Origin of the sequence: Acinetobacter sp. WCHAc010052, assembly GCF_002165295.2 — a bacterium.
In the GTDB taxonomy this organism is placed as follows: domain Bacteria; phylum Pseudomonadota; class Gammaproteobacteria; order Pseudomonadales; family Moraxellaceae; genus Acinetobacter; species Acinetobacter chinensis.
In genome coordinates, this window is record NZ_CP032143.1 from 3,223,815 (window position 1) to 3,339,157 (window position 115,343).

Genomic DNA, 115,343 nt, shown 5'->3' on the forward strand with positions numbered 1-115,343 from the left:
ATTATTCTGCAGTAATTCTTTAAATTCCTGAATCAGTTGCTTGGCATCAGCCTGCACTGGATTCATTTTCCAGTTCCCAATAACCCAAGGCGTAACAGTCGATCCCGACATAAAGTAACCCGTAAAGAAAATTCATCAAAACGCGCACATTCTACACGCAAATCATAATTATGAAGACATTTTTATTGAAGCTTTTGCAAGACTGTATGAATTAAGATACCTTTGAAATGAAACAATGAATAAAAACATATGCCTTGAATTACGACTGGTTCATGCTTTTCAGACAGATTAAGGTGGTAGCATCACTTTTAGATATGGTATTTTTGTGCAACAAAAGTATAATTTTGCCATACCAATTATAAACAGTATTTTTTATTTAAGTAGGGATACCGGGGAATGTCAGTATTACAGGGTTCACCTAAATTCACAGGATTTATTCGTCGCCTCGTCGATGAAGGGACAGTTTCTGCCGAAAAAATGCAGCAGGCTGTTGCAGGAGCAAAAAAAGCCAAACAGGATATTGTTCCCTATCTGATTGAACAGCTCAGCCTTTCTCCCAAAACTGTTGCTGAAAAAATTTCAGAAGAGTTCGCAGAACCCATTTTTGATCTTGCTGCCTATGATACAGCTCAGATTATCCGTGAAGGCATAGACGATAAGCTGATCACACGCCACCGTATTCTGCCTGTTTTCAAACGGGGTCACATCCTGTACGTTGCAACCAGCAATCCAACCAATATGGATGCCATGGATGCGATCCGCTTCAACAGTAAAATGAATATTGAAGCGATTATTGTTGAACACAATAAACTCGAAAAAATTATTGAACAGAATTTCGCTGAAGAAAGTACTTTTGATTTTTCAGATGATGATATTGACCTGGATCTTGATGAGGGTACCTCCCCCCAGACTACAGATGACGATGATGAACCACAGGCAGATGAAGCCCCAATCGTAAAATATATCAATAAATTACTGATTGATGCCATACGTATGGGTGCATCGGATTTACATTTTGAACCCTATGAAAAAACCTATCGTGTCCGCTACCGTGTAGATGGTGTACTGCGCCAGATTGCGACACCACCCTTACAGTTGTCAAACCGTCTTGCCTCCCGACTGAAAGTCATGTCACAGATGGATATTTCTGAAAAAAGGATTCCTCAGGACGGACGTATCAAACTGAAACTGTCCAAAACCAAAGCCATCGACTTCCGTGTCAACTCATTACCGACACTGTTTGGTGAGAAACTGGTTCTGCGTATCCTGGATCCATCCAGTGCCATGCTGGGCATTGATGCTTTAGGATATGAACCTGAACAGAAAGCCCTGTTTATGGAAGCTCTGGAAAAACCTCAGGGAATGTTACTGATCACAGGTCCAACCGGTTCGGGTAAAACGGTTTCTCTTTATACCGGTCTGAATATTCTGAACCAGGAAGACACCAACATCTCCACAGCCGAAGACCCTGTCGAAATTAACCTTGAAGGGGTTAACCAGGTGAACGTCAACCCCAAAGTTGGTCTGACCTTCGCCGTCGCACTTAAATCATTCCTGCGTCAGGATCCTGACATTGTTATGGTCGGTGAGATCCGGGATCTTGAAACAGCTGAAATAGCAGTCAAAGCCGCACAGACAGGACACATGGTTCTTTCCACGCTGCACACCAACAGTGCACCTGAAACATTGACCCGTTTGCGGAATATGGGGGTTCCATCCTTCAACATTGCAACCTCTGTCAACCTGGTGATTGCTCAGCGACTGGCCCGTCGCTTATGTTCACACTGCAAGGAACCTGTTGATGTTCCACGTAACAGCTTACTGGAACTGGGTTTCACAGAAGAAGATCTGAATAATTCAGAATTCCAGGTTTTTCAGCCAGTCGGCTGTTCAGAATGCCGTGAAGGTTATAAGGGTCGTGTCGGTATTTATGAAGTTATGAAAGTTACACCAGAAATTTCAAAGATTATTATGGAAGATGGTAATGCGATCAAAATTGCAGAAGCATCTGAAAAATCGGGGTTTAATAATCTTCGCCGCTCTGGATTAGTGAAAGTCATGCAGGGGGTTACTTCTCTTCAGGAAGTAAATCGTGTGACGAGTGAATAGATTGAAAATTTAAAATAAGGATAATTGCATGGCTGTCAAAAAAGCACAGATGATGCCAAACTTCATCTACGAAGGGGTTGATCGTAAAGGGGCTAAGATCAAAGGGGAAATGCCGGCACGAAACATGGCTTTAGCCAAAGTGACGCTGCGCAAGCAAGGGATCACCATCAAAACCATCCGGGAAAAGAAAAAAAATATTCTCGAAGGGCTGATGAAGAAAAAAGTATCCACGCTTGATATCACCATCTTCACCCGTCAGCTTGCAACCATGATGAAAGCCGGTGTACCTTTGGTACAAAGCTTTGAAATTGTTGCAGAAGGTCTTGAAAACCCTGCCATGCGTGAAGTTGTCCTTGGCATTAAAGGTGAAGTCGAAGGCGGTAATACTTTTGCAGGTGCCCTGAAAAAATATCCACAGTATTTTGACAACCTGTTCTGTTCACTGGTCGAATCAGGGGAACAGTCTGGTGCTCTTGAAACCATGCTGGACCGTGTTGCAATCTATAAAGAAAAAAGCGAACTGCTTAAACAGAAAATTAAAAAGGCCATGAAGTATCCAGCCAGTGTAGTTGTGGTCGCTATTATTGTAACAATTATTCTGATGGTTAAAGTCGTGCCTGTTTTCCAGGAGCTGTTCTCCTCATTTGGTGCAGATCTGCCGGCATTTACTAAAATGGTGGTGAACATGTCTGAGTGGATGCAGAAATATTGGTTCATTCTGATTATTGCTATTGGTGCCGTCATTACAGCTTTCCTGGAAGCCAAAAAGCGTAGTAAAAAATTCCGTGATTTCCTGGATAAAGCAGCACTGAAAGCACCTATTTTTGGTGATCTGGTGTATAAAGCCATTATTGCCCGTTACAGTCGTACTCTTGCAACCACTTTCGCAGCCGGTGTACCTTTGATTGAAGCACTTGAATCTACAGCAGGCGCAACCAATAACGTGGTTTATGAACAGGCGGTCATGAAAATCAGAGATGACGTTGCCACAGGACAACAACTCCAGTTCGCCATGCGGGTTACGGATAAGTTCCCATCCATGGCAGTACAGATGGTTGCAATTGGCGAAGAATCCGGTGCACTGGATGCCATGCTGGATAAAGTGGCTACACACTATGAAAATGAAGTGGATAATGCCGTGGATGGATTGACCTCCATGATGGAACCTTTGATCATGGCTGTACTGGGTGTACTGGTCGGTGGTCTGGTTATCGCAATGTATCTACCAATCTTCCAGATGGGCTCCGTGGTTTAATGCAGGAAATTATCTCTTATTTAAGTACAACCCCAACTGCACTTTATCTGGCAGTTGGGATTTTCAGTTTATGTATCGGCAGTTTTCTGAATGTCGTTATTTATCGCACCCCGAAAATGATGGAACAGGAATGGCGACAGGAATGTCAGCTGTACCTGCATCCAGATCACCCACCTGAACCTGAAACTCCAATAACGCTGAGCAAACCCGCATCGACCTGCCCCAAGTGTCAGTCAGAAATCCGCTGGTATCAGAATATTCCTGTTGTCAGCTGGCTGGCATTACGTGGCAAATGTGGTAACTGCTCCAATCCAATCAGTATCCGCTATCCTTTTATTGAACTGCTGACGGCGGCCTGCTCCCTGACTGTCGTTGCGGTATTTGGTCCATCCATTCAGATGCTTGCAGGACTGCTACTGACCTGGGTATTGATTGCATTAACCTTCATAGATTTTGACACACAGTTACTGCCTGACCGTTATACCCTGCCACTTGCAGCGATTGGCCTTGCGGTAAACAGCTATTCAGTATTCACATCCCCTGCTGCATCCATATGGGGATATATCATTGGCTTCCTTTGCCTCTGGGTCGTCTATTATCTGTTTAAAGTTGTGACCGGCAAAGAAGGCATGGGTTATGGCGACTTTAAACTGCTGGCTGCCCTGGGTGCCTGGATGGGTCCTTTGCTCCTGCCTTTGATTGTGTTACTTTCATCTGTGGTCGGTGCGGTAATTGGTATTATTTTACTGAAAATCCGTAAAGAAAATCAGCCCTTTGCTTTTGGCCCCTATATTGCCATCGCTGGCTGGATTGCCTTTTTATGGGGTGAACAGATCATGAAAATTTATCTTGGGCAGTAATAACGGACAACTGAATGACTTTTATTCTGGGTTTAACAGGCGGTATAGGCAGTGGAAAATCAGCTGCCAGTCAATGGTTTGAATCTCAGGGCATTCAGGTCGTGGATGCTGATATTGTCGCAAGAGAAGTTGTTGAAAAAGGACAACCAGCTCTGAAACAGATTCAGCAGATATTTGGCACCTGGGTCATACAGGAAGATGGTGAGCTGAACCGCCGAGCCTTAAGAGAATATATTTTCAAAGATCCTTCAGCCCGCAAACAGCTTGAAGCCATTACTCATCCTGCCATCCGCACTGCAATCATTCAACAGCTGGCGTCTGCAACCAGTCCATATGCTGTGCTGGTTTCCCCTCTGCTGTTTGAAACCAGTCAGCACGAACTGACCCATCACAATCTACTGATTGATGCGACTGAAGAGCTTCAGATTGAACGAGCTTCGTCACGTGATGGGCAGAATGCTGAACAGATAAAAAAAATCATTGCTGCGCAGATGCCACGCTTACAGAAGCAGGCTCTGGCTCAGGATATTATTCTCAACGATGGTCATATCGATCATCTGCACAACCAGCTTAAAAAACTGCATCTTCAGTATCTTGCAAGAAGCGAAGCCTGAATCAGTTTTTTTTCTGCTGATCCAGCTTCACCTGGAGACTGTCTTTACGCCCAAACCATCGCCATGGCTGCAATGCACCCACACCCATACCCAGCAAGCCGCAGATAATCGCTATACTCAAAGGCTCATTCAATAATGGAACAGCCAGTACTGCGGCAATAAAAGGCGCCAGGGTCACAATACTCCCTGTTTTAAATGCCCCCAACCGTTTAATAGCTTCCACATAAGTCAGTGTGGCGATAATCACCACAAAAATGCCATGAAAAATCCCCTGAACAAGCAAGTGCATGGGTTCTGGCTGCGTCAGATTTTTAGGTAAAAATAAAAGATAAACCGGAATATAAACAAGCGCTGACCAGATCGCCACACCCGCCATGGAATGCCATGCAGAAAGCTTCCACTGCCTGAGCAACACAGTAAATACTCCCCACCAGATTGCACTGATAAAAAACAACAGATCACCAAAACCAAAGGCCACACCTGTTTCCTCATACATCAGAAAACACATGGCTGAAATGGCGGACAGCATAATGACCAGGCTTACCCAGGTATGCTTATCAAAAGGCTCCCTGAACAGAAAAAAACCTGCCAGTGCTGTACACAAAGGGATACAGCCGTTCAGGAAAATCGCAGCATGTGCAGCAGGGACAAAATGAAAAGCACTGTAGGAAGTCAGGCAATACCCCACCCCTCCGACCATCGCCAGAATAAATGGCTCTTTTTTCCAAAGAAAGGCAGTATCTTTTTTCCATATCAGAACTGGCATCAGAATACAGAATGCCAGTGCAAATCGGAGTGCGGTAATATCCCATGCGCTGATGTGCCACTGAGCATTCAGACGGGAGGTAATCGTAAACCCTCCCCAGATGCACATCGTAACTGCAACGAGGGCATAACCTTGTGTTCTGGGAGACATGTTCCTGCTACTTTAATTTAAATAATAAACTGACTCAGTGATTACGCTGACGGCAGGCTTCATACAGCGCCATACCCGTTGCCACACTGACATTCAGACTCTGTAAATTCCCTGCCATCGGAATATAAACGGTCTGATCACACTGTGACTGAGTAATCGGACGCAAACCTGTATCTTCAGCGCCCATCACTACACACACCGCTGTCCCTGTAAAGTCGAACTGCTGAACAGGCAACGCTTTTTCATCCAGCATGGTGCCAACAACACGCACATTGAATTCGTCTTTAATATTTCCCAGGGTTCTCGCCAGATTGGTTACCTGAATAAATTTAACCTTTTCAGCACCACCAGCTGCAACTTTGCGTGCCGTCGGCGTCAGGCTGGCAGAACGGTCACGGGGCACGATCACGGCTTCCACACCCATTGCTGCTGCTGTTCGGATACATGCCCCCAAATTATGCGGGTCAGTCACATGATCCAGCGCAAGTAAAAGCGCCTGGGGATTATTTTCAAGCAGCAGATCAAGATCTTTTTCATTCAGTACTGGATGTGGACGCACCGCAGCAACAACACCCTGATGAAATGGCTGACCTGCCAGTTTCTCCAGGCTGTCACGACTAGCTTTCTGAACACTGATGCCAAACGGTTCAGCAAGCTCCAGAATTTTCTGTAAGCGCTGATCATCCCGCCCTTTCAGAGTAAATAAAGTCAGAACCCGCTCAGGCTCAAGCTCAAGTAATGACTCCACCGAATGAACGCCATAATAATATTCAGGTTTAGCCATGAACGACCTCTAATTCAACTTTTATTCAGAATTCAAAAGAAAAATCCTGCAAAGCTGACTTTACAGGATTTCTGTGAATGAACAGTTTAACCGATTCAGGTTAAAAATTCCCTGTTCAATAAAATGAAAGATCAGCCTTCAAGATGGCAGACATAATCCAGCACTTCATCCGTTTCAATTTTAAAACGGCTGTTACCAGGAACATAGAACGACTGTCCGGCACGGAACAGTTCGCTTTCTTCGCTGTCAGCAATTTTAACCCGGCATTCACCAGAAATAATTTCCATACGTTCAGGAACATGCGTTTCAAACGTCAATGCCTGCTCGGTTGGAAGAATAACCCCCAGGGTTTTTTTAGTACCGTCTTCAAACTGAACCGTATGGCTGATACACAAGCCACCAAAGTAGACGTTTGATTTTTTCACAACAGAAACATGATCAAACTGAGCTGACATGCATATTCTCCAGGTAACGCGTTTTTATATCTTTTGACTGCCTGTAGTTTAATTGGGCAAGTACAACTAATCAATCCAGATTTATACAGAATAGAGTTCTATTCTCCATATTTTCTTCTGAATATTGTCTGTATAAATCCGAGGCAGGTTCACCATAATTTCACGGGAGTCCAGTACTGCAGCTTCATAACTGCAGACTTCCTGATTTTCCTGATCCAGCAACACCCAACGAACGGTCTCTGCTGCTGCATCTTCAACCTTAACAATCATGACGGGTGCCCCCATATTACTGCCCACATGAAACGTCTCAGCCTGTTCATAATCAGTCTGCTGAACAGCTTCAGGAAAAGGGACTGCATCAGGGTCAAAGCCCTGACTGTCGTGACTGATCAGACTCTGTTTCAATGCAGGCCAGATCATATAGCGCAGAAAATGCTGATCCACCACCCTGCTGGTCAGATAATTACCCGTCTGCATATACTGCTGAATCATGGTTTCAATTCCGTGAAAAACACCATGACAGCCGCCCCACATCCCCGCAAGAACCAACTCGGTATGTGAATAAAAGTCCCGCATGCTATGAAACCATCTGCTGCTGTCCAGCCATGCCTGAACTGCCGCTTTTTCTCTATAGGAAATCAGTGAGTCTGCATCACGGATCATAAAAAACCGGACATCAGGATCATCCATGACCAGGAATCGCCAGAACAGCCCGGACAGCTGTTTTTGCTGCTCATTCACCATAACAGTCTGCGCACCTGCATTTTTCAGTCTTTGCTGAACAACATCCGGCACACTGTCGTCCAGATAAATCCTGCATGTCCATTCGGGGTAAATCTCTCTGGCATGAACCACGTTCAGCCATGCTGTTTCACAGTATCTTGGATCACTGCCAAACAGTGAAAAAGCTATAATATTTTCCTGCGGACGGGCAGGATTAAACACAGGTCTTTCAGCAGGAATATTCAGCGTGGACTGTTCATTGACCTGGTTTTTTTTGCTCTGTAATGCAAGCGCACCATACTTCTGAACTTCATCCGGTTTATTCAGCTGATAACAGACTTCGGTCAATCCATCGTAAATATTGGTATCCACCTTGGCTTTACTCAGACTGATCGCCTTCAGATAATGTCGGTAAGCATCTTCATAGCGTTCAAGACGCAGTTCGGTAAATGCCAGATCCATCATTGCAACGACATGGTCAGGTACATATTTCAGTACTTCAGCCACGTGTTTCCGTGCGGCTTCATAGTCTTTCTGCGCTGTTGCCTGACGGAACAGAGCGGATAACTGTGCAAGTTTTTTATTCAACTGTTCAATATTCTGTTTTTTTATCGGTTGCCTGACCGGTGGTTTAGGCAAAGGCAGTTTCATTTTCATAATAAATATGGGATAAAATAGTTATGTTTCAGGTCATCTTAGAATAAAAGTCATCTTGTGACAAAAATAAAACCTGATATCTTTAACTTAAACTTACCGCAGTCCGGATGCGTATATGCTGACACATTTAACTCTGATCAATTTTGCATTAGCTGACAATTTAGCCATTGATATTGAACAAGGTTTTAATGTTCTCACCGGAGAAACCGGTGCAGGTAAATCCCTGCTCCTGGATGCGCTTTCTGCCTGTCTTGGTGAAAGAACAGATACCAATTATGTACGGTTCGGCACAGATAAAGCCGATGTCACAGCTGTTTTCAGCTATCAGGACGGCAGTCCAGAGGCTGAATGGCTCAAAGCACATGAGCTGGATGATGAATCTGGTGAGATCCATTTACGTCGTGTTATTTTTTCCACAGGGCGCAGTAAGGCATGGATTAATGGTCGTCCAGGCAGTCTGTCTGAACTCAAGGAAATCGGACGCTTGCTGGTACAGCTGTACAGCCAGCACAGCCAGCAGCAGTTACTGGAACCGCCTTATCCGAAGCACTGGATTGACCGTTACAGCAACTTTTACACTCCAGCCCAGCAGGTTCGTGATGCTTACAGCAAATGGCAGAAGGACATCCGTCAGCATCAGGCTGCCATAGATGCACAGGCAAACCGTCTGCAACGCATCGACACTTTACAGCTACAGCTTGAAGAACTTGAAGAACTGATTCAGATTGATTATAAAGAAATTGAACAGGAATTTGACCGTCTCAGTCACCATGAACACATCATGCAGGATTGCAGCTACAGCCTGAATGCACTCGATGAATCCGAACAGAATATTGCTCAGGAAATGTCTTCCATTCTACGCAGACTCGAATCACATGCGGGTCGCAGTGATCAGCTTTCTGAAATTTATAATTCCCTCATCAATGCGCAGAGTGAAATTGATGATGCAACTGCAAATCTGAGACAGTTTATTGACCGTCAGAGTTTTGATCCTGAACGAATGGAAGAACTGAACTCACAACTGGAAGTCTTCCATCGGTTAGCCCGTAAATACCGCACCCAGCCCGATGAACTGAAAAATCAGTACACCGAATGGCAACAGGAACTTGAACAGCTGCATCAGCTGGAAGACCCTGAAGCCCTGGCTGAACAGGTTGAGGCATCCTATCAGGACTATCTCAGCAAGGCACAGCATCTGGATGATATCCGTCGTGAAGCTGCTGCACCGCTGGCAAAACAACTGACCGAGCAGGTTAAACAGCTGGCACTGCCAGAAGCCCATTTTGAGTTTAAATTTGAACCACTGGAACAGCCATCAGCAGAAGGTTTCAGTTTTATTCAGCTGTTATTTACTGCCAACAAAGGTATTCCAGCACAGCCCCTTGCAAAAGTGGCGTCAGGCGGTGAACTGTCACGTATTGCCCTCGTCATGCAGGTCATGAATGCAGAAAAAACGGATGCCGAAGTACTGGTATTTGATGAAATTGATGTGGGTATCAGTGGTGGTACAGCAGAAATAGTCGGTCGTCTGCTGGCAGGACTGGGCAAACACGTACAGATTTTATGTATTACCCACCAGGCACAGGTTGCAGCACAGTCTGATCAACATCTGCTGGCAAAGAAACGGCAGTCAGATCCAGCCAGCAGCAGTATTCTGGAACTTGAAGAAGATGAGCGGATTCAGGAACTCGCACGTATGACCGGTGGTATTGAAATCAATGAAACTACATTGCAGCATGCCCGACAGCTGAGACAGCTGAAATTTCAGATTGCCTGACCCGTGATATCTCTTTGGACTCTGTCAAATACACAAAATAGTATTTGGATAAGTGATGGAAGTCCTGTAACTTATTAATAAACGTAATATTTAATATAATAATTCAGAGAATTGAGGAGAAATTCCCAGGTGTCAAAACAATTTCTGACGCACCGCTGTCTGATTGCACCGCCTGAAATGGCAGATGATTTCTTTGCCAATACAGTGATTTACCTTGCCCGACATGATGATGAAGGCGCACAGGGGATTATTATCAATCGTCCTTCGGGAATTTCTGTACGTGAATTACTCAATGATCTGGAAATCAGTGCCGATCATGTCCTGCCGCACGATGTGCTTCAGGGAGGACCTTTGCGTCCCGAAGCCGGTTTTGTTCTGCATACCGGTCAACCGACCTGGCATTCTTCCATTGCAGTCGGTGAAAACGTCTGTATCACCACCAGTAAGGATATCCTCGATGCGATTGCACATAACGAGGGTGTGGGGCGTTACCAGATTGCACTGGGCTATGCCAGCTGGGGTAAAAATCAACTGGAAGATGAAATTGCCAAAGGTGACTGGCTGATCTGTGATTCAGATATGGATCTGATTTTTAATTTACCCTACGATGACCGCTGGGACGCAGCTTATCGTAAAATAGGCATTGACCGCACCTGGTTATCATCTGAGATTGGACATGCCTGATTTAACACAACCGCAACTCATTCTTGCCTTTGACTTCGGCACACAGAAAATGGGGATGGCGGTTGGTTCTTCCCTGATTGAAAGTGCAAACCCGCTTGCCCTGTTTCCCATGAAAGATGGTATTCCGAACTGGGATGAACTGCTGAAAATAGTAAAACAGCATCAACCCAGTTTATTTCTGGTGGGATTACCTTTAAATATGGATGACACCGAGTCAGAACTTTCCACCCGTGCGCGTAAATTTGCACGGCGTTTGCGTCATCAGACCAATATTGAAACCCTGATGGTGGATGAACGTCTGACCACCCGGGAAGCCCGTGATGAACTTGAGCATTATCAGGCTCAGGGACGTGCAAAAAAACTCGCCGCAGACAGCATCGCAGCCGCTTTATTTATTGAAAGCTGGTATCGCAATCCAGAAGGCTTAACACCTTAAACAGCAGGTTCAGTCATGTCCAGGACATATGTCATCTATGGGGTAAGTAAAGGGCTTGGGCAGGCAATCCTGCAGGCTGTTCCTCAGCAAGAAGACCGTATATTCGGTATTTCACGCTCTGAACCCAGTTGTCTTCATCCCGGTTTTCAGTGGATTTCTGCCGATCTTTCTCAGCCTGAACTGGCTCGGGATATGGTGAAAAAACAGATTCAGAATCAGCAGGTGGATTATCTGATTTATAACGTAGGTATCTGGGAAGAAAAAGCATTTGAGCCTGATTATGACTTTGAAAACTGCTCTGATACCGAAATTTCGCGTTTACTTCATACCAATGTACATGCCTGCATACTTGCGATTCAGTCTCTGCTGGAAAATTTACGTCTATCCAGCAATGCCAAAATCATTCTGATCGGTTCAACCTGGGGACTGGATAATCATAACGGTGCAGAAGTTGCTTTTTCAGCAAGTAAATTTGCACTGCGCGGAATGGTTCATGCTTTGCGACAGAGTCTGAGAAAAGATCAGATTGGTATCAGTGTACTGAACCTGGGTTATCTCGCCACAGAATTTGACATCAACACACCACTGGATACTGTGCTGGCAGAAACTGAGACTCAACTGATTCCACTTCAGGATGTACTGGCAGCTATCCGCTTTATTCTGGCGACCAGTCGGGCATCCTGCGTCAAAGAAATCAACATGCCTGCCATGGCAGATCTGCACATATAAAAAACCCATCTTTCGATGGGTTAAAACCTGATGAATGGCTGACAGCTTATTTTTTATGTCTTTCCAGAATATGTACGGTCACGGTACGACCTGCAATAAAAGCCAGTTCATTGTGCGGTACTTCATCCAGTACAATTTTTACAGGGACACGCTGCGCCAACCGCACCCAGCTGAAGGTTGGATTTACATTGGCCAGCAGACCAGAGGATGTTGTCCGCTCACGGTCTTCAATCCCTGATGCAATTCCCTGTACATGACCTTTAATTTTCTCTGAATCACCCATCAGCTGAATGGTTGCCTGATCTCCCAGCTGGATTTTATTCAGTTTGGTTTCTTCAAAGTAACCGACCACATACAGTTGCTTACGGTCAAGCAATGCCGCAACCGCCTGCCCCACTTTGACATAATTACCAGGACGCATATCAAAATTGGATAAAGTCCCGTCAGCAGGTGCAATAACTTCAGCACGGTTCATGTTCAGTTCAGCCAGATGCAGACTGCTGGTCGCAGCTTCAATGAGGGCTTTCTGCTGAGTAATACTGGCTTGTGCCTGCTCAACTGCTGCCTGCAGCTGCTCATGCTCTGCGTGGGACTGATCACGTGTGGCAAACACCTGATCCTGTTCCTGTTTAGAAATCGCACCATCCATCAAAGATGCATAACGTCCTGCTGTTTTATCAGCAAGCTGAATATTGGCAGCCGATCTCACCACATTCGCTTTAGCCTGTGCCAGTCCTGCTTCCGCTTCTGCAAGTCCTGATTTTGCTTTTGCCAGATCTGACTTTGCCTGCTCAACATCGAGTGCCTGACGGGCAAGATCTATTTTAAACAGCACCTGACCTTTTTTGACCTGCTGATTGTCCTGAACCAGAACTTCAGTGACCAGACCTGCAACATCTGAAGACACCTGAATCACGTCTCCACGCACCCGCCCGTCACGGGTCCAGGGTTCGGCATTGTAGTAGTTCCACAGATGTACCACGCACAGGACAGCAAGTATCACCACAACAGTCAGCACTGTCGGTCGGATGACTTTTCGAGCATCAAAACTTTTCATATTCCACTTATCCATTCATCAATTCAGGAAGTTTTATTCATTACTGCACCAGACTGAAAATCCAGTGCATCAGCCCCAGTAAAATGGCATAAAGACATAAATTGAAAATGCCCGGCAGCGCAATCCACCCTCTTTCAATCAGGGTATCTGTCCATAGCGCAATTATTCTGAGCAGGATATACGCCAGTATCGCCTGGACCAGAAAGACCGGAATATAAACCCCGTACAGATTCAGTTCACCCATCTTTATGCTCCCGCCATTTCACGCTGTAGTTTCAGTTCCGTTTCAACCTGACATAAGCCATTACGGATGTTGTTCACCGAGATTCTGATTCTTTTCTGAATATCTTCATCACCTATCTCCAGTGCCGCATTTTCGGTCCGCTCTAACAGCTCAAAAATCTGTGCAGAATCGACCAGGTGCTGCTGCTGTTTTTCCCTGGCCTTAAACCATGTTTCCAGACTGTGCTGTAAAGCTACAATCCATTTCACAGCGACAGCGTCAGAAGACAGTTTCTCTTTCAGTTCATTTAAGCGGGTCAGATCAATGGTGGCACTGGACTCAATCAGCACGGCATTCATTTCTGCTTTCAGTGCGGCTGACTGCACCATTTTTGTATTGAGTACGCCAATCCGGTCAAGCATGCCCCTGAGATGCGTTTTGAACTGCACGCCATAATGCATACGGATGGCATGTCGCATATCCCGATAATGCAGCGCGAGCATCCGCTGTGCAGTAATATCAGGTGACATCGAGCGCACCATCTGTACCACACAGACGGAAATAATCGGACCAATCGCTGTACCAATGGAAAAATCAAAAAAGGTTATCTGATCCAGTGCATAACGGTTCTGAATATTCAGTCCCATCACCACGCCCATCAGCAAAGGCAGAGCCAGCCCCGTCAAAGGCGGATGCGGAAACAGCATCAGACAGTAAATAATGAACGGTGCCAGTACCACAGCCATTTCCCAGAAGGTTGTGACATGTGGGAAAATTCCATAGGCATAAATAAACACAATCACCACAGCATAAAGATTGGCACGAATAAACATTTTCAGTGCAGGGACAGGGTCATCCATTGCCGTCAGAATACAGGCACTGATCGCTGCCATTTCCGCCATCATGAAACCAGGTTTCCAGCCACTTAATATCCACAGCGCAGCAGCAATAAAAATAGTGATACTCGCCGACACTCCGCCACGTACAGCGACACCATGATCCCGATGCAGACTCGGATAGCTTGTGGTTAAAGGCGTAATGGTCTCAGGCAGTGAATTATCACCCTGTAGAATCCGCTGCCAGATCAGTTTCACTGCCCGAACATTCTGAATAAAATGTCGGATATCCATTTTCAGTCCCCCCAGCATCACCTGCTGTTCGGAACGGGCATGACTGAGCATCCGCTCAAAATCAGCATTGAATGTTGCAGGTAAATGTCTCAGTTCATTTTCATGAATCTCGTGTTTATCATCCAGAAAAGCAGCCACATGCCCATGCAGCAGCCTTAAATCTTCCCGATAACTCATATCAATCTGATCAAGCTGTTTAATCCGTTCAGACATTGCCACCAGGTTTGCCACCAGCATGGTGACCTGATGCAGCAGCTCCTGAATGGGCTTGGTCATCAGCTTATTAACCGATGTTTCATAACTCAGATGTACCGCCATGACATGAATGTCTGAGGTATCCCGCGTGATACTGGCGAGTAAGGTGGTATAACTGGGCTGATGATATTCATCAAGCAGAATCTGATCATACAGTGATCGGGTGTCCTGCATGGTTTTTGCCACACGTGTCTGTAAAACAGGTGCCAGTGGCTGAGGGAAAATTGTGGCAGTGACCACAGCACTACAGACTACCCCCAGCGAAATCTCGAGAAACCGTCCGAGTGCCATATCAAAGATGGAAATCGTGTCAATATAATAAATCGCATTAAAGCAGATAATCACAGCGGTATAGCCTGCCAGCATGAACACATAACTGCGGGGTGTCCGATCCAGCAGAGACACATACAGACAGAATCCGACCCAGATCGCCAGAATCAGAATCAACAGCATGGGCATATTGATAAACAACGGTGTAACCGCTACGGCAAAAACAGCCCCGAATAATGTTCCCAGCAAACGGTAAATACTCTTGGATGCCGTCATTCCTGAATAAGGGCTGGCGATCACGAAGACCGTACCAATCGCCCAGATGGGATAACTCAGGTTCAGAATAAAGGCAAAATACAGAGACAACATGCCCGCAATAAACGTTTTGGTCGCAAAAATCCAGTCCATTTTATTGGGACGGAATGCAAGAATCTGTTTATATAAAAGCATAAATACGCTCTGCTCACAGGGTTTGACAACAGCTCCAGTGATTCATATTTTCTTTTAGAGCCGACGACAAAGAGACATCATCTGCATTTGCACATGATGTCAGTAGAAATTTCGACATTCACACTGGAGGGAACAAAATCAGTCAGAAAATGCCTGTCAGGCACTTTTCAGGACTTAATTCAATTTAAATTGAATTAAAATTCATCATTGGATATTTGATTTGTTTATTTTTTCAAAAAACAGATAAAAAGTCAATACAAGTATCTCTATATGATATTAACATCAATATTTAATGAAAACTTACACAGTTTTCAAAGCTCAGTTCTTATTACACTATGGATTCAGCCACTTAAATGCCGACAAATACAGCGTGATTACAAGAAAAGCTCTGCATGATGTCCCGCATTTTGTTATAAAGTAATTATTCTTTTTTTTATTTTTCTCTTTCAGATCAATCAGGGTTCATATGGCACTTTCGAGTTTTGGAAAAATTCTCACTGTACTGGATTTATTCTCTGTATCCCGTCCGATTATTAATGTGGATACCATCAGTGAGGAACTGGGGTTATCCAAACCGACCAGTTACCGCTATCTGAAAGAACTCGTCTCTGCAGATATTTTACAGCGCCTGAGCGGAACTTCTGGAGACTACACCCTTGGACCCAAGATTGCTGTCATGGATTATATTTCCAGAACGACAGATCCACTGGTTCAGATCAGTATTCCATTTATGCAGGAAATTTCTGAAAAAACAGAGTTGTGCTGTTTACTGACCCACCTGAATACCGATTACTGTATTGATATTCATCACGAAGTGTTTAAAGACGTCAGTCTTCTGTCCTATGGACGTGGATGCCCCCGCCCTGTATTTATGGGGTCTTCACCTAAAGTGATTATGGCGCATCTACCTAAACAGAAAATTCATGACTATTACCAGCGTTTTGCAACTGAACTGAAAAATGTAGGTTTTGCTCAGGATGAAGATGCTTTCGTACAGCACATGAAAAAAATCAAGAAACAGGGATACTATCTTTCCCGTGGGGAGCTCGACCCAAATGTTTCCGGTCTGTCAGTCCCTGTAAAATTTTCAAGCAAGGAAGCTCCTCTTGCCCTGACAGTACTTGCCTCCAAAAACCGTTTTGAGTTTATCAATACAGATAAACTGATTGAAATACTCAAAGATAATGCTGCTCAGATTGAAAAACGCTTTATTTCCCTGTCTGAAACACATCAGTTACCGGGACATACCTACAGCATCAGCAAAAGTGATAATGAGCAATAATCTGTTGCAATTTCAACTTGTATAACTCATAAAATTCTCATACTATGATTCTGTTCTTCAGTAGATCCATAGAAGATGATATTGCTTTTGCGAAAACAGTATCCTCAGAGGTAAAAAAGCTCATGTTCAAAATCATGGGCTTTTTTATGGGCTGTAGAAATGCACAGGTACTCTGATTTACATTTAAGACAGTGCTTTCTCAAACGCTGTACATTGGCAAATACATTCTGTTCATCAATAATCACGGCATAGCGTCCATTATCAATACGCCAGATAAACAAGATCACAGAATAAAAAGGAATCCTGGATGAATATTCTGATTGTACATGCCCACCCCGAGCCACAGTCTTTTACCCACACCCTGAAAAACACCGCCGTGGAAGAATTACAGCGACTGGGTCATCAGGTTGAGATTTCTGATTTATATGAAATGGAGTTTAATCCTGTCGCATCCCGAGATGATTTTACAGCACACGGTAACCCTGACTATCTGAACTATGCACTGGAACAGCGCCATGCCTGCAAAAATCATGCGTTGACACAGGATATTCAGACCGAGGTTGAAAAGATTCAGAAAGCAGATCTTGTAATTCTGAATTTTCCCATGTACTGGATGTCTGTCCCTGCCATTTTAAAAGGCTGGATTGACCGTGTTTTTGTTTCTGGGATTTTCTATGGCGGAAAGCGTTTTTACAATCACGGCGGGATGCGTGGTAAAAAAGCCATGCTCTGCTTTACACTGGGTGGACGTGACCATATGTTTGGTGATGGTGCCATTCATGGCTCTATGGATCACATTTTAACTCCTGTACAGCGTGGTACACTGGCTTATGTGGGCTTTGAAGTTCTGCCCCCGTTTATTGCCTATCATGTGCCTTATATTTCAGAGGATGCCCGTAAACAGATGATTTTGGATTATCAGCAATACCTGCAGCAGCTGGAACAGTTAGAGCCACTGGTTTTCCCAGAACTGGAACAGTTTGACGAGCGGCTTTATCCACGCTGAACGGGTCTGCCAGGCTTAAATCTGTGAATAAAAGCAGCGAAAAGTCAGATTGACCCGTGGTTCTGTCACCCGGGTTGATTTTGCCAGGCAGTGCTTCCAGTAGCGCTGTGTCTGTCCCCGCATCACAATCAGCTGTCCACTTTGCAACTGCATATCCATTTTTTCAGCTTTCCATTTATGCTGAAACCTGAACTTTCGGGTTGCACCCAGACTGAGTGACGCAATCACCACTTCATGGTTGTCAGGTGAAACCAGTGAGGGTTCATCATCACTGTGCCAGCCTACGCCCTGCGTACCGTTTTCATATAGATTTGCCAGGCATGAATTATAGACATGACCCGTCAGCTTTTCGATATGCTGTTTCAGTCTGTACAGTCCCGGGTTCCATACATGTGCCTGTTTCGCCATGCCTGAATAGTGATACTGATAATGCTCATCGCCATACCATACAACTTTACGCTCTGTCCGATAGTACTGACCATGCAGATATACTTCGTCCTGCTGCCATGCCAGCTGCTGTAAAAAAAAGTTCAGATACTGCTGACTTTGCTGAGCATCCAGAATTAAACCATAGTCCTGCACCTGACCATCACAGGGCAATAGATTTTCCTGAGCTTCGGGAGTGAACAGTTCCAGATTCATATCGTCACACCCCATTCAAAATTATTCATCAACACAGACATTTTAGTGATTTATACCGCCACTCACCATCTTCACAATTCAAAACATTGTATGCGCTTGTGACACAGGCTGGATGGGCATAGACTGCTGATATCTGAACAATAAAAACAAAGTCTTATGAATCTGTGGCAACTTTTTCAGAAAATCCGTCCCTTTGTCCGCCCCTATCGTGGACTGGTGATTCTGACACTGACACTGACCCTGATCGGTTCCCTGCTGGCGCAGGTCAACGCACTGACTCTGAAATATGCGGTGGACAGCATCAACAGTCTGTTGCAGCAAGGACAGGGACTGACACAGGGCTGGCACATCATCATCACCATCACGGTAGTCCTGCTGGCTAAAGAAATACTGAATACCGTGATTAATTTCAGTCAGAGCCTGCTGGGGGGAAAACTGCGCTTAATGGTGTCGCAAAGTCTTGCCCAGAACATGATTGAAAAATTTATCAGGTATCGTCTGAGCTTCTTTGAACAGGAAGACCATCAGTCTGGCAAATTACAGACCCGTATTGATCGGGGTATCAGCCACTTAACCCGTTTAATTCAGATCTTCTTTATTGATATCCTGCCGTTATTCACCAGTGCCATCATTGCTCTGGGACTGATGTATTACGCCAATGTCTGGGTCGGTCTGATCGCAACCATTATTGTCCCGATCTATTTCTGGATCACGTTTAAAGAATCACAGAAACTGCTGACCAAACGGCGAGCCATCCGTGATGTATTTGAAAAGAAAAATCAGGGTATTCATACCATCATTAACTCCATTACGGTCATTAAATCGTTCAACCGTGAAGCAGATGAGTCTGCCCGTCAGCTGGCACTGCAGAAATCGCTGACCCAGAACCAACTCAGTGCGCAAAAAACCGGTTTTTTCTATGATGGTATTAAAACTTTCCTGGAACAGGCGGGCGTGGTCTTTGTCATTATTCTTACCGCATATTTCGTGCTGGATGGACAGATGAGTATCGGGATGATCATGTATCACGTGCTGCTGTTCAACAATGTCTCTGCACCGATCCGTTCCCTGCACCGTATTTATGATGAAGTGAACAATGCCATGATTTACGCTGAAGGCTATTTCAAAATCCTGGAAGCTGATGATGAAATTGAGGTCAGTGGAGCACTGAAACCACCTGTACATGGGCACTTTGAACTGAAAAATGTCTGTTTCAGCTATCCCAATGGTCATCAGGCGCTGCACAACATCAACATGAGCATTCAGCCCAATAAAATTACCGCCCTGGTGGGTCTGTCCGGCGCAGGAAAATCAACCCTGATCAGTATGCTGGATAAGTTCTATACGCCCTCCTCAGGCAGTATCAGTATGGATGGTGTGGATCTGCAGCAGATTGATACCGCCTATCTGCGTGAACACATTGGACTGGTACTGCAGAAAAATCATATTTTCCAAGGCTCAGTGTTTGAAAATATCCGCTATGGTAAAACGGATGCAAGTATTGAAGATGTCATGACCGCGGCAAAAAAAGCTTCCATTCATGAACAGATCATGAAGCTGCCCCAGGCTTATGAAGCCGATGCTTTGATGCTTTCAGGTGGTCAGCAGCAGCGTATTGCTCTTGCCCGTATGTTCCTGAAAAATCCACCTGTTATTTTCCTGGATGAACCGACTGCCAGCCTGGATGCCATTGCCGCAGAGCAGATCAAGCAGAGCCTGGATGAAATCAAACAGGGGCGGACAGTTATTATTGTGTCGCACAGCCTGTCGCAGATTATTGATGCAGACTATACCTATGTCATGCAGGATGGACATATTGCCGAACATGGTGAGCATCAGCAGCTGTACCATCAGGATGGTGCCTATAAGGAAATTTTTGATGCGATGGCAAAAAGCCTGAACATTGACAAAATTGCACGGACTTTTGGTGAGGAGGCAGAGGAAGAAACGCACAGTTAGATGCTGTTATTCCCTGCTGACTGTAAGTTTCAGCCATAAAAAAAGCCTTTCAGATGAAAGGCTTTTAATACTCTTAAACACTCAGGGCTGTTTCAGATACGGCCATGCAGCTTTTAAATAAATAAACATCGACCATAAAGTCAGTATGACGGCGGTATAGAGTAAACCATATGCCAGCATTTCCAGGGGTTTCCAGTTGAGCAGGAAAACCGTAATCGCAATCATCTGAAAAGCGGTTTTATATTTTCCGACCGTAGACACAGCCACATTGGTTCTTGCGCCCAATTCTGCCATCCACTCACGCAAAGCTGAAACTGTAATTTCACGTGAAATAATCACAATCGCGGCAAAAGCCATGGAAATTGAAGGCTGCCACTGCACCAGTACAATCAAAGCCGCTGCCACCATCAGTTTATCGGCAACAGGATCTAAAAAACGTCCGAATGCTGAAGTCTGATTCAGTGTTCTGGCAAGATAACCATCAAACCAGTCTGTGACTGCTGCCACAACAAAAATAGCGGTCAGAATAATATGACGGGACATACTGCCATCATGACCGTGAATCCCGATTGCAGGCGGCCAGTACGCCACCAGCAGAAACACAGGAATCAGTACGATCCGCGCCAGAGTCAGGATATTGGGAATATTCAGGATTTGACCTGTTGTCATAGACACCGCCAGCGTTCCTTTAAATGCACGAATTTGAATGCATACTGATTTTTGAAGATTTATCCACCGTTTACAGGCTTCACTTTATACGAAATGACCTACAGTGTCACTAGGCAAACACCGTAACCGTCTGTCTTGAAATCGCAATCAGTCTATTTTCAGCATCCCAGAGATGGGCATATTCGGTTGCATAACCATCAGATGCAAAGTCTGTAAATACTTTATATTTAAACCAGTCCAGCAACTGATGCTGAACAGGATGGACACAGGTCACATGCCAGGTCAGTGAACTGGCGGGAGACAATGTTTTAAACATCGGCAGTACACCAGGCGGCCAGATATCCATCAGTGCCAGCAGGTCAGCTTCGGTAAACACCCGGTTTTCATGTTTTTCAGGATTGAAGCGGAACCAGCCACCAAAGTCAGGTTTTTCACTGCCTGTACAGGGAAAACGTCCCTCAGCCCAACCCACATCGAACTGTTCATAACACTGCGGCATTGCGGCATGTCGGGGTAACATGCTCAGTGTTTCAGGCGCAGCATAATCAGGTGCCGTCCGTTCCTGATGTACCTGTATCGCAGATTCACGCTGTGCTCCAAAACTGGCGATCAGAATACTCTGAACGGCATCATCCTGCCATAACCGTACTTCTATGGTGGTTACTGACTTTCCCTGCCGCAAAATTTCAGCCGTGACACGTGCCTGACTTTCCTGTACAGGTCCAACAAAAGTCACACTGGTACTGAGTAAACGTTTTCCAGGATCGGCAATGGTGACAACCGCCTTATGCATCATCATGCTGGCAACCAGTCCGCCATAAATGGTCCGTCCCTGTAACCATCCTTTGGGTATATCAATCCATTCATTCTGCTCAAGTGCTTTAAAGACCTGACTGAGTGACATGTGGGGCATCCTTCATTTTGACTGTTGCTATCCTTGCCTGTTTTTGCGCTGATGTGAATGATCAATGACTCATGCGTCAGTGAGCATTTATGCAAATGCGTTGCCCCAGAAACCCACCTCACCTCACTCGTGCAGTACTTTATAAATGGTTCTCGCCATAACATCTCCCAGCCCAGGAACCAGTTTCAGATCATTTTCGGATGCTTTCAACACCCCCTGAATTCCACCGAAATGCGTCAGCAAATCACGACGGCGTTTAGGACCCAATCCTGGAATAGCCTCCAACACAGATCCTCCACGGCGTTTATCACGTTTTGCACGATGTCGGGTAATGGCAAAACGGTGTGCTTCATCCCGCACCTGCTGAATCAGATGCAGGGCTTTATGGTCTTCAGCTAACTGAATTTTTGTGCCATCGGTGAAATGCAGGGTTTCCAGGCCAGGCTTTCGCCCCTCACCTTTGGAAACACCGACCATATATGCATCCAGTCCGAGTTCCTGCATGACCTCCATTGCCATATGCAACTGCCCTTTACCCCCATCAATCAGCAACAGATCTGGCAACATGGCTTTTTTATAGCGTCGGGTCAGTGCCTGACGCATGGCTGCATAGTCATCTCCACCGGTAATATCTTCGATGGCAAACTGTCGGTAATCACGCTTACGCGCTCCCCCTGCATCAAACACCACACAGGAAGCAATGGTCGCCTCACCCATGGTATGGGAAATATCAAAGCATTCAATCCGGTCTATCGGACGCCCACAGATTTCTTCGAGCTGATGAAAGCGTTCATTCAGTTCAAGATGATTGGCAAGTTTTCCTTTTATGGCATGCTGAACATTCATTTCCGCAAGTTCCAGCCATTCAGCACGGGTCTCACGGACACTGTGTTTAATCTGAATTTTCTTTTCAAACTGCTGGTGCATCGCCTGCTCAAGCTCTTTACGGTCGGGCAGCTCTGTATTGATGATCAACTCTGCAGGAACTTCGTCTGCCACCTGAAAATAAAAGTTTGCCATAAAGTCAGACAGCATCTGCCCCAGATCATCACCCTGCATATCTGGAAAATAGCTTTTGCCACCCAGCATTTTACCGTTGCGGACATGCATGATCTGCACACAGGTCACCCCTGCCTGGTAAGCAATCGCCAGAATATCGGCTTCACCTTTGAGTTTATAAATCGCCTGCTGTGACTGCACATCACGCAGCAATGCCATACGGTCACGGTAAAATACTGCTTTTTCAAATTCGAGTTCTTCTGCGGCTTCTTCCATTTTCTGAATCAGTTCCTGATTCAACTCCCGAGTGTCTCCATTTAAAAAGCGGATCGAGTTCTGTACATCTTCATTATAGGCTTCAGGGCTGATCAGTCCTACACAGGGCGCAGTACAACGCTTGATCTGGTACTGTAAACAAGGTCGCTTACGCTGTGAAAAATAGCTGTTTTCACACTGACGGACATTAAACAGTTTCTGTAACACCAGTAAGGTGTCCCGTGCATTGTAGGCACTCGGATAAGGGCCGAAAAACTTCCCAACCTGATGCTTGCCTTTCCCCCGCCCCGAAGCAATACGTGGATAAGGTTTGTCTGCGGAAACGAAGATATAGACATAGGATTTATCGTCCCGCAGCATAATGTTATACGGCGGACGATGCAGTTTAATCAGGTTCTGCTCAAGCAACAGTGCTTCAGTTTCAGAACGGACCACCAGCGTTTCTATATTATAAATACGGGCAACCAGCGCCTGGGTTTTCGGATGTTCAATGGCTTTGACAAAATAACTCGATACACGGTTTTTCAGATTTTTAGCTTTGCCCACATACAACAGTTCCCCCTCTTTTCCCAGCATCTTATAGACACCGGGAAGCGTGGTCATACTGGCTAAAATTTTTTCAATATTTTCACGTGCGTTTTCGTTCACAGCAGACTTTTTAACTTTGGACTATATCTGGATGATGTCGTCTCAACGCTGTTTTTTCAAGCCTGCTCAAATAAATTTTCACTCACAGCCCTTTAACGTGGCTCCCAATTTTCGTCAATGGTCCTGTTACTTTCTGAAAAGCAATGCTGTTCATGAAATCACAGTACAGGTCCGCCACGCGCCAGATCTGTTCATTTTCATCGTAATATTTGCTGTGCTCAATCAGTTCATTCTGGTGGTGATATTTCCCCCAGTAGTCCACGCCATCCATCGTTAAACGGACATTAATCCGTGGAACTTTTAAATCAGGCTGATATCTGGTCCATGCAACGCCACTCCAGTTTCCAGTGGTCTCCACAGCCGTGTCTTTAAACTGTTCTGAATAATCCAGTGCAGGATAAAACTCAATATTATCCTGATTATTGCTCACCGAGATCTTCTGCCAGCAGACTGACCCGGCAGGGAACCGTTCGTTCTCAAGATTTAAACCCAGTACTGCCAGTAAAATCTGCCCCGTCGGTGTTTTATCCATTGCATAAAATGGACTCAGTCCATCGTCACTGATTTTTCTGCCGGAAACATCTGTTTTTTATACTGAGCACTCAGCATCAATGGGTTACCTGAAACACCATTACTGATGTCATATGTCAGCCGGTCTCCATCAAAAGTGGCTTTTTCCCCCAGCAGATAGTGATTCTCTGACAATACAGGTGGCAACCTTTCAGATACCCCATACTGAGTCAGGTATTTCCCAGTTGCACTGGCTATAGATGGACTTCCTTTCAGATACTGGACGGTCAGTTGTCCCTCAGCACTAATCCCGTATTTTCTAAAAATCAGCTCATCCGCATCATTGAATGATGAAGTATACAACCCATGATCTACAGGCTGTGCCTGTGCAGATTCAGTATCATCTGAACCGCCACACCCCGCCAGTGCCAGTGTCCCTATCAGCAAAAAACTTTTTTTCATTTTATATCATCACTTGTTCTATTTTTCATCATTATCAGTCAGTTGCTGACCATATCACAAGCTATAAACACCAGAATGTCAGCATGTTTTTAACAATCATCTGATTGTTAAAAGCTATTAATCCACTATTTTAAATTTGCTATGCTGAATCTGATCTGCCCATTTCTTTATCAGGTTCAAACTGCATGACCATTGAAAATGCTGCCATTCATATCGTAAAACCCGCTTCTGCCAATGTGGATAACAACGCTCAACCGTTCAGACCAGGCAAGTCACGTTTTCATTTTGAACCTGCCGAAGTCATGCAGCATTTAGAACAAAGAATCATTGGGCAAAAACAGGCTTTAAACGAAATAGAAAAAATGCTGCATGTGGTGAAAGCTGATTTTTCATCTCCTGAACGACCTCTTTCTGTCACCCTGATGCTGGGTCCTACCGGTGTTGGTAAAACTGAAACCGTCCGTTTGATTGCAGAAGCCATTTATGGGCAGGCAGACGCTTTTTGCCGTATCGACATGAACACTCTGGCACAGGAGCATTATGCTGCTGCCATAACCGGTGCTCCTCCTGGTTATGTCGGCTCCAGAGAAGGTCACAGCTTATTTGATGAAACTGCCATTGCCGGTTCACACACCCGCCCTGGTATTGTGCTGTTTGATGAACTGGAAAAAGCATCGACAGAAGTGATCCGTGGCTTAATGAATATTCTGGATACAGGAAAACTGACCCTGACCGCTGGAACCAAAACCATTGATTTCCGTAACTGCATGATCTTTATGACCAGTAATATCGGTGCGCAGGCAGCACAGCAATATCTGGATAAACTGAATCTGTTGCCTAAAAAACTGCAGGATCTCTGCCTGAAACGTGTACCGACTCAGACCATCATTGAAAAAGTCATGTTCAGGAAATTTGATCCTGAGTTCTTAAACCGGATTGATCGAACCCTGCATTATCAGGCTGTTCAGGCAGATGCCTTACCCCATCTTGTTGAAATTGAATTGAAAAAACTCAATCTGCGGCTGAAACCACAGCAGCGTCAGATCACACTGAGCGATGCTGCCAAAGCCTGTTTTTATCTAAACCATGATATCCGTTTTGGCGCACGGCATCTGACCCGAAAAATACGGACTGAACTTGAGCCACTGCTGGCTGTTCACTTTCTGAATCATCCCAACCAGAACCATCTGTATATAGACCTGATCAATCAACAGCTGCGTGTCAGAGATCCTGCCTGACATCAGGTTTTCAAGGCAGTCAATAATAATAAGTCTGATCCATTTCCACAGCTTTCAGATGATGATTCAGCTCAAGTCGTTGAAGCCGCTGTTGCAAAGTCATATATATTTTCTGTCTGAGCTTCAGGGTCACAGCAAATTCAAATCTGTGCTGCTGACTGTCCATCGGCTCTCCCTGCTCATTCAGCCTGTAAACCGTCAAGCACCTGGAAGGTACATGCCACGTTCCAGGTCTTGAACGTACCTTCATGGTTGGACCAAATACAAACTGGTATTCCGCATAACGATAAACCCTTAGCCTGAAAAAATGCGACCGGACAACCAGTTCATTTTCCTTAAAGGTCAGTCGGTAATGAAATGCCATATAGAAACAACACACTGGAAGAAAAACCCCAACAGCAGTCATTAAATACCCTGTTGCATCGTGATAGCTTAAATTCAGCCACAGCAGGAATATGCCGAAAATGATAAAAAGACGGTATATATTATTGGGATAACAGGCATTCATTTTTTATTCTTCAAGCAGTTTCAGGAAGCAAACAAATCACTAAGTATTAAGTTTTCAGACAGATCAATAAAAAAGGACACCATTCCGTGCCCTTTTTATGCTGTTTCACTGAGCGTGTTATCTCAATAAATTCAGAGCTTTGGCAGCAGTATTATTATAATAGCTACAACCCTGCTCATTATATTTCAGCATGATGTTATTCAGATAATAATCTGCTGTCTGAGCGGGTGTATCTGCAAGTAAGGCTTTGACTTTTTCACTTTCAGTTCTGGCACTGTAATTTTCAAAATCATACATTTCGCCATAGTAGGCTTTGCCTTGGTTATTCACGACCGCAAATGAGTCTTTAAGCAACCCGTACTGATCAAAGAACTGGACATATTTCCACTCATGTCCTGCCCAGGTGCCTCCTGAAATACGATAAGTCCACTGATTTTCAGCACCCCAGTCGGCTGCCACTCCTGGCAGTATATCCACCATGTCCTGATAACTCCCCCTGGTCTCCAGATCTTCCTGTTCAAAACGGATATACCCCTGACTGGATGTAGTTTTATCCGTTCTATAACAGACTGAACCCGCAGGAAAATACCGAACCGGTTTCAGATAAGCCTGAACAATCTGACTGCTCAAACTGCTGTTTACGTTGAGGAACTTAAAATATTCACGATACCCAGGATACACCACAGAAAAAATATCTTGACCAGAAACATCCACTTTTTTCAGTGTTTCCGTTCTCAGAGTACCTGGTGCACTGCTGAAAGTCAGTGTTTCTTCATTCAGTGCACGGGTTACAGCATCCACCCATGTATTATTATAAAGCTTTGAAGGCGTCAGTAAAAAACTGTCTGGACCTAAAGTTGTGCGGTACTGTACCTGCCCTGTACCACCATTAATATATCGGATGGTTTCTGTTTCAAGCGTTTCATCATCAACAATAAAAGTATAATCAGCAGTAACAGAAGCCTGAGGTGTAACCACCTGCGCTGAGGATGAACTGTCACCACCACCGCCACAGCCCGTCAGGGTCACTGCGATCACAACTGAAGACAGACAAAGTGTTAAATTTTTCATATTCATGTTCTGGTTAATAAGTAATATTCTAATTAACACGGAGTATATTTTGATGAAAAAACAAACACAATGGCATTTTAACTACATGTTTTAAATAAAAAAACTAAAAAAACACAATACTGAATCATCAACTGATTTATTAATTAATCTTTCAGCATCAATGATTTGCAAAACAGTTCTTTATTTTTAGGAGAAACGAGAACTGTACAACTTTTTCCATTTTTCAGATAAACGACTTTCAGTCTGTCCAGTGACAGTGCCGGAGATGAAACAGAATTGGTCGTCGCAGTGATACTCTGGATATCTGCTACAGGAATTTTCCAGGTCAGCCACATACAGTGAATCGTCAGCATGCCATCACTGATCACATAACGTGTGTTCAGCACAGGCCACCACACCACAACAGCCGCCAGTACATAGACTGCCGTATGTACAGGATACTGCACCATCGTACCTTTGGCATACATGGTCAGCAGCAACTGCACCAGCATTCCGGTCAGACAGATAAAAAAACCTAAAACCCACCAGTCAATTCTGGAACGAAATTTATGCATAAAGGACTCCTGCTTAGTGAGCATCTTACACAAAACGCTCTTTGCAGTGCAGTTTTAAATCTTTATTTTTCCGATAAAAAAACACCCCGAATGGAGTGTTTAATTTCAGTACCTGTACGGCTTTAAAACACATAAGGTCTGATAAAGATCAGGAAGAAAATGCCGAGCATTAAAAACCATTTCAGAAAATAATAAAGCTTACGGTTAGTAGCTTTAAGGGCTTTAGCCTTGACACGCAAGCGGTAAATATAGCCGAATGCTTTATTCAGTCCACCGGTCTGATCCCCTGCTTCATTTGGAGAGCTGGCTGCTGTCATGACTTTTTTGCCAAACCAGTGATTGAACCGCTCCATCATTTTTGACTTTAATGGGCGTTCAACGTCTGCAAAGAAAATAATACGGTTCTGATCTGTGGTGTTCTCTGCATAGTGAATATAGGTTTCATCAAACACCACACTCTCACCATCACGCCATGAATATTTCTGACCATCCACATCAATAAAACAACGGTCATCATTAGGTGTGATCAGCCCTAAGTGATAACGCAATGAACCTGCATAAGGGTCACGGTGACGGACTAAACGACTATCAGGTGCCAGTTCAGTAAACATTGCTGCCTTAATCGTCGGCAATGTTTTTAACAGTGCCGTGGTCTGAGGACACAGTTCCGCAGCAGACGGATGCGCTGAGTCATACCATTTCAGATAAAAACGCTTCCAGCCGGTTTTGAAGAATGAGTTAAAGCCCAGGTCATCATATTTACTGGAAGCCTTAATTCCGCCCTGATCATACAGTGCTCTCGCTTCATCCCGAATCATTTCCCAGTTGTCATCCAGCACTTTTAAATCTTTAAAATGCTGCGAATCAATATAAGGCTCGTTCGGAACTTTTGAAAACATATACATCAAAAAATTGATGGGCGCCAGAATGGTGGAATGGTCAAAAAACTGACGGTAAAACGAATGACGTACCTTTCCTCGTCGCTGAATATACAGCGCAGAAACAATAAAAACAGCTAAAATGATCCACTTAATCATACATTTACTCGGGAGATTTCAAGCAGTCGGCCTGATTAAAAAAAACAAATGAATTATCACATGGCGCAATTGTATCAAATTTTATACAGTTACAGTGCCCATAAGGCTCAGACACAGTGTGACATTTTTCCTCATCAGCCACTGTTTCAAATGGCAATTGACCATTCTGCCCAAAGTTTTCAGCCTGCCCCTTGAAAAAAAATGGCTTATTTCAATCTCTAAAAAGTGGTTACCTGGTAAAAAATATCATCTGAAACATAAGCTTCATAATCAGAACCCAGGCTGATTTCATAACAACGCCTGTGATTACACGGTTTCAGTGAAGAAAAATTGATGACCCTTGCGTCACGGCTTGATACAACTTGTTATGTTCTTTTTGGATATAGTTATCGTAAGATTAGCGAAGCATAAATGTCCGCTGCAACTGCGTACATGCTTCAAAACATCAACTCATAAGTCCTCCAAAAAAGGAGATCAGGGCATGATCCACGCTGGCAATGCCATTACCGTCCAAATGCTTTCGGACGGAATCGCAGAATTCCGCTTTGACTTACAAGGTGAGTCGGTTAACAAATTCAACCGTGCAACGATTGAAGACTTTCAGGCTGCTATTGCTGCTGTCAAAGCTGACAGTTCCATCAAAGGCTTAATCGTTACCTCTGGTAAATCCACATTCATCGTTGGTGCAGACATCACTGAATTCGGTGATAACTTTAAACAGGGCGAAAGCGCAATTGTAGAATGGGCAATGCCTGTTCATGAAATTTTCAACTCATTTGAAGATTTAGAGATTCCTAAAGTTGCGGCGATCAATGGTATTGCGCTGGGCGGCGGTTTTGAAATGTGCCTGGTGTGTGACTACCGTGTCATGTCAGAAGCTGCAACAGTTGGTCTGCCAGAAGTTAAACTGGGCATCATCCCAGGCTTCGGTGGTACTGTTCGTTTAAGCCGTGTGATCGGTATCGACAATGCAGTTGAGTGGATTGCCACTTCTGCAAACAAAAAACCTGCTGCTGCACTGAAAGATGGTGCTGTAGATGCAGTTGTTGCTGCGGACAAATTACAGGACGCTGCGATTGACCTTGTTAAACAGGCAATCTCTGGTCGTTTAAACTGGAAGGCAAAACGTCAGGAAAAATTAGAGCCTGTTAAACTCGACATGCTTGAACAGATGATGGCGTTTAACTCATCTAAAGGTGTGGTTCTTGCGAAAGCAAACCCTGCTCAATACCCTGCGCCTAAACTTCTTCTTGATTCACTTCAAGCGGGTGTGAGCCAAGGTCGTGATGCGGCATTAAAAATTGAAGCTGAAGCATTTGCTAAAGCTGCGATTACACCACAAGCTGGTGCATTGATCGGTTTATTCATCAATGATCAGGTTGTGAAAAAAGCATCGAAAAAACATGAGAAAGGTGCGCATCCTGTAAACCAGGCAGCTGTACTAGGTGCGGGTATCATGGGTGGCGGTATTGCTTACCAGGCGGCAAGCAAAGGTACACCAATCATCATGAAAGATATTGGTAATCCACAACTTGCTTTGGGTATGTCTGAAGCGAATGGCTTGTTGACCAAACAGGTTGAACGCAAACGCATGACTCCTGCAAAAATGGGTGAAACCCTTGCTCGCATCCGTCCAACTTTAAGCTATGACGAATTCAAAGAAGTCGACATCGTCATTGAAGCTGTGACTGAAAATCCAAAAATCAAAGAAGCTGTATTACGTGATACAGAAGCAAAAGTTCGTGAAAATACGATCATTGCATCAAATACTTCTACGATTTCAATCACACGCCTTGCAAATGCATTAGAGCGCCCTGAAAACTTCGTAGGTATGCATTTCTTTAACCCAGTTCACATGATGCCATTGGTAGAAGTGATCCGTGGTGAAAAAACTTCTGAAGAAGCGATTGCAACCACTGTTGTTTTAGCTCAGAAAATGGGTAAAACACCGATCGTTGTGAATGACTGCCCAGGTTTCCTTGTAAACCGTGTATTGTTCCCTTACTTCGGTGCATTTGACCTGTTGCTTAAAGACGGTGCTGACTTCCAGCAAGTTGATAAAGTAATGGAAAAATTCGGCTGGCCTATGGGTCCTGCATACCTGATCGATGTTGTGGGTATCGACACAGGTGTACACGGCGCAGAAGTGATGGCGGAAGGTTTCCCTGACCGTATGAAGCCTGATTATAAAGGCGCGATCGAAATCATGTATGAAAACAAACGTCTTGGTCAGAAAAATGACGTTGGTTTCTACAAGTATGAACTTGATCGTAAAGGCAAAAAAGCCAAAGTGGTTGATCCAGCTGCATACGAGCTTGTTGCATCTATGGCAACGACTGAAAAGCACGAGTTTGATGCTCAGGAAATCATTGACCGTATGATGCTGACTTTCTGTAACGAAACTGTTCGTTGCCTGGAAGACAACATCGTATCTACTGCGTCTGAAGCAGATATGGCAATGATCATGGGTGTAGGTTTCCCTCCATTCCGTGGTGGTCCATGCCGTTACATCGACCAGACTGGTGTTGCAGAATACGTTGCGCTTTGTGACAAATATGCACACTTAGGTAAAGCTTATGAAGCGCCACAAATGTTGCGTGACATGGCTGCTAACAACAAAAAATTCTACGGTTAAGGAGCGACGTGAATGGCTACTTTAAATCCGCGTGACGTTGTCATCGTTGATGGCGTACGTTCTGCAATGGGTAAAACCAAAAACGGTATGTTCCGCAATGTACGTGCTGACAGCTTATCTGCTGAACTGGTTCGTGCTTTAGTTGCTCGTAACCAGTTTGATGTCAACGAAGTTGAAGATGTAATCTGGGGTTGTGTAAACCAAACTTTAGAGCAAGGTATGAACATTGCTCGTAACATCGTGCTGTTGGCTGATCTTCCTAAGACTGTGGGTGGTCAAACGGTTAACCGTCTTTGTGGTTCGTCTATGCAGTCGATCCATACTGCTGCGGCGCAGATTGCAACCAACCAGGGTGATATTTTCATCATCGGTGGTGTAGAGCATATGGGTCATGTAGGCATGATGCACGGCATCGACCTGAACCCTGAAGCTTCTAAACACTATGCAAAAGCATCGAACATGATGGGCTTAACCGCTGAAATGCTAGGTCGTATGAATGGCATCTCCCGTGATGAACAGGATGCTTTCGGTGTTGAATCTCACCGTCGTGCGTGGGCTGCAACTCAGGAAGGTCGTTTCAAAAATGAAATCGTCGGTGTTGAAGGTCATGATGCAAATGGCTTTAAACAGCTTTGCGACATTGATGAAGTGATCCGTGCCGATGCTAACCTTGAAGCATTCAAAGCATTACGTCCTGTATTTGATCCGAAAGGCGGTACAGTAACAGCTGCGACTTCTTCAGCGTTGTCTGATGGTGCATCTGCAATGTTGCTGATGTCTGCTGAACGTGCTCAAGCTTTAGGTCTTAAGCCACGTGCTGTCATTCGCTCTATGGCGATTGCAGGTTGTGATGCTGCGATCATGGGTTATGGTCCAGTTCCTGCAACTCAGAAAGCGCTTAAACGTGCTGGCTTGAGTATGAATGACATTCAAACCATCGAGTTAAACGAAGCGTTTGCTGCTCAAGGTCTTTCTGTTATGAAAGGTCTGAACATCTATGACAAGCAAGACATCATTAACCTGAATGGTGGTGCGATTGCCTTAGGTCACCCATTGGGCTGTTCTGGTGCACGTATCACGACTACTCTGCTGAACGTTATGGAACAGCAGGATACTCAAATCGGTCTTGCGACCATGTGTATCGGTCTTGGTCAAGGTATCGCGACAATTATCGAACGTGTTTAATTTTTAATTAAATACTGAGATAAAGAACCCCGCTTAATGCGGGGTTTTTTGTCCCTTGTTTGTCCCCAAAAATGCGCCGACTAAATATTAGTATTAATTAAAGGAATCACCTGACTATACTTAATTCTGAGAGAAAAATGACAAATTTAGTTGTTAATTGGCACATTACTGAAGCATGTAACTACAAATGTTTTTATTGTTTTGCAAAATGGCAAAAAAATGAGACTAAAGAAATTATTCATAATAATGAAAAAATCATACAATTAGTTAAAGAAATATCGCTACTACCTATGATTGTAAATCAAAATAAAGGAACTAACTTTACAGGAATACGCCTTAACTTAGTTGGTGGAGAAACTTTTCTTTATAAGAAAAAAATTCTAGAAATAATTAAAGAAGCAAAAAAATATCATTTTGAATTATCAGCTATTACCAATGGTAGTTTATTGGATGGTGAATTAATAGAAATGATTGGAAATGAATTTTCATCTATTGGATTTAGCATTGACTCACTCAATTCAAATACCAACAAAGAAATAGGAAGAGTTGTAAAAAATACTCCAATGAATATCAATGAAACTCTAAAGAACATCCAACTAATAAGAATAATAAACCCAAATATAGAAATTAAAATAAACACTGTTATCAATGAATTAAATAAATTAGAAGACTTTAATTTATTTATCAAAAACGCCTCCCCAACTAAATGGAAAATTTTTAAAATTCTCCCAATATTAACCAAAGAAAACTCCATCAACAATGAAGACTTCTATAAGTTTATAAATAGACACAGCAAGTTTAAAAAAATTATTTTTTCAGAAAATAATGATGAAATGACTCACTCTTACTTAATGATTGATCCTCTAGGTCGCTTTTTTCAAAATAATGAACTATCTCATGGTTACGATTACAGCCACAACATTTTACAAATAGGAGGAGAGGCTGCAATAAAGCAAATTAAATTCAATATTCATAAATTTGCTAAGAGATCCAATTTAATCCCTTCTATTTCTCAATAAAGCCAAGTAATAAAAGTAAGAGATTTTTAAATCTCTTACTTACTTATGTCTATTCCTAATAAATTTAGTTACCTTTAAATCAAAAATTTTCATTTCCCTATTAGTATTATTCTTTTCCCAAAGCCTATACTCTAAAAAAAAGTTATATTTTTTAAAGACATCCTCTTTGTTTAATGAAACTGCACCAGCTTTTGCACGCTGCACTTCTTTTTTTAATTTTTCATAAAAAGAATTATCACCATTAGAAAATTCATCGCTAAACATCTTTAATTTTCCTTCATAGCACATGTCTAATAAATCTAAAAATCTTAATATATGTTCATTCTGTTGATTTTCTTTTAACGACATTCTTTATTGCTCTCATTCACAATAGCATCATGTAACATTCCTGATTTAGGATAATCCGTCCTTTCAACAATATATATCACAAGGCATGTACATATTTTAGCAATCTTTTCAGAAGACCAGTTTTGCTTTAATTGTGAGTAATTGGCTTTACAATTTCTGTCAAAAGCTTCAATTTGCCAATCTTCCCAACTTGTACTCAACTCAGAGTAGGTAATTTCAGATGGTTTAAGTTTTTCCTGTACTTGATCAATACCAAATCCTCCTAACACTCCAATAAAAATCGAAGCAACTAAAAGGGGAATTATTTTAGAACCCTTTTTTTCTTTATTAATAACCAATAAATCATTTCTACAAGTACCACATTTATAAACACCCTGACGACCTATTTCAACAACCCTATTTGTTGAATTACATTTACTACATATTAAATAGCCATTTGTCTCTATTTCACTCATCGAGGCTGTTTCTTATACATTATGGTTAATTACATTAAGTAAAAAATTATTTTTACTATTATAAATCATAAATATAAAAAACATAAAAATCAATTTTTACTTTTGCCCCGCTGCGCCAATAACATCGCAAAATGCTGTTTAATCCGACTGCCCTCAGCATCGACCCGATGCAACTCACCAATATCTTCATTGTATTTCACGATCTTCCAGCCCTCATACAGCGCACTTAACTCTCCTGTTTTAAATGCAAATGGAAAGTCAGGCTGAGCAGGAATATCAGGCGTATCCATCGCACAGACAATCAGGTTAAAACCATTCACATGGGTCGCTTGCTGCATCTGAGCAATCAAAGGCTTCACCGTTTGAGCTTCTAAAAACATCATCACCACCGTACAGCAAATAAAGTCATATTCGCCCGAAATACTCTGATCAGCATTCAGATCACGCTGCTGTACATGAATGTTCTGAATACCTTCTGCCTCTATAATCTGCTCCAGTTTCAGCAAACTGTTTGCATTGACATCCCAGGCATCCACTTCAAAACCATGCTGGCTTAAGTACAGGCTGTTACGCCCCTGTCCACAGCCCACATCCAGCGCTGTTCCACCCTGAAAATACGGCGTTGCAGCCACAATTTCTGAGTGCGTCGGCGAAAGCTGATATTTTTTATAAAAATAGTCCTGAGCGGTGCAGTAAAACTGAAGCTGACACTCTATATCGTCACTGGTTGAAACGATTTTGTGCCATGCCTGAGGTTCAATAAGCGGGGGTTGCTGTTCCGCGCTGAAATAATGCTCTGACTGTACATGGCCGGACTCATCCAGCATTGCAAATTTCAGTTCACCTTTAAATATCGTAAGTTTTGCCCAGCTGCCAGCTTTGGTATTGTGTGGTTTTTTAAATCCCTCTAGAATACGCTGTGCAGTCCATACAGCCAGTTCTTTATAACAGACCAGTTCCTGATTCATCACACCGCCCCCTTTTACCAATTGCCGTTTATGTTTATCTCACTTCACCATAAGATGTATTTCCATGATGTGCAACATCCCATAAAAACAATATAAACAATCCAGTTCACTTTTGATTTTGAATGATTATTTCTATTCAGCATCAGTTCAGGTTTTTTCTCATAAACCACTACAGACAGTAAGGCGCACACCTCCAAAGGTTACGCTCCTGCAGACAGATAATGCTTTCTATAGACCAATGTCTGCGTTATTAATTTTTGACTTCATGCTTTTTTTTGCTATGTTGAGTACAGTTTTTCATCTGTTTTTAAAAACATACTTTTATTTTTTCTGTTTATTTTTTTATTTTCACTGTTCTTCATATCGGTATCACTGGAGTTTCAACATGCATAACAAATTTATGAATAAGACATTATTCGTTCTGATTTCTTCAGTCCTGTTATCCAGCTGTGCAACATCAACACTCATTAAAAAAGATAACCGCACCTATACAAAAAATGTGCAGGTTATTCTATCTGAAGATCAGGTGGTCGCTTTCGGTCGTCCATCAACGGTACAGAACAATGTTCCACTCAACAGTCTGGTGATTGCAGGTCAGAAGAACAGTTATGTCATCACTGAAGGTTCAACTCAGTTTGTTACGCTCATTTCAAAACTGGACCCGAAAAATATTCAGATCAACAAAGCGCTTTCTTTCCACTCTGAAAATAATGATGGTCACTTCAGCGGAACTTTACCACTGACCTATGTAAAACTGCAGGAAGATATCAGTAAAAAGGACATGACATTCTTTATTGAGAATGGTGCTGAAGAATGTTCCACATCCAGTGATAAACGCATGAATGCTCAGCGCTTCTGTTTCAATATCAAAATGGCAGGTGTCGTTTTTCCACCAGCTGCCAACCTGACCTCACTGAAAGCCCTGAGTAAGCCTTACCATGTCAGTATTCATACACATCAGGAAGAAAGTTATAAAAATAAATCAGGTATGAATCCACTCGAAAAACTGGCACTGCTGCCTTTTGCAGTGGCTATAGATGTCATCAGCCTGCCTTTCCAGGCTGCCGAAAAAATCTTTGACTGATGTCTTCTGCGTACTGCTCAGTCTCTACTGAACCTGCTGACTGAGCAGTTCCACACTTAACCATTCCATATATTTTTCTTTGTCCATAAAGTCTGGTGCAGTACCGGTATCCAGACTGTAAAACTGATTATTAAATTCAATGACAATCTGTTCGGTGTGGTGCCAGTCTTCAATCATGCGAAAATGCTGATTAAAGAAAAAACGGTTTTTACCCCAGTTACTCAGACTTTCCAGTTTTGGATAGTTTTTATTTTCAATGAACTCTGCATACAGCTGATGAATATCATGAAAGACATGGATTGTTTTCATTTTTGCTCTGCCTGAAACACATAAGATAAAGAGATGTACCTCAACACTGCTCAGGCTACAGTGCTGAGTTTTAATACATGTGACAGTTCACTGAAAAGTTGTATCCTGCACGACATACTTTTAAGGTTACAGTTTCTGCTCCACTTCACGGCGGTTCTGCTTTTTAATCTGTTCAAGCTTCGCAGTCAGTGCCAGTACCTCTTTGTATAAAGCATTGAACTGCTGCAATGGTTTATCTTCATAAAACATAAAAGTATTCTTTTTCTTTTCCCATTTATTGTTTTTCAGTACAGTAAAAATCGCTTCTGCTTTACTGAGAATCTGCATCTCAATCTCAAACATCACCAATGCTTCATCCTGTTTCAGGCTTGCTTTCATATTTTCAGCCAGCTGATGCCGATAACGTGAGTTTATTCCCAGATGTTTTGCCTGATCTACAGCATTCTGCTCTCTTTGCTGCGTCTGTAGTCTGAACTGTTCCGCCAGTACATGCGCCTGTTTCAGCATATTTTCCGTTTCGGTATAGTTCTGTTTTTTGTCTTTTTCCAGCCGGTTAATATTTAAAAACTGATCCCATCCCAGGGCTTTTAATTCACGCAGATATGTATTGCGGGCTTCAGCATTCTGAATCATATGGCTCAGCACAAAATCAGCCATAATTTTATAATCCCCCGTCAGGCGCGGATCTGAAATATCGACCTGAATGGGCTTTGACCAGTCTCTTGCCTGGCTGTAAATCAGTTCAGTTTTTTCAAGCAATACCGTCTGATAAATATCCAGTGCCTGCTGTTCATTTTGCTGTTCCCTGTACTGACAGTACATCCCGCCAAACATCAGAAGGGTGGCAAGACCTAAAATAATAAAGATACGTGGCATAGTCTGCTCGTTTTTTCCTTTTCAGATATCATAGCCTGAATTTGCAGAAATGATGCTTTTTTAAACAGATCATCTATCGGATACAGGCTGTGTATAAACAATAAGTTATCCACAATTCTGCTGAAAATGATGAACAAGCTGAGCTGATTATGTAAAAATGCTTTAAATTTTGAAGTACATCCCCATGTACTGCTTAACTCTAAAGTTTAACAATCGAGATTTTTTATGCGCGTAGATATCTGGTCAGACGTGGTTTGCCCTTTCTGTTACATCGGTAAAAAACGTTTTGAAGCCGCTGCTAAAGAAATGGATATTGAACTGGAAGTTCACTGGCACAGCTTTGAACTTGATCCTGACGCACCTGCGGTACAACAGATTTCCAATACTGAACGCCTGGCACAGAAATACGGTCGCACCACTGCCGAAGTGGAAGAAATGGAACGTAATATCGCAGCAATGGCAAAAGAAGAAGGCATTGAGTTCAACTGGCAGAATGCCAACTCAGGCAACACGTTCAACGCACACCGTATTATTCACCTGGCACAGAGTCAGGGCTTAGGTTCGGAAGCAAAAGAAGCCTTTTTCTACAGCTATATGACGCAAGGTCTGGCGATTGGCGAACGTGAAACACTTGAGGATGTCGCAGCACGGATTGGTCTGAATCCTGTTGAAGTGGATGATGTTCTGGATGGCAATGAATATGCTGATATTGTCCGCTTTGACGAAGAAGTTGCCCGTGATCAGCTGAAAGTGACCGGTGTACCTTTCTTTGTTTTTGATCAGCGTATTGCACTTGCCGGCGCACAGCCCCGTGAAATCTTTATGCAGGTTATGCAGAAAGCACTGGAAAGTGCAGATCAGAATGATGTCCAGTCCGATGACGGTTTACAGTGCAACGATGAACAATGTGATCTGCCGAAGTAAAGCCCGAATAGAGCTGTCTAAAAAATCCTCCTGAATGGAGGATTTTTTTTGCCCTGCCATCAAGCCTCGATATGAGCAATTTTCAGCGGATGCAGCTGTTTTCTATTCCAAAAATCATTGCAACAACCAGAGCAAATACTCTAATTAATTGTTTTATATTGTTATTTTATATCTGATTGCCGAATCTATCATTCCTGCATGATCATTTTTTAACAATAATTCATTTAACAAATCTTTTATCTCCCAGTCCATCAGGACAAATCTTCAGAAGGAAATCCTTATGAAACTGTTTAAAACTGCTGCTGTTGCAGTCGCTGTTGTATTTTCTGCTGGTGTATCTGCTCAAATCGTTTATGTACCTGACTTTCCTGTTAAAAAAGCAGTGGTGGAAACTCAGACTGTGACTGCTGATCAACCTGCTGCATCTGAATCTGTACAGGATAAAAAAGCAGCATAATTTACTTAAACCCTTAAAAGCAGGCTATTTTTCAGCCTGCTTTTTTTATTTCAGAAATCCTGTTTTTATAAAATAACGCTCACAGTTCACATGATTCAGAACCCATCTTTGTCATTTACTTAAAAAATATTTCAATTTTTTATTGATGCATTCCCACTTTGTGTCAATTTTGCTTATAAAATCTCAAAAACTGACAATTTTTTTCATGTTTTTTTTATTTAAATCCATATAATCAAAAAATCAAAACAATTATTTTTTCATTTGAACGTATTCATATGCAGGAACTTCAGGCACTTATTCAGGGGAAAATTCCACCGCAGGCAATCAACATTGAAAATCTGATTGCCCTGGCTGAACGTTACCCGTCAAAACAGTCGGCAGAATACAAAATGATAGAACTGGCTGTGAATATTGTGCTGGCCAGTTACCTGGAAAAAGCTCAGAAACATGTTTAGGAGTATGTCAGTGGATGCTTTGGAAAAGTCATTGCTGATTAAAGAATTACGTGACCTGACCCATGATCTGGAACGTCAGGCTTTGTCTTTTTATGAAATAGCCCGTTCAAAAAAACGTATTCATGAAATTTTTGAACTGTGTGATGAACCGATATTTAAAAAACAGGTGCTGGGTTATAAAGCACAGATCAATCCTGAAGCCACAACACTTGAGTTTGCCGATCAGACTTTGTACCGTCAGTCATTCCGTGGCTATTTTCAGGAAGACAGCCTCCTTGAAGAGGCACTGTATGCACATCCCGAATCTGGATGGGCTTTTCTGCATCATGCATCTGAAGGCTGGCAGATCTGGTTGATTCCGGCAGCAGACCGTACCGCACTGATCAGTGAATGGGGTTCAATTGAAGCCGTCTTCAGCTGGATGATGGAACAGTTACATCATTATCACTGCCTGAAAACCGATCAGGAACTTGAACTGATTGCCCAGCAGCCTAAAAACCGTTTTCATAAATACAAGCATTTATCAACCGAACACATCTCTCATTCTCTCCCTGAAACTGCTGAACCTGATATGACTTTTAATAATTCTCCTGCCGATGCTCAACTGTCTCTGAAACCTCGGGATATTTCAGCATATTTCCGTAAAAAATCAGGACAGTCTTCTGAGGTCGAAGTCGATGAAACTCATCCACTCACCGCTACAGACAGACCTGCACAAAATCTGCCCGTCACACTCCAGCTGGGTGCGCACCAGGCGATAGTGACTGTACTGAATTTTCCCGAAGCGCTTGAACAGCAACTGTATGGTTTAAAGCTGCCTGAAGTGGCTCAGTTTACTGATCTGTTGATTTTTGCCCCTGATCAGGAAAATGTTCTGCAACGCCCTGTTTATCTGGCTGAACAGATTTCCACGCAGGGTCGCTTTATTAAATATCTCGCTCTGTTTGGTGCAGAAGACGAGATGCAGGCAATTCGCCTCGCCAGAGTATCTGCTGAGCAACAGGGCTATGACCTGGCTTCAGTACGTATGACCAATTGGGCATCACTGGAGGATCAGTTACTACAGCACGAAGCTTTCTTTGAGGTTTTCACTGAAAAAGCCACGGTGGTATGGAACAAGGACACTTATTTCCCTTACATTCCAGCGCAGTTAATTCACACGCAGAAGTTTATTCAGTTTGATGAAACAGCAGCAGAAACGGAAACGCCTGTCATCCTGCTCAAGGAACGTCAGAAAATCCGTGTCATTCATGGTCAGAAACGTCTTGAACTGTCTCAGATGGAACAGGCTTTCCCCCACCTGTTGCTCGACCGTCAACAGGGCATCAGCTGGCAACTGATTCAACGGGTCATCAACCGTCTGGAACAACCGATTGAAGCACTTCAACTCTATGAAGCGATTCAGGTTTATTCAGAAGAATAATTTTAATTTTTGTATTAAACCCTTGCTTTCCTGACCATAATTTCCAACACTGTTAAGTACCACTTTTATACAAGATCCAGCTCTATGTACAAAAAGGATACTTTATCAGCAACCCGCTTGGGCTTACTGATAATGTTGGGAATGGTCAGTATGACGGTACTTGCGGAGGAAGATCATTCTGCTTCTGAGTACCCTGTTCTGCCACAGACGGTGGAACAGATTTCTGAATTCACCCAGAAATACAACCTGCTGTACCAGATTCCCCGATGGATTGACAGCACGCCCACTTTTTTGCCCGAACAGTCCGACAACCCGATTGTTCCACCTGTGAGTGTCACTGAAAACAGCACCTGGATTGATCAGAAGCAACTGGGTATCCGCAACTGGGCAGACCGAACCGCAGTACGTATAGATAACTGGTTTGGTGAAACCGATCCCAAAAAGCCTGCAACAGCATCCTTAAGGGTACTGGTGGATAACAGCTGGAATGAATATGACGGCTATGAAATAAAACCCCGTATCCGTGGACGGATTAAACTGCCAACCCTGGAAAAAAAGCTGAGCCTGGTCTTTGGTGATGACTCACTGGACAATGAACTCAACACCAATGTCGCGATTACCAATGAAAACCCGGTCAACAGCCCGGATAAAAAACTCGATACAAAACGTACCCGTGACAGCAACAGCTCGCTTGCCCTGCGATGGTCTCAGTTCTCTGAAAAAATACCTTTTAAAACAGATGCAGATCTTGGGGTCAGATCAGGTGATGATATTTATGTTCGGCTCAAAGCATCCAGAGAATGGCAACTGGACAATGACTTTAAATTTTATGCCGAGCAGATTTACCGTTATGGCATCGACAGTGAAAATTACTTACGGACAAATCTGGAACTGACCCATGCCCGCCCCAATCAGGCTTTTTTTTCCAATCAGCTGAACCTGACCTATGCGGACACTCAGTATGATGACCTGACCTGGGATAATTTTACTTTCCGCCAGCATCAGTTCTTTCAGAACAACCGATTCAATTACGGTATCTATACCGGTGGATTTTATACAGATGAAAATCTGCGTCTGAACAGCTGGGGACCTTTCGTTTCCTGGCGTCAGCCATTTTTAAGAGAATGGTTTTATGTTCAGGGAGATCTGAACTATCTGAATGACCACCGGGCAGATAGAAATCATTTTGTCGGTGCATCCATCCGTCTGGAAACCCTGTTCTGATTTTAAGCATATCTGTGGATAAGTTCTGATTTATCCACTTTATTCACAGCTCACCCAGGCCTGTTTTTATTCCTGTGCTTCAATAGCATATAGCTGAAACTTAAAGCTGAATGCAGGACCATTTTCAACAGGCATATTGGGGAAATATATCGTCTTATAGGTCATCAATCCTGTCGCTTTGACTTTTTTACCAACCAGAGTCGGATCTATTTTAATCTCAGGGTGAACTTCCAGGGGCAAACCCATCACCCTTGAAGATGGATCAGAATGATCGGTCAGTTCATATTTATTTCCATCCTGCCGAAGATAAGCAATCACTGAGCTCAGTGTCTTATCCCTCAGGAACTGTGCATTATGCACAGACAGTTCTTCTGCATAAGCTTTCTTACGCTGATCAGGTGGTGGCAGATCATAGGCCTGTACGATTGCTGGAAATAACAGCAACAATACTGTGCTCATCATTAAGCGATATTTCTTCATATTTTTATTCATAAAAAAAAGCCTATCTTCAAGATAGGCTTTCATAGAACAGAATATGGTTTATTTCAGCAATAAATTGTTAATGCGTTTTACATATTCAGCAGGATCATCCGGTAATCCTCCTTCTGCAATCACCGCCTGATCAAAGATCACATTGGCAAGATCATCAAACTGTGCTGAAGCTTCCAGTTTTTTCACCAGTGGATGTTCAGGGTTGATTTCAAGAATCGGTTTAGACTCAGGCACTGCCTGCCCTGCCTGTTTCAGCATACGCACCAGCTGCGGAGAAAGTTCACCTTCGCCAGTCACGAGACAAGCCGGTGAATCCACCAGGCGTGTGGTGACACGTACTTCTTTGGTTTTGGCTTTGAGTGAATCTGACAGTTTTTCCACTACAGGTTTAAACTGTTCAGCGGCTGCCTCAAGTGCTTTCTTCTCTTCTGCATCCTGTAAATCACCCAGGTCTACAGCACCCTTGGCAACGTTCTGCATAGGTGTGCCATCAAACTCATGCACGAACTCCATCGCCCATTCATCGACACGGTCACCCATCAACAGTACTTCAATGCCTTTCTTCTTAAACAGTTCAAGCTGAGGTGAATTTTTCGCCGCGCTCAGGCTGTCAGCCGTCACATAGTAAATTGCTTTCTGCCCTTCCTGCATACGTGCTTTATAGGCTTCAAGAGAAGTGACTACTTCATCCTGAGTAGAGGTAGCAAAGCGTAACAGTTTTAAAATACGTTCACGGTTGGCAAAGTCTTCACCCAGACCTTCCTTAATGACTGAACCGAATTCAGTATAGAATGCCTTGAATTTTTCCTGATCTGCTTCATCTTCCGACTTCGCCAGATTATCCAGCATAGTCAGTACACGACGGGTATTGCCTTCGCGGATGGTTTTCACATCACGGCTTTCCTGCAGAAGCTCACGGCTGACATTCAGTGGTAAGTCCGCACTGTCCACCACGCCCTGTACAAAGCGCAGATAGTTTGGAATCAGGTTATCTGCCTCATCCATAATAAAGACACGTTTGACATACAGCTTAATGCCCGCTTTAGCTTCACGGGTAAAAATATTATTTGCAGCTTTTGCAGGTACATACAACAGCTGAGTATATTCAGTACTGCCTTCAACACGGTTATGTGCCCATGCCAGCGGTGCCTCAAAATCATGAGTCAGGTTCTTATAGAACTCCACATACTGTTCTTCTGTAATTTCAGATTTATTGCGTGTCCACAAAGCACTGGCAGAGTTAATGGCTTCCCATTCCTCAGTTTTAACATACTGACCTGGCTTCTTCTCCTCACCTTCAGCAGCATCTTCTTCCACCCATTCTTCTTTCTGCATTTCAATCGGGAGGCTGATATGGTCAGAATATTTATTGATGATCTGCTTAACCTTATAGCTTTCCAGATAGTCCAGTGCATCATCACGCAAATGCAGAATAATATCGGTTCCACGTGAAGCCTTAGTGATCTGTTCAACTTCAAAATCACCTGTACCGCCACTGATCCAGCGAACCCCATCTGTCTCAGGCAGACCGGCACGACGCGATTCAACCGTGATTTTTTCAGCAACAATAAAGCCTGAATAAAAACCGACACCAAACTGACCAATCAACTGGGCATCTGACTTCTGATCACCCGACAGTTTAGACATAAAGTCTTTGGTACCTGACTTTGCAATCGTCCCCAGATTATCAATCGCTTCCTGAAGGCTTAAACCGATCCCGTTATCTGAGATGGTGATGGTCTTTGTGTCTTTATCCAGACGGACACGGACATGAAGATCTGGATCATTTTCATAATATTCAGGATGATTGATGCCCTCGAAGCGTAATTTGTCACAGGCATCGGAAGCATTGGAAATCAGTTCACGCAGGAAAATTTCAGGGTTGGAATAGAGTGAATGCGTCACCAGATGTAAAAGCTGAGCCACCTCAGCCTGAAAACTATGTTTTTGTGCGCTTTGCTCGCTCATAAATCACTCCTTAAATTCATAACACTTTTTTATCGAATGCTTTAGAAATGGAGTGACTTAAGAATATTTCAATAGGAAAAATAAAAAAAATTCAGAAAGGACCCTGCTGATAGACCCGATTCATATAAAGATCCAGTTTCTGCTGACGCATTTTATACACTTCATTCAGACAGTTTTCAGACTTACCGCACTGATCACGCATGTGCAGCCATCTGATCTGCTCATCCTGAATAACGCCACGCGTTCCCATGGGCACCAGTCTTTTGATAATCTGATACGTGGTTGCCATGCGGACATCTGCATCATTTATCTTTCTGTGTTCACAAATGGCATATTCGGTTTCTGTCTGAGCCTTATCGCAGTTAAAACTTGCTGCATATGCAGGAATGGCAAGCAGACCCGCAACCAGCACGTACACTGACTTCAACGTATTCATTCACTCAACTCAATCCACCGATCATTCTGCAACTTTACTGTTATTTTTGTGATCTAACAGGGCATATTTGCTCATAATTGGTAACTTTAGTATAGAGCTGAAAATAATCACCTGAAATAAAGGCATCAGACGAAATAAAATCATCAACCGTTAAAAACGGTAGCTGTAACCCAGTGTATACACCAGCGGATTCACTTCAAGTGTACCAATATCCTTACCATCAAGTTTGACATCACTTTCAACCTGAGCATATCGGACATCCAGAAATACTCCCCAGTTCTGCGCATCTGCCGGCTGAAAATTAAATCCAAGCTGTCCTGCTGCACCATAAGTTACATCTGCTTCAAGTTTGGAATTACTGCCTGTAAGTTTCTCATCCCAGGGAACAGCGACCGTTAAACCCACCCCCACATAGGGTGTGAATCGCGTTGAATTCTTTAAATGATATTTGGCTGTGACCGTAGGGGGTAAATGTTTAAAGGTGGCAGATTCAACACCATTCAGACGTATATCGTGCTGAAACGGTGCAACGGCCAGCAAAAGCTCTGCTGAAAAAGGAGAATCTCCAAAAAAATATTCAACTGAAGGTGTCAGGTTAAACTCATGGCTGACATCAGCCTGCGCACCTGCAACCGTGCCATTATTTTCAGTCGGAGCCAGCAGACTGCCACCAACTTTGAGCTGCCAGTGACCAGCCTGTGCAGTAGGGATAACAGCCCAACCCAGGGCTATCAGGAAAATGGAATGCTGCAGTAATGATTTTTTTAACATATATTCTGATCTCTTTTAATTGATTTGACTGAGCATCCTGATATCAAGCTATTCTTTGAATATACTCAGGACTTCATCTGCTCGTACAGTCAATCTAATCTGACCAGAAAACTTTCAAAAATAATAATTCACCATGTTCTTATCAAAAATTGTTTTTTAATCAATAAATGCTAAGCAAAGGTATTTTAAAGCTGTGACACCATGATCAGCATATATCAGCAGTCATCATCTGAAATTTCGCACCCGATATCAGACATAAAAAAACCCGGTACGATGACCGGGTTTCTGATTTTCAGTATTTTAGAATTTGTAGCTATAACCGATTGTATAGATCACAGGATCAATATCCAGTTTGAATTTTTCAACTGCAGTTTCAACTTTAGGGTTTAAGTCTGCATAACGTACGTCAGCAAACACGCCCCAGTTTTTTGCGTCAGCAGGCTGGAAATTAAAGCCGATCTGAGCTGCATAACCGTAATCTTCTTTCACTTTAACTTTAGTATCTGCAAGTACACCTGAAGCTTCTTCATCCCAAGGAATAAATGCTGTCGCACCCACACCTACATATGGTGTAAAGCCTGTTGAGTTTTTCAGGTGATATTTTGCAGTTACTGTTGGCGGTAAATGTTTTAATTTAACACCTGCAATTTCTTCGCCCGCAGAACGAACACTTACATCATGGCTGATTGGCGCAGCAAGCAGTACTTCTGCTGAGAAATTGTCATTAAAGAAATATTCCACTGATGGCGTGAATGCAAGCTCACTGTCAGCTTCAACAGTTGCAGCACCACCAAGAATTTTTGTGTCCTGAGTCGGTGCAATTGCAGATCCACCAACTTTCACTTGCCATTGACCTGCCATAGCAGATGCAGAAAGTCCCATTAATGCAATTAAAGCAGCTTGTTTTAACATTTTAAACAACCTTCCAGAATGAATAAACCATATTAAACATGAGTATTTTTAATATGCAAGACTTATTAATTCACAAAAATTAAACTTATTTTCAAATAATTGATATTTAAAATAATTTATTTTAAACAGACCAATAAGGTTGGTTTTAATACCAACCTTATTAATCTGATTTAATGGTTATAATTCCAGCTATTTTAATATGATTTATTATTTAAAGTTTATAATAAAAATAATGCTGATTTAAAGCACCATTGCCGCAATCCAGCCAAAAACAAGCAGCGGAATATTAAAGTGAATGAAGGTCGGAATGACCGTGTCCCAGATATGATCATGCTGTCCATCCACACCCAGACCTGCTGTTGGTCCCAGGGTCGAATCTGATGCCGGCGAACCTGCATCCCCCAATGCCGCAGCGGTACCGATCAGCGCAACTGTCGCAAGTGGAGAGAAGCCGAACTGTACACACAGAGGAACATAGATGACTGCAAGTACAGGTACACTTGAGAAAGATGAACCGATACCAATAGTCACAAAGAGACCAATAAACAGCATCAGGAAAGCAGCCATTGCCTTATTATCACCGATCAGATGCACCACACCATTGACCAGTCCATTGATATCACCGGTATGGGTCATCACAGAAGCAAAACCTGCTGCCGAAATCATGATGAATCCAACCAGAGCCATCATACGCATCCCCTGCACGAACACATCATCAGCATCCTGCCATTTGAAAATGCCCGATGCTGACAGTACAGAAAAACCAACCAGTCCACCCAGAATCATCGAACCCGAATAAACCTGTGCAACAAGTGTCAGAACAATCGCCAGTACGGCCATGAAAATGGTTTTTTTCGCAATCACAGGTGCCTGATCAGCCTCCTGCTGCAACTCTTTTGCATCTTCTGCAAGACTGGTTTCGCCTGCACGAATCGGCTTATCCAGGTCAATTGTCGTCACACGGTTAACTGTACGGTCTTCATAAATACGGGGCTTGCGATATGTTACAAACAAGGCAAACAAGGTACCAATCACCATACCCAGTACAGGTATTGCCATACCCGCAGGCATCATCCACCGTTCAACATGCAGATTGGATGCGGCACCAATTTTGTTGATGTTCCCCATCAGAATCTGTTCAAGAAAAATCGCACCAAAGCCTACTGGCAGGAAAATATAAGTCCCCACCAGTCCCAGTGTCAGTACACAGGCAGCAGCACGACGATCAAGTTTCAGGTGGTTCATCACCTTCAGTAAAGGCGGTACAAGTACAGGAATAAATGCAATATGCACAGGAATCAGGTTCTGAGAACAGATCGCTGAGATCAGCAGAATTCCAAGCATGAAGAATTTAACTTTACGGGCACGTGCATGAGTGACTTCTGCACCCAGCAGACCAATCAGCTTATGCGCAAGCAGATCAGGCAGACCTGATTTAGACAATGCCAGTGCAAAGGCTCCCAGCACCGCATAGGCAAGAGCAACTTCAGCACCATCTCCCAGTCCAGCATTAAATGCACTGACCGTATCAGATAAACTCAGTCCCGCAACGAGACCACCTATAATTGCTGAAATGACCAGTGTCAAAACAACAGAAACTCGTGCCAGTGACAAAAGAAACATCACGGCAATCGCAATAACTACTGCATTCATGTGAATTTTAAGGGAAGACGAAAAAACCGCATTTTATCAGATTCAGCTAAATGAAACTGTAAATTGCATGCTGAATCCGATACTGTGCTGTCTGAAGAGAGCACAGTATCGTAAGTTCATTAACCGTTGTGCTTCATTGCAAAGCTGCTGATATGTTCTGCAATCAGCTCAGGCTGGCTTAAAACAGCCCAGTGGTTGGCATCAACATCGACTCTTGAAAAATCTTCCACCCATTTTGGCATTTCATCAATCAGTTCTGGACTGACAAAATTGTCCCGCTTTAAAACAACTGCCTGTACAGGACAGACAGCATGACGCTGACGTGGCATACTCAGACGTGGCAGAAAATTGGCACGATATAATCCAATACCATATTCACCATCTTTGGAAATGTTCTGGTTTAAAGGCAAACCTTTGGTTTTTTCCAGACGGTTCAGCACTTTCCCCCAACGTTCAGCATTGAATAAATGCCAGACGGTCGGTGCCAGAATCGGAAGCTGAAAAGCCACAATGTACCAGGATTTGAACAGCTGCTTGAAAAACTTGCTCTTCTGATGTCTGAACTGATCACGCATCCAGAAGGCTGCATGATCAAGGCAAGGGCCTGAAATCGTGGTATAGGACAGAATTCTTCCTCGGAATTTAGCTTCAGTGACCGATTCCCATGACTGAATTGAACCCCAGTCATGTGCCGCCAGATGGAAAGACCGTCCTTCCAGTACGCTGTTCACGACACTCTCAAGATCAAGCGAAAGCTGTTCCAGCCGGTAAGCACGGATACGCTTTGGAACAGAAGATGCTCCAGCTCCACGCACGTCATAGCTGACAATATAAAAATGCTGTATTAAGTTTTCAATAACCGGTTCCCAGACTTCCTGATTGTCAGGATAACCATGAACCAGGACAAGTGCAGGCTTACCCGAATCACCCCAGGTTTTTACATTCAAACGCTGTTGATCCGTTGTATTTACCCATTGAGACTGTGCTTGCATGAATTCTTTTCCCATTCTTATTGACTGTTTATTATTCATCCATGGCAGTGTGATCAATGCCATAACAATTTTTCTGCTCTAGTATGGTCTGAACAGAAATAAAAACAATTGACCATTATGAGCATTTTAAAGAAACTGGTGACAATCCCCTTTGTCTCCAAATTCATGATCAATCACTATGCCCCCTACCGTGGTGCAGGCATTGAAATTGATAAAATTGATCTGCCCAATTATCACATCCGCGTCAAAATGGCACTGACCCGTAAAAACCAGAATATTGTCGGTGTTCATTTTGGTGGAAGTCTGTACTCAATGATTGATCCTTTTTATATGCTGCTCATGATGCATCACCTGGGATCAAAATATATTGTCTGGGACAGATCCGCCACTATTCACTTCCTGTCCCCTGGACGTGGTACGGTTTATGCTGATATACGGCTCGACGCTATGGAAATCCGGCATATTAAAAGTCTTGCTGAAAATTATGCGCCAGTACACCGCAACTACACCGTGAATATCTTTGACGAAGCAGGACTCCGAATTGCTGAGGTTGAGAAAACACTGTATATCCGCAGAAAGAAACCGAAACCTCAATAAAAAATGCGCCCGATCAACAGGCGCATTCAGTATTGCTGAATTTACATATTCAGATTAACGGCGGTTGTTTTGCTCAATTGCAGCGCCAGCGCCTCCACCCAGTGCGCCACCAATGGCAGCTCCAGTGTTACCACCAAAGATGCTTTTACCAACCACTGAACCAATACCAGCACCTACGCCACTATAAGTTGCATTGCGATTGGAGCCATTCTGAGTCTTACTGCCGACTGCCGCACCCGCACCTGCACCCGCGGCAGCACCAATACCACCACCGACATGATTCCCTGCGCCACCACCCAGTGCGCCACCCAGAGCAGCTGCACCAATACGCTGATCATTTGCTGACATATTCTGACAACCTGTAAGCATCATTAAAGGTAACAATGCACATCCTGCAACCATAAGCATTTTTTTCATGGCAGATTCTCCCAACATGTTTTCTTAGTTTCAGCATACGCCTTTTATAGAATTCAGAATGCCTGGATTATGTTATTTTTCATTTTCTTTTATACACAATTGCAGCACTTTTCTTCACAATTGCACATCTGTCCTGTTACAGAGTCGCCTGACAACAGATCCATTGAATCATGGCATGCCTTAACTCTTTAAGACCTGACTGTACTGTTGAGCGATTGGTGAAAATAATCAATCGCACCTCTGTCCTATCTGTACAGATAAACCGTCTCAATGCAGCTTTCAGCAGCAGTATTATCCATCCATACCCCACTGTTCCATTTTAATTCTTCTTGTATTCATCATTGTGATCTACAAATCCAGATCATAAAAAAAGGCACCCGAAGGTGCCTTTTAATCAGTTCATCAGGACATTACAGACCTTGATTGAACTCTTCATTGAATGCCTGGCTTAATGCCTGATCAACATCAGAGAAGTCATTATGAAGTGCCATTTCAGCAGCTTCTGCTTCCTGACGACGACGTTCAAGGTGGTAAGCAAGACCCGTACCTGCCGGAATCAGACGACCCACAACAACGTTCTCTTTCAGACCACGTAAGTCATCTTCTTTACCTGTCACAGCAGCTTCAGTCAACACTCGTGTTGTTTCCTGGAACGATGCAGCAGAGATGAACGAGTCAGTAGAAAGCGATGCTTTGGTAATACCCATCAGCTGACGTTCAAACTTCGCAGGGAACTTGTTCTGTGCAAGCACAGCCTGGTTTTCCTGCATCACGCGGATGTAGTCAACCTGCTCACCTTTAATGAAGCTTGTATCACCGCCATCAGTGATATCAACTTTACGCAACATCTGACGTACGATCACTTCGATGTGCTTATCGTTGATTTTTACACCCTGCAGACGGTAAACGTCCTGAACTTCGTTCACGATGTAGTTCGTTAACGCCACTTCACCTTTCAGACGTAAGATGTCATGCGGGTTCTGTGGACCATCAGAAACAGTTTCACCACGGTTTACATGTTCGCCTTCGAACACGTTCATGGTACGCCATTTCGGAATCAGCTCTTCGTAGATCTCTGAACCATCATCTGGAGTAATCACTAAACGGTTCTTACCTTTAGTTTCTTTACCAAAGCTGACGATACCAGAAATTTCAGCAAGAATTGCATGCTCTTTCGGTTTACGTGCTTCAAACAGATCGGCTACACGCGGCAGACCACCGGTAATATCACGGGTACGTGATGATTCCTGTGGAACACGACCGATAACGTCACCGACACCGATTGTTTCGCCGTCACGGACAGAAAGAATCGTGTTCTGTGGCAGGAAGTAGAACTGCTCGCCACCATCCGTCGTATCCAGTACAACAGCAGGACGCATGTCCTTACCTGACGCAGGACGTGAAGTCACTGGTAAGATTTCAATCGTGGTCATACCTGTTGCATCATCAGTTTTCGATGTCACAGTTACGCCATCAACAATCTGGCTGAAACGTACTTTACCGGCAACTTCTGTTACCAGTGGATGTGTATGCGGATCCCATGTTGCCACGATGCCACCTGCTTCCACAGCTTCGCCATCTTTCAACAGAATAGACGCACCGTATGGCAGTTTATAGCGTTCACGCTCACGACCGATCTCATCTGCAATACCGATTTCACCTGAACGGGAAACAGATACCAGGTGACCTTTAGCATGCTGAACAGTTTTCACGTTATGGAAACGTACTGTACCTTTGTTACGTACCTGTACGCTGTTTGCAGCAGAAGTTCGGCTCGCAGCACCACCCACGTGGAACGTACGCATGGTTAACTGTGTACCAGGTTCACCAATGGATTGCGCAGCCATAACACCAACAGACTCACCAGGATTCACCTGATGACCACGTGCAAGGTCACGACCATAACATTTCGCACAGACACCGAAAGTCGATTCACAGTTTACAACTGAACGCACTTTCACTTCGTCGACACCGTTGTCTTCGAGGAATGCAGCCAGTTTTTCGTCAATCAATGTATTACGTGGAAGCAGAATTTCGTCAGTGCCAGCACGTTTTACATCTTCAGCAACCACACGACCCAGTACTCGCGTACCTAAGTTCTCGATTACGTCACCGCCTTGAATGAACGGAGTCATTACAAGACCGCCCAATGTTCCACAATCAGGCTCAGTAATTACCAGATCCTGTGCAACGTCTACCAGACGACGGGTCAGATAACCGGAGTTTGCAGTTTTCAGTGCTGTATCGGCCAGACCTTTACGCGCACCGTGTGTTGAAATGAAGTACTGGAGTACTGTCAGACCTTCACGGAAGTTTGCTTTAATCGGTGTTTCAATGATCGAACCATCCGGTTTCGCCATCAGACCACGCATACCCGCCAGCTGACGGATCTGAGCTGCCGAACCACGGGCACCAGAGTCAGACATCATGTAGATCGAGTTAAATGATTTCTGTTTCTCGTCTTCACCCTGTTTGTTTTTAACAGTGGTATATGACAGGTTGTCCATCATCGCTTTCGCTACCTGGTCGTTTGTACGTGCCCAGATATCGACGACTTTGTTATAACGCTCACCAGCCGTTACGAAACCTTGCTCAAACTGCTGTTCAATTTCACGAACTTCAGTTTCTGCTTTTTCAATAATGACCTGTTTCGTTGGTGGAATCAGCATGTCTTCCATACCGACAGAAACACCTGAACGTGTTGCCTGACGGAAGCCCAGATACATCAGCTGGTCAGCGAAGATAACAGTATCTTTCAGACCCAGTTTACGGTAGCAGGAGTTGATCAGCTTAGAGATGTTCTTTTTCGTCATCTCAAGGTTGATCTGCTGGAAGTCCATCCCTTCAGGAACAACTTCCCAAAGCAGACAACGACCTGGCGTCGTATCAACAACAATCGTCTGCTGTTCACGTTCACCATTTTCATTGATCACCGTCTGGTGTACACGTGCTTTAACGCGAGCGTGTAAATCCACCTGACCCGTTGCAAGCGCACGGTTTACTTCATCAGTATCCGCAAACACCATGCCTTCACCTTTGGCATTGATCGCATCACGGGTGATGTAATACAAACCTAAGACAACGTCCTGAGAAGGAACGATGATCGGCTCACCGTTTGCAGGTGACAGGATGTTGTTGGTTGACATCATTAACGCACGAGCTTCTAACTGAGCTTCAAGTGTTAATGGTACGTGAACCGCCATCTGGTCACCATCGAAGTCGGCGTTGAACGCAGCACAAACGAGTGGGTGAAGACGGATTGCTTTACCTTCAATCAGAATAGGTTCAAATGCCTGAAGACCTAAACGGTGAAGTGTCGGCGCACGGTTCAGCATAACCGGATGCTGACGGATCACAGAGGCAAGAACGTCCCATACTTCTGGCGTTTCACGCTCAACCATTTTCTTCGCAGCTTTAATGGTTGTTGCCTGACCAGAAGCCTGCAGTTTTGCGAAAATGAATGGCTTGAACAGTTCAAGTGCCATTTTCTTCGGAAGACCACACTGGTGAAGACGTAAAGTAGGACCTACAGTAATTACTGAACGACCTGAGTAGTCAACACGCTTACCAAGTAAGTTCTGACGGAAACGACCCTGTTTACCTTTGATCATGTCAGCCAGAGATTTAAGAGGACGTTTGTTCGAACCCGTGATTGCACGACCACGACGACCGTTATCCAGCAACGCATCTACAGATTCCTGTAACATACGTTTTTCGTTACGTACGATGATGTCTGGTGCTGCAAGATCAAGAAGACGCTTCAAACGGTTGTTACGGTTGATCACACGACGGTAAAGGTCGTTCAGATCAGAAGTCGCAAAACGACCACCTTCAAGCGGAACCAACGGACGAAGATCTGGTGGAAGTACTGGAAGTACATTCATCACCATCCATTCTGGCTTGTTGTTTGACTCTTTAAACGCTTCCATCAGTTTCAGACGCTTAGACGCTTTTTTCAGCTTAGTCTCAGACGTTGTATTTGGAATTTCTTCACGTAAACGTGAAATTTCGTTTTCAAGGTCAATGTCTTTCAACAGATCCTGAACGGCTTCTGCACCCATTTTCGCAGTGAATTCATCACCGTGTTCTTCTAAAGCGTTGAAGTATTCTTCATCGTTTAAAAGCTGGTATTTCTCAAATGGAGTCATACCTGGATCAGTAACCACATAAGATTCGAAATACAATACACGTTCGATATCACGTAAAGTCATGTCAAGTAACAGACCAATACGGCTCGGAAGTGATTTCAAGAACCAGATATGTGCAACTGGAGAAGCCAGCTCGATGTGACCCATACGCTCACGACGAACTTTCGCAGTTGTTACTTCAACGCCACATTTTTCACAGATGACGCCTTTGTATTTCATACGCTTGTATTTACCGCACAAGCATTCGTAATCTTTTACTGGACCAAAAATTTTGGCACAGAACAGACCGTCACGTTCTGGCTTGAACGTACGGTAGTTGATGGTTTCAGGCTTTTTAACTTCACCATGAGACCATGACTTAATCATTTCTGGTGACGCAAGACCAATACGGATGCGATCAAACTCAACTGGAGCATGACCGTCTGAATCCGTCTTTTTGCGCATGATATCGAGCAAGTCTTTCAATTTTTTTCTCCGTGTGTTGTGGAGATTTTCACTCTACAACTGGGTCACAAATATTGTTTTTTCACTGAAATTGGAATCTCCCCTAGCCCCTCTTTAAAAAGAGGGGAACTTCCCCCTTTAACAAAGGGGGACGGAGGGGGATTTAGTCACCATTTTTCAGTTCAATGTTGATACCTAAAGAACGGATCTCTTTGGTCAATACGTTGAACGATTCAGGCATGCCCGGATCCATATAATGGTTGCCATCTACAATGTTCTTATAGATGCGGGTACGACCTTCAACGTCATCCGACTTCACAGTCAGCATTTCCTGCAGTGTATAAGCTGCACCGTATGCTTCAAGTGCCCAGACTTCCATCTCACCGAAACGCTGACCACCAAACTGAGCTTTACCACCCAGTGGCTGTTGCGTAACAAGTGAATAAGAACCTGTAGAACGCGCATGCATCTTGTCATCAACCAGGTGGTTCAGTTTCAGCATGTACATATAACCGACAGTTACAGGACGGTCGAAACGTTCACCTGTACGTCCATCATACAGTACGGTCTGACCTGTACGTGAAATGTCTGCAAGTTCAAGCAGATCTTTGATCTGACTTTCTTCAGCACCATCAAATACCGGAGTCGCTAATGGAACACCTTTACGCAGGTTACCAGACAGAACCAGGATCTCATCATCAGTCAGGCTGTCCAGGTCTTCCTGCTCGCCACCAACTTTGTTATAGATCTTGTCCAGGAATTCACGTAATTCAATAACAGTACGCTGCTGCTGCAACATCTTGTCAATTTTTTCGCCCAGACCTTTTGCTGCCATACCCAGGTGAGTTTCGAGAATCTGACCCACGTTCATACGTGATGGTACACCCAGTGGGTTCAACACGATATCAACAGGCACACCATGGATATCATGCGGCATATCTTCTACAGGCAGAATGTTGGATACAACACCCTTGTTCCCGTGACGACCCGCCATTTTATCACCAGGCTGAATACGACGTTTAACAGCTAAATAAACTTTAACAACTTTCAGTACGCCAGTTGTCAGTTCATCACCTGTAGAAAGTTTGCGTTTTTTCTCGGCAAACTTCTCATCAATTTCAATGCTCTTTTCTTTCAGGAATACCTGGATCTGAGTCAGACGCTCTGCAATACCTTCATCTACAGGCTGTACTTCAAGCAGATCAACCAACTCAAGACCTGACAACAGATCTTCAGTCAGTTTGTCACCACGACGTGTTGTACCACCACCGTTGGATTCCTGACCTTTCAACAAGCGAACAATACGTTCACGAGCAGCTTCTTCGAAGATTTTATATTCTTCTTTCAGATCTTTACGGTAAGAATCAAGCTGAGATTTTTCAATTGCCTGAGCACGTTCATCTTTTTCGATGCCGTCACGTGTAAACACCTGAACATCAATAACAGTACCTTTAGTACCTGATGGAACGCGTAAAGACGAGTCTTTAACATCAGCTGCTTTTTCACCGAAGATTGCACGAAGCAGTTTTTCTTCCGGTGTTAATTGCGTTTCGCCTTTAGGTGTTACCTTACCAACAAGGATGTCACCCGCAGTTACTTCTGCACCAATGTAAACAATACCTGATTCATCCAGCTTAGACAGCGCAGCTTCACCCACGTTAGGAATATCGGCAGTAATTTCTTCTGCACCTAACTTGGTATCACGTGCTACACATGACAGTTCCTGAATATGAATCGAAGTCAGACGGTCTTCCTGAAGCACACGCTCAGATAATAAGATCGAATCTTCGTAGTTATAACCGTTCCAGGTCATGAACGCGACGCGCATGTTCTGACCAAGTGCAAGTTCACCACCGTCAGTCGATGGGCCATCTGCAAGAACATCACCACGACCTACTTTATCACCCAGGCTTACAAGCACTTTCTGGTTGATACAGGTGTTCTGGTTCGAACGGGTGTATTTAATCAGGTTGTAGATATCCACACCTGCCTCACCAGCGATCATTTCGTCTTCATTAACACGGATAACCACACGGGAAGCATCAACAAACTCGATACGTCCGCCACGTTTCGCAATCACACATACACCAGAGTCGTGCGCTACGTTTGCTTCCATACCAGTACCAACCAGTGGTTTGTCTGCAAGCAATGTAGGAACAGCCTGACGCTGCATGTTTGAACCCATCAATGCACGGTTGGCATCATCGTGTTCAAGGAACGGAATCAGTGACGCAGCAACAGATACAACCTGCTGAGCAGATACATCCATATGCGTTACTTTTTCAGGAGGCATACGTACGAAGTCACCCTGGTGACGTACTGATACGAATTCTTCTGTTAAGTTGCCGTCTTTATCCACGCCAGAATCGGCCTGTGCAATCACAGTACCCACTTCTTCAATCGCAGATAAATATTCAACATCTTCAGTTACACGACCATCAACAACTTTACGGTATGGAGTTTCCAGGAAACCGAAGTTATTACATTTCGCATAAACTGAAAGTGAGTTAATCAAACCAATGTTTGGACCTTCAGGAGTCTCAATCGGACATACACGACCGTAGTGAGTCTGATGTACGTCACGCACTTCAAAGCCTGCACGTTCACGTGTCAGACCACCAGGACCGAGCGCTGATACACGACGTTTGTGTGTAATTTCAGACAGCGGATTATTCTGATCCATGAACTGAGACAACTGGCTTGAACCAAAGAATTCTTTGATTGCAGCTGCTACAGGTTTTGCATTGATCAGATCCTGTGGAGACAGGTTATCTGTTTCAGCCTGTGATAAACGCTCTTTTACCGCACGTTCAACACGAACCAGACCTACACGGAACTGGTTTTCTGTCATTTCACCAACTGAACGCACACGACGGTTACCCAGGTGATCGATATCATCGACTTCGCCTTTACCGTTACGGATTTCAACCAGTGTCTTCAGTACGTCTGTGATATCTGAATTAGACAGAATACCTTCAACTTCACGTGACTTCTGATCTGTACCCACTTCGTATGGACGACCCAAGCGACGGTTGAACTTCATACGACCCACTGGCGATAAGTCATAACGCTCAGTTGAGAAGAATAAGTTATTGAACAGATTTTCAGCTGCTTCTTTAGTCGGTGGCTCACCTGGACGCATCACTTTGTAGATTTCTACAAGTGCTTCTTCACGACCAGATGTTGTGTCTGCACGTAAAGAGTCTGCAATGAACGGACCACGGTCAATGTCATTGGTAAACAGGATATTGAACTGCTTGATTCCGCCTTCTGCGATTTTCACCATGATTTCATGGCTAAGCACAGTATTGGCAGCAATCACATCACCATTATGTAAAGTGATATCCTCAGCTGTAATACGCTCATACAGGTATTCATCAGGTACAGAAAGCTTAGTTAAACCAGCAGCTTCCATCTGACGTACATGACGTGCATTAATACGTTTACCTTGTTCAACGATCGCTTTACCATCGTTGTCAACAATATCAAACTGCGCCATTTCACCGCGAAGACGTTCAGGCACCAGGTCAATCTGGTAGCTGCCCATATCCAGGTAAACAGGTACTTTCTCGTAGAACATTTCCAGGATCTGTTCGTTGCTGTAACCCAGCGCACGTAAAACAACAGTTGCAAGCAGTTTACGACGACGGTCAATACGAACGTATACCAAATCTTTGGCATCAAACTCAAAGTCTAACCATGAACCACGGTAAGGAATGATACGTGCTGAATAAAGCACTTTACCGCTGGAATGCGTTTTGCCTTTGTCATGATCGAAGAACACACCTGGTGAACGGTGTAACTGAGATACGATTACACGCTCAGTACCGTTGATCACAAAAGTACCATTCTCAGTCATGAGTGGCATTTCACCCATGTACACTTCCTGCTCGCGTACGTCTTTAATCGACTTGGTTTCGCGATCTTTAATGATCAGACGAATTTTTACGCGCATTGGTGCTGCATAAGTTGAGCCACGAAGAATACATTCGCGAACGTCAAACTCAGGCTTACCAAGACTATACTCAACAAATTCTAAAGCAGCATTGCCAGAATAACTTTCTATAGGAAAAACTGAACGAAATGCAGCTTGAAGACCGATATCTTCGCGATTTTTTGGTGTTTTGCCGCCTTGTAAGAACGTTCTGTACGAGTCAACTTGAATCGCGAGCAAGTACGGAGCGTCCATGACGCTCGGCAATTTACCAAAATTCTTACGGATCCGTTTCTTTTCGGTATATGAGTATGCCATCTGGAGTCCTCGGAAAGTAAACTGAACCCGCCTGCAGAACGGGTTCAGAAGTAATGACGCAGGCCGATATGGCCACCACTTTTTACAAATGCTGCAATTTTCAGTGGTATAAAACGCTTAACAATATTTTTCAACCACAAAAAACATTGTTAAGCGTTTGATTTAACTTACATAATCAATGTTTGGTGATTTTTTACGTCATACAAACAAAAATCGAGCCGATTATTGTAACGCAAAAAGGCTGATGACCCAAGAGCCATCAGCCATTTTGTGGAGCCGATTATAAAAAAATCGACTCCTTAAGCGATTACTTAAGTTTAACTTCAGCACCAGCTTCTTCAAGTTTTTTCTTAAGTTCTTCAGCTTCTTCTTTAGAAACGCCTTCTTTAACAGCTGAAGGAGCGCTTTCAACTAAATCTTTAGCTTCTTTTAAGCCAAGACCAGTAGCTTCACGAACTGCTTTAATTACAGCAACTTTGTTAGCACCGAAGCCAGCAAGTTCAACTGTGAATTCTGATTGCTCTTCAGCAGCAGCAGCAGCAGGACCTGCAGCAGCTACAGCTACAGCAGCAGCAGATACGTTGAATTTTTCTTCGAAAGCAGAGATCAGTTCAACAAGTTCAAGAACAGTTTTTTCAGCAACTGCGTTCAGGATTTCTTCGTTAGTTAAAGCCATGAGAATAACTCCAAATGGGTATAGAATGGTGGATAAAAAGTTTTGTTAAGCTTATGCAGCTTCTGACTCGTTTTTCTCTTTGAGCGCTGTAATAAGGCGACCCAGTTTCGAAATAGGAGCTTGAAGAACGTTGGCAAGCATAGTAAGCGCTTTTTCCTGGTTCGGAAGATTTGCGATAACGCTAATTTCAGCACCTTGATAAAGTTTGCCGTCAAATGCAGCAGCTTTAAGTTCAAATGCTTTGTTAGTTTTAGCGAATTCTTCGAACAGGCGTGCAGCTGCACCCATGTCGTCTTCAGAAGTCGAGAAAGCTAAAATTGTTGGACCAACAAGGTTGTCATTCAGGATAGTGAATTGAGTATCCTGAAGTGCACGTTTAGCCAGAGTATTACGTACAACACGTGTAGCAACACCAAGCTTACGAGCTTCAACACGAAGAGCAGTCAACTGCTCAACAGTTAAACCCTGATAGTCAGCAACAACGGCAGCAAACGCTTTAGAAGCAACTTCAGTTACTTCGGCAACGATCTGTTTTTTGTCTTCGATAAGAAGAGCCATTGAAAACCTCCTAAGGTGATTTATGTGTTCAAAGTGAACACACTCCCAATTCGCGAACTGCAAATACAGCTCACACGCGGAGGAGGAATAAATCACACCACCGCGTCTACTCAGACTGGATTTTTAAGAAGCGAGTCCGAAAACTCCCCTCGCCTGAGGTCTTTGACGCTGATAAATTTACATCTATCAATTCAAAGTTTGCCTGAGTCTGCAAAATACGACGGAGCGTTTCTTGCGCAGATTTCAAAGCAATGCTTTAAAACCTGCTCAGGGCTTTAAAATTCTTTCACTTTAAACAATTATTAAAAATAATTATTTAGAAACGCTTGCAACGTCAACAATCAGACCAGGACCCATAGTAGAGCTCAGAGTGATCTTTTTGATATAAACACCTTTAGAAGTTGCTGGTTTTAATTTTTTCAAATCAGCAATCAAAGTTTCAACGTTTGAACGAACAGCTTCAGCAGTAAAACCTACCTGACCGATCGCAGCGTGGATGATACCCGCTTTGTCTACACGGTAACGTGCCTGACCAGCTTTTGCATTTTTAACAGCAGTCGCTACGTCTGGAGTTACTGTACCCACTTTAGGGTTTGGCATTAAGCCACGTGGACCAAGGATCGTACCTAATTTACCCACAACACGCATCGCGTCTGGAGCAGCAATGACTACGTCAAAGTCAAGATTACCCGCCTGAATGCTCTCAGCAAGATCATCAAAACCTACAACGTCCGCGCCTTCAGCTTTAGCAGCTTCAGCAGCAGCACCCTGAGCAAACACAGCAACACGTACAGTTTTACCAGTACCTGCAGGAAGTGTAGTCGCGCCACGAACAACCTGATCAGATTTACGTGGATCAACACCAAGGTTTACAGCAATATCCAAAGACTCTTTGAATTTAGGAGCTGGAAGGCTCTCTAAAACTGCAACAGCTTCTTCAAGTGTATAAACTTTGTGTGCTTCAACAGCAGCAACAATCGCTTTTTGACGTTTAGTTAATTTAGCCATGTCTTAAAGCTCCACTTCCAAGCCCATAGAACGCGCAGAACCAGCAATGGTACGTACACGTGCGTCTAAATCAGCACCAGTTAAATCTGGTTCTTTAGTAGTCGCAATTTCTTCCAGTTGAGCACGGGTCAACTTACCAACTTTAGTTTTGTTTGGTACAGCAGAACCCTTTTGGATACCAGCCGCTTTCTTAAGAAGAATCGCAGCAGGTGGAGTTTTCATGATGAATGTGAACGACTTGTCGTTGTACACAGTGATCACGACTGGAATTGGAAGACCAGCTTCAACTTTTTGTGTAGCAGCATTGAATTCTTTACAGAATGCCATGATGTTAACACCACGTTGACCCAGTGCAGGACCAATCGGTGGAGATGGATTCGCTTTACCAGCTGGAACTTGCAGCTTGATATAGCCGTCAATCTTCTTAGCCATTTCAAATTACCTCTGGGTACAAACGCCTTTTACAGCTCCCCAAGTTTCTAAGTAACGATACCGTTACAACAACAATGCCCGATCCTCAACAGATCGGGCGCTTTCCAGCCAATACAGATTAAATGGCTTTTTCGACCTGGCGAAATTCCAGTTCAACCTGCGTTGGGCGGTTAAATACATTGATCGTCAGCGTTAAACGTGACTTCTCATACTGAACTTCTTCCACCACACCTTTAAAGTCTGTGAATGGACCGTCAATAACAAGTAATTCTTCACCCGGCTCGAACATCGTCTTAGGACGAGGTGCTTCGCCTTTATTGTGTACACGTGCAAGAATCGCGTCTGCTTCTTTCTGCGTAATCGGTGCAGGTTTTTCAGCCGTACCACCAATGAAACCCAATACTTTTGGACATTCTTTAACAATGTGCCAGGTTTCATCATTCATTTCCATTTCCACCAGGACATAACCTGGGAAAAATTTACGCTCAGACTTACGTTTCTTACCATCCTTCATTTCCACTACTTCTTCAGTAGGGACAAGGACTTCACCAAAGCTATCGGCAACAGCGCTACGCTGGATTCGATCATTAAGCGAACGCATCACTTGCTTTTCATAACCTGAATAGGCATGAATAATGTACCAACGTTTCATAGCTCTTTTACCCGATAATAAACTTCATCAACCAACCAAGTACGTAATCAAAACACCACAGAACAATGGATGCAATAACTACAACTGCAAGAACCTGCCACGATGTCGTTACAGTCTCCTGCTTTGTTGGCCATGTGACACGACGCAACTCAATTCGCGCATCTTTCAGCAAACGAACAAAGCCTTTGCCTTGATGGGTGGCGTATAATAAACCTAAAGCCACTACGATACAAGCCAAAATTACCCCAACACGCACCCAAACATCATTTGCAGGCGCCCAATAGGCTGGCAAATGTTGATTCGTCATCATGGCACCAACCAACAGAATCAGTGCAACAATCCATAGAACCACATCAAGTGGTGAGCCAGAATTAACAACTTCAGCAGAATTATTTCTTTGAGGGATTGGCGCGTCGCTTAATGCGTCACGCGATTTATCATTCGACATTTTTGTACTCGTCGTAGAATTCGCGACTTATTATATGACAATTTAGCCAGCATCAAGCATTTTTTTGAAAGCTGGCAGGTCAGGAGGGACTCGAACCCCCAACATTCGGTTTTGGAGACCGACGCTCTACCAATTGAACTACTGACCTGCAGTATAAACTGGAAACCGAAGTTTCCAGCTTAGAAACTTAACTTTTATATTATGCAGTTACTTTCGCAACAACACCAGCACCAACTGTACGACCACCTTCACGGATCGCAAAACGCAGACCTGGGTCCATTGCGATTGGGTGGATCAGTTCTACTGACATTTCAACGTTGTCACCTGGCATAACCATTTCAACGCCTTCTTTAAGTGCAATCGCACCAGTTACGTCAGTTGTACGGAAGTAGAACTGTGGACGGTAACCGTTAAGGAATGGAGTGTGACGACCACCTTCTTCTTTAGAAAGTACATATACTTCCGCATCGAATTTAGTGTGTGGCTTGATTGTACCTGGTTTAGCAAGTACCTGACCACGCTGAACATCTTCACGTTTAGTACCACGAAGAAGAACACCACAGTTCTCGCCCGCACGACCTTCGTCAAGAAGTTTACGGAACATTTCAACGCCAGTTACAGTTGTTTTAACTGTATCTTTGATACCAACGATTTCGATTTCTTCGCCGACTTTAACGATACCAGACTCAACACGGCCAGTTACTACTGTACCACGACCTGAGATAGAGAATACATCTTCGATTGGCATAAGGAATGCTTTATCAATAGCACGCTCTGGCTCTGGGATATAAGTATCAAGCGCTTCAACAAGAGCAAGAACAGCTGGAACGCCGTACTGGTTGTCTTCACCGTTAAGTGCAGAAAGAGCTGAACCACGGATAACTGGAGTGTCATCGCCTGGGAAGTCATAAGTAGAAAGAAGTTCACGAACTTCCATTTCTACTAATTCAAGTAATTCTTCGTCATCAACAAGGTCACACTTGTTAAGGAATACAAGAATATAAGGTACACCAACCTGACGTGAAAGCAGGATGTGTTCACGAGTCTGTGGCATTGGACCATCAGTCGCAGCACATACAAGAATCGCACCATCCATCTGAGCAGCACCAGTGATCATGTTTTTAACATAATCGGCGTGACCTGGACAGTCAACGTGCGCATAGTGACGGATTGGAGAATCGTATTCTACGTGTGAAGTATTAATTGTAATACCACGTGCTTTTTCTTCAGGTGCAGAGTCAATTGCAGCGTAGTCTTTCGCTTCGCCACCAAAAGTCTTAGCACATACAGTTGCAATCGCAGCTGTTAAAGTTGTTTTACCATGGTCAACGTGACCGATTGTGCCCACGTTAACGTGCGGCTTATTACGTTCAAACTTAGCCTTAGCCATAATAATCATCCTCGTATACGTCGAACACGGTCTTAAACAACTCTGTATCGACATCACATCCAGAAAAACCGGATACCTGATACTTGAAAAGCAGACTAATAAGCCTGCTTTCTGAAATTTTGTGAACTAGTCACTAAACTGTAATCTGGAGCTCTTATCGAGATTTGAACTCGAGACCTCTCCCTTACCAAGGGAGTGCTCTACCACTGAGCTATAAGAGCAAAATCATCTTCGATGGAGCGGGAGACGAGGGTCGAACTCGCGACATGTAGCTTGGAAGGCTACCGCTCTACCAACTGAGCTACTCCCGCTTAATGTTGGTAATTACCACTTATCGAAGTGAAGTAATGGTGGTGAGAGAAGGATTCGAACCTTCGAAACTTTCGTGGCAGAGTTACAGTCTGCTCCCTTTGACCGCTCGGGAATCTCACCATTTACACTTACTTTCAGTGTTGCTCTTTTAACGATCGCTTAAAACCTTAAGATGGTGCCGGCACACGGATTCGAACTGTGGACCTACTGATTACAAGTCAGTTGCTCTACCAACTGAGCTATGCCGGCGCTTCTTAGTGTTTCGTACGTTTCGTATCGGAACGGTGTGCAGTTTAGCAAAACTCAGAATCCTTGCAAGTGTTTTTTTTAAAAAAACTGTCAAAAACTCATAAAATCAAACCATTTGATGATAATTCAACCGCTTTGATCACTGCACGAGCTTTTATCTGGGTTTCATTCCACTCAGATTCTGGATTTGAGTCTGCAACAAGCCCTGCTCCTGCCTGTACATAGACCTTATTTTCACGAATCACACAGGTTCTGATTGCAATCGACATGTCCATTTCACCATGCCAGCCTAAATAACCAACAGCCCCACCAAAAATTCCACGTTTTACAGGCTCAACTTCGTCAATAATTTCCATTGCACGGATTTTTGGTGCGCCAGAAAGTGTTCCTGCAGGGAATGTTGCTTTAAAAACATCCAAAGCATCAACATCATCACGCACTTCACCCTGTACATTGGACACAATATGCATGACATGCGAATAACGCTCGATCACCATTTGATCAGTGACTTGCACTTTACCGATTTTAGAGATGCGCCCCACATCATTTCGACCTAAGTCAATCAGCATTAAATGCTCTGCAATTTCTTTTTCATCAGAAAGCAGATCTTTTTCGAGCGCTAAATCTTCCTCTTTGGTTTTACCACGTGGGCGAGTACCCGCAAGTGGGCGCACAGTCGCAATACCATTTTCAAGACGGGAAAGAATTTCAGGTGATGACCCCACGATGTGGAATGGCTTTTGATCAGAGATCGTCTGCCCTTGCACAAGGAATAAATAAGGCGAAGGATTGAGATGACGCAAGGCACGATAAACCTGCAAAGGCTCACCATCAAAGTTCGACACCATACGATGCCCTGGAACCACCTGCATCACATCCCCTGCACGGATGTATTCTTTGACGGTTTCAATTGAAGCCAGATAGTTTTCTTTGCCTGTTAAGGACTCAAAATGTGGTGCTGTATGTTTCTTTGCCACCAGGCTGATCGGTGTCGCAAGTAAAGCCTCTATCTGATCCAGCTGCTGCTGGGCTTTTACATAAGCCTCGCTGTCTGTGGTATCTGCATGTACGATCAGAAACAGGGTATCTTTTAAATTATCAAAAACAATAACGGTTTTAGACAGCATCATCCATAAGTCAGGCAGTCCAACCGGATCGGCTTCAGGCACATTTTTTAAACGTGGTTCGATATAACGTACAGAATCATAGCCAAAATACCCAACCAGACCACCTGTAAAGCTTGGTAGTGCAGGAAGATCCTGCTGGGTTGGTACTTTAAACTGCGCCAGAAAGTCACGAATGAACTGAAATGGGTCACTACAATCCTGTGTTTCAATCTTCCCACCTGGTGCCTGAATGGTGAGTTGTCCTGCATTACAGGAAAATACGGTAGATTCACCCAGTCCGATGATGGAATAACGCGCCCAGTTTTCCCCACCTTCGACCGATTCAAATAAATAAGCCTGTTGATGTTCTTTCAAACGTGCAAATACAGATAATGGAGTATCTGTATCTGCCAGACGCTGGCGATAGACTGGAATTAAGTTATAACCAGCAGATTTTAATTGTTCAAATTGCGCTAAAGTTGTCATGAGGAATTCTCTCTATTTTCGATATTACCAAGTTGGAATGCGATACTTCTAACTTAGTGACGCCATCGAAAAGCACTTTTGCTGTTCATTCCTCTTCCTTTCTTTACAACTTGTTTAAAAGCCCAATTCAACATTATTTTTAAGCCAGAAGCTCGGTTAAATTATCAACCACTTGCTGAGGCTGGCAAAGATGGATATCTTCACCATGATTATAACCATAGCTGACCACAATACAATCAACCTCTGCACGGCGCGCAGCTTCGACATCATTACTTGAATCACCCACCATCAGGGTTTTTTCTTTGCTGCTCTGATAATGCTCCACACAGTAGTTCAGCTGAACTGGATCAGGTTTCCGCTTTTCAAAACGGTCACCACCAATCACATCCACAAAGTAATGATCCATATTTAAATCCACAAGGATTTGTCTTGCAGGTTGCTCTGGCTTATTGGTCACACAGATCAGCTTTTTATTGTTTTGAATACCCCAGTCCAAAAACTCGAGAATACCTGCAAATGGTAGTGTATCTACGCAAGGTTCAGCATTATAAATCTCTAAAAAGGTATCCAGCAGCTGTTGATGTAATGCAGGATCAACCTCACCTTTTAAATATTTTAATGTGCTTTCGCAAAATAGTGATGTTCCTTTGCCAATCCAGACACGAACCTGTTGTTCAGTCACCAAAGGCAAATCCAGACGTGCCAGACTCAGATTCATGGCTCGGTACAGATCAAAAGCTGAATCGACCAGCGTTCCATCCAGATCAAATAAAATCAGTTCCCGTTGATCAAGTTTTGCAATATCCATTGATTTCATCCGCAGCAGTAAAAACCAAAAATAAAAAAGGGCATGCGATTGCATGCCCCGAGTGTATCGCATTCGGCACTTATTTGAAGAACAGCCAGGCAATAATTGCAAGAATAATCAAAGCCACGATCGTCATCAGTCCAACAGATGCATTTTTCTGTTGTTCTTTTTCCTGCTCAACCCTGGATTCAACCTGTTCCACTTCCACCTGAGCAGGCTGCTCTGAAACAGCATGAATATCCACACCTTCTGGAATAGGGGCAGGTTTAGGCACTGAAATATTCTGTGGCATGCCATCACGGCTCAACTGAACACCAGCATCACGCTCTTTCAGATCAGGCATTCCCTGATCATTCATTTGCTGTGCTGCCGACTTTGGCGCTTCCGCTTCTTCTTCCACACCTGACAATGGCAATTCAGGCTCTACGGGATCAATCAGATCTTCTACGGCATGAAGCACAGAAAATTTAATACTGGCAAACTGTAAGGTATCACCATCCTTCAGACTGACTTCCTGATCAATCCGTAGATCATTGACATAAGTCCCGTTAGAAGAATTCAGATCCTGCACCCAGAGTTCCTGATCCTTTAACAGTAATGCTGCATGTTTACGGGAAACCTCTCCAGATTGCAGCATAAGGTCTGCTTCCTGATGACGACCGACCAGCATATCCTGTTCAATACTGATTTCCTGCCCCGTAGCATCACCAGTGAGTGCCTGTATTTTCCAAGTCATGAATAATTTCTCAGTTTCAGTTTTTCATCATAATAACATGTCATTTAAAGCATGCTTCAGCATTCACTGCCTACATTAAGAACCCGAACGTAATGTTGTGGTTGTCACTGTATTACGGGTTTTCTGTACATCCTGCTTAGGCACTACAACCTGACGCTGAACTGCAGGCTCTATAGCCACAGGTGTGGTCACAGCTCCCTGTGCTGACGGTTGTGCCCCCCCTGAAGGTACTTTACTGTAATCCCGCACTGCCGGAACCGATGGTGTGACCGGTATGCGCTGCTGATAAACATCTTCTAAATTTTCAGGCAGTTTGGCAAAACTCCCATCTCTGTCCATAGCCAGCTGCAGACTGTAAAGCTGACTGTATCTCTGCTGAGAAATCTTACGGACATCCGCGCTGTCACCTACAATCGTCGGATGAATAAAGACCAGCAGATTGCGCTTTTCATTTGACTTTGAATCTGAACGGAACAGACGACCAATCCCAGGAATTGCTCCCAGACCAGGAACTGCCTGACGGCTGTACATCGAGTTATCTGAAATCAGACCGCCCAGTACAATGGTCTGCCCATGTTCTGCCAGGATGGAAGTTTTAATCGCACGTTTACTGGTGACAAGATCCTGTGCATCCCCTTTATCCTGTACCGCTGAAACTTCCTGTTCAACCTCAAGACGAACCGAACCACCTTCACCAATATGCGGTACAACTTTTAAAGTCACACCGACATCCTTACGCTCCACAGAAGTATAAGGATTGACTGTGCCGCCAGAACCCGTACTGACCGAACCTGTAATGAACGGTACGTTCTGACCGACCACAATGTATGCCTCTTCATTATCCATGGTCACAATGGATGGCGTGGACAGCAGATTGGATTTGGTATTTTTCTTCAATGCCTGAATCAGTGCGCCATACAGCCTGCGCGACCCATCCTTGCCTTCTTTATAGTCCCCCAGAATCAGTGATGATCCGCTCATGCCCGCAGCTGCTTTACCCAGTCCTGCTGCTCCACCGGTCAGATAACCACCCGCCAGCCCCGCAAGGCTTGAACCGACATTATCAAAACTGATCAGTCCTACACCACTGCTTAAATCACCCAGCGCCCACTGCACACCGAGCTGATCAGCATCATTACCTTCAACTTCTATAATTGCAGCTTCAATCAGTACCTGCTGACGACGGGTATCCAGCTGCTGGACAGCCGATTCAATTTCACGCATCAGCTGAGGATCAGCCTTGACCACCAGTGCATTCTGAGAACTGTCCGCAATAATACTGATTCCGTTCCCACTGAAACTGCTGATGCTGTTCTGACTGGAACTGGAGGAATTACCGCCCAGACTGATTCCAGGTGTGTTAATACCCGTAGAGCCAGTATTTTGGCTATTAGAACTGTTACTGTTATTGCCATTTATCAGGCTGTTGACTGAGTTGTTGTTCGTGGACGATGAACTGTCATTTTTAGAAGAAGAAACTGCCTGCCCTGTCACCAGCCCCTGTAAAATTTCAGCCAGATTTTTTGCACTGGCATATTTCAGACGGAATACTTTCAGACCACCAAGACGGTCTGCTGCTGGCACATCCAACATTTCAACGGTCTGACGGATCCGTTTACGTGATGCAGGATCACCCTTGATCAGAATACGGTTGGTTCTACTGTCAGCAATAATACGAACTCTTGAGCCTTTGGGATCTTTTGAAGCACCGGTCGAACTCATGGAATCCAGCAGAGCAATGATTTCTTCAGCCTGACTGGACTGCAAAGTCACAGACTCAATATCATTCTGTCCCGTTCCATCCAGATTACGGATAATGGTTTCCAGCTGATAAATATTACTGGCCCGGTCAGACACAATCAGTGCATTGGTTCCTGCCACCGCAGACATATGCGCAAACTGAGGCATCAGAGGGCGCAGAGCGGGAATCAGATCATTGGGATTGGTGTTTTCAAGCCAGATGACGCGGGTCACTATCTGATCGCCTGTTGCACGGTTGCGTGCATCGTAAGGAATCCCTGAGCTTTTGACATTACTGTCCGGCACCAGCCTGATGGTGTTGCCTGAAGGAATCGCCACCACACCATTTACATTCAGAACCCCAAGAAACAGGTCATAGACTTCACTTTTATTCAGCGGTTTATTGGAAATGACGGTTACATTGCCACGCACCCGTGGATCAACGGCAAAGTTTTTACCCGTAATATCTGCCACTTCATTAATAAATGCAGTTAAGTCCGCATCACGCAGATTAATTTTCCAGGTCTGTGCATACGTTGCAGTGCTCAGCATTGCAACCAGCGGTGCGCCTGCCAGTAATGCCCAAAGTGGACGCTCATGATTCAATAAAGCCATAACCTGTTGTGTTTCCTAACCCATTAGGTGATTACGCATCACTTAAAAATCCTGTTGTATGGTCATCACCTGATCACCACGTTTTACTTCGAGTTTTACCTGTCCTTCACGGCGTGCCTGTTCAAGCAGCTGCGCATCCGACTGTCCCTGCCCCACGGTCTGTCCATTCAGAGACATAATTTTATCACCTGGTTGCAGACCCAGTTTGGAACGCAGTGCAGCCGGTGTTCTTGACGTCACTTCATAACCGCTGCCACCTGATGCATTGACACCCATATCACGCAGATACTGTTCCCGGTCTTCCTGCATTTTCTGTACTGCCTGACCTACAGCATTCTGCTCACTGGTCTGTGAGGGTGGCTGATAAGACTGAGCCGGTGCAGAAGCTGCAGGCGCTACCGAAGGCTGAACAATGGGCTGATTCAGACCATTTTCAATCCCCTTGAAACGAAGCTCCCTGGTTGCACCACTGCTGTTTCTTAAAACCACATGATCCCAGTACACTTCCGCCAGCTGATAAGAGGTCGTATCAATGCTTTCACCCACCCGGTATCTTTCAGCGGTTTCATTGAGCTTTATCACAGCCGAAGAAAACTGACTCGGATAACCGACCACAACACCCTGCAGCAATAAATTCAGATTGTCATCTGCCGCTGTACGACCCGCTTCCTGAAACAGAGAAAATGAAGAAATACTGGGAATCTGAGGCTGCTGAGATCCCAGCTCGACACGTTCAATCTGCATCACCTGTGGAGGTGCAATCAGCAACCAGAACAGGGAAGCCAGTTTCCAGCACAACAACAGCACCAGAACCACCAGCACCGCTGGCGCAACCCGATCAACCTGCTTCAGGTTCAACTGTTGCAGCTTTTCCATAAAACCGGTCATTGAATACCTCCCCGAAGTAATGGCTGACGGGTACTGATCACATAGGTATCCAGCCCTGCCTTACCATTATAAGAAGCAATATTCATTAAAAACCGCTGGGTCAGCTGTACATCCGTCATCATTTCCTGATCCAGTGTGAGATTGACCATTTTCTGGTCCCGCTGATCCCGTATATCAAAAATCAGTTTATTGTTATCTTCTGTCAGTGCACCTTTTAAGGATGGAACATTCATCTGTTCCTGACGCTGAGCATAGGTATAAATCAACTCTCCACCACCCCAGAGCAGTTGCCCATCAGCCTGTGAAAAACCCTGACCTTTTTTAAAATTAAAGCTGAGATCCTTTAACTGAACCGGATTTGTCGGCCATTGCCAGTCCGCCAGTGTTTTTAAAGTTTCTGCGGCAATCTGCCCCGTCATGGACTTGATGATCAGTTTTTTTCCAACACCATAAGCCACAGTAGCCTGAAGCTGTGTATTGCCACTATGCACTTCAACATCAGCACCTGCCCGCAGTAAAATCAGATCCAGGGGACGGGTTTTCCAGGCGAGCGTGCCTTTCAGCTGCCCTCTCTGCCAGTCTGCCTGCCCCTGCCAGATATTGCCACTGACATTCTGTAAAGTCTGATTGTTTTTGTAAAATCTGGAAATCAGCCATGCTGCCGGTATCTGCAGCAACACAAAAATTAAAAATGCGATGATGGCAAAAATCCACCATTTTAAAAATCGGGGTTTACTTATCATCCCACCATAACCAGTAATCTATTATTTTCCTGAACAGACTTTCATTGTCGTTTGTCATCATTATGCATACTTTTTTTACAACGCCAATGCAGGATAGAAAAAAACCAGGCATAAAAGCCTGGTTTCAGCAATCCAAGTCATCAAAATGACAGTTCCATGAAACTTAGATCAGAAAATCTTCAAGTTTTGCACCTTTTTCAAGTTCAGCAACCAACCAGCGTGGCTGTTTACCGCGACCTGTCCAGGTTTCAGATGGATTGCTTTTACTTCTGTAGCGTGGCTCTACAGATTTGCGTGTGCCTTTTTTACGTTTGCTTGAACCGTACTCAAGAATCTGTTCGATACTTAGACCAACTTTATCTGCAATATCAAGAATCTGATTATAAGCATCTTCTACAGCCTGATCTTTTTTAGATGCAATTAATGCCTCTGCTTCAACCTGTAAACGCTTTAACTCTTCAACTGATAAATTACTGATGTCTGGCATCATAATTACTCCAAATAAAATATTTATAGTTTATTTAATTAAACATCCACATAATATTTTTATTCACAATATTATTCAATATGTATTTTAACTTAATAACAATACCGAAACATAAAATCAAATCCTATATCATTATAGGGAATTATAATCGGTTCCTGCCTCAGTTAATAATATGTCCCACCCGACTTTCCATCTCTGTCACATTGTGACGTATATTTTCAGGTATGGCTGTCTTTCTGCCATTTTCACGATCAACACAGACCACCACAGCATCCCCTGTCGCAACAACTGCCTGCTGAGCTTCACTCCACAGCACATAGACCATACGGACAGCACTGTTGCGCATTTCTTCAATACGGGTACCGATCTTTAAGGTGTCTGGATAAAATACCGGTTGTAAATACCTGCACTGACTTGAAGCAACAACCGTATTTACATTTTCCTGAAAAATATTCAACTCATCGAAATAAGCAATACGCGCACTTTCAATATAGCGATAATACATCACATTATTGACATGACCAAAAGCATCCATATCGCCCCATGCGACCTTCTGCTCATATACCACGGGATATTCTGACAGTTCTGACATAAGCATCCTAAATTTTAATTTCCATAAAACCTGCGTTATTTTCAAAAATTGAATTTAACTGTTTAATTAACTGGTCATTATCTTTAAAACCAGACTTAATCCTTAAATAATTCATTAATACATGATCGGGATATAATACCAGCAACTGTTCTGCTTCTTCCGTCCGACCTGTCGCATTGAGCACATGCCATTTTGCAAAACTCAGTACAGGTAATGACGGATATTTTTCTTCCCAGTACATAATCTTCTGTTCTACCTGAATATAATCAGGATTTTGCTTTAACAGCTGCTGCTGAAACCATAAATAAAACACATCCTGATCAAACTGCTGATCCAGCAGATGCAGTGCAAGTGCTTCATGCTGCTCACTCATTTCAGGCAGCCTCGAAAGAACCTTTAACCACAGTGTTTTAATTTCAGAGTTGCGCAGATATACCTGATCACCCAGTGCTTCATAACGCTGCTTCAAATCCTGAAGGTTTTCCACAGTCGCCTGATCAAAATGCTGTAACAGCTGTTCAAGCCATGCCTGTTTATGAGCTGCATCAAGATGCCCGTAACGGGTCGATCTCAGATATCCCCAGGGAAAACAGAAAGCAAATTTACCCCAAAGCTCATTCAGTTTAATTTCGTAAGCATTTCTGACATTTTTCAGCCAGGGCGAAAGCTCATGCTGAGTGAGGAATTCAAGATGAGTCAGTGCTTTTTCTTCATCGTTCTGTGCCAGATAAATTTCAATACGCTGAATTTCTGCAAGTTCAAAGGCTGAAGCACTGACTGTATTTAAGGCTTCAAGTGCCTGAGGAAACTGCTGTTGCATCCAGTAGAGACGTGAATCAATCACCCCTTTCAGCAGACCCGACTGTGCAAATACATTCTGAACAAAATCCTGCTGATCATTTGATGCCTCAAGCAACCAGATCACACCCAGCTGCTCGTAGGGATGCAGGTTTTTAAAATCAAATACCGTTTCAATTTTTCGCTTTTCCCGACTGAGATAGCGTTTAACCCCAAGCCAGATAAGCTGAATACAGAAACTGAACAGCGCCAGAAAAACAAACAGAACCCAGGCATTGGTCTGCACCTGCGTTTCACGCCAGTGAATATACACATAGCCTGCCCCATAGCCATAGCTGAATACACTTAATAAAGCGACGATCAGCAGAATGACAAAAACGTGAGCAAATATAATCTGTTTCATAATATTTACCCCAGCAGCGCCCTGGTGCTTAAATCAGGAACAGCAATCACTGTCTCAGTTCGGATACTGTTCAGCTGCTTTTCAAGCAATCGAGTCTGTTGATCAGGCAACTGCTTCAGCAGTGCCCCAACAGCATTTAGCTCAAACTGGTACTCCGTATACTGACCGTTTGCGAGGAGCTGTCTTGCAAGCAATAAACGCAACTGGGCTTCCTTAAGCACAATCTGTCTGTTCAGCAGCAGAGCTGATGGTGCTTCTGCTGATTCGATGGTCAGCCACTTCTGCCAGAAATGACCTGAGTCCTGCGCTGCAGGTTCCGGTTGCTGTTTTGCAGCAGCAACCAGCTGCGCATCTATCTGCTGTAACAGCTTAGCTGTCCGCTCACTCTGCTCTGACCGTGCTTTGATAAACTGGAGAATAACCGCTCTGTCTTTCTGCAAGGACTGCTTCAGGCTCAATCTAAGCGCAGGTGCTATCAGATACTGATCCAGAGCACTGTCAAGCGCAGTTAACCGGTCCAGTGCCATCGGGTACTTCTGTTGCTGAAGGGCAAACGCTACAAAATCCAGCTGCTGTTTAATCAACACAGCAGGATTAATGGCTGTTTCAGGAAGTTCAGCATCTGCTGTATTTTTTTGTGGGATTTCTTCATGTCCCTTTTGCTCATCGGGCTGACGCTGCAGTGCCGCCAGCTGATCATTCAATACTGCGTTGCTTTTTTCTGCCTGATGCAGCTCTGACTGCAGTTCAGTCTGTTGAGATGAAATCTGCATAACACTGTAACTCAGCCAGGACATCCACCCCAGACCGACCAACAGTAAGAATATGAGCAACTTTTTCATTTATTTCCCTGCACAGAGGCAATCTGCCGAAGTATTGTGCCTGATTTTAAATCAGTTAATTGTGACAGTTTTATTTTTTGTTGATGTTCCTGCTGATAACGGAACAACAGTCCGTACAAACGTTCACCCAGCACAAAACAGTGACATTTCTGCAGCAGATGCTCCTGCCCCTGAAGCAGTTCAAGCCAGTTCAGCCAGCTGGCTTCACTGCTGATCAGCACATAAGGTTCAGTTGAAACTGACAGCAGCTGAATCAAAGCTTCACGCTTATGCAGTGTTTCTTCTGGGCATCTGCGTGTATAAAGCAGAAAGTTCAGGATTTTCATGCCTGCTTCATGCAGACTTTCCATCATGAACTGACGTCCACCTTCACCCCGCCAGAAAGCAATCACACTGCCTGGCTGAAGTTGTTGCAGCACATCCAGTTTCAGCATTCCTTCTGAGGTTTCAACTTCAGGTGCTGTACTTTCAATTCCATACTCAAGCAAAGTCTGGGCTGTCTTTACCCCCACAGCAATCCACTGAATATGCTGTAACTGCTCAGGGCTTCTACCTGTAAATTTCAGCCCCTGCATTCCAAAATGTACTGCCGACGGACTGACTGCCACAATAACCTGAGCACGCTCTATCTGTTCATAGAGATCTTTCAGAGTCTCTGACCATCCTGTCTGAATCAGTTCCAATAAAGGAAGCTCAAATACCTGAACACCTTCACGGTGTAATGCCTGATTCAGTGGATCAGCCCGATCGGCAGGCCTTGTATTGATAAACAGTGCTGAATTCATAAATTAATGCAGGGCTTTCAGCAGCTCACCAGCCCCCAGAGCCAGTAACTGTTTTGCAAGTGCAATGCCTGTTTCTTCCGCCTGTTCAGGCTGACCGGACTGTTCAGCTTTCAGCAGTGTTAATCCATCAAGACTGCCTACACGACCTTCCATATGAACCTCACCCTGGCGCAGTGTTGCAAAACCTGCAATCGGAACCTGACAGCCACCCTCAAGATAAGCATTGAACGCACGTTCAGCACGGACACAGACATTGGTTTCATCGTGCATGAGAGGTAAAATCAGATTCAGTACATCTGTATCACCCTCACGGCATTCAAGCCCCAGTGCGCCCTGCCCAACAGCCGGCAGACTCAGTTCAGGATCAAGGGTATGACGGATACGCTCAGACAGCTCAAGACGTTTCAGTCCTGCACTTGCCAGAATAATGGCATCGTACTGACCATCATCGAGCTTGGACAGACGTGTTCCAACATTACCGCGTAAATCAATAATGTTCAGGTCTGGACGGCTTTTTAAAATCTGACATTTGCGGCGCAGACTGGACGTACCGACACGGGCACCCTGCGGTAAGTCTGCAAAACTTGCATAGGTATTGGAAACAAAAGCATCCAGTGGATCTTCACGCTCACAGATGACCGCCAGGCTCAGCCCTTCAGGCAACTGCATCGGAACATCCTTCATGGAGTGGACTGCAAGATCAGCACGACCATCCATCAGTGCAGCTTCAAGTTCTTTTACAAAAAGCCCTTTTCCACCAATTTTTGCCAGCGGCGTATCCAGAATTTTATCGCCCTGAGTCACAAAAGTGACGAGTTCAACTGTTAAATCCGCATACATATTTTCAAGGCGTGCACGGATGTGTTCCGCCTGCCATAGAGCAAGTGGACTTTGACGGGTTGCGATCTTCAGGGTTTTCATAGTATCTGCTGATAAGAATAATTTATGACTTATTCTAAACTTAACCTGATCGCGATAAAAAGCAAGCCTATTTATTTTTTGTTGTTGAAACTCACACAGATATTCTCTGTATCAAAGTTTCTGAATCCTCTCCCTGAGACCAGGTAAATGCCTGCGGCTGACAGCAAGACGCTCATCCAGCTCCCGACAGCGAACCTGATACTGCCCTGAACTGACCACTTCCAGTCCATCCAGAAAGTGAATGGAAACCAGCGCATTTCGATGAATGCGGATAAACTGATCCCCAAACTCCGTTTCAAGGTCTTTTAATGTTTCATCAATCAGTACACTGCCATTTTTATGGCGGACTGTGACATATTTTTGATCTGCCAGAAAATAATAAATATTTTCTACAGGCACCAGCTCTACACCACGATATGTTTTCGCAGCAATCTGGTGACGTTTTACATTGAGTTCATCCATAATTTCTTTTTGTTTTAAATTGCTCATCTGTGCCTGAGTCAGTTTGGTTAAATGGTCTAAAACCTTTTGCAGTTCCTGTTGCATTACCGGTTTCAGCAGATATCCGTCTGCATGCGATCTGAACGCTTCAAGCGCATGATCATCATAAGCGGTACAAAACACAATGGCTGGCATTGGGTCAAGCTGGCGCAGTTCCTGTGCACAACTCAATCCATCCATTCCTGGCATTTGAATATCCAGTAAGACGACATCCGGCAGATACTGTTCGGCAAGCTCCAGCGCCTGTAAACCATGTGTAGCAGTCGCCACAACATTGTGTCCAAGCTGAATGACCAGACGTGATAATCGCTCAATTGCGAGGATTTCATCATCACAGATCAGGATGTCCATATCTCCTCCTTTTCAGTCTGTCAGTTATTTTTATAGGCTGACTGTCATTTATTTATAACGGTATTGAACAACCGTGGTAAACATACCATCCCCAGCATAGGTCTGAAAAACAACACTCTGACCATAATATGCTTCAAGCCGTTGCTTCACATTTTTAACAGCAAGACCATGTCCCTGTCGTGGATTTATTTTATCGTGAATATACGGGTTAGTAATGACGATATTGACTTGATTTTGCAATATTTCGATCAATATGCTTATCGTACTCTTCGTCAGAATTTTTTCAACTCCATGAAAAATACTATTTTCAAGTAAGGGCTGTAAAGTCAATAAAGGTATCTGCACTCTGGAAAATGCAGTTTCATTCACCAGTTTCCATTCCACATGCAGTCGGTCTCCCAGCCGGATCTGCTCAATATCAAGATAACGCTGACACAGATCCACTTCATCGCGGACACTGACCAGCTTAAGCTCCTGCAGGCTTGCCCTGAACAGACGTGACAGATTTAACAGCATCTGCTCTGCTTTATCAGGATCAATCGCAATCAGGCTGATGACATTATTCAGACTGTTGAACAGAAAATGCGGATGTATTCTTGCCTGCATTGCCTGAATACGCGCATTCAGTTCACTGTTCTGCTGCTGCATCCATTGTTCACGGATAAAAAGATAGCGAAAACAGAATGCTCCAAGCAACATACCATAACTTAAATGTAAAACCACACCATGAAACAGAATACCCGCACTCAATCCATTCAGGGTGAAGAACTGCCCAAAATAAATCAGTACATTCATACTGAGGGTGGTCACAAAAATAATGCCCTGAAGTAACAGAAAACCAATCAGCAGTGTTTTACTCAGACTGTACTGACTGATTTTTTTCTCAAGCAGTCCAATAAAAGCCGTAAATGAAAGCAGTATCCAGTTGATATACAGCATATGCAGAATCAGCCGTACAGGGTCAAGCGCCTGCCATGACTGAGCTTCTGCCAGTGCCAGCAGCATACTTAAAATATTGCCTGCAATGAACAGCTCCAGATAATGCTGAGACTGACCTACACGGGTAAAAAAATATGAATGGCGCAGATTATTCTCCTACTGAACAGAAGATTGATGAACTTGAACTTCGGCAACAGCAAACGAATTTGTTATACTCTTTTTCAAATTACTGCTTTTAATTTTATTGAGCCGACATGACCACATCTTCTAATTCCTCAAATCCGTCACAAGCCCAGACTTCTGGCATGTGGGGCGGTCGTTTCTCTGAAGCAACTGATGCCTTTGTTGCTGAATTTACAGCATCTGTTCAATTTGACCAACGCTTTTATAAACAGGATATTGCAGGCTCTATTGCACACGCAACCATGCTGGCTAAAGTTGGCGTTCTGACTGAACAGGAACGTGACGACATTATCAATGGTCTGAACACGATTAAAGCTGAAATTGAAGCAGGCAACTTCGAGTGGCGCATCGACTTAGAAGATGTACACATGAATATCGAATCACGCCTCACTCAGCGTATCGGCATTACAGGTAAAAAACTACATACTGGTCGTAGCCGTAATGACCAGGTGGCAACGGACATCCGTTTATATGTACGTGATGAAATTGATGCCATCTTACAGTTATTAAAAAAACTGCAAAAAGGTATCCTGGGTCTTGCTGCAAAAAATACCAATACCATCATGCCAGGTTTCACCCATTTACAGACTGCACAGCCTGTGACTTTTGGTCACCACTTAATGGCTTGGTTTGAAATGCTGGTGCGTGACTCTGAACGTCTGATCGACTGTCGTAAACGTGTCAACCGCTTACCACTGGGTTCTGCTGCACTGGCTGGGACAACTTACCCAATCGAACGTGCGTATACAGCTGAGCTTTTAGGTTTTGAAGCAGTGTGTGAAAACTCGTTAGATGCTGTTTCTGACCGTGACTTCGGGATTGAGTTTAATGCTGCTGCATCTTTGATCATGATGCATTTGTCACGTATGTCAGAAGAAATGATTCTATGGACATCTGCACAGTTTAAATTTGTGAATATTCCTGATCGTTTCTGTACTGGTTCTTCGATCATGCCACAGAAGAAAAACCCAGATGTTCCTGAGTTGATCCGTGGTAAAACAGGTCGTGTCTATGGTGATCTAATGAGTCTGTTAACGCTCATGAAAGGTCAGCCTTTGGCGTACAACAAAGACAACCAGGAAGACAAAGAACCTTTATTTGATGCAATTGACACTGTTCGTGGTTCACTGATGGCATTTGCAGACATGATTCCTGCATTGGTTCCAAATATTGAAATCATGCGTGAAGCGGCTCTTCGTGGCTTCTCTACAGCGACAGATTTAGCTGATTATCTTGTTAAAAATGGCGTTGCGTTCCGTGATGCACACGAAATCGTGGGTAAAGCGGTTGCATTGGGTGTTGCTGAAGGCAAAGATCTGTCAGAACTTACACTTGAGCAATTGCAACAGTTCTCTGATCTGATCCAGGCCGATGTATTTGAAAAAGCACTCACTTTAGAAGCTTCAGTGAATGCACGTAACCACATCGGTGGTACTGCACCTTCACAGGTTGAAGCTGCAATTGAACGTGCTTATACACGCTTAGAGAAACTTTACGCTTAATTTTTTTAAGTTTAATTTTAGACTAAATTTGGAGTATTGATATGTCTCGACAAGTCCTTTGCCGTAAATATCAAAAAGAGCTGGACGGTTTAGACTTTGCACCATTCCCTGGTGCAAAGGGTCAGGAATTATTTGACACGGTATCTAAACAAGCCTGGCAGGAATGGCTCAAACACCAGACTACGCTGATCAATGAAAAGCGTTTAAACGTGTTTGAACCGGATGCGAAAAAGTTTCTTGAAGAACAGCGTGAAAAATTCTTCAACAATGATGACTCACTGGAAAAAGCCGAGGGGCTGAAGCCTGAGTGAGGATCAGTGGAGCAGCGCTCCACCCGAACGCAAGACGAAAAGCTACGCTTCGAGTGTATTTAGAAGTAACGCTTTCTTTTTACGCAAGACAAACATCGAAGATGTGCGTAGGCTTTAATTGAAAAGAATCTCCATACATCTGGAGATTCTTTTTTGCCTTATTTTTCTGCAAGACAAGCGAAGTACGTAGTTTCTGATTTAGCAATAAATCTAAAAAATGCTCCGCCCTTGCTCAAAAAGACAAAAATCAAAGATGCTCACAGGCTTTAATTGAAAAGAATCTCCATACATCTGGGGATTCTTTTTTTATTATCTGCACAGAACACTTTTGCCCTGAAAATAAGGTCATCAGCCTGAATTTTCTTTTATTACAATCAATTGATTAAATATTATCCAATATGTAAAGACGCGATACATTAGTACATAAAAGGCAACATTAGCTCACAATAAGCATCATGAAACTTCAGAGTCATCTCTCTATACTGATTTTAACGGCAATGTTCTGCATTGCTGATAAAAGAGATAAATACCCCGATTTAAATCCTGGATTTCCCCCAAAATTCAGGATTTTTTTTGTCTTTAGAAAAGCAAAAAAAAGACATCATATTTATGATGTCTTTCAAAGCAGGGTTCAGTTCGTGTCAGCGTTCCTGAACCTTTTCCTCAATTTCTTCCATACTGGTATGACGCACATCCAGCCCTTTCACCATATAAATAACCTGCTCTGCAATATTACGTGCGTGATCACCAATCCGTTCAAGTGAACGCAACACCCACATCACATTAATGACACGGGAGATATGGCGCGGATCTTCGATCATATAGGTCATCAGTGTCCGTGTCGCAGACTGATATTCACGGTCAATATCTGCATCTGCAAGCAATACATGTAAAGCCTGATCGACATCAAGACGGGCAAAAGCATCCAGCGCATCATGAATCATGACACGCACCTGATTGCCGATATGACGGGTTTCCATGTAACCGCGAGGAGATTCTCCCTCTTCACACAAAGCCTGAGCAATACGGGCAATTTTGGAAGCTTCATCGCCAATACGTTCCAGGTCGGTATTGGCTTTACTCATGGCAATTACCATACGCAAATCAATCGCGGCAGGATGACGGCGTGCAAGAATCAGCGTCAGCGCTTCATCAATTTCAAGCTCATAACGGTTAACGGTATTGTCCTGAAACTGAACATCCATCGCCATATTAGCATCGGTGTCCAGTAATGCATGAATCGCATTGGCAACCTGCTGTTCCACCAGACCGCCCATGGTCATGAACTTCGTGTTCACAGCCTGAAGATCTTCATTAAACTGAGAAGAAATATGGTGGCTCAGCACTGGATTATTAAAACTCAAGGCACATACTCCTCAGCAAAAAAAGACAGAATTTTCCAGGCAATATTAAATCACAGTTATTGTGAAGCTTTTATGACAATGCAACGGTTCAACGACTGACTTATATTGTCTTTTCGACAAGCCAGGCATTCATTTCCTGTAAATCCTGTTCAGTCAGCTGCCCCACTGCGGCTTTAAGTTTCAGAACATTCAACAGATAATCGAAACGTGCATTTAAAAAATCCTGCCGTGCAGAAAATGCATTTCTCTGTGCCAGCAGCACATCCACCATGGTTTTCAGTCCTTCCCGATACTGAGCCCTGGACGCCTGAGCAACCGTTTCAGATGAATCCTGCGCCGCTTTTCTTGCCATCAGCCTGGACTGATCTGTTTCGACCTGTAAATAGGCTTTTTTCACATCTGTACTGGCTTTGCGGATGGCAGCATCCAGCTGTGCTTCATATTTTTTTAAATCCACATCGGCTTTGCGGATGGATTTCTGGGTTTTACCCCCCGAAAAGACATTCCAGCTCACCTCAACACCCACCTGATCAAACTGTCCATTCTGAGAGATGACATTTTCAGGGGTCTGTTTTGCATAACCGTAAGTTGCTACTGCTTCGACCTGCGGATAAAGCGCTGCCTGCTCAACCCGCTTGCCATCTTCAGCATAGGTCCGCTGTAAACGTGCCTGCTGAATATTCAGATTATGACTCAGCGCCATCTGGCTCCATTCATCCAGCCGTTCAGGTACCGGTTTCTGAAACTGAAAATCATCTCTGAGCACTGCCAGACTTTCCTGATATGAACCGGTCAACTGAGCTAACTGCTCCTGTGCCAGCATCAGCTGAACATGGGTAGCAATACGGTTTGCACGCGCACTCTGATACTGCGCATTTGCTTCACTGACATCACTTTTTGCAACCAGCCCTTCTCTTAACCGGGCATTCATCATATTCAGCTGCTCCTGCAACGCCTTTTCTTCCTGTACATTGGAAGCCGTCAGAGCCTGCTGTCTCAGCACATCAAAATATGCCTGCGCAACACTTAAAATATGTTCCTGCTGTTGAAGTTTCAGATTCACTTCACTCAGACTCAGTGAGGTTTTCACCTGCTTCAGTCCTTCCCAGGCATCCCAGCGGAATAATGGCTGTCTCGCAGTCAGTGCGATCTGGCGTGCCGTGGAAGCAGAAGAAACCAGTGCATCTGCCGGAATTCCCTCAATCGGGTCTGTGTTCTGATCCTGATTTTTTCGGGTGACATTTCCCGACAAAGTGACCGTAGGCAGCAGATTCCCTTTTGCAATACCAAGATTCAGCTGATCTGCTTCATACTGCAACAGATTGGCCTGCCAGGATGGATCGGTATTTTTTGCCCGCTGATACGCTTCAACCAGATCCAGTGCATAGCTGAATGAAGACAGTGAAAGTATGCTGACACTAAGTAAAATCTTTTTCATTTTTATTGAGCGTTCCATCCCGCCATGACCATGTTCAATCATCTCTCATTATTTTAATCATTTACCCAGTTCTGCTGAAGAATGATCTCTGTTTTCCATTACTTCACTCTATGACTGTTTTTATCATACTGTCTTCATATCGACCTGAAAATACATATTATGGAAAAGCACTCAGGCTGTAACGAAAGCCGTTCACAACACTATACAATTCTATAATCATATTCAGCGGTGGAATACGCGAAAATAGCCCCTGTTTTCTGTATGAACTGTTTAGCAACTGAATGACTGTCCACTTTTCTTTTCTGCCCCTTTCTTTTTTACTGGCCACCATGCTTGTCCTGACAGGCTGTGATAAGTCAGAACATCGACCTGTCCAGGAGCAGAAACAAAGCCACCAGGAAATTTCAGATGCGGTGGATTTGACCCAGCTGTGTAAAAACATTCACAAGGAAATGAACGATATCAATGCGCAACGTACCACACTTGCGCTGGAACAGATCAACCAGGATCTGAAAGTCTGCCTGCCTCTGGTGCAGCCGGATGAACAGCTCGCTCTGTTAAAACTGTCCACCCAGATGTACCGTAATTTTTTAACTGTTGAACGGACACCTCAGCAGGCAAAAGCTTTTCATCAGTATGCTTTTGATATGGCACAACACCCAACCATTCAACAGAGTCATTTTGAACAGTTTACGCTACGGGATCAGTATCTGCTGAAACATCAGGGACAGGCTTATATTGAACTGTTTGATGCAGGTGCTGACAGTCTGATTTACCGTCGCAGTCCGCAGTACCTCGCGATTATTTTTGCACCCTATATGCCTGAAGCAGAAAAAGTCTTTATTGAACACCTGGCACAGCAGAACATGCAGCAGACCTTACGTGACGGTGCATTGGTTATTTCAGCTCAGGAAGTGACTGAGCGAGCACTTTTCTGGGAGGGTTATGTCAGGGATTATCCTAAAAGCCGTTATATTCAGGATGCCCGATACTTACAGAAAATTTATGCCATTTTCCTGTTTAAAGGCACACCAAAGACTTCAGTATCTGAAAATTATCGTGATAAAAGCTCAGTTACTCCTGATAACCTGGCGGAAATTGAAGCACTGACACAATTAAAAAACTCAGCACTGGCGGATCAGGCAAGAAAATTCATCCAGTTCATTCAGATGTCTGATACCGACCGAAGACAGCTTCCTGCCGCTGCCAGCCCTTCAGTCCAACTGACTCAGTATCTGCAACTCAATACTGAAGTCCTTAAAGATAAACGTGACTGTTTCAGTGATGCAGTCTGTCTTCCATCATAAATACAGCTGAACTTTCTGGCTGATGTTTTTAGCTGGATTGCATGTTACTATTCAACCATCGCTTGACGGAGCGCGAGTATTTCCTCGCTGAGATCATCTTCTGAAGATGAGTACCGTTGAACCTGATCAGGTTAAAACCTGCGTAGGAATCAAGCCAGTCTGAAAACCACAGCTCCAGATTTATCTGTTTCAGTAGAAATACCATTTATTCACTCAATAAAATTATGAATAAATGCCATGAAGCAGACTGAATTGCCACCGTTTTTGGTCGTGCTTGATTCGTTGATGTCATTCATAAGGATCATTGCAATGAACCAGTTAACGAATCTGTCCCCAATCGATGCCCTTGCTCAACATGAGCAGGAAGCCCGTGACCTGACCCGTATTTTACCTGCATCCAAAAAAGTCTATATCCAGGGTTCACGTCCCGACATTCAGGTGCCGATGCGTGAAATTGAACTCACGGATACACCTACAGGCTTAGGCGGTGAAAAAAATCCTCCGATCATGGTCTATGACACATCAGGTGTGTATACCGATCCAGATGTACATATTGACCTGAATAAAGGCTTGCCGAATGTCCGTGAAACATGGATTGCGGAACGTGAAGATACTGAACGCTTAGACACACTGACTTCTGCTTTTGGACAGGAACGTTTAAAAGATATTCGTACTGCTGAAATTCGTTTCGCCCACATCCAAAAACCACGTCGTGCCAAAACAGGTCAAAACGTATCGCAAATGCATTATGCCAAACAAGGCATCATTACCCCTGAGATGGAATACATTGCGATTCGTGAAAATCAACGTCAGCGTGAAGGCGTGGATATGCGTCAACATGCAGGACAGAACTTTGGCGCACGTAATTTGATGGAAATCACGCCTGAATTTGTCCGTAAAGAAGTGGCTGAAGGTCGTGCCATTATTCCTGCCAATATTAACCACCCTGAATGTGAGCCAATGATTATTGGGCGTAACTTCCTGGTGAAAATCAATGCAAATATTGGTAACTCTGCGCTCGGTTCATCTATTGATGAAGAAGTATCGAAAATGACGTGGGCGACCCGTTGGGGCGCAGACACCATCATGGATTTATCGACAGGTAAAAATATTCATGAAACCCGTGAATGGATTATCCGTAACTCACCTGTACCGATTGGCACAGTACCGATTTACCAAGCTTTAGAAAAAGTTAATGGTGTCGCTGAAGATTTAACATGGGAAATTTTCAAAGACACTTTGATCGAGCAAGCTGAACAAGGTGTGGATTATTTTACTATTCACGCAGGCGTGTTATTACGTTATGTTCCGATGACTGCAAATCGTTTGACAGGGATCGTGTCACGCGGTGGTTCAATCATGGCACAGTGGTGTCTGGCACATCATGAAGAAAACTTTCTCTATACCCATTTCGATGAAATTTGCGAAATCATGAAAGCTTATGACGTGTCTTTCAGTCTGGGTGATGGTTTACGTCCAGGCTGTATTCAGGATGCTAATGATGAAGCTCAATTCTCTGAGTTACGTACTTTAGGTGAACTGACCCATCGTGCATGGGAACATGATGTACAGGTGATGATTGAGGGGCCTGGACATGTGCCGATGCATATGGTCAAAGAAAATATGGACCTGCAACTGGAAGTCTGCCAGGAAGCACCTTTCTATACGCTTGGCCCTCTCACCACGGATATCGCTCCAGGTTATGACCACATCACTTCTGCGATTGGTGCTGCGATGATCGGTTGGTACGGCACGGCAATGTTGTGCTATGTAACGCCAAAAGAACATCTGGGCTTACCGAATAAAAAAGACGTTAAAGACGGCATTATCACCTATAAAATTGCGGCGCATGCGGCGGATCTCGCTAAAGGTCATCCAGGTGCGCAGGTACGTGACAATGCACTGTCCAAAGCACGTTTTGAATTCCGCTGGGAAGATCAGTTCAACCTGAGCCTGGACCCAGATACGGCACGTTCAATGCATGATGAAACCATGCCAAAAGAAGCACACAAATCAGCGCATTTCTGTTCAATGTGCGGTCCAAAATTCTGCTCCATGAAAATCACGCAGAATGTGCGTGAATATGCACAAAATCAACAGGATGAAAAAAACTATACAGATGATGAATCTGTTATTGAGGAAGGTCTCAGATCCATGAAAACTGCATGGCAGGAAAATGGTCAAATTTTGTACCGCAAAGTATGATTGCTTAAAAAATATATTTGTGTTCAGTAAAATCTCGGTTAGGATGAAACAGATGTATTTTCATCCTGACTGTGCTTTATGAATATTATTAAACAAGCCACATATGACAGCCATGACGTTCATATTCACTCCCGTGACTATGTTTTTCGTGGTTTTATTCAGGTTGAAAAAGTGTGTCTGACTCATCGTCTGTTCAATCAGACCGAGTATACGCCTGTCATTCAACGTGAGCTGATCCGTCGCCCTGAAGCTGCCGGAGTCTTGCTGTACAGCAGTGCACAGCAGAAAGTCGCCCTGATTGAACAGTTCCGTATCGGTGCAATGGATGATGCTGACTCTCCCTGGCAACTCGAGGTGATTGCAGGCGTTCTGGACGGTGATGAATCACCTGAGAGCTGCATTCAAAGAGAAAGCCTGGAGGAATCCGGCTGCAGTATCGGGCAACCGACCCACTTATTTACATTCTACCCTTCTGCCGGTGCATGCGCAGAAATCTTTCATCTGTACAGTGCAGATGTTCACCTACCCAGTGAGGGAGGTGTCTTCGGCATGCCAGACGAAGGTGAAAATATAAAACTGCACATTATAAATTACAGGGATGTGCCTGATTTACTGACCAGTGGTCGCCTTAAAAATGCACCTGTCATTATGGCATTGCAATGGCTGCAACAACGAATAAATACTACAGGGAGTGTCTAAGGGGGCAGACATGACTTCATCAGCATTAACACCACGCCAGCAAAGCTGGACCATTATCCAGATTACTGACACCCATCTCATGGATCAGGAAGACCTCGATTTTGTCAGTATAAATCCAGAACAGACCTTTAAAGCGGTCATTCAGGATATTATGGAACAGTATCCTGAAGCTGACGCCATTATTCATACAGGCGACCTGGCTCAGGTTCCTGTGGTTTCCACATATGAACGTTATATCAACTTCATGGAAACGCTGAATGTCCCGTTTTATCAGATTCCTGGAAATCATGATAATGCTGAATGTTTTCCATTTTATGACTATAAGGATGAGATCCACACCATTCAGCTTGGAAAGTGGTCAATCTGCCTCATGAACAGCGCTGTAAAAGGTAAGGTCGATGGATGGGTCGAACAGGCTCAGCTGGAACAGTTAAATCAGATTCTACAGGACTATCAGGATCAGTCCATTGTGCTTGCCTGTCATCATCATCCCTTTGAAATGAAATCAAGATGGATTGATAACCATAAACTGAAAAACACCGAACAGTTGACCGATATTCTGGGGCAGCATAACAATATTAAAGCTGTCCTGTTTGGGCATGTCCATCAGGATTCCCTGCATGAGTGGAACGGCATACCCTTTCTTTCCACACCATCAACCTGTGTACAGTTTAAACCACTCAGTGAAAAATTTGCCCTGGATGAACAGGCTCCTGGCTATCGTGTGATGCATCTGCATGAAAATGGTCGCTTTGAAACACGGGTACACCGGATCAGTGGTCTGATACAAAAAATAAATGGTGAAATTTCAGGTTACTGACTTTTCATTTTGGTTTTTTTACATTAAGTTATGCCATCGAAAAGGAAAGTGAGATGTCAAATCCCGACATCTAAGACTATCAAAAAATTCAAAAAGTCTATATGATACGACCCCCGAAGAGGAATAATCCTCCGAGGCTGGATAAAAACACTTGCATATCACCATATTTTTTGCGTATAGATATACGCATATGATGAGGAATGCCCTGTATGGCGAATGACAACCAAAATCAAGTCCTGGATGAACAGTCTGATGTTATGGACGATAAGGCTGTAAAGCGTGTGCGTAAAACAAAACCTAAGTCTGCTGACAGTGCTTCAACTGCAAGCTTATTTGGTATTGCACCTTATCAGCCTAAAAAAAATGAAGAATACATGTCTGAGGGGCAACTCGAACACTTCCGTCAGATTCTGCTCGCATGGAAAGCAGAACTCATGTCTGAAGTTGACCGCACTCTGAACACAATGCAGGACGAAAGTTCATCTCTGCCGGACGTCAATGACCGTGCGACGCAGGAAGAAGAATTTGCAATTGAATTACGTACCCGTGACCGTGAACGCAAACTGATCCGAAAAATTGAACAGTCTATCGAAGCGATCAAAAATGATGACTACGGTTTCTGTGAAACCTGTGGTATCGAAATCGGTTTACGTCGTCTGGAAGCCCGTCCAACTGCGACTTTATGTATTGACTGTAAAACACTTGCAGAAATCAAAGAGAAGCAGAATAACGGTTGATCCATGTTATTGAATAATCCAGCCCTGTCTCCTTCTTCTGATAAGGAGGAGATAAGGGTGGCTTATCGGGGTCGGTTCGCGCCATCGCCAACCGGCCCTTTGCATTTTGGTTCACTCATTACAGCTGTCGCCAGTTACTGTGAAGCCAAAGCCCATCAAGGTGAATGGATTGTCCGTATTGAAGATACGGATATTCCCCGCATCTATCCTGGCAGCGAAGCACATATCCTGAAATGCCTGGATGCCTTTGGTTTTGAATCTGACAAAGAAATTATTTTTCAGAAAGACCGCCTTGATATTTATGAATCCGTTATTGAACAACTGCATCAGCAAGGGTTGGTGTATGCATGTCAGTGCACCCGAAAAATACTCGGCTCCAATCATATTTATACAGAAACCTGCCGTCACTTAAATCTGCCTCTGGCGCATCAGGCGATGCGGGTGAAGGTCGATGACTGTGAAATCTGTTTTGATGACGCCCTACAGGGACGGCACTGTTCCAATCTGAAATATGATCTGGGTGACTTTGTTCTGAAACGTCGGGACGGCATTATCAACTACCAGCTGGCTGTCGTCGTGGATGATTATCTGCAAGGCATGACACATGTCGTCCGTGGCGCAGACCTGCTGGACAACACTGAACGTCAGATCTGGCTGGGAAAACTGCTGGACTATCCTGAACTGTCCTATATGCACCTTCCCCTGGCGATGAATGATCAGGGGCAGAAACTTTCCAAACAGAACATGGCTCAGGCACTTGATCCAGCTCAGGCTTCTGTACTGTTGTCAGATGCCATTACTGCACTCGGACAACCTGCTGTAGAACTGGATCGGCCTGACAGAATGCTGATACAGGCAGTGGCTCAATGGGACAGAAAAAATATTCCTCAAGGTACTGAAATTCAGGCTGTCTTTTTATAAGCTGGCGCACTTCAACCCCCTCAGCTGATTCTGCTTTCGCACCCTCATATACTGAAAATACGTCAGCAAACTGTCAAACATCAGACTTAACCCAAAAATCAGCAATATATTATCCAGTGTCACGCTGAACATATTCATGACATGCAAAATATACGCCGTGCCATAAAAAAACAAATTAATGATGAGCGTTTGATAAAGGATTAAATGGATACGACCAGTTCCATAGAAATACTGATCGAAAACACTGTTCCATGCAAACAGCATATAAAAACCAAGCATCCAGACCACCATACTGACAATTTTTTCAGCATGCGAAATCCCCATTACTGAATGGATAAAATATTCCCAGAATGGCATTGTGAAAAACCAGCAAATGATCACACCACTGACAAGAACCAGATAAGCGCTGATTTTTGAGGGACTCAACTCTGTATGCGTTGCCGCATCCTGTCTGACGAGTTGCGTGATTGCGAAAACCGGCAATAACAACCAGCCCCAGATAAATTGATTCATTAACCAGAAATCACCTGAACTTTCTGCAAGGTTGATCATTTTCAGAATCATGACGATAAAAATGATATTTCTTATGCCTGATTCAAGACCTGACATCAGCATTAACTCACGCCACTTTTTTATCCAGGCAGCACCATTAAACTGGAGATCTGAGAAACCAATACCACGACGGTAGATGAAATAAACAGTCAGGCTGCACATAAATATATTCACAGCGATATTACTCAAAGCAACACCCAAAACCCCAAGTTGCAATGAAAATGGCAGATTGCTGACTAAAAAACTGTCCAGCAGAATGATTAGAACTGTCTGAAGAAAAAGCAGTAAGTACAGAAGTTTCTGCCTGTTTTCTAAAACCAGCAGGAGCTGATAATAACTGAATACTGAGGAAAAAAAGATTGCGACAGCTTCAAGTCGAATGTACTGAACTGTCAAAGCAGTCAAGGATGATGCCTGCTGCATAAAGCCGACAGCACTGGGCGTAAACACCAGCATCACCAGAGTAATGACCAGATAAACTGCAACAAATACGGTCAGTGTTATTGCTATTCTTTGCTTCAGCCGCTCAGTTTCTTTAATGACTGATCCAAGAATAAATGCCAGTGGCAGCAGTAAAGCTTCATTTACCGTTTCATAAAGTACGGATATCCAGGTCAGCTGAGAGGCTATATTAAATGTTGTCCCATCCTCCATTTGCCCCATCCAATAAATTCTTGTTGTGCTGTACAACAGCGGAATAGCACTCCCTAGCAAAAGAAAAAATAATAATCGGTATTTAATTTCAGTGAATGATTTCAGCACACAGCTCCCCAGCCTGGGACTAAATTTCCCTCAAAAAAAATCTGCTGAATTCCGTTGAATTCAGCAGACCTGCAGATACTTTAATTTATAGATTAAAAACTGGATTCTTCCCTGGATGGATTGGATTGCTGAGTAGTTGAATCAATCTTCAGAATCAGACTGATCATGACTGCACAGACAATCAAAGAGGAACCACCATAACTGATGAACGGCAATGTCAGACCTTTAGTTGGCAGCATACCCATGTTCATCCCGGCATTGACCAGTATCTGTAAAAGGAAAATGATACTGATTCCATAAGCCAGATAACCTGCCCGTAAATACTGATTTTTCAGGGCACGGTGTCCAACTTTAATACAGCACACTAGCATGCTGAACGACAGCACCAATACCGTCACAATACCGAAGAAACCGAATTCCTCTCCGAGTACTGCAAGCATAAAGTCAGTATGCGCTTCTGGCAGATAGGACATTTTCTGAATACTGTGACCCAGACCTACGCCCATCCATTCACCACGACCAAAGGCCATCAGTGCATTGGACAGCTGATAACCTGCTCCAAGTGGATCATTCCACGGGTTTGAAAATGACATCAGTCGCTCAAAACGGTACGGTTCAAACACCACCAGGAAAACAAATGCCGCAATAATTGCTCCCAGTGCGATACCGAACTGAATAATCGGAGCACCTGCCAGGAAGAACACACCCAGCATGGACAATACGATAACGACCGTGGCACCCAGGTCAGGCTCTGCAATAATCAATCCCACCGTCAGGATCATGATCACCGCCAGACGGACCAGTCCCTTAATATTATTCCTGACTTCCTCTGCACGGCGCACAACATAGTCCGCGGTAAAGATTGCCATCATGACTTTCGCCACTTCAGTTGCCTGCAGCGTAAATCCGGCAATTCTGATCCATCGGGTTGAACCGTTGACTTCCGTCCCGACCACCAGCACGGCAGCCAGCAAACCAATCGTGACCAGCCATAAGGGGAATGTATTGTTAAACCAGATATTTAACGGTATCCGATAAGCCAGAAATGCAGCAACGGCAGCAACAACAATGGAAATGCCATGACGCCCAACATAGTGAAATGCATTTTCATGCATCCGCTCGGCATAAGGCATGGAAGCTGATGCCACCATGATGGAACCGATACACAATAATGCAAGTACACAGAAGATCAGCACATTTCTGACACTGAATTCGGCAGGTACTTTCGGCAGCCATCGGTCATATATCTGATTTATTTTATTGATCGTCGTCTGAGCCAGATCAGCCATACAACATATTCCTTATCATTCTTCTTAGCCAAGTGCATTCACACAGTCTACAAACTGGTGACCACGCTCACTGTAACCCTTAAACATATCAAAACTGGCACATGCAGGTGACAACAGTACCACATCGCCGGACTGCGTATTTTTCTGCGCCAGCTCTACAGCTTCCTTCAGGCTTGCTGCGTGACGTAATTCAACCGTTCCTGCAATGGCCTGTTCAATCACAGGACTGTCTTCACCAATCAGAATCGCAACTTTGGCATACTGCCCAAGTGAGTCACGCAGTGCAGTAAAATCCTGTCCCTTACCCTGCCCACCTAAAATAATCGCAACTTTCCCCTGCTGAACTTCAATGGCTGCACCAAGACCATCCAGTGCTGCAAGCGTTGCTCCAATATTGGTGCCTTTAGAGTCATTATAATAACGGACACCATGCAGTTCTTTGACAAATTCACAGCGATGCTCAAGACCTTTAAATGTCTTCAGTGTTTCCAGCATTTTTTCCAATGGTAAGCCGATTGCCTCACCCAGTGCCAGGCATGCTAAAGCATTGGCAACGTTGTGTGTACCCTGAATATACATCTCAGAACTTTTCAGCAAACGTTCACGACCACGGGCAAGCCAGATCGTGCCATTGTCTTCCCTCAGGATTCCGTACTGATTCAGATCAGGAGCATTCAATCCAAAACTCTGCATTGGTGTGACATCCGGAACCAATGGACGGGTCAGTGAATCATCGCGGTTATGCACCACTTTTTTGACACCCTGGAAAATACGGTGTTTGGCTGCATGATAGCCTGCCATATCACCATGACGATCCAGATGATCTTCACTCATATTCAGAACCACGGCAACTTCTGCATTTAAGTTTGAAGTGGTTTCCAGCTGAAAACTTGAAAGCTCCAGAATATACAGATCAGGATCATCTTTGGTCAGATCAAGTGCAGGACGTCCAAGGTTCCCGCCCACTGCGACTTTAATTCCGGCATCCTGTGCCATTAAGCCCATTAGAGTAGTCACCGTACTTTTTGCATTGGAACCAGTAATTGCCATCACTGGTTTGTCCGTTGCACGGCGCAGAATCTGAATTTCACTCACGACAGGAATACCCTGAGCAATTGCAGCCTGGATTTCCGGCAGTTTCGGGTCAAGCCCTGGACTGATAATGATTTCTTCAGCCTGTAACAGCAGTTCCTGATCAAACTGTCCAAAACGGGTCTGAACCTCAGTTGGAATCTGATCATGTCCCGGTGGCGTCGGTCTGGAGTCTGTTACCGCAACCTGGTAGCCTTTACCATGCAGAAAATTAACTGCTGCAACACCTGAAATTCCAAGTCCTGCGACGACTTTTAGACCACCACGCTGTATTAACATGCTTACCCCATATCCAAAGGTTTTTTAAACTGACAAAATGTTAGCACTTTGCCGTTTTGAAAGCTTTTTCTGTTTTGACTGATTCAGCCTTTTTTTGTGTCATCGCGTAAAAAAACCGTCATAAATGACGGTTCTTTTCATAACGTTACTGTTCAGCCGGAACTTACTTCCATTTTACAGCCTGAACTTCTGTTTTTTTTGCAGGTGCATCATCTGTGCTGCAACCACAACCGCCACCACAACCCATCACCATTGCAGGTTGCAACCAGTCAGCCAGGCGTACCCAGCCTTTTCTTCGGCAGAACTGAGACAGTTTCATAAATACTGTATATGCCGACTTTGGAAAGACTTTCTTAAATACAAAGATCGCACTCCATATCACCAGTGCGGTAACAATCAATAATTCAACCATCTCAAGCTCCTTCGCTTAAAGACCGAAATAGTTCGTTGCAATCTGATAGGTCAGGAATGACATCAGATATGCCAGACCAAACAGATATGCCGTCATACCCGCTACTGTTTTCCATGAACCTGTTTCACGTTTTACAGTCGCCAGTGTTGCCAGGCAGTGTGGCGCATAAATAAACCAGACCAGCAGAGACAGACCGGTCGCCAGTGACCAGCTGAGATCACCCTGACTGATCAACTGAGACAAGCCCTGAGTGACTGCATCTTCATCCGTTGCAGACAGTGCATAGACCACACCCAGTGATGCCACCAGCACTTCACGCGCTGCCATTGCAGGAATAAGCGCAATACAGATCTGCCAGTTAAACCCAAGCGGGGCAAAAATCGGCTGCATCAGATGCCCCAGCATCCCCGCAAAGGAATAATCAATTGCAGGTAATGTTCCACCTTCTGGTGGCTGTGGGAATGTACACAGGAACCACAGCAGAATTGAAAGTGCGAAAATAATACCACCAACACGCTTCAGGAAGATTCTGGCACGATCCAGCAGACCAATCCACACACTCTGAATATCAGGAATACGGTAACTTGGTAACTCCATCAGCAAAGCGTACTGTGATTTATCCTTCTGGAAAAATTTCAGTACAAATGCCACCAGCAGCGCACTGACGATGCCCGACATATACAGACCAAACAGCACCAGTCCCTGTAGATTGAACAGTCCCCATACCGTCTGCGATGGAATGAATGCACTGATCAGCAGCGCATAAACAGGCAAACGGGCAGAACAGGTCATCAGTGGTGCCACAAAAATGGTCACCAGACGGTCACGTGGGTCGCTGATACTGCGGGTTGCCATCACACCCGGTACTGCACAGGCAAAGCTGGACAGTAAAGGAATAAAGGCACGACCACTTAAACCTGCCTTGAACATCAGTTTATCCAGCAGGAAAGCTGCCCGTGGCAGATAACCCGATTCCTCAAGCACCAGAATAAAAAAGAACAGGATCAGAATCTGTGGCAGGAACACCACAACACCGCCCGCTCCTGCAATGATTCCATCCACAACCAGACTGTTCAGCAAAGGCTGGGCAATAAACTGACCGACCGTTTCACCCAACCATGCAAATGCATCTTCGATCAGGGTCATGACCGGTTCAGCCCAGGCAAACACCGCCTGGAACACAATGAACATCATTACAGCCAGGCTGATCAGTCCCAGCACCGGATGTAAAAAAATCTTATCCAGGAAGTCAGTACGCTTGTCTTCTTCATCCACATAAGCCACAACATCTTTTAAAAGCTGTGCAACTTTCTCATGGATGGCACCATTCAGGCTGACATCGCTCAGTGAAGAATCCGGTTTACGGAATTTCTCCTGATCCAGTGCACCCAGCAGGCTTTCGATACCTGAATTACGTACAGCAACAGTTTCCACAACAGGAATACCCAGACGCTGCGCCAGTTTTTCAGTATTGATCTGCATACCGCGACGACGGGCTTCATCCACCATATTCAGTACAAGCAGAACTGGTTTACCTTGCGCAATCACTTCCAGCACCAGCCCCAGGTGCAGTTTCAGGTTGGTGGCATCAACCACACACAGAAAAGCATCCTGTTCCTGTTCATCTGCAATTTTCCCCAGTACCACATCACGGGTAATCGCTTCATCCGGACTGGTGGCATTCAGACTGTAAGTCCCTGGCAAATCCAGGACACGTACAGCTTTACCTGAAGGCAGTGTAAATGCTCCGACCTTACGCTCTACCGTAACACCCGCATAGTTGGCAACTTTCTGGCGTGTTCCGGTCAAGTGGTTAAATAATGATGTTTTACCGCAGTTCGGATTTCCTACCAAAGCGATTCTTAACGCTGCGCTCATGCAGGAACTCCTTCAGCATGTGGGTTAATTTCAATTTTCTCTGCTTCTGCCTTACGTAGAGCAAAACGGGTAAAACCCACCTGAATTAAAATCGGGTCGCCACCAAAAATACCTTTGGTAATGACCTGTACTTTTGTACCTGGGACAAAACCCAGCGTTTCAAGGCGGCTCGCAACCATATCTGGCTGATCTGACTGTTCGTCCCCGATTCGATTGACCCGAGTAATAACAGCAGCATGCTTCACTTTCAATTCTGACAAACGCACTGCAACTGACCCTGAAATAATTCGTCTATTAACGGTCTATTATACATACAAATGAGAATAGTTACCAAATAAGCCTCAGAATAATTCTCATTCAGCCACACTGAAATCGACAATCCAGCTGTTCTGCTTTACAGTGATAAAAAAGCACAAGAAATAATGGAAATTTCACTTTTATGCTGAATAAAAAGCCACGTGTTCCAGCTCCGGTCAACATTCCTGAACCGCTCAGTTTTTTACAGGGATTCCGGGACTGGCTGGTTGCTCAGACAGTCAGTCCGCATACCCGCAATGCCTATCTGTCAGACCTGATTCATTGCAGTCAGTACGCCACTGTCAGCCTGCCTGACTGGAGCAGTGAGCATATTTCGGATGTTCTGCTTGAACTGACCCGTCAGGGGAAAAGCCCGAGATCCATTGCACGGACACTTTCAGCACTGCGTTCTTTTTATAAATTTCTCAGAGAACAGAAACTTCGCTCCGATAACCCTGTTGCAACACATAAAACACCAAAACTTGGACGTGCTTTACCCAAAGATCTGTCAGAGCAGGATGTTGAAGCCCTGATTCAGGCACCAGACACAGAGACAGCACTGGGACTGCGTGACCGTGCCATGTTTGAAGTGCTGTATGCCTGTGGTTTACGTGTCACTGAACTGATCAACCTTCGACTTGAACTGATTAACCTGAAACAGGGTTACCTGCGTATCACAGGGAAAGGCAATAAAGAACGCCTGGTTCCCCTGGGCGCTGTTGCCTGTGAATGGGTGGAAAATTATCTGAATACAGCCAGACCTGTGCTGTATAAATCATCGACTGACTATCTTTTTCTGACCCAGCACGGCGGTATCATGAGCCGTCAGAACTTCTGGTACGCAATTAAACGTTATGCCCTGCAGGCAGGCATTCAGGCAGATTTATCGCCGCACACCCTGCGTCATGCTTTTGCAACACATTTACTGAATCATGGAGCAGATCTCAGAGTTGTACAGATGCTGCTGGGACACAGTGACCTGTCCACCACGCAGATTTATACTCATGTTGCACAGATCCGTATGCAGCAACTGCATGCTGAACACCATCCACGGGCATGATTCCTCGACTTAGGGATATAAAACCATGAAGTGTTAGGGGCAGAAACTTTTTTTTGATATGCTAGTGCACCTGTTTGATATAAAGCAAAAGAAAAAGGGTCCTTTATGGCATTTACCCGCTCGAAGATTTTTATGGCATGCGTACTGGCTTCTGGTCTGACACTGACTGCATGCTCAAACGCAAATAATGAAGACAAAAAACAGAATACTTTAACCGCAAGTGCGCCTGCGACTGGGGAAGCATCCACACTGACGGAACGTAATGCAGGTCAGCGTCTGATCAGCACATTACAGCAGAATTTCAAAACCGCTGGCGTGAACGCTAAAGTACTCGATGTCAAAGCGACTGAAGTTCCCAGCCTGTACTGGGTGACACTGGAAGGCATGCCTCCGGTTTATGCCACTGCCGACGGTAAATTTATCATTCAGGGTGATGTAATCCGCCTTGGAGATAAAGAACTGCACAATGTCAGTGAAAGTCTTCAGGCTGAAATCAACAAAAAACTGTTTGCTCAGCTGAAAACTGAAGATCTGCTGATTTATAAAGCCAAAGGCAAAGCAAAACACGTTGTGTATATCTTTACCGATGCCAGCTGTCCGTACTGCCACAAACTGCATGAGCATATGGGTGAAATTACTGCCAAAGGGATTGAAGTCCGTTATATTGCATGGCCACGTGGTGAACAGTTCATGCCTGCCATGGAAAGTGTATGGTGCAGTGCAGACCGTCAGGCTGCTTTCGACCAGGCTATCGCAGGTGTGCAGCTGCCACCGGCAACATGTAAAAACCCGGTTCGTGAACAGTATCAGCTTGGTCTGAATATTGGTGTAAACGGCACACCTGCTATCTATACGGCAGATGGTCTTTACTTAGGTGGTTACCTGACACCTGAAGAACTGGACAAGCGTTTAAATAAATAATTTTTATAAGTTAACTTACTGTTTTTTATAGGTGAAGAGATTCTGATTTCTTCCCTGGAGTCAGAGCTTTTTTTTAGCTATGATCTCAGATTCACTTATAATTGCTGAAATAAATGGAGTGTGACGTGAAACCAGTTCGTCTGGCAATCCTCGGTCTTGGTACCGTAGGTGGTGGTGCCCTTAAACTACTACAAGAAAATGCTACTGAAATCAGACGTCGAACCGGTCGTGAAATTGAAATTACCCATGTGGGTACACGTCGTCCACGCCCCGATTTAAATCTGCCTGACAGCGTTAAACAAAGTGCAGACCTGATGGAAATTGTCCGTCAGCCTGACGTCGATGTGGTTGTTGAAGTGATGGGTGGCATTCACCCGGCTTATGAAGTCATTATGGAAGCCATCAAACATGGCAAACAGGTTGTGACTGCCAACAAAGCCCTGCTCGCTGAACATGGTAACGAACTGTTCAAGGCAGCTGATGACCATCATGTACAGATTGCTTATGAAGCGGCGGTTGCTGGTGGTATTCCTATCATCAAAGTCATCCGTGAAGGTCTTGCTGCCAATAAAATTGAATGGCTCGCAGGCATCATCAACGGTACCGGCAACTTCATTCTGACTGAAATGAGTGAAAAAGGCCGTGCTTTTGCAGATGTACTGAAAGAGGCTCAGGAACTCGGTTATGCAGAAGCTGATCCAACTTTCGATGTGGAAGGGATTGATGCTGCGCACAAACTGACCATCCTGGCGTCATGTGCATTCGGTATTCCACTACAGTTCGACAAGGTTTATACCGAAGGTATCACCAAAGTCACCGCTCAGGATGTAAAATATGCTGAGGAACTGGGTTACAACATCAAACATTTGGGTATTGCACGTCGTACTGCAAGCGGTATCGAACTGCGTGTACACCCAACACTGATTCCTGCTGAAGAACTGATTGCCAATGTCAACGGCGTAAAAAATGCGGTGCTGGTTCAGGCAAACGCTGTTGGTCCTACGCTTTACTATGGCGCAGGTGCGGGCGCAGGTCCTACTGCTTCTGCTGTGGTTGCCGATGTCGTGGATATTGTCCGTGACATTATCTACACAGAAGACGGTTCAGGAACAATTCCTCAGCTGGCATTTGAAGCACTGTCTGATCTGCCGATTTTAAGCAGTGATGATATGACCACGGGTTATTATATCCGTATCAATGCCGAGGACCAGACAGGCGTACTCGCTGATGTTACGACTATTTTAAGCCGTGCAGGTATCAGTATTGATGCCATCATGCAGCAGCCGCGTCTGAAAGATCTGATTCCGATTGTGATTCTGACCGATCCAGTCCAGGAATCAAAAATGAATGAAGCTTTAGCTCAAATTCAGGCTTTACCTGTGATTCATGGCGAAATCGTACGAATTCGTTTAGAATTGCTTGATAATTAATCGGGTTGAGGTGGGTTTTCTGTCCACCTCACCAGGCTCTACACACAATTGGAACATCATCATGTCTAATGACAATCGTTATACTGGTTTAGTTGACCGTTATCGTGACCGTTTACCAGTGTCTGCAACTACTCGTGCGATCTCCCTGGGCGAAGGAAATACCCCACTGATCAAGCTTGAGAACATTCCACGCATTATTGGTAAAGATGTTGAAATCTATGTGAAGTATGAAGGCTTAAACCCGACTGGTTCATTTAAAGACCGTGGTATGACCATGGCTGTAACCAAAGCTGTTGAAGCGGGTTCTAAAGCTATCATCTGCGCATCGACAGGAAACACTTCTGCTGCTGCTGCTGCATACGCTGCACGTGCAGGTATCAAAGCATTCGTTCTGATTCCTGAAGGCAAAATTGCCATGGGCAAAATGGCTCAGGCGCTGATGTACGGTGCGATCACCATGCAGATTCGTGGTAACTTCGATGACGGTATGCGTCTGGTAAAAGAAGTTGCCGATCAGGCTCCTGTGACGATTGTGAACTCAATCAACCCTTACCGCCTGCAGGGTCAGAAAACAATTGCCTACGAAATTGTAGAAGCTTTAGGTCGTGCACCTGACTATCACTGCCTGCCTGTAGGTAATGCCGGCAACATCACCGCACACTGGATGGGTTATACCGAAGCTGTTGCCAATCAGCCAAAAGATCAGTTTGAACAGGTCGTTTACGATGCTGAAACTGATAAATTCACAGGACCAAACCCTGAAGGCCGTCCAGTAATGGTTGGTTATCAGGCTGCTGGTGCAGCACCGTTCCTGCGTGGCGCTCCGGTTGAAAACCCTGAAACTGTTGCAACTGCAATCCGTATCGGTAATCCACAGAGCTGGAACCATGCTAAAGCAGTGGTACGTGATTCTGAAGGTTGGTTCGATGAGCTTCAGGATGCTGAAATCCTTGATGCACAGCGCATGCTTTCCATGTACGAAGGTGTCTTTGTAGAACCTGCTTCTGCTGCATCTATCGGCGGTGCAATCCGTGATATTAAAGCAGGCAAAATCAAAGAAGGTTCTGTGATTGTCTGTACCGTAACAGGTAATGGTCTGAAAGATCCTGATACTGCAATCAAACAGTGCCAGGATGCGGTTATGCTGACTATTGATGCAACAATGAATGACGTAAAAACATCCATTCTGTCAAATATGTAAAATAATCATCATAAAAAAAGCCCTGCATAAGCAGGGCTTTTTTTATCTGGCTCATAACGCTGAGTAAATCATGAACCAGAACCATCAATAAATATTAAATACGTTTTGGTAACTGACTGACCCAGTTCATCAGGTTTGTCGCATCATTGGTGCGGGCCTGTGAAGAACTTGCACCAAGCAGAACCACAACTGCCGGACGGTTATTAACCGTTGTATGCATCACCACACAGCGTCCTGCTTCATTGATATATCCAGTTTTGGAGATATTGATGTTCCAGCCACCGTTACGGACCAGTGCATTGGTATTGTTGGATTTTAAAACGCGATAACCCAGGTTGAAGTCATAATGTGCTGTTGTAGAGAACTGACGGATCAGACCGTACTGTGAAGAAGCACTGACCAGAATTCCAAGGTCACGTGCTGAAGCAATATTACGTACATCGAGTCCGGTTGACTCAACATAGTGAGTTGAATTCATACCCAGCTGACGCGCTTTGGCATTCATGGCAGCAACAAATGCAGAACGTCCACCTGGATAAGTACGTGCAAGTGCAGCAGCAGCCGGATTTTCAGATTTCATCAGTGCCACCAGCAGCATTTCAGCACGGTTCATGGTATCTCCGGCTTTTAATGTTGAACTGGAGTTTTTACCGCCCGCACCTGCAAAATCAATCTGCTGTAAGGTAATTTCTTCAGACATGTTCAGTCTTGCATCTGCAGTCACAACCGCTGTCATCAGTTTGGTAATGGACGCAATTGGCAATGCCACATTGGTATTTTTACTGTACAGCACCTCACCGGTCTGCGCATCCATGACCAGTGCTGCACGGGCATTTACCGAAGGCTGACTGGAATAGCTTGAGGTATCAGCAATATAAGCTGTCTTTGGCGCTGAAGTACTGACAGCACCGCCATTTCGTACAGAAGTTGTCACTTTGGTCGAACCCTGAGGTGACAATTCCTCAGAGCTGTTCAGGCTTGCAACAGAAGCATCACCATTCAGTAACTGACTCGCCTCTTCTGACGACCAGCTGAGTGTTGCCTGCCCCGAATTAGTCTGCCCAGGATTGACCACCAGTTCTGCCATACCAGCCGTGCTGATACTCAGAAGAACGGACATCCCCAGTACATGCGTTAAAAATTTTCTGGACTTTTTCACAATAATTTACTCAACTCAGCGAGGCAGTTTACATTTGCGTAATACCTCTAATATGCCTTACATTTAGTGAATACAGAAAGGTGAGCAGACTCGCATCACCCCGACTGTATAACTATTCCGTTTAATATCAATAATAGCATTGCTAATTTTGTCGTTTCATTGCAAGCTTATTTTGCGATATGTAACAAAAAAGATGATTTTTTAGCGAGCAGAAGAACGAAGGAGGGAGCATAAGGTGATCACAGTATTAGTGGTGGATGATCATGAACTGGTCCGCACAGGCATCTGCCGGATGCTTGAAGACCATAGTGAAATTCAGGTGATTGGTCAGGCCGAATCTGGAGAACAAGCCATTAATTTAGTCCGCCAGCACCATCCGAATGTTGTCCTGCTTGATGTCAACATGCCTGGCATTGGAGGTGTGGAAACCACGCGCCGCCTGCTTCAGAGCGCTCCTGACACCAAAGTGCTGGCTGTCAGTGGGCTTGCCGAAGAACCTTATCCTTCCCTGCTGCTGAAAGCAGGTGCAAAAGGTTATATCACCAAAGGCGCACCCGTAACCGAAATGGTACGTGCCATCAATAAAGTGATGCAGGGCGGTAAATACTTCAGCGCAGATATTGCTGAACAGCTTGCCAGCTCTTATTTATCAGATACCCAGCAGTCTCCGTTTGATGCACTTTCAGAACGTGAAATGCAGGTCGCGATGATGGTGGTCAACTGTATCAGTGCGCAGGAAATTGCCGATAAACTGTTTGTAAGCGTAAAAACGGTCAATACTTACCGTTACCGTATTTTTGAAAAACTGAACCTGGACAGTGATGTTAAACTGACTCACCTGGCCATCCGATACGGCTTAATCAAACCCTGAATTTTCTTTTACTGAAACGTCCACATGATCCAGAACTCACTCACTTCAGAAATGAATCAATATCATCTGGGCATGTGGTACGCTGCATACCGCATGATTATTTCATGCTGTATGTTACTGATTTTTATTATTACCTCTGTACAGCTGGCATCTGACTATCAACACCCACAGCTTTACTTATATACATTGATCGGTTATTTCCTGATGGGTTGCCTGCAACTGATCGGGATGAAAAATATTCCTGTTCATATTACCCAGCAACTGACCTGGATTTTTGTGGTCGATGTTGCAGTCCTCAGTCTGCTGACCTTTGCTGCCAATGGTCCCAATCTGCATCTGAGCCTGCTCTTTGTCATCACTATTTTTGCAGCTTCTTTATTACTGAATTCAAGAAAAGCGCTGGTGATTACACTGATTGCCGTGATCAGTGTCATTTATCAGCATTTTATCAGCAGCCTGTTTGCTCTCAGCTCATTAAACAATATTGGAAACAGCGTACTGCTCGCCATTATGTTTTTTGTTGTGTACGGCTGTGGACTGGTAGCCGTCCGTCGCTTCCAGATTCTGGAAACACTGAATTTTCACCAGTCCATTGAACTGGACCGCTTACAGAACATTAACCGCTACATCCTGGAACAGGTGGAGATGGGTTATCTGGTACTGGATGAAAACTGCCATGTGGTGCTGAGTAATCCTGCTGCCTGCACCCTGCTGGGTATCTCTCCGCTGTATGCCTTTAATATTTATCCACTGTATAAATTACAGCCCGACCTGTTTGATATTCTGAAGTTTGATCAGTTACAGAATGGTGAAAAATTCCAGTTTGAATCACAGTTCAGCAGTTATCTGGTGCATATTGAAGTACAGAAACTGATTGTGCCTCACCAGACGCTGACACTGCTGGTGCTTCAGGATGCGCGGCGTATCAATCAACAGGTTCAGCAGCTGAAACTGGCTGCCTTGGGACAGCTGTCTGCCAGTATTGCCCATGAAATCCGAAACCCTCTTGCTGCTATTGCACAGGCCAATGTCCTGTTTGCCGGCAGTGATGCAGAGCAGCAGCAAAGTCTAAGCCAGATGATCAGTCGGCAGACTCAACGGATTGATAAAATTATCAGTGATACACTCAGTATGGTGCGCAACAGGGAAACCCATCCGACTGAAATTCAGCTTCCGACCTTTATTCCCCAATTTATTAAAGAAGATCTTTCTGACATCTCCCAGAAAATCCGCTGTCATCTACAAAGCAGCGACCTGACTGTCTGCTTTGATGAATCACAGCTCAGACAGGTACTGATCAATCTGATCCGCAATGCAATCCGGCATAATGCTCCCGATCAGAACTGTATCGAACTGGTCATACAGGCAGAGGGCAAAAACATTCAGATTGACGTCCGTGACTATGGTTCTGGTGTTGCCCTGCAGGATATTGCCTATCTGTTTCAACCATTTTTCAGTACCGAAATTACCGGAACTGGTTTAGGATTGTATCTATCACACAGCTTCTGTGAAGCCAATCAGGCTAAGCTGAGCTATGTAGAACAAAAACAAGGGGCCTGTTTCAGGATTGAATGCCCACGCGTTTATTTAAATTAATTTTATCGGGGTGTTACAGTGGATTTAAAACCACTCGTTTTGTTGGTGGATGACGAAGTAGATTTATGCGTGCTCATGGAAATGACCCTTGCACGTATGGGGATTAAAACACACATCGCACACCGCCTTTCAGAGGCGAGACAACTGCTTTCAGAACATCAGTATGATGCCTGTCTGACGGATCTGAATCTGCCTGATGGCAATGGCCTGGAGCTGGTCAATCTGATCTCGCAGCATTTCCCACAGCTTCCAGTGGCAGTGTTGACTGCTTATGGAAATATGGAAATTGCGATCGCAGCACTGAAAGCCGGTGCCTTTGATTTTGTCAGTAAACCTGTCAATCAGAAGCACCTGGAACAGTTACTTGAAAAAGCACTGAACAAGCCTGTTGAAAAAAACAGTGTCCCTGAATCTGATCAGCTCGAACACCGTATGCTGATTGGTCAGTCACTGCCGATTCAGCATCTGCGTACAACACTGAAAAAAATTGCCCGCTCCCAGGCACCTGTGTTTATTACGGGTGAATCCGGTACGGGTAAAGAAGTTGTTGCCAATCTGATCCATCGGCTCAGTAACCGCTGTGAAGGCCCTTTTATTGCGATCAACTGCGGAGCGATTCCTGGTGATCTGATGGAAAGCGAACTGTTTGGCCACAAGAAAGGCAGTTTTACCGGTGCAACCCAGGACAAGCAAGGCTTAATCCAGTCTGCACATGGCGGCAGCCTGTTCCTCGACGAAATCGCTGAACTGCCTTTAAGCATGCAGGTCAAACTGTTACGTGCAGTTCAGGAAAAGCGGATACGCCCTATTGGCAGTGAAGCAGAAATTGATGTCGATTTCCGGGTGATCAGTGCCAGTCACCAGGATCTGGAAGAACTGGTTCAACAGGGCAGATTCCGCCAGGATTTATTTTTCCGTATTCACGTCATGGATCTGGTTCTGCCTGCACTGCGTGAACGTGGCAGTGATATTTTACTGCTGGCGCAGCACTTCATTCATAAAATCTGTAAAGAATGGGATATTGAAACCAAACCTCTGACTGAAAGAGCCCGCCAGTTCCTGCTTGAACAGTACTATCCGGGCAACGTCCGTGAACTTCGCAATATTATTGAACGTGCCATCACGCTCAGTGATGACAGCCAGATTGATCTTCAGCATTTACAGAGCGCGCCTTTACGTCAGTTCTCGGTAAAACCGCTGCAAAGCAGCAGTGAAACTGAAGAAACAGCACCTCAGACAGTCAGCGAACCTGTCGTTTCTTCCACACGGAAGTTACCCGAGGAAGGTCTGGAACTTCATCTGGAGAAGGTTGAAAAAGAAATTCTGATGAATGCTTTGAATCTGACCCACTGGAACAGAACACTGGCAGCAAAAAAACTGGGAATGTCTTTCCGTTCTTTGCGCTACCGCCTGAAAAAATTTGGGCTGGACAGCGACGAAGACTGATTTCTCAGTTTATTTACGGTTCACGAGCATCTCTGCAACATGATTAAGGTAAATATCTTCCTTGACATCCTGTTGCAGAGGATAGAGCTGATCAGGATAAATCCCTGTTCCTTCAATCATACGCCCACTAGGGGTGTAATAATGCGAAACCGTCATCTGTAAAGCAGCACCATTACTCAGTGGGAACAGCTTCTGTACCACTCCTTTGCCATAGCTTTTCTCACCAATCACCCAGGCACGTTTATGCTCTTTTAGAGCCGCAGTAAATACTTCAGCGGCTGATGCCGAACGGTTATTAATCAGAATACCGACTTTCAGATTCTGAAACTCAAATCCGGGTAATGCCTGAAACTGCTGATCACCTTCTGCGCGGCTTTTTGTAGAAACAATAATGCCCTGATTCAGAAATAGATCGGCTGTTTCCACTGCGGAAGACAACAGTCCACCTGGATTATTGCGCAGATCAAGCAATACGGCCTTTAACTTTGAACCACTGTGGGCTTCCACCAGATTTTTAATTTCATTGGCAGTCTCCTGCTTGAAGACTTTAACCCGCAGCACAAGAACCTGATTATGCAGAAGCTGCGACTGGATATCTGTTTCCAGTTTTTTATTGCGGACCAGGCTGATGGGTATGCTGTTCTGAGCCAGCTGAATACTTAAGGTTGAGCCAATAGAACCTGTCAGCAGGTTATTGACCTGATCATGATTGAGTTTTCTTAACTCATGGTCATCGACCTTGAAAACACTGACGCCATTACGCAGTCCCTGTCTTGAAGAATCGGCATCTTTCTTCAGCCCCTGGATCACCCATTGGTGCAGGGAACTGTCATACGCCAGTTCAAAATCGACAGAGGCAATATCGCCTTCGGTATACTGGAGCAGCTGTTTATAATCTTCTGGGGACAGATATCTGGAATAACGGTCCAGACCACCGACCAGACCTTTAATCGCCTGCTGAAACAGGGCATCGTCACTTTTTTCATTGACATAATTTTCTTTGACAATGCCGTAAATCTGTACAAACTGCTGAATAGGTTCAACAGGGACTTCATCATAAGTCCGTGTCTCGCCCTCATCAAAATCTGAGCCTGCTGCTGATGGAGCAGCAAAAGCGGAATGGTTCAGAAACATCAATAATGCTGTTAAAAGAACAACTGATTTTCCGTACTGAACCATTCATTCACCTTTTTAATTGATTTAGTTTTTTAAAGTAATCAGATTACGACCTTTCATTTCTTCAGGTACAGGAATCTGCATCAGGCTGAGCATTGTAGGTGCGACATCTGCCAGTACACCACCATCAGCAATCGTTGCAGAGGTTGGACCGACATAGATGAACGGCACCAGTTCAGTCGTATGCTGAGTGTGTACCTGACCGCTGACATAATCCTGCATCTGTTCCACATTACCATGATCGGCTGTGATCAGCATATGTCCTTTTTTTGCCATCACTGCTTCGTACAGGCGACCGAGACTGCTGTCCACTGTTTCAACAGCTTTCACCGCAGCATCAAAGACACCGGTATGCCCAACCATATCACCGTTGGCATAGTTCACTACCAACAGATCAAACTCACCGGAATTGATGGCATCTACAAGGTTATCGGTAACTTCAGGCGCACTCATTTCCGGTTGCAGGTCATAAGTCGCGACATTCGGAGATGGGATCAGGATCCGTTTTTCACCTGGATACTCATCTTCACGACCACCGCTGAAAAAGAATGTCACGTGGGCATATTTTTCAGTTTCAGCAATACGTAACTGAGTTTTCCCCAGCCCTGACAGATATTCACCGATTGAGTTTTTCAACCCTTCAGGCATATAAGCCACAGGCGCATCAATAGTTGCCTGATAACGGGTCAGCATGACAAATTTAGATAGCGCAGGCACAACTTTACGCTCAAAACCTGCAAAGTCTTTTTCTACAAAAGCTCTGGTGATTTCACGGGCACGGTCAGCACGGAAGTTCATAAAGACAACGCTGTCACCATCCGAAACTCTGGCAATGTCACCAATACGGGTTGCTTTCACAAATTCATCATTTTCACTGGCAGCATAAGCCTGTTCCAGACCTTCCACCGCAGTTGCTGCTGTACGGACAGCTTCACCTTCAGTCAGCAGACGGTAAGCCTGCTCAACACGATCCCAGCGGTTATCACGATCCATCGCAAAATAACGACCGATCATGGTGGCGATACGCCCCTGACCTGGATACTGTGCAAAGAGTGCATCCAGTTTCTCAAGTGATGGCTGTGCGCTGCGTGGCGGTGTATCACGACCGTCCAGAAACGCATGTAAATACACTGTTGCACCACGTTTCAATGCAAGCTCACACATCGCGACAATGTGGTCTTCATGTGAATGTACGCCACCCTGTGACAATAAACCCATGATATGCACTGCTCCGCCTGCTGCTTTGGCTTTTTCCACAGCATCAACCAGAACTTCATGCTCAAAAAAATCGCCGGTACGGATGTCTTTGGTAATACGGGTAAAATCCTGATACAGCACACGACCTGCGCCCAGGTTCATGTGACCTACTTCAGAGTTCCCCATCTGCCCATCTGGCAGACCCACATCTTCACCCGAACCTGAAATCAGACTATGCGGATGCTTTTCCTGCATCATGGTCAGATTAGGCGTTTTTGCCGCTAAAAACGCATTATCCTCGACCGCTTCACGATGACCCACACCATCCATAATCACCAGAACGTGAGGGATTTTGCCAGCAGTTGCATCCGTCATTATTTTCACTCTTTACTGTTTACAAATTAGTCTTATATCTTACCGAATTTTCGGTCAAGACTCCATGTTCTGCTGATGGTTAAAGCCTTTCAGCAGGATAGATTTCGCCTGTTACTATCTGGCCCGATGCAGTAAATAACCGCCACCAATGAACATCAGTACAATCGGTATAAACACAAACCACGCAGGCGACGGTGCATACACCAGACTTGCATAACCCAGGAAGTCCTGAAGATAGAAAAAAGTCAGCCCGATAAACAGTGCGATCACCAGTCTGAAGCCCATGGATTGCTGACGTAATGGTCCAAAAATAAATGAACAGGCAATCACCACCAGTGCAATCAGGGCAAAAGGACCGCCTACTTTTTTCCAGAAGGCTAACTGATAGGTTTTCGGCACCTGACTGTATTCATGCATATACTGCATAAAACTGACCAGCTGACTTGGCGACAGATCTTCTGGATCAAGGGTCACCATATGCACGTATTTCGGTTGCAGTGCCAGTGACAGTGGCATTTTTTCCATATGCTGAGCCACGGCATTACCTTCTTTCAGAATGTCCATCTGGCGGGTTTTCTGTAATTCCCAGCTGCCATCCTTAACAAAAGCACCCTGCTCTGCATTCAGCGTCCCTCTTAATCTGTAGTTATTATCAAAATCAATCACCTGGATATTATTCAGCTGCCCCTGGGCATTGGCATAATCAATATAGATAAAACGCTGACCTTCACGGGTCCAGTAACCACGGACTTCACCCAACTCTGCTGTTGTACGGTGTTTTTTTACACTTTTAGCAAGTTCACTGGTATGCGGAATCACCCATTCACTTAAAGCAAATGACAGCACCACCAGGATCAGTGCGGAACGGATGACCCAGCCCACAATACGCCACAGACTGACACCGGCAGAACGCATCACAATCAGCTCACTGTTGGATGCCATCGTCCCCAGCCCCAGCACTGCACCAATCAGTGCAGCAATAGGTAAAATCTCATACAGATAACCCGGTGCGCCCCACAGAACAAACTTCAGTGCCTCCCAGGCACCATAACCCTCTTTTAAAGAACCCAGCTCACCCAGATAGGTAAATAAAATCTGTAATCCGGACAGAATTGCGGTAGCACCCAGCATCGCCAGTGCCGTGGTTGAGGTCACATGACGTGCAATAATTCGACGTGCAAGCATAGTTAAGACCCCACTCGTTTTAATGTTTTCTTAATTTTAGGTGCCAGTTTCTGCTTTCTGGAAAAGAGCGCCGCAACAATACCATAAAACAGCAGAACTGCCGGATATGCCCAGATCCCGATTTCATCCTTACTGATCCTGATCTTAATCGCCATCAGCGCAACGATCAGGCTGGCAAAAATCAGTAATGCAGGAATCAGTTTCAGATAACGCCCCTGACGTGGACTGACTTCAGATAAAGCAACCGCAAGCAGTAATGCAACAAGCATGGAAAATGGTACAAATATCCGCCACCCGAGTTCAGCTGCAACGACAGGATCATCACTGGTTTTAAACAGTGTACTGATCGGTAGAGCTTCCACTTCACCGCTTTCAAATTTTGCTTTTTCGTCATTTTCCAGACGCAGTCTCCAGGTCTGAAATTCCATCTGAGTATATTTCAGCGTGTCTGGATCAATTTCATAGCGTCGCCCTTCCCGCAAATCCACCACACTGGCAGTATCACCAGTCATTTCAATACGGGTCGCTTCCCTGGCAAGAATCAGTTCATCAGGCTTGCCTTCATCCACAGCACGTCTGTAAAAGAAAATATCCTTCAGGTTTTTCTGGTCTTCAGACAGGCTGCCTGCATAAATGGTCAGTGGACCTGAAGAAATAAATTCTTTGGGTCTGACCAGATCAAAACCGGTACGAACCGCCTGATCTGTGATCAGCTTTTCATACTGACGCAGTCCCCAGGGTGAAATCCAGACCATCAGACAGGTCTGAACAGTCATGAAAATAACCGTCATGGGAACCAGTAAACGCCCCAGTCGGTTACGGCTGATACCACTGCTGTTCAGCACCGCCATTTCATGGTCAACATACAGCCGTCCGAACACCAGCATCAGACCAATAAAGAAACCTAATGGAAGAATCAGAGTCAGAAATTCCGGCAGTCGGTATCCGATAATATCCAGCAGAATTCCAGGATCAATACGCCCCATTGCAGCCCGTCCAAACTGCTTGATCAGCTGTCCACCCATCATGATCAGGATCAGTAAACCGATGACAACTAAGGAAGTCGATACAACCTGCCTGACCAGATAACGCCGAATAATCAAATTAATTCTTCCAGAAATAAGGGGAATAAAACTGGCATTAGTTTACCCGAATGTTGAAAATATAAAACCTATCGCTGCAATGCACATTGAAACCCTATTCATAGAAATGTTTCAATGGTTTAATGGTTTGCAAATTTTTAAAAGGCGCGGATAAAAACAGATGAAATTTACTATTAATACGTCATTCCAGGAGAATGCATCCACTCCGTATTTACTGATTCCTGTAGATGCTGATCAGGTTCAGGGTGTTTCTTCCTCATATAAAATCAATGATTTAAATTCTCTGATTGAAGCGACTCAGTTTAAAGCTGGCTTAAACGAAATTTTACCATTAATCGGAAAAATTAACGGTGCAGCAAATGCAGCACTTGTGGGTCTGGATAAAGTTACAGAACTTCAACCAGCAAGACTGGCAAAAATTGCACAGACCATCATCAAAGCAACACAAAAAAAATATGCTCAGATCAGTATTGACCTGAATGCACTGCCTGCTGAACATCATTATCTGTTTGTACTGAGTCTGACTCAGGCAGCTTATGCATTTGATGAATACAAATCCAAAAAAAATGAATTTGCACTGCAACAGATCAATCTGATTGCAACAGCCACTCCTTTGACAGCTGAGCAACTGACCCTGATTCAGGCGATTCAGTCTGGACAGAACCAGGCACGTGACCTGGGCAACCGCCCTGGTAACATCTGCTTCCCTGAATACCTGGCAGACCAGGCTGTGCAGCTTGCAGAAGAATATCCAGATCTCATCACAGTCACTGTGCTGGATGAGCAGCAGATGGCAGACCTGGGCATGAATGCCTTCCTTGCTGTCAGCAAAGGTTCTGACCGCCCTGGTCGCATCATCACCCTGGAATATAAAGCAAATGCTGAACAGCCACCTGTGGTACTGGTCGGTAAGGGCGTGACTTTTGATACGGGCGGTATTTCACTGAAACCAGGCGCTGGCATGGATGAAATGAAATTTGATATGTGCGGTGCAGCTTCCGTACTGGGCACCATGCGCGCACTTTGTGAAGCAAATCTGCCGATTCATGTGGTGGGTGCCATTGCTGCTGCTGAAAACATGCCATCAGGTCATGCAACCCGCCCAGGTGACATTGTCAGCACCATGAGCGGACAGACGGTGGAAATTTTAAATACTGATGCTGAAGGTCGCCTGGTTCTGTGTGACACACTGACTTATATCAAACGCTTCAACCCTGCTTTGGTGATTGATATTGCGACATTGACCGGTGCATGTGTGGTGGCTCTGGGTTCTGTCGTGTCAGGATTGTTTACACCGGATGATGAACTTGCAGCTGAACTGACTCAGGCAGGACAGAAGTCTTTTGACCGCGTATGGCGCATGCCGGTTCTGGACGACTACCAGGAACAGCTGGACTCACCTTTTGCAGACATTGCCAATATTGGTGGACCAAAAGCCGGTGCTGTTACAGCCGCCTGCTTCCTGCAGCGCTTTACCCGTGAATACCGCTGGGCACACCTTGATATTGCAGGGACTGCCTGGAATTCCGGCAGCAACAAAGGCGCCACTGGTCGTCCTGTTCCACTGTTAATGCAGTTCCTGTCTGACCGTGTTCAGTCCAATGGCTAAAGTCAGCTTTTATCTGTTTGAAAAAAGCAATGAACGGCAAGTGGAAAGCACTTGCCGTTTATGTCGGAAAATTCTGCGGAAATCTCAGCGGATCTGGTTACACTGCCCCACACAGGAACTTCAGCAGCAGCTGGATGATCTGTTGTGGAGTTTTGATACTGAAAGTTTTATTCCGCACGGGATTGATCAGCCACATGTCAGGGTCTGTATTTCTGCATCATTGCCTGAAGAAACCGACTGGATTGTGTTTAATTTTAACAATCAGGCACTTGAACAGTACGCCCGTTTTAGTCACATTATCGAGATTATTGAAAATAATGAACCGGCTAAACAGGCAGGTCGTGAAAAGTTCAAACAATACAGACGTTCCGGTATAGAGCCGAAAACCTTTAAACTTTAAAGATCAGATCAGAATACAACAGACTGAATAAGGAGAAATGCGGTGGCATTAAATGTCGGTCAGGATTTTAAACAGCGCTGGCTCGATGCGCCTGAAGCTGTACGTCAGGCATTTATTGATGACCTTCACCGCATCTGTGATGTCCTGCATCCAGAATCTGATATACAGAAATGGGTCGCATACGATCAACAGCAACAGCACCGTTCTGAGCAGAAAATAGAGCAGGCATACGCTGAACGCAAAGCCCAGCTGATTGAAGAAGCCCGCATACGCCGGCAGCAGGAACTGGAACGCTCACTTCAGGAAAAGCGTGATGAGCAAGCGGCTTATGCCAGACAGCTCCAGCAGGATGAGCAGCGCCAGTTCAATGAACAGGCACAGACACTGGCACTGATCAGACGCTCTCTCGATAATGAAATTCAGACCTATACAGCACGCTATCACAAAAACCCAGCCAATGGCGCGGTCAGTTTTGATAAAACCCGCCTGGCCGTATCAGACCATGAAATCCTCTCTGAACTGGAAAGCGTCAAACTACGGCTTGAACTGGAAGCAGAAAGCCTGATTGAACAGGCTGTCACTGTCTTCCGTGCCCGACTGCACAGTGCTGCTCAGGAAGAAATTGCTTTTATCCTGAAAAACTCCAGTCTCTCAGAAGATAAAAAGCAAAGCTGATCTCTTTTTCTTATAAAGCAGAATGAATCCGTGTCATCAAAATGAAATACAAATGTCACATGATGTTCATGCCCTTACTTTGAGTCTGTAAAAACAGGACGGGTATCAGGGCTTTCTCTGACTGAATAAGGAAGACATCATGGATATTCTGAACAGACTTTCAACACAGATTTCCGCATTAGCAACAGGTGAACAATGGATTGTCAGCGCTCAGGATCTGATGATCAGTCGTACTGACTTTCAATCACTTTCTGTTTATCTCTCACGTGAATCCCAGGGTGGCAGCTTTTCTGTTTCATCAACTGAGCAACGCGCCAACCCAACACTGACCGTCATCAAACACTGATATTCTCCTGATATTAAAAAAGCCCACTGTAATCAGTGGGCTTTTTTAACTGCTTCAGGTTAAAGCAACTCAATCAGGCTACCAAGCACATTTCCGAGCCCATAACCGACGGTCAGTAAACCACCGATCCAGACCACAGCACCCATCAGGTTATAAAACATAAATGTTGCAACATGCATGTGGGCAGCACCTGCGGCAAACGGTGCAAATGAACGGACAAAGGGAACAAACCGGGCAACCATAATGGTTTTTCCGCCATGCTTAGTGAAGTAGTGATTGGTCTTCACCATGTATTCGGGCTTAAAAAAACGGTTATAGCGGTTGAAAAACTTCAACCCCAGTATCTGCCCCGTATAATAATTGACAATATAACCAAGTACCGCAGCCGACAGCAGCAGAATACCCATATAGTGCAGATGGACCACATCTGTCGTTGAACACATCGCACCAATGGCGAGTAACAGACTGTCGCCCGGTAAAAAAAAC

At 44.4% G+C, this 115,343-nt stretch carries 109 protein-coding genes, 5 tRNA genes and 1 riboswitch (2 of these 115 cut by a window edge); of the genes, 41 read left to right on the top strand and 73 right to left on the bottom strand.

Annotated features, from left to right (window positions below; genetic code table 11):
- A protein-coding gene (tpiA, locus tag CDG61_RS15735; protein ID WP_087550412.1) for a triose-phosphate isomerase crosses the window boundary here: on the bottom strand, positions 1-111 show its 5' end (the start). The gene continues 681 nt to the left of window position 1, outside the view; only the first 111 of its 792 coding nucleotides appear in the window; the start codon lies at positions 109-111; the stop codon falls past the left edge of the window.
- Between the two features lie 285 nt (positions 112-396).
- Between tpiA and pilB the strand changes: the two genes are divergently transcribed.
- From pilB to coaE, 4 genes are read left to right on the top strand one after another with little or no spacing between them, the layout of a single operon-like run.
- A complete protein-coding gene (gene pilB, locus CDG61_RS15740; RefSeq protein ID WP_087550411.1) occupies positions 397-2,109 on the top strand; it encodes a type IV-A pilus assembly ATPase PilB in 1,713 nt (570 codons plus the stop codon).
- A gap of 28 nt (positions 2,110-2,137) precedes the next feature.
- The gene (locus CDG61_RS15745; RefSeq protein ID WP_087550410.1) at positions 2,138-3,364 is read left to right on the top strand and encodes a type II secretion system F family protein; all 1,227 of its coding nucleotides are present in this window, start codon (positions 2,138-2,140) and stop codon (positions 3,362-3,364) included.
- A complete protein-coding gene (locus CDG61_RS15750; RefSeq protein ID WP_087550409.1) occupies positions 3,364-4,224 on the top strand; it encodes a prepilin peptidase in 861 nt (286 codons plus the stop codon). Before CDG61_RS15745 ends, CDG61_RS15750 begins: the two co-directional genes overlap by 1 nt.
- 14 nt (positions 4,225-4,238) lie before the next feature.
- Positions 4,239-4,838 (top strand): dephospho-CoA kinase, encoded by a 600-nt coding sequence (coaE, locus tag CDG61_RS15755; RefSeq protein WP_087550408.1) that lies wholly within the window; start codon positions 4,239-4,241, stop codon positions 4,836-4,838.
- Between the two features lies 1 nt (position 4,839).
- Here coaE and CDG61_RS15760 read toward each other — a convergent pair whose 3' ends face one another.
- From CDG61_RS15760 to CDG61_RS15775, 4 genes are all read right to left on the bottom strand, one after another.
- Complete coding sequence (locus tag CDG61_RS15760; protein WP_087550407.1) at positions 4,840-5,754, bottom strand: DMT family transporter; 915 nt, start codon at positions 5,752-5,754, stop codon at positions 4,840-4,842.
- A 34-nt stretch (positions 5,755-5,788) separates the two neighbouring features.
- Complete coding sequence (gene rlmB, locus CDG61_RS15765) at positions 5,789-6,538, bottom strand: 23S rRNA (guanosine(2251)-2'-O)-methyltransferase RlmB (RefSeq protein ID WP_087550406.1); 750 nt, start codon at positions 6,536-6,538, stop codon at positions 5,789-5,791.
- Between the two features lie 131 nt (positions 6,539-6,669).
- Positions 6,670-6,993 carry a pyrimidine/purine nucleoside phosphorylase gene (locus tag CDG61_RS15770; RefSeq protein ID WP_087512620.1) on the bottom strand — a complete coding sequence of 108 codons (324 nt, stop codon included), beginning with the start codon at positions 6,991-6,993 and terminating at the stop codon, positions 6,670-6,672.
- A gap of 81 nt (positions 6,994-7,074) precedes the next feature.
- Positions 7,075-8,373 (bottom strand): tetratricopeptide repeat protein, encoded by a 1,299-nt coding sequence (locus tag CDG61_RS15775; protein ID WP_087550405.1) that lies wholly within the window; start codon positions 8,371-8,373, stop codon positions 7,075-7,077.
- 115 nt (positions 8,374-8,488) lie between these two features.
- Here CDG61_RS15775 and recN point away from each other — a divergent pair, with 115 nt between their 5' ends.
- The 4 genes from recN (at position 8,489) to CDG61_RS15795 (ending at position 11,999) form a co-directional block, all read left to right on the top strand.
- The gene (gene recN, locus CDG61_RS15780; RefSeq protein WP_087550404.1) at positions 8,489-10,150 is read left to right on the top strand and encodes a DNA repair protein RecN; all 1,662 of its coding nucleotides are present in this window, start codon (positions 8,489-8,491) and stop codon (positions 10,148-10,150) included.
- A 129-nt stretch (positions 10,151-10,279) separates the two neighbouring features.
- On the top strand, positions 10,280-10,834 hold the full coding sequence (locus CDG61_RS15785; protein WP_087512617.1) for a YqgE/AlgH family protein: 555 nt from the start codon (positions 10,280-10,282) through the stop codon (positions 10,832-10,834).
- Complete coding sequence (ruvX, locus tag CDG61_RS15790; RefSeq protein ID WP_087512616.1) at positions 10,827-11,270, top strand: Holliday junction resolvase RuvX; 444 nt, start codon at positions 10,827-10,829, stop codon at positions 11,268-11,270. The genes CDG61_RS15785 and ruvX overlap by 8 nt, the downstream gene beginning before the upstream one ends.
- A gap of 15 nt (positions 11,271-11,285) precedes the next feature.
- Positions 11,286-11,999 (top strand): SDR family NAD(P)-dependent oxidoreductase, encoded by a 714-nt coding sequence (locus CDG61_RS15795; RefSeq protein ID WP_087550403.1) that lies wholly within the window; start codon positions 11,286-11,288, stop codon positions 11,997-11,999.
- A gap of 46 nt (positions 12,000-12,045) precedes the next feature.
- On the opposite strand, the gene CDG61_RS15800 is transcribed toward CDG61_RS15795, so the two are convergent.
- Genes CDG61_RS15800 through CDG61_RS15810 form a run of 3 tightly spaced genes read right to left on the bottom strand, consistent with a single transcriptional unit; the run spans position 12,046 to position 15,384 of the window.
- Positions 12,046-13,056, bottom strand: coding sequence for an HlyD family secretion protein (locus CDG61_RS15800; RefSeq protein ID WP_087512724.1), 1,011 nt, complete (start codon positions 13,054-13,056; stop codon positions 12,046-12,048).
- A gap of 40 nt (positions 13,057-13,096) precedes the next feature.
- Positions 13,097-13,300, bottom strand: coding sequence for a DUF1656 domain-containing protein (locus CDG61_RS15805; protein WP_087512614.1), 204 nt, complete (start codon positions 13,298-13,300; stop codon positions 13,097-13,099).
- A 2-nt stretch (positions 13,301-13,302) separates the two neighbouring features.
- The gene (locus tag CDG61_RS15810; protein ID WP_087550402.1) at positions 13,303-15,384 is read right to left on the bottom strand and encodes an FUSC family protein; all 2,082 of its coding nucleotides are present in this window, start codon (positions 15,382-15,384) and stop codon (positions 13,303-13,305) included.
- Between the two features lie 466 nt (positions 15,385-15,850).
- On the opposite strand from CDG61_RS15810, the gene CDG61_RS15815 reads away from it, so the two are divergent.
- Positions 15,851-16,666: an IclR family transcriptional regulator gene (locus CDG61_RS15815; RefSeq protein ID WP_087512612.1), complete on the top strand. Its 816-nt coding sequence runs from the start codon at positions 15,851-15,853 to the stop codon at positions 16,664-16,666.
- A gap of 307 nt (positions 16,667-16,973) precedes the next feature.
- The gene (locus tag CDG61_RS15820; protein ID WP_087550400.1) at positions 16,974-17,672 is read left to right on the top strand and encodes an NAD(P)H-dependent oxidoreductase; all 699 of its coding nucleotides are present in this window, start codon (positions 16,974-16,976) and stop codon (positions 17,670-17,672) included.
- Positions 17,673-17,687: 15 nt separating this feature from the next.
- On the opposite strand, the gene CDG61_RS15825 is transcribed toward CDG61_RS15820, so the two are convergent.
- Complete coding sequence (locus CDG61_RS15825; RefSeq protein WP_087550399.1) at positions 17,688-18,314, bottom strand: alpha-ketoglutarate-dependent dioxygenase AlkB family protein; 627 nt, start codon at positions 18,312-18,314, stop codon at positions 17,688-17,690.
- A gap of 156 nt (positions 18,315-18,470) precedes the next feature.
- Here CDG61_RS15825 and CDG61_RS15830 point away from each other — a divergent pair, with 156 nt between their 5' ends.
- The gene (locus tag CDG61_RS15830) at positions 18,471-20,273 is read left to right on the top strand and encodes an ABC transporter ATP-binding protein (RefSeq protein ID WP_087550398.1); all 1,803 of its coding nucleotides are present in this window, start codon (positions 18,471-18,473) and stop codon (positions 20,271-20,273) included.
- A gap of 81 nt (positions 20,274-20,354) precedes the next feature.
- Here the strand turns inward: CDG61_RS15830 and pgsA are convergent, their stop codons facing one another.
- The 5 genes from pgsA to CDG61_RS15855 all read right to left on the bottom strand — a co-directional run bounded on the left by pgsA (position 20,355) and on the right by CDG61_RS15855 (position 24,741).
- A complete protein-coding gene (pgsA, locus tag CDG61_RS15835) occupies positions 20,355-20,942 on the bottom strand; it encodes a CDP-diacylglycerol--glycerol-3-phosphate 3-phosphatidyltransferase (RefSeq protein WP_087512608.1) in 588 nt (195 codons plus the stop codon).
- A gap of 109 nt (positions 20,943-21,051) precedes the next feature.
- A complete protein-coding gene (locus tag CDG61_RS15840; protein WP_087550397.1) occupies positions 21,052-21,846 on the bottom strand; it encodes a thioesterase family protein in 795 nt (264 codons plus the stop codon).
- Positions 21,847-21,969: 123 nt separating this feature from the next.
- The gene (gene uvrC / locus CDG61_RS15845) at positions 21,970-23,769 is read right to left on the bottom strand and encodes an excinuclease ABC subunit UvrC (RefSeq protein ID WP_087550396.1); all 1,800 of its coding nucleotides are present in this window, start codon (positions 23,767-23,769) and stop codon (positions 21,970-21,972) included.
- A gap of 82 nt (positions 23,770-23,851) precedes the next feature.
- On the bottom strand, positions 23,852-24,301 hold the full coding sequence (locus tag CDG61_RS15850; RefSeq protein ID WP_087550395.1) for a hypothetical protein: 450 nt from the start codon (positions 24,299-24,301) through the stop codon (positions 23,852-23,854).
- 14 nt (positions 24,302-24,315) lie between these two features.
- Entirely contained in the window at positions 24,316-24,741 is a 426-nt protein-coding gene (locus CDG61_RS15855; RefSeq protein WP_087550394.1) for a hypothetical protein, read from the bottom strand.
- Between the two features lie 185 nt (positions 24,742-24,926).
- On the opposite strand from CDG61_RS15855, the gene CDG61_RS15860 reads away from it, so the two are divergent.
- Positions 24,927-25,979, top strand: a complete 1,053-nt coding sequence (locus CDG61_RS15860; protein ID WP_087550393.1) for an AAA family ATPase — start codon at positions 24,927-24,929, stop codon at positions 25,977-25,979.
- A gap of 19 nt (positions 25,980-25,998) precedes the next feature.
- On the opposite strand, the gene CDG61_RS15865 is transcribed toward CDG61_RS15860, so the two are convergent.
- The 4 genes from CDG61_RS15865 to lpxO all read right to left on the bottom strand — a co-directional run bounded on the left by CDG61_RS15865 (position 25,999) and on the right by lpxO (position 29,149).
- Positions 25,999-26,487 carry a hypothetical protein gene (locus tag CDG61_RS15865; protein ID WP_087550392.1) on the bottom strand — a complete coding sequence of 163 codons (489 nt, stop codon included), beginning with the start codon at positions 26,485-26,487 and terminating at the stop codon, positions 25,999-26,001.
- Between the two features lie 117 nt (positions 26,488-26,604).
- Positions 26,605-27,558 (bottom strand): hypothetical protein, encoded by a 954-nt coding sequence (locus CDG61_RS15870; RefSeq protein ID WP_087550391.1) that lies wholly within the window; start codon positions 27,556-27,558, stop codon positions 26,605-26,607.
- A gap of 143 nt (positions 27,559-27,701) precedes the next feature.
- Positions 27,702-28,112, bottom strand: a complete 411-nt coding sequence (locus CDG61_RS15875) for a PH domain-containing protein (protein WP_087550390.1) — start codon at positions 28,110-28,112, stop codon at positions 27,702-27,704.
- Between the two features lie 122 nt (positions 28,113-28,234).
- Entirely contained in the window at positions 28,235-29,149 is a 915-nt protein-coding gene (lpxO, locus tag CDG61_RS15880) for a lipid A hydroxylase LpxO (RefSeq protein ID WP_087512600.1), read from the bottom strand.
- Positions 29,150-29,630: 481 nt separating this feature from the next.
- Between lpxO and fadB the strand changes: the two genes are divergently transcribed.
- The 3 genes from fadB to CDG61_RS15895 all read left to right on the top strand — a co-directional run bounded on the left by fadB (position 29,631) and on the right by CDG61_RS15895 (position 33,988).
- Complete coding sequence (gene fadB, locus CDG61_RS15885; RefSeq protein ID WP_087550389.1) at positions 29,631-31,784, top strand: fatty acid oxidation complex subunit alpha FadB; 2,154 nt, start codon at positions 29,631-29,633, stop codon at positions 31,782-31,784.
- 12 nt (positions 31,785-31,796) lie between these two features.
- Positions 31,797-32,969: an acetyl-CoA C-acyltransferase FadA gene (gene fadA / locus CDG61_RS15890; RefSeq protein ID WP_087512598.1), complete on the top strand. Its 1,173-nt coding sequence runs from the start codon at positions 31,797-31,799 to the stop codon at positions 32,967-32,969.
- Positions 32,970-33,106: 137 nt separating this feature from the next.
- Complete coding sequence (locus tag CDG61_RS15895) at positions 33,107-33,988, top strand: viperin family antiviral radical SAM protein (RefSeq protein WP_087550388.1); 882 nt, start codon at positions 33,107-33,109, stop codon at positions 33,986-33,988.
- A gap of 39 nt (positions 33,989-34,027) precedes the next feature.
- On the opposite strand, the gene CDG61_RS15900 is transcribed toward CDG61_RS15895, so the two are convergent.
- The 3 genes from CDG61_RS15900 to tehB form a co-directional block, all read right to left on the bottom strand.
- A complete protein-coding gene (locus CDG61_RS15900) occupies positions 34,028-34,336 on the bottom strand; it encodes a hypothetical protein (protein ID WP_087550387.1) in 309 nt (102 codons plus the stop codon).
- On the bottom strand, positions 34,327-34,791 hold the full coding sequence (locus tag CDG61_RS15905) for a hypothetical protein (RefSeq protein WP_087550386.1): 465 nt from the start codon (positions 34,789-34,791) through the stop codon (positions 34,327-34,329). Before CDG61_RS15905 ends, CDG61_RS15900 begins: the two co-directional genes overlap by 10 nt.
- 89 nt (positions 34,792-34,880) lie before the next feature.
- Positions 34,881-35,759 carry an SAM-dependent methyltransferase TehB gene (gene tehB / locus CDG61_RS15910; protein WP_087550385.1) on the bottom strand — a complete coding sequence of 293 codons (879 nt, stop codon included), beginning with the start codon at positions 35,757-35,759 and terminating at the stop codon, positions 34,881-34,883.
- Between the two features lie 385 nt (positions 35,760-36,144).
- Between tehB and CDG61_RS15915 the strand changes: the two genes are divergently transcribed.
- Positions 36,145-36,843, top strand: a complete 699-nt coding sequence (locus CDG61_RS15915) for a hypothetical protein (RefSeq protein WP_087550384.1) — start codon at positions 36,145-36,147, stop codon at positions 36,841-36,843.
- A 24-nt stretch (positions 36,844-36,867) separates the two neighbouring features.
- On the opposite strand, the gene CDG61_RS15920 is transcribed toward CDG61_RS15915, so the two are convergent.
- Both CDG61_RS15920 and CDG61_RS15925 read right to left on the bottom strand, forming a co-directional pair.
- On the bottom strand, positions 36,868-37,152 hold the full coding sequence (locus CDG61_RS15920; RefSeq protein ID WP_087512595.1) for a hypothetical protein: 285 nt from the start codon (positions 37,150-37,152) through the stop codon (positions 36,868-36,870).
- A 126-nt stretch (positions 37,153-37,278) separates the two neighbouring features.
- A complete protein-coding gene (locus CDG61_RS15925; protein WP_087550383.1) occupies positions 37,279-38,028 on the bottom strand; it encodes a hypothetical protein in 750 nt (249 codons plus the stop codon).
- Between the two features lie 225 nt (positions 38,029-38,253).
- Here CDG61_RS15925 and CDG61_RS15930 point away from each other — a divergent pair, with 225 nt between their 5' ends.
- The 5 genes from CDG61_RS15930 (at position 38,254) to CDG61_RS15945 (ending at position 42,511) form a co-directional block, all read left to right on the top strand.
- A complete protein-coding gene (locus CDG61_RS15930; RefSeq protein ID WP_087512593.1) occupies positions 38,254-38,952 on the top strand; it encodes a DsbA family oxidoreductase in 699 nt (232 codons plus the stop codon).
- A 280-nt stretch (positions 38,953-39,232) separates the two neighbouring features.
- On the top strand, positions 39,233-39,409 hold the full coding sequence (locus tag CDG61_RS17545) for a hypothetical protein (RefSeq protein ID WP_171405616.1): 177 nt from the start codon (positions 39,233-39,235) through the stop codon (positions 39,407-39,409).
- A 275-nt stretch (positions 39,410-39,684) separates the two neighbouring features.
- Positions 39,685-39,864, top strand: a complete 180-nt coding sequence (locus tag CDG61_RS15935) for a hypothetical protein (protein ID WP_087512592.1) — start codon at positions 39,685-39,687, stop codon at positions 39,862-39,864.
- Between the two features lie 10 nt (positions 39,865-39,874).
- Positions 39,875-41,287, top strand: coding sequence for a hypothetical protein (locus tag CDG61_RS15940; protein WP_147387801.1), 1,413 nt, complete (start codon positions 39,875-39,877; stop codon positions 41,285-41,287).
- Between the two features lie 132 nt (positions 41,288-41,419).
- Complete coding sequence (locus tag CDG61_RS15945) at positions 41,420-42,511, top strand: hypothetical protein (RefSeq protein ID WP_416240719.1); 1,092 nt, start codon at positions 41,420-41,422, stop codon at positions 42,509-42,511.
- Positions 42,512-42,577: 66 nt separating this feature from the next.
- Here CDG61_RS15945 and CDG61_RS15950 read toward each other — a convergent pair whose 3' ends face one another.
- From CDG61_RS15950 to CDG61_RS15980, 7 genes are all read right to left on the bottom strand, one after another.
- On the bottom strand, positions 42,578-43,003 hold the full coding sequence (locus tag CDG61_RS15950; protein WP_087550381.1) for a hypothetical protein: 426 nt from the start codon (positions 43,001-43,003) through the stop codon (positions 42,578-42,580).
- 48 nt (positions 43,004-43,051) lie between these two features.
- Complete coding sequence (gene htpG / locus CDG61_RS15955; RefSeq protein WP_087512591.1) at positions 43,052-44,971, bottom strand: molecular chaperone HtpG; 1,920 nt, start codon at positions 44,969-44,971, stop codon at positions 43,052-43,054.
- A 91-nt stretch (positions 44,972-45,062) separates the two neighbouring features.
- The gene (locus tag CDG61_RS15960) at positions 45,063-45,407 is read right to left on the bottom strand and encodes a lysozyme inhibitor LprI family protein (protein ID WP_087550380.1); all 345 of its coding nucleotides are present in this window, start codon (positions 45,405-45,407) and stop codon (positions 45,063-45,065) included.
- Between the two features lie 150 nt (positions 45,408-45,557).
- Entirely contained in the window at positions 45,558-46,178 is a 621-nt protein-coding gene (locus CDG61_RS15965; RefSeq protein ID WP_087550379.1) for an OmpW/AlkL family protein, read from the bottom strand.
- Between the two features lie 300 nt (positions 46,179-46,478).
- A complete protein-coding gene (locus CDG61_RS15970) occupies positions 46,479-47,090 on the bottom strand; it encodes an OmpW/AlkL family protein (protein WP_087512588.1) in 612 nt (203 codons plus the stop codon).
- 240 nt (positions 47,091-47,330) lie between these two features.
- Positions 47,331-48,743, bottom strand: a complete 1,413-nt coding sequence (locus CDG61_RS15975) for a Na+/H+ antiporter family protein (RefSeq protein ID WP_087512587.1) — start codon at positions 48,741-48,743, stop codon at positions 47,331-47,333.
- Between the two features lie 119 nt (positions 48,744-48,862).
- Positions 48,863-49,735, bottom strand: a complete 873-nt coding sequence (locus CDG61_RS15980) for an alpha/beta fold hydrolase (RefSeq protein ID WP_087550631.1) — start codon at positions 49,733-49,735, stop codon at positions 48,863-48,865.
- Between the two features lie 117 nt (positions 49,736-49,852).
- On the opposite strand from CDG61_RS15980, the gene CDG61_RS15985 reads away from it, so the two are divergent.
- Positions 49,853-50,332: a PaaI family thioesterase gene (locus CDG61_RS15985; protein WP_087550378.1), complete on the top strand. Its 480-nt coding sequence runs from the start codon at positions 49,853-49,855 to the stop codon at positions 50,330-50,332.
- Between the two features lie 54 nt (positions 50,333-50,386).
- Here the strand turns inward: CDG61_RS15985 and CDG61_RS15990 are convergent, their stop codons facing one another.
- The 29 genes from CDG61_RS15990 to CDG61_RS16130 all read right to left on the bottom strand — a co-directional run bounded on the left by CDG61_RS15990 (position 50,387) and on the right by CDG61_RS16130 (position 79,206).
- Positions 50,387-50,749 (bottom strand): DNA transfer protein p32, encoded by a 363-nt coding sequence (locus CDG61_RS15990; protein WP_087512719.1) that lies wholly within the window; start codon positions 50,747-50,749, stop codon positions 50,387-50,389.
- Between the two features lie 410 nt (positions 50,750-51,159).
- Positions 51,160-55,362: a DNA-directed RNA polymerase subunit beta' gene (rpoC, locus tag CDG61_RS15995; protein WP_087550377.1), complete on the bottom strand. Its 4,203-nt coding sequence runs from the start codon at positions 55,360-55,362 to the stop codon at positions 51,160-51,162.
- Positions 55,363-55,504: 142 nt separating this feature from the next.
- Positions 55,505-59,593 carry a DNA-directed RNA polymerase subunit beta gene (gene rpoB, locus CDG61_RS16000; RefSeq protein WP_087550376.1) on the bottom strand — a complete coding sequence of 1,363 codons (4,089 nt, stop codon included), beginning with the start codon at positions 59,591-59,593 and terminating at the stop codon, positions 55,505-55,507.
- Positions 59,594-59,900: 307 nt separating this feature from the next.
- Entirely contained in the window at positions 59,901-60,269 is a 369-nt protein-coding gene (gene rplL / locus CDG61_RS16005; RefSeq protein WP_087512583.1) for a 50S ribosomal protein L7/L12, read from the bottom strand.
- A gap of 51 nt (positions 60,270-60,320) precedes the next feature.
- Entirely contained in the window at positions 60,321-60,827 is a 507-nt protein-coding gene (rplJ, locus tag CDG61_RS16010; protein ID WP_087512582.1) for a 50S ribosomal protein L10, read from the bottom strand.
- 312 nt (positions 60,828-61,139) lie between these two features.
- The gene (gene rplA, locus CDG61_RS16015) at positions 61,140-61,835 is read right to left on the bottom strand and encodes a 50S ribosomal protein L1 (RefSeq protein WP_087512581.1); all 696 of its coding nucleotides are present in this window, start codon (positions 61,833-61,835) and stop codon (positions 61,140-61,142) included.
- A gap of 3 nt (positions 61,836-61,838) precedes the next feature.
- Positions 61,839-62,267: a 50S ribosomal protein L11 gene (gene rplK, locus CDG61_RS16020; protein WP_004868049.1), complete on the bottom strand. Its 429-nt coding sequence runs from the start codon at positions 62,265-62,267 to the stop codon at positions 61,839-61,841.
- A 118-nt stretch (positions 62,268-62,385) separates the two neighbouring features.
- Positions 62,386-62,919 carry a transcription termination/antitermination protein NusG gene (gene nusG / locus CDG61_RS16025; RefSeq protein WP_087512580.1) on the bottom strand — a complete coding sequence of 178 codons (534 nt, stop codon included), beginning with the start codon at positions 62,917-62,919 and terminating at the stop codon, positions 62,386-62,388.
- Positions 62,920-62,926: 7 nt separating this feature from the next.
- Positions 62,927-63,367 carry a preprotein translocase subunit SecE gene (secE, locus tag CDG61_RS16030; RefSeq protein WP_087512579.1) on the bottom strand — a complete coding sequence of 147 codons (441 nt, stop codon included), beginning with the start codon at positions 63,365-63,367 and terminating at the stop codon, positions 62,927-62,929.
- 72 nt (positions 63,368-63,439) lie between these two features.
- Positions 63,440-63,515, bottom strand: a tRNA-Trp gene (locus tag CDG61_RS16035).
- Positions 63,516-63,566: 51 nt separating this feature from the next.
- Positions 63,567-64,757, bottom strand: coding sequence for an elongation factor Tu (tuf, locus tag CDG61_RS16040; protein WP_118998476.1), 1,191 nt, complete (start codon positions 64,755-64,757; stop codon positions 63,567-63,569).
- 146 nt (positions 64,758-64,903) lie between these two features.
- Positions 64,904-64,978: transfer RNA gene (locus CDG61_RS16045), tRNA-Thr, on the bottom strand.
- Between the two features lie 14 nt (positions 64,979-64,992).
- Positions 64,993-65,068: transfer RNA gene (locus CDG61_RS16050), tRNA-Gly, on the bottom strand.
- Positions 65,069-65,105: 37 nt separating this feature from the next.
- Positions 65,106-65,189 (bottom strand) — tRNA-Tyr (locus CDG61_RS16055).
- A 53-nt stretch (positions 65,190-65,242) separates the two neighbouring features.
- Positions 65,243-65,318 (bottom strand) — tRNA-Thr (locus CDG61_RS16060).
- Between the two features lie 98 nt (positions 65,319-65,416).
- Positions 65,417-66,910: an anthranilate synthase component I gene (trpE, locus tag CDG61_RS16065; protein WP_087551490.1), complete on the bottom strand. Its 1,494-nt coding sequence runs from the start codon at positions 66,908-66,910 to the stop codon at positions 65,417-65,419.
- A gap of 139 nt (positions 66,911-67,049) precedes the next feature.
- The gene (locus tag CDG61_RS16070) at positions 67,050-67,718 is read right to left on the bottom strand and encodes an HAD-IA family hydrolase (RefSeq protein ID WP_087551553.1); all 669 of its coding nucleotides are present in this window, start codon (positions 67,716-67,718) and stop codon (positions 67,050-67,052) included.
- A gap of 79 nt (positions 67,719-67,797) precedes the next feature.
- On the bottom strand, positions 67,798-68,454 hold the full coding sequence (locus tag CDG61_RS16075) for an FHA domain-containing protein (protein ID WP_087551491.1): 657 nt from the start codon (positions 68,452-68,454) through the stop codon (positions 67,798-67,800).
- A 75-nt stretch (positions 68,455-68,529) separates the two neighbouring features.
- Complete coding sequence (gspD, locus tag CDG61_RS16080) at positions 68,530-70,809, bottom strand: type II secretion system secretin GspD (RefSeq protein WP_087551492.1); 2,280 nt, start codon at positions 70,807-70,809, stop codon at positions 68,530-68,532.
- A 42-nt stretch (positions 70,810-70,851) separates the two neighbouring features.
- Positions 70,852-71,697 (bottom strand): type II secretion system protein N, encoded by an 846-nt coding sequence (locus CDG61_RS16085; RefSeq protein ID WP_087551493.1) that lies wholly within the window; start codon positions 71,695-71,697, stop codon positions 70,852-70,854.
- Positions 71,694-72,440: a type II secretion system protein N gene (gspN, locus tag CDG61_RS16090; RefSeq protein WP_087551494.1), complete on the bottom strand. Its 747-nt coding sequence runs from the start codon at positions 72,438-72,440 to the stop codon at positions 71,694-71,696. Before gspN ends, CDG61_RS16085 begins: the two co-directional genes overlap by 4 nt.
- Positions 72,441-72,603: 163 nt before the next feature.
- Positions 72,604-72,930, bottom strand: a complete 327-nt coding sequence (locus CDG61_RS16095) for an H-NS family nucleoid-associated regulatory protein (RefSeq protein WP_087513602.1) — start codon at positions 72,928-72,930, stop codon at positions 72,604-72,606.
- Between the two features lie 157 nt (positions 72,931-73,087).
- Positions 73,088-73,519 (bottom strand): acyl-CoA thioesterase, encoded by a 432-nt coding sequence (locus tag CDG61_RS16100; RefSeq protein ID WP_087551554.1) that lies wholly within the window; start codon positions 73,517-73,519, stop codon positions 73,088-73,090.
- Between the two features lie 7 nt (positions 73,520-73,526).
- On the bottom strand, positions 73,527-74,720 hold the full coding sequence (locus tag CDG61_RS16105) for a hypothetical protein (protein WP_087551495.1): 1,194 nt from the start codon (positions 74,718-74,720) through the stop codon (positions 73,527-73,529).
- Between the two features lie 5 nt (positions 74,721-74,725).
- Entirely contained in the window at positions 74,726-75,562 is an 837-nt protein-coding gene (locus CDG61_RS16110; protein WP_087551496.1) for a hypothetical protein, read from the bottom strand.
- On the bottom strand, positions 75,559-76,347 hold the full coding sequence (locus CDG61_RS16115) for a uroporphyrinogen-III synthase (RefSeq protein WP_087551497.1): 789 nt from the start codon (positions 76,345-76,347) through the stop codon (positions 75,559-75,561). The genes CDG61_RS16110 and CDG61_RS16115 overlap by 4 nt, the downstream gene beginning before the upstream one ends.
- 3 nt (positions 76,348-76,350) lie before the next feature.
- A complete protein-coding gene (gene hemC, locus CDG61_RS16120; protein ID WP_087513598.1) occupies positions 76,351-77,268 on the bottom strand; it encodes a hydroxymethylbilane synthase in 918 nt (305 codons plus the stop codon).
- A 111-nt stretch (positions 77,269-77,379) separates the two neighbouring features.
- Entirely contained in the window at positions 77,380-78,120 is a 741-nt protein-coding gene (locus CDG61_RS16125) for a LytR/AlgR family response regulator transcription factor (RefSeq protein WP_087551498.1), read from the bottom strand.
- 48 nt (positions 78,121-78,168) lie between these two features.
- On the bottom strand, positions 78,169-79,206 hold the full coding sequence (locus tag CDG61_RS16130; protein ID WP_087551499.1) for a sensor histidine kinase: 1,038 nt from the start codon (positions 79,204-79,206) through the stop codon (positions 78,169-78,171).
- 107 nt (positions 79,207-79,313) lie between these two features.
- Here CDG61_RS16130 and argH point away from each other — a divergent pair, with 107 nt between their 5' ends.
- The gene (argH, locus tag CDG61_RS16135; protein ID WP_171405617.1) at positions 79,314-80,744 is read left to right on the top strand and encodes an argininosuccinate lyase; all 1,431 of its coding nucleotides are present in this window, start codon (positions 79,314-79,316) and stop codon (positions 80,742-80,744) included.
- 41 nt (positions 80,745-80,785) lie between these two features.
- Positions 80,786-81,055 (top strand): oxidative damage protection protein, encoded by a 270-nt coding sequence (locus tag CDG61_RS16140; protein WP_087551501.1) that lies wholly within the window; start codon positions 80,786-80,788, stop codon positions 81,053-81,055.
- A gap of 641 nt (positions 81,056-81,696) precedes the next feature.
- Here CDG61_RS16140 and phoU read toward each other — a convergent pair.
- Complete coding sequence (gene phoU, locus CDG61_RS16145) at positions 81,697-82,419, bottom strand: phosphate signaling complex protein PhoU (protein WP_087551502.1); 723 nt, start codon at positions 82,417-82,419, stop codon at positions 81,697-81,699.
- A 100-nt stretch (positions 82,420-82,519) separates the two neighbouring features.
- Positions 82,520-83,857: a TolC family outer membrane protein gene (locus CDG61_RS16150; RefSeq protein WP_416240693.1), complete on the bottom strand. Its 1,338-nt coding sequence runs from the start codon at positions 83,855-83,857 to the stop codon at positions 82,520-82,522.
- A 329-nt stretch (positions 83,858-84,186) separates the two neighbouring features.
- Between CDG61_RS16150 and CDG61_RS16155 the strand changes: the two genes are divergently transcribed.
- The 6 genes from CDG61_RS16155 (at position 84,187) to gluQRS (ending at position 90,546) form a co-directional block, all read left to right on the top strand.
- The gene (locus tag CDG61_RS16155; protein WP_228199590.1) at positions 84,187-85,164 is read left to right on the top strand and encodes a hypothetical protein; all 978 of its coding nucleotides are present in this window, start codon (positions 84,187-84,189) and stop codon (positions 85,162-85,164) included.
- A 56-nt stretch (positions 85,165-85,220) separates the two neighbouring features.
- Positions 85,221-85,330, top strand: a riboswitch (TPP riboswitch).
- Positions 85,331-85,473: 143 nt separating this feature from the next.
- Complete coding sequence (gene thiC, locus CDG61_RS16160; protein ID WP_087551504.1) at positions 85,474-87,369, top strand: phosphomethylpyrimidine synthase ThiC; 1,896 nt, start codon at positions 85,474-85,476, stop codon at positions 87,367-87,369.
- 78 nt (positions 87,370-87,447) lie between these two features.
- On the top strand, positions 87,448-88,068 hold the full coding sequence (locus tag CDG61_RS16165; RefSeq protein WP_087551505.1) for an NUDIX domain-containing protein: 621 nt from the start codon (positions 87,448-87,450) through the stop codon (positions 88,066-88,068).
- A gap of 10 nt (positions 88,069-88,078) precedes the next feature.
- Positions 88,079-88,888 (top strand): 3',5'-cyclic-AMP phosphodiesterase, encoded by an 810-nt coding sequence (cpdA, locus tag CDG61_RS16170; protein ID WP_087551506.1) that lies wholly within the window; start codon positions 88,079-88,081, stop codon positions 88,886-88,888.
- A gap of 209 nt (positions 88,889-89,097) precedes the next feature.
- The gene (gene dksA / locus CDG61_RS16175) at positions 89,098-89,625 is read left to right on the top strand and encodes an RNA polymerase-binding protein DksA (protein ID WP_087513588.1); all 528 of its coding nucleotides are present in this window, start codon (positions 89,098-89,100) and stop codon (positions 89,623-89,625) included.
- A 3-nt stretch (positions 89,626-89,628) separates the two neighbouring features.
- Positions 89,629-90,546, top strand: coding sequence for a tRNA glutamyl-Q(34) synthetase GluQRS (gene gluQRS, locus CDG61_RS16180; RefSeq protein ID WP_087551507.1), 918 nt, complete (start codon positions 89,629-89,631; stop codon positions 90,544-90,546).
- Here gluQRS and CDG61_RS16185 read toward each other — a convergent pair.
- The 6 genes from CDG61_RS16185 to CDG61_RS16210 all read right to left on the bottom strand — a co-directional run bounded on the left by CDG61_RS16185 (position 90,541) and on the right by CDG61_RS16210 (position 97,076).
- On the bottom strand, positions 90,541-91,860 hold the full coding sequence (locus CDG61_RS16185; protein ID WP_322887955.1) for an MATE family Na+-driven efflux transporter: 1,320 nt from the start codon (positions 91,858-91,860) through the stop codon (positions 90,541-90,543). The genes gluQRS and CDG61_RS16185 overlap by 6 nt on opposite strands.
- A 92-nt stretch (positions 91,861-91,952) precedes the next feature.
- Positions 91,953-93,149 (bottom strand): putative lipid II flippase FtsW, encoded by a 1,197-nt coding sequence (gene ftsW, locus CDG61_RS16190; protein ID WP_087513585.1) that lies wholly within the window; start codon positions 93,147-93,149, stop codon positions 91,953-91,955.
- 24 nt (positions 93,150-93,173) lie between these two features.
- Positions 93,174-94,520 (bottom strand): UDP-N-acetylmuramoyl-L-alanine--D-glutamate ligase, encoded by a 1,347-nt coding sequence (gene murD, locus CDG61_RS16195; protein WP_087551509.1) that lies wholly within the window; start codon positions 94,518-94,520, stop codon positions 93,174-93,176.
- 163 nt (positions 94,521-94,683) lie between these two features.
- The gene (locus CDG61_RS16200; protein WP_087513583.1) at positions 94,684-94,932 is read right to left on the bottom strand and encodes a DUF6587 family protein; all 249 of its coding nucleotides are present in this window, start codon (positions 94,930-94,932) and stop codon (positions 94,684-94,686) included.
- A 15-nt stretch (positions 94,933-94,947) separates the two neighbouring features.
- Positions 94,948-96,810 carry a ferrous iron transporter B gene (gene feoB, locus CDG61_RS16205; RefSeq protein ID WP_087551510.1) on the bottom strand — a complete coding sequence of 621 codons (1,863 nt, stop codon included), beginning with the start codon at positions 96,808-96,810 and terminating at the stop codon, positions 94,948-94,950.
- Entirely contained in the window at positions 96,807-97,076 is a 270-nt protein-coding gene (locus CDG61_RS16210; RefSeq protein WP_087513581.1) for a FeoA family protein, read from the bottom strand. The genes feoB and CDG61_RS16210 overlap by 4 nt, the downstream gene beginning before the upstream one ends.
- Positions 97,077-97,249: 173 nt before the next feature.
- On the opposite strand from CDG61_RS16210, the gene xerD reads away from it, so the two are divergent.
- From xerD to thrC, 4 genes are all read left to right on the top strand, one after another.
- Positions 97,250-98,167, top strand: coding sequence for a site-specific tyrosine recombinase XerD (xerD, locus tag CDG61_RS16215; protein ID WP_087551511.1), 918 nt, complete (start codon positions 97,250-97,252; stop codon positions 98,165-98,167).
- A 105-nt stretch (positions 98,168-98,272) separates the two neighbouring features.
- The gene (locus CDG61_RS16220; protein ID WP_087551512.1) at positions 98,273-99,088 is read left to right on the top strand and encodes a DsbC family protein; all 816 of its coding nucleotides are present in this window, start codon (positions 98,273-98,275) and stop codon (positions 99,086-99,088) included.
- A gap of 125 nt (positions 99,089-99,213) precedes the next feature.
- On the top strand, positions 99,214-100,518 hold the full coding sequence (locus CDG61_RS16225; RefSeq protein WP_087551556.1) for a homoserine dehydrogenase: 1,305 nt from the start codon (positions 99,214-99,216) through the stop codon (positions 100,516-100,518).
- A gap of 61 nt (positions 100,519-100,579) precedes the next feature.
- Positions 100,580-101,719, top strand: a complete 1,140-nt coding sequence (thrC, locus tag CDG61_RS16230; RefSeq protein ID WP_087513577.1) for a threonine synthase — start codon at positions 100,580-100,582, stop codon at positions 101,717-101,719.
- Positions 101,720-101,813: 94 nt separating this feature from the next.
- On the opposite strand, the gene pbpG is transcribed toward thrC, so the two are convergent.
- Complete coding sequence (gene pbpG, locus CDG61_RS16235; RefSeq protein ID WP_087551513.1) at positions 101,814-102,878, bottom strand: D-alanyl-D-alanine endopeptidase PBP7/8; 1,065 nt, start codon at positions 102,876-102,878, stop codon at positions 101,814-101,816.
- Positions 102,879-103,113: 235 nt separating this feature from the next.
- Between pbpG and CDG61_RS16240 the strand changes: the two genes are divergently transcribed.
- The 3 genes from CDG61_RS16240 (at position 103,114) to CDG61_RS16250 (ending at position 106,791) form a co-directional block, all read left to right on the top strand.
- Entirely contained in the window at positions 103,114-103,749 is a 636-nt protein-coding gene (locus tag CDG61_RS16240; protein ID WP_087551514.1) for a response regulator, read from the top strand.
- Positions 103,750-103,773: 24 nt separating this feature from the next.
- Positions 103,774-105,345 (top strand): sensor histidine kinase, encoded by a 1,572-nt coding sequence (locus CDG61_RS16245; protein WP_087513574.1) that lies wholly within the window; start codon positions 103,774-103,776, stop codon positions 105,343-105,345.
- 75 nt (positions 105,346-105,420) lie between these two features.
- Positions 105,421-106,791: a sigma-54-dependent transcriptional regulator gene (locus CDG61_RS16250; RefSeq protein ID WP_416240720.1), complete on the top strand. Its 1,371-nt coding sequence runs from the start codon at positions 105,421-105,423 to the stop codon at positions 106,789-106,791.
- A 9-nt stretch (positions 106,792-106,800) separates the two neighbouring features.
- Here CDG61_RS16250 and CDG61_RS16255 read toward each other — a convergent pair whose 3' ends face one another.
- From CDG61_RS16255 to lptF, 4 genes are all read right to left on the bottom strand, one after another.
- Complete coding sequence (locus CDG61_RS16255; protein WP_087551516.1) at positions 106,801-107,970, bottom strand: S41 family peptidase; 1,170 nt, start codon at positions 107,968-107,970, stop codon at positions 106,801-106,803.
- A 21-nt stretch (positions 107,971-107,991) separates the two neighbouring features.
- Entirely contained in the window at positions 107,992-109,539 is a 1,548-nt protein-coding gene (gene gpmI / locus CDG61_RS16260; RefSeq protein ID WP_087551517.1) for a 2,3-bisphosphoglycerate-independent phosphoglycerate mutase, read from the bottom strand.
- Between the two features lie 114 nt (positions 109,540-109,653).
- The gene (gene lptG / locus CDG61_RS16265; protein ID WP_087513570.1) at positions 109,654-110,724 is read right to left on the bottom strand and encodes an LPS export ABC transporter permease LptG; all 1,071 of its coding nucleotides are present in this window, start codon (positions 110,722-110,724) and stop codon (positions 109,654-109,656) included.
- A 2-nt stretch (positions 110,725-110,726) separates the two neighbouring features.
- Positions 110,727-111,827: an LPS export ABC transporter permease LptF gene (gene lptF / locus CDG61_RS16270; protein ID WP_087551518.1), complete on the bottom strand. Its 1,101-nt coding sequence runs from the start codon at positions 111,825-111,827 to the stop codon at positions 110,727-110,729.
- A 160-nt stretch (positions 111,828-111,987) separates the two neighbouring features.
- Here lptF and CDG61_RS16275 point away from each other — a divergent pair, with 160 nt between their 5' ends.
- The 4 genes from CDG61_RS16275 (at position 111,988) to CDG61_RS16290 (ending at position 114,857) form a co-directional block, all read left to right on the top strand.
- On the top strand, positions 111,988-113,436 hold the full coding sequence (locus tag CDG61_RS16275) for a leucyl aminopeptidase (RefSeq protein WP_087551519.1): 1,449 nt from the start codon (positions 111,988-111,990) through the stop codon (positions 113,434-113,436).
- Positions 113,429-113,836 (top strand): DNA polymerase III subunit chi, encoded by a 408-nt coding sequence (locus tag CDG61_RS16280; RefSeq protein WP_087551520.1) that lies wholly within the window; start codon positions 113,429-113,431, stop codon positions 113,834-113,836. Before CDG61_RS16275 ends, CDG61_RS16280 begins: the two co-directional genes overlap by 8 nt.
- 42 nt (positions 113,837-113,878) lie before the next feature.
- Complete coding sequence (locus CDG61_RS16285; protein ID WP_087551521.1) at positions 113,879-114,511, top strand: hypothetical protein; 633 nt, start codon at positions 113,879-113,881, stop codon at positions 114,509-114,511.
- A gap of 139 nt (positions 114,512-114,650) precedes the next feature.
- Complete coding sequence (locus CDG61_RS16290; RefSeq protein WP_087551522.1) at positions 114,651-114,857, top strand: hypothetical protein; 207 nt, start codon at positions 114,651-114,653, stop codon at positions 114,855-114,857.
- Between the two features lie 59 nt (positions 114,858-114,916).
- On the opposite strand, the gene CDG61_RS16295 is transcribed toward CDG61_RS16290, so the two are convergent.
- Positions 114,917-115,343: the 3' portion of a VTT domain-containing protein gene (locus CDG61_RS16295; protein ID WP_087513564.1), read on the bottom strand. Its footprint extends 119 nt past the window's final position; the window shows 427 of its 546 coding nt (coding positions 120-546); its start codon lies off the right edge, out of view — the gene reads right to left on this strand; its stop codon occupies positions 114,917-114,919.

Coding starts and splice junctions, on each gene's coding strand:
- pilB (WP_087550411.1), top strand. CDS start 397: ATGTCAGTATTACAGGGTTCACCTAAATTCACAGGATTTATTCGTCGC.
- CDG61_RS16200 (WP_087513583.1), bottom strand. CDS start 94,932: ATGGTTGAATTATTGATTGTTACCGCACTGGTGATATGGAGTGCGATC.
- CDG61_RS15960 (WP_087550380.1), bottom strand. CDS start 45,407: ATGAATACGTTGAAGTCAGTGTACGTGCTGGTTGCGGGTCTGCTTGCC.
- CDG61_RS15750 (WP_087550409.1), top strand. CDS start 3,364: ATGCAGGAAATTATCTCTTATTTAAGTACAACCCCAACTGCACTTTAT.
- CDG61_RS17545 (WP_171405616.1), top strand. CDS start 39,233: ATGAAACTGTTTAAAACTGCTGCTGTTGCAGTCGCTGTTGTATTTTCT.
- nusG (WP_087512580.1), bottom strand. CDS start 62,919: ATGAAACGTTGGTACATTATTCATGCCTATTCAGGTTATGAAAAGCAA.
- CDG61_RS15920 (WP_087512595.1), bottom strand. CDS start 37,152: ATGAAAACAATCCATGTCTTTCATGATATTCATCAGCTGTATGCAGAG.
- CDG61_RS15830 (WP_087550398.1), top strand. CDS start 18,471: ATGAATCTGTGGCAACTTTTTCAGAAAATCCGTCCCTTTGTCCGCCCC.
- rpoB (WP_087550376.1), bottom strand. CDS start 59,593: ATGGCATACTCATATACCGAAAAGAAACGGATCCGTAAGAATTTTGGT.
- lptG (WP_087513570.1), bottom strand. CDS start 110,724: ATGCTTGCACGTCGAATTATTGCACGTCATGTGACCTCAACCACGGCA.
- coaE (WP_087550408.1), top strand. CDS start 4,239: ATGACTTTTATTCTGGGTTTAACAGGCGGTATAGGCAGTGGAAAATCA.
- gspN (WP_087551494.1), bottom strand. CDS start 72,440: ATGATAAGTAAACCCCGATTTTTAAAATGGTGGATTTTTGCCATCATC.
- rlmB (WP_087550406.1), bottom strand. CDS start 6,538: ATGGCTAAACCTGAATATTATTATGGCGTTCATTCGGTGGAGTCATTA.
- CDG61_RS16220 (WP_087551512.1), top strand. CDS start 98,273: ATGGCATTTACCCGCTCGAAGATTTTTATGGCATGCGTACTGGCTTCT.
- fadA (WP_087512598.1), top strand. CDS start 31,797: ATGGCTACTTTAAATCCGCGTGACGTTGTCATCGTTGATGGCGTACGT.
- rplA (WP_087512581.1), bottom strand. CDS start 61,835: ATGGCTAAATTAACTAAACGTCAAAAAGCGATTGTTGCTGCTGTTGAA.
- CDG61_RS15915 (WP_087550384.1), top strand. CDS start 36,145: ATGCATAACAAATTTATGAATAAGACATTATTCGTTCTGATTTCTTCA.
- CDG61_RS15820 (WP_087550400.1), top strand. CDS start 16,974: ATGAATATTCTGATTGTACATGCCCACCCCGAGCCACAGTCTTTTACC.
- CDG61_RS16280 (WP_087551520.1), top strand. CDS start 113,429: ATGGCTAAAGTCAGCTTTTATCTGTTTGAAAAAAGCAATGAACGGCAA.
- CDG61_RS15800 (WP_087512724.1), bottom strand. CDS start 13,056: ATGAAAAGTTTTGATGCTCGAAAAGTCATCCGACCGACAGTGCTGACT.
- dksA (WP_087513588.1), top strand. CDS start 89,098: ATGGCGAATGACAACCAAAATCAAGTCCTGGATGAACAGTCTGATGTT.
- CDG61_RS15945 (WP_416240719.1), top strand. CDS start 41,420: ATGTTGGGAATGGTCAGTATGACGGTACTTGCGGAGGAAGATCATTCT.
- CDG61_RS16115 (WP_087551497.1), bottom strand. CDS start 76,347: ATGAATTCAGCACTGTTTATCAATACAAGGCCTGCCGATCGGGCTGAT.
- CDG61_RS15975 (WP_087512587.1), bottom strand. CDS start 48,743: ATGAATGCAGTAGTTATTGCGATTGCCGTGATGTTTCTTTTGTCACTG.
- gluQRS (WP_087551507.1), top strand. CDS start 89,629: ATGTTATTGAATAATCCAGCCCTGTCTCCTTCTTCTGATAAGGAGGAG.
- CDG61_RS15905 (WP_087550386.1), bottom strand. CDS start 34,791: ATGAGTGAAATAGAGACAAATGGCTATTTAATATGTAGTAAATGTAAT.
- rplJ (WP_087512582.1), bottom strand. CDS start 60,827: ATGGCTCTTCTTATCGAAGACAAAAAACAGATCGTTGCCGAAGTAACT.
- ruvX (WP_087512616.1), top strand. CDS start 10,827: ATGCCTGATTTAACACAACCGCAACTCATTCTTGCCTTTGACTTCGGC.
- CDG61_RS15745 (WP_087550410.1), top strand. CDS start 2,138: ATGGCTGTCAAAAAAGCACAGATGATGCCAAACTTCATCTACGAAGGG.
- thrC (WP_087513577.1), top strand. CDS start 100,580: ATGTCTAATGACAATCGTTATACTGGTTTAGTTGACCGTTATCGTGAC.
- trpE (WP_087551490.1), bottom strand. CDS start 66,910: ATGACAACTTTAGCGCAATTTGAACAATTAAAATCTGCTGGTTATAAC.
- CDG61_RS16290 (WP_087551522.1), top strand. CDS start 114,651: ATGGATATTCTGAACAGACTTTCAACACAGATTTCCGCATTAGCAACA.
- CDG61_RS15770 (WP_087512620.1), bottom strand. CDS start 6,993: ATGTCAGCTCAGTTTGATCATGTTTCTGTTGTGAAAAAATCAAACGTC.
- CDG61_RS16255 (WP_087551516.1), bottom strand. CDS start 107,970: ATGGTTCAGTACGGAAAATCAGTTGTTCTTTTAACAGCATTATTGATG.
- CDG61_RS15970 (WP_087512588.1), bottom strand. CDS start 47,090: ATGTTAAAACAAGCTGCTTTAATTGCATTAATGGGACTTTCTGCATCT.
- CDG61_RS15815 (WP_087512612.1), top strand. CDS start 15,851: ATGGCACTTTCGAGTTTTGGAAAAATTCTCACTGTACTGGATTTATTC.
- murD (WP_087551509.1), bottom strand. CDS start 94,520: ATGTTAATACAGCGTGGTGGTCTAAAAGTCGTCGCAGGACTTGGAATT.
- CDG61_RS16250 (WP_416240720.1), top strand. CDS start 105,421: ATGGAAATGACCCTTGCACGTATGGGGATTAAAACACACATCGCACAC.
- pgsA (WP_087512608.1), bottom strand. CDS start 20,942: ATGACAACAGGTCAAATCCTGAATATTCCCAATATCCTGACTCTGGCG.
- tehB (WP_087550385.1), bottom strand. CDS start 35,759: ATGAATCAGGAACTGGTCTGTTATAAAGAACTGGCTGTATGGACTGCA.
- CDG61_RS15810 (WP_087550402.1), bottom strand. CDS start 15,384: ATGCTTTTATATAAACAGATTCTTGCATTCCGTCCCAATAAAATGGAC.
- CDG61_RS16085 (WP_087551493.1), bottom strand. CDS start 71,697: ATGACCGGTTTTATGGAAAAGCTGCAACAGTTGAACCTGAAGCAGGTT.
- CDG61_RS15775 (WP_087550405.1), bottom strand. CDS start 8,373: ATGAAAATGAAACTGCCTTTGCCTAAACCACCGGTCAGGCAACCGATA.
- CDG61_RS15990 (WP_087512719.1), bottom strand. CDS start 50,749: ATGAAAAAAATGCTTATGGTTGCAGGATGTGCATTGTTACCTTTAATG.
- CDG61_RS15950 (WP_087550381.1), bottom strand. CDS start 43,003: ATGAATAAAAATATGAAGAAATATCGCTTAATGATGAGCACAGTATTG.
- CDG61_RS15865 (WP_087550392.1), bottom strand. CDS start 26,487: ATGAATGCCTGTTATCCCAATAATATATACCGTCTTTTTATCATTTTC.
- CDG61_RS15925 (WP_087550383.1), bottom strand. CDS start 38,028: ATGCCACGTATCTTTATTATTTTAGGTCTTGCCACCCTTCTGATGTTT.
- recN (WP_087550404.1), top strand. CDS start 8,489: ATGCTGACACATTTAACTCTGATCAATTTTGCATTAGCTGACAATTTA.
- CDG61_RS16070 (WP_087551553.1), bottom strand. CDS start 67,718: ATGGATATTGCAAAACTTGATCAACGGGAACTGATTTTATTTGATCTG.
- CDG61_RS15935 (WP_087512592.1), top strand. CDS start 39,685: ATGCAGGAACTTCAGGCACTTATTCAGGGGAAAATTCCACCGCAGGCA.
- thiC (WP_087551504.1), top strand. CDS start 85,474: ATGAACCAGTTAACGAATCTGTCCCCAATCGATGCCCTTGCTCAACAT.
- CDG61_RS16125 (WP_087551498.1), bottom strand. CDS start 78,120: ATGGACATCCTGATCTGTGATGATGAAATCCTCGCAATTGAGCGATTA.
- CDG61_RS15900 (WP_087550387.1), bottom strand. CDS start 34,336: ATGTCGTTAAAAGAAAATCAACAGAATGAACATATATTAAGATTTTTA.
- rplK (WP_004868049.1), bottom strand. CDS start 62,267: ATGGCTAAGAAGATTGACGGCTATATCAAGCTGCAAGTTCCAGCTGGT.
- fadB (WP_087550389.1), top strand. CDS start 29,631: ATGATCCACGCTGGCAATGCCATTACCGTCCAAATGCTTTCGGACGGA.
- CDG61_RS16095 (WP_087513602.1), bottom strand. CDS start 72,930: ATGATGCCAGACATCAGTAATTTATCAGTTGAAGAGTTAAAGCGTTTA.
- CDG61_RS15870 (WP_087550391.1), bottom strand. CDS start 27,558: ATGAAAAATTTAACACTTTGTCTGTCTTCAGTTGTGATCGCAGTGACC.
- CDG61_RS15965 (WP_087550379.1), bottom strand. CDS start 46,178: ATGTTAAAAAAATCATTACTGCAGCATTCCATTTTCCTGATAGCCCTG.
- CDG61_RS15795 (WP_087550403.1), top strand. CDS start 11,286: ATGTCCAGGACATATGTCATCTATGGGGTAAGTAAAGGGCTTGGGCAG.
- CDG61_RS15875 (WP_087550390.1), bottom strand. CDS start 28,112: ATGCATAAATTTCGTTCCAGAATTGACTGGTGGGTTTTAGGTTTTTTT.
- feoB (WP_087551510.1), bottom strand. CDS start 96,810: ATGAGCGCAGCGTTAAGAATCGCTTTGGTAGGAAATCCGAACTGCGGT.
- tuf (WP_118998476.1), bottom strand. CDS start 64,757: ATGGCTAAGGCTAAGTTTGAACGTAATAAGCCGCACGTTAACGTGGGC.
- CDG61_RS16140 (WP_087551501.1), top strand. CDS start 80,786: ATGTCTCGACAAGTCCTTTGCCGTAAATATCAAAAAGAGCTGGACGGT.
- CDG61_RS16245 (WP_087513574.1), top strand. CDS start 103,774: ATGATCCAGAACTCACTCACTTCAGAAATGAATCAATATCATCTGGGC.
- argH (WP_171405617.1), top strand. CDS start 79,314: ATGACCACATCTTCTAATTCCTCAAATCCGTCACAAGCCCAGACTTCT.
- CDG61_RS15825 (WP_087550399.1), bottom strand. CDS start 18,314: ATGAATCTGGAACTGTTCACTCCCGAAGCTCAGGAAAATCTATTGCCC.
- gpmI (WP_087551517.1), bottom strand. CDS start 109,539: ATGACGGATGCAACTGCTGGCAAAATCCCTCACGTTCTGGTGATTATG.
- CDG61_RS16165 (WP_087551505.1), top strand. CDS start 87,448: ATGAATATTATTAAACAAGCCACATATGACAGCCATGACGTTCATATT.
- CDG61_RS16150 (WP_416240693.1), bottom strand. CDS start 83,857: ATGAAAAAGATTTTACTTAGTGTCAGCATACTTTCACTGTCTTCATTC.
- CDG61_RS16105 (WP_087551495.1), bottom strand. CDS start 74,720: ATGAAACAGATTATATTTGCTCACGTTTTTGTCATTCTGCTGATCGTC.
- CDG61_RS16075 (WP_087551491.1), bottom strand. CDS start 68,454: ATGACTTGGAAAATACAGGCACTCACTGGTGATGCTACGGGGCAGGAA.
- CDG61_RS15980 (WP_087550631.1), bottom strand. CDS start 49,735: ATGCAAGCACAGTCTCAATGGGTAAATACAACGGATCAACAGCGTTTG.
- CDG61_RS15855 (WP_087550394.1), bottom strand. CDS start 24,741: ATGAAAAAAAGTTTTTTGCTGATAGGGACACTGGCACTGGCGGGGTGT.
- CDG61_RS15840 (WP_087550397.1), bottom strand. CDS start 21,846: ATGTCACTCAGTCAGGTCTTTAAAGCACTTGAGCAGAATGAATGGATT.
- CDG61_RS15860 (WP_087550393.1), top strand. CDS start 24,927: ATGACCATTGAAAATGCTGCCATTCATATCGTAAAACCCGCTTCTGCC.
- CDG61_RS16155 (WP_228199590.1), top strand. CDS start 84,187: ATGCTTGTCCTGACAGGCTGTGATAAGTCAGAACATCGACCTGTCCAG.
- rplL (WP_087512583.1), bottom strand. CDS start 60,269: ATGGCTTTAACTAACGAAGAAATCCTGAACGCAGTTGCTGAAAAAACT.
- CDG61_RS16275 (WP_087551519.1), top strand. CDS start 111,988: ATGAAATTTACTATTAATACGTCATTCCAGGAGAATGCATCCACTCCG.
- CDG61_RS15895 (WP_087550388.1), top strand. CDS start 33,107: ATGACAAATTTAGTTGTTAATTGGCACATTACTGAAGCATGTAACTAC.
- secE (WP_087512579.1), bottom strand. CDS start 63,367: ATGTCGAATGATAAATCGCGTGACGCATTAAGCGACGCGCCAATCCCT.
- lpxO (WP_087512600.1), bottom strand. CDS start 29,149: ATGATTAAGTGGATCATTTTAGCTGTTTTTATTGTTTCTGCGCTGTAT.
- htpG (WP_087512591.1), bottom strand. CDS start 44,971: ATGAGCGAGCAAAGCGCACAAAAACATAGTTTTCAGGCTGAGGTGGCT.
- CDG61_RS15850 (WP_087550395.1), bottom strand. CDS start 24,301: ATGGATAAAACACCGACGGGGCAGATTTTACTGGCAGTACTGGGTTTA.
- CDG61_RS16110 (WP_087551496.1), bottom strand. CDS start 75,562: ATGAAAAAGTTGCTCATATTCTTACTGTTGGTCGGTCTGGGGTGGATG.
- CDG61_RS16100 (WP_087551554.1), bottom strand. CDS start 73,519: ATGTCAGAACTGTCAGAATATCCCGTGGTATATGAGCAGAAGGTCGCA.
- hemC (WP_087513598.1), bottom strand. CDS start 77,268: ATGAAAACCCTGAAGATCGCAACCCGTCAAAGTCCACTTGCTCTATGG.
- CDG61_RS15930 (WP_087512593.1), top strand. CDS start 38,254: ATGCGCGTAGATATCTGGTCAGACGTGGTTTGCCCTTTCTGTTACATC.
- ftsW (WP_087513585.1), bottom strand. CDS start 93,149: ATGGCTGATCTGGCTCAGACGACGATCAATAAAATAAATCAGATATAT.
- CDG61_RS15985 (WP_087550378.1), top strand. CDS start 49,853: ATGAGCATTTTAAAGAAACTGGTGACAATCCCCTTTGTCTCCAAATTC.
- CDG61_RS15805 (WP_087512614.1), bottom strand. CDS start 13,300: ATGGGTGAACTGAATCTGTACGGGGTTTATATTCCGGTCTTTCTGGTC.
- cpdA (WP_087551506.1), top strand. CDS start 88,079: ATGACTTCATCAGCATTAACACCACGCCAGCAAAGCTGGACCATTATC.
- xerD (WP_087551511.1), top strand. CDS start 97,250: ATGCTGAATAAAAAGCCACGTGTTCCAGCTCCGGTCAACATTCCTGAA.
- CDG61_RS15760 (WP_087550407.1), bottom strand. CDS start 5,754: ATGTCTCCCAGAACACAAGGTTATGCCCTCGTTGCAGTTACGATGTGC.
- gspD (WP_087551492.1), bottom strand. CDS start 70,809: ATGGCTTTATTGAATCATGAGCGTCCACTTTGGGCATTACTGGCAGGC.